Source organism: Mesorhizobium vachelliae, from assembly GCF_033977325.1.
In the GTDB taxonomy this organism is placed as follows: Bacteria; Pseudomonadota; Alphaproteobacteria; order Rhizobiales; family Rhizobiaceae; genus Mesorhizobium; species Mesorhizobium vachelliae.
In genome coordinates this window covers 56,432-171,774 of record NZ_JAVIIR010000012.1, presented here as the reverse complement: position 1 = coordinate 171,774, position 115,343 = coordinate 56,432, and the positions used below count along the sequence as shown (strand labels likewise).

Sequence of the window (115,343 nt, the reverse complement as noted above, 5' to 3'; positions counted from 1 at the left end):
ACTCCGGAAAAACTTGTTCTGGAGATTCTCAAGAACGAGCCCGGCCTCGCGATTCCTGTGCCGATCGAGGCTCTTGCCCGGCAGCTCGACATTGTCGATATCCTTCCGCTTGAAACAGACGGCTATGAGGGCGGGCTGATTACGCCCGTCGACAAGTTCAACGGGTCGATCCTGTTCAACCAGGCTAGCCCGCGGCGACGGCGCCGCTTCACGATCGCCCATGAGCTCGGCCATTTCCTCATGCCGTCCCACGTCCCGTCGGCTGAGGGACGGTTTTTGTGCCGGTTGCAGGATATGCTGGCGTTGAAGGCCAACGAGGCAGACCGCCGCATGAAGATGGAAGTCGAAGCGAACCGCTTCGCGGCAAATATTTTGATGCCGGCCCCACTTTTCCGAAAAGATGCGGCGGCGGGCAAGGATCCCGATCTTAGCCATCTGGTCAAGCTTGCCGACAAATACGATGTCAGCAAGGAAGCGGCCAGCCGCTCGTATGTGCGCTACCGGGAGGAGCCGGTGGCGGTGGTGATTGCCCGTCACGGCAAAGTCCTTCGGGTCTACGGTGACTATGCCAAGTTCCCGGGTCTTTCGGCTGAACGGGCCCGGCCGGTCTCTCCCTATTCGCTGCTGCGCAGACGAACCCATCAGGAGGGTGTACCGAGCGACATCGATGAGACCGATGCGGGGGTATGGATAGACGTCCAGCGGGGCCGCAAACCGCCCGCCCTCTACGAGCAGGTGCTGCTCCAGCGTGACGGTTTCGCGATGATCATGCTTTCGATGAACCCGCCTGATGAGGATGAGGAAGACCCGGAAGATGACTTGACCTCGGCTCAGCGCCTCAGGCGAAGGGTGGATCGCTGATAGACCGAGTATCGGCTCGCTGGCGCAGAATTGCTGCCCAAGCTGGCAATGGCAACACCGACCTTCGCGTATTACAAAGTTTATTCTTTATTTACCAATGGCGATTACGCTCTTGGTATGAGCAAAAAAATCATCTCGTTTCGTCTCGCCGAAGACGACTTGGCCATACTCGATGAGACCGCGCAACGATTCAATATGAGCCGGTCAGACGCCCTTAGCGCTGCCCTTCGCGCGTTCAACAATGATTACGTCAACGAGAACGGTACATTCGTGCGGCGCACTCCTTGGTGGCTTCAGACGCTCGGGGACGACACCAAGTGACAAAACTGGACGTCAACAGGCTGGTCTTGGTTACTGCGCTGATCTTGCTGGTGGTGATTGCCGCTGGATCTGGGTATCGGCTGGAGATCGGACCCTATGGCCTAACTTTCGAACGGGGCAACAACGCGAACACCGATCAGGCTAGTTTGCCCGACACTCGCACCCCACAGTCGGAGCCAAAATCACTTGGCATGGTGACCGGGTCAGCTAAAGCGAAGTGAACCTAAGGTCGCTTGTTTCAAATTATCTGCTTCAGCCATCTGGCGAAGGCGATCACGTTTCAACTCTGAGTAATTTTCAGAGCGCAGAATACTATGATCAGGCTTGATGCCGCCGAGCTGAATTCGGGTAGGGATGGGAGGGGAATGCTCATGGATTGGGAACACTTGCTCAGCAGCGAACGTTTGGGAGACACTGGTTACCAGGCGAAGCCAAATCGTTCCATCTTTGTGCAGGACTACGATCGGATCATATTCTCTGCACCGTTTAGGCGGCTTGCAAATAAGACGCAGGTGCAACCGCTATACGAGCACGATCACGTGCACCACAGGCTTATCCACTCCGTCGAGGTTGCGAGCGTTGGCCGCTCGCTGGCGATGGCGATTGGAAACTGGCTCGAGTAGGAGAACGAGATTGAGGCCGGAGAGGCGCATAGTCTCGCGAATATTGTGCAGGCGGCATGTGTCGCTCACGACATCGGGAACCCTCCATTCGGCCACTCTGGCGAGGAGGCCATGGGGGACTGGTTTGCCGATCAATTCTCTAGTTCAAATGACCTGATCAGTGAGGTCCCAAGCGATAGGCAGCTGGCCTTCAAGAACTTTGAAGGGAATGCACAGGGGTTCCGAATCTTGTGCCGGTTGGAGATGTATCGGAATGATGGTGGGATGCGGCTTTCCAAGGCCACATTGGGGGCGTTCACGAAATATCCTGTCACGGCATCCACGCGTGAGTCCGCGGCATCGGGAACGGCCGCGGGATACGTGGGCCTCAAGAAGTTCGGTATCTTCGACAGTGAACTTGAATCGTTCCGCGGCGCCGCCAGCACTCTGGGTCTGGTGGTGGAGAATCAGGGCGATAAAACGTGGTGGCGACGTCATCCGCTGGTGTTCGTTGTCGAGGCGGCTGACGACATCTGTTACAACATAGTAGACCTTGAGGATGCTTTTACGACTGGCGAAGTGGGGTACGACGTCGTGAGAGATATACTGTACGAAGCAGCTGGTAAGCCGAACCGAGATGTTTCCACATATACCGAGGCTGAAAACATCGCGATGCTGCGTGCTATCAGCATCGGAAAGGCGGTAGAGAGTTGCGTGGAAGCATTCAAGGAAAACTACGCCGCCATCATGAGCGGGAGTTTCTCATGGTCACTCGCGGACATCTGCAGCATGAAATCACTGTTCGAACGGATGAAGAAAGTTTCAAAAGATGAGGTCTTTACAGCTCGCCGGAAGACTGAGCTCGAAATCTCTGGACGCAAGATCATATGGAATGTGATGACGGGCATATTGCCAGTCTATGAAGATCTTAGGCGATCCGGCTGGAAGGAGGCAGGATTGACGGCCCATTTTCTATGAAATCCAGCGGGTCCACACTTTCCATCATTGCCCTCGCGAGCGACAGGCGCTCTTCCAGGCGCTGCCGCCGCTCGTCGTCTGTACTCTTCAGGCGCTCTTCCGCGTCCGCGAAAAAGCGCTCTACGGTCATCGCTCTTCCCCACCTGTCGATAATTTCCGCAAGTTGTTCACGGCTGTCTGCAAGAGCCTGAGCTGTTTTCCGGGCATCCTCTTGCCTTAGGTAGCGCTCCCACTCCTCCTCTCGCTCCTTTTTTCTCTTCGCCTCGGCCTCATCTGCAGCGGTCATAAGGCGTTGGAGGTTATCCTTGACCCCTTTCACGGTCTCGACGATTCTTGGGATAAGCTTGCCGAGTGTCTCCTGCTCCGTATCCTGCCAGCTAACGGACCAATCGACGCCCCCTTTCGGCGAATAGACAACGACCCGAAAGCGTCCCGACGGCATGTCCTGGTCTGTCGTCCAGGAATGCGTCAGCTGCCAGGGCTTGGCTGACCGGATGAGCCTGCTGTCTTCGCGATGATACTCACCATTGAGGTATCGCATCGACACTCGTTCGGTCATCTCGGTGAGAGCGAGCCCGATTGGCACCGTGTCGATATAGAAGACGGTCGGCCGGTCCGGAGCCCAGATGCTTCCGGAGTGATAGCGCCCGTATTTGCGATCCTTTCGCTCCACCTCCTGTTCCTTGATGTGGATGCGATGGAGGTCATCGGCGGCTTGTGCGATGTGAACCCGGTACCCTTGTTTATGCAGCGCGAGATAGAGGTCATTGGCGATCGAGAGTGCGCGCAACAGCGCAGCTTCAGAAGAAATCAGATCCGGCAGGATCCTTTTGTAGGGTCTGAGGAACTCGCCGTCTTTGACGTCCCGCGTTTTTCGAAAATGCTCTTCGACACCGAACAATAGCGGATGATGTGCTGGCCGATCAGGTTTCGCGGCGCGCCTGGCTTTGCGTGCTGCGATTTCTTCCGGCGTCCTCTTGCGCCGTGGCTTTGGGGCTGACGGCGTAATCTCGATGGTTTCATCCGATGCCTCCGCAAGCGTCGGCAGCTCTGCCGCAAGGCCGAGGGACTTGCGGGTCCAGTAGCCCGATCCAGGGTAAGGGACCCCATATTGCTTGCATGGCGGCCAGCACTGTGCCGGAAATTCCGAGCTCCGGGGCGACTTTGCTCAGCGGCCTGTCACAGACGCGCTTATAAAGCTCCAGACGTGTCAGTTGCATTAGCGATAGGTCTCAGTTCAATCGCGACCGATATCGTTCTGCCGGATAACGGCAGGCGCTGGATCTCGCCGCTTGTCCCCGACTTATCAGCGGTTTGGATAATTTTTGCGACGGCGGCGCTGGTCAGGCCACCCTTTTCGATGTTCGTCTTTTGTGCTTCGAAAGTCGCATAAAAGGCAGTCTGGAATTTGCAGAAATTTCCAGAAAACCGCCACCCTCTTCACGGTCTCAGATCGCGTCGAACCTGCCGGCATCGCCAAAATCCGCGGACGACTTTCCTTGGATCGGGGTTGCGCGGTGTCAGAGTCGCTTCGGCATCCAGGCTATGCATTGTTCCAGGCGTTCCAACCTAGCCTTTTGCGAACGAAGCTGGTGACCTACGTTAAGCAGATTGGATTTGCCTTTGGAACCAGCCGCATTGATCAATTCGGATTCGAGCAAAGCTATCCGATCGCGCATCTGCTGAGCCTCCGTCAATCGTATTTCTCTAATCCAGCCTAGGCCGCGCATATTCAACGATCACCATCCATGCAGCGTGGATTAGCATCCGAAAACTAACGCCAGCAGATCCGAAAAACTCGCATTTTAAGCGTTGCTAAAATTCGCCGCGCTGTCCTACGTTTGCACGCGTTCCCGACCGCAGATGACAGCACCTCTTTTCTCGCCCTTCTAGTTTCAGAATAATCTTAATTGACTTGGTAACGGCTCTTTCAGAGCCTCTAGCTAAAGAAACAGTGCCAATCTCCAAAGAAACAACATGACGCCTCGCGCCAAGCGTATTCTAGGCAAATCAATAGTCGTGACGATAATTGCAATCGTCGCGACCTTTGCTCTGTCGTTCACGGCAAGACTCGCCTTGCACATGCCGATCGATTGGCTGAGCTGGGTGGAATGCACCCTCATTCCCATCCTGATTGGAATGCCCGTCGGCGCCTACATCTTCGCCCAGTCGGAAACCATCCAAGACACCTGTGACAAGTTGGAGAAGTCGTATGCAGCCCTGAGAGAGACCCACGACAGGCTGGCGTTCGTGACTAGCCACGACCCGATGACGGGGCTTCTTAGCCGCGGCGGATTCATGGCAAGGATGGACAGGAAGCGCGATGAGGGTGAATACGACACGCTTCTCGTTATCGACCCCGATCACTTCGCCTTGTTCAATGACAAGCACGGACATTCCAAAGGTGACGAGGCCTTGGTTCGAATCGCAAAAGCGCTTGTCTATCTGACGCGCCCTGGCGATTCAATTGGGCGCCTTGGGGGCGAAGAGTTCGGGGTCCTGCTGCGAGGGGTCCGCAAAGAGCAGGCAATGACCATGGCGGAGAACATCCGCCGTCTTATCGAAGGGATGCCCTGGATCAAAGGACAACAGGACGATCTAAAGGTGACTGTCAGCATCGGGGGTGCGGAAATCCCTCCCAATGCAGATAGTCAGGATATCCTTCGCACAGCAGAACGATGCATTTTTGAAGCGAAACAGCGTGGCCGGAACCGCGTTTCGTTCGACTACGAAGCAACCAGATTCCGAGTCGTGACTTCATAGCCGACCTCGCTTCGGGCGGGTTCCTTCGGGTGCGGCGCTACTCAGTAAATCAACCATCGTGAGTTCAAAACGAGAGCCACACGCCGCAACAAATTGCCTTAAACGGAGCGCATCAAATTCCTGATGCCGTGCCAATCGGAAGCTATAGTCTTCGATTTGTACCAGGCTGCCTCAACGCGAAGGCGGTTGTCGGTTGCGATGATCCGCCGCTGTCCCCCAGCAAAGGCGGCACTCTACGAAATCCATGATTTCCCTCGGGCGCGACGCGGCTCCTTCCCATCAAGCCGTCATCGCCGTGACAACACATGCTGCGATAGTCGCAACCGACCTCGATCAGTGGCCTCTTACACAGACAAGCCGTTCAGCAGGTCGGAGGAAATGAAATGAACGCCGAAGTTTTCAGCAGCCCCATCTTCGTGAGGCGTGCCACGGTTATCGTGCAAGAGATTGCCGGCCTTGCGGACGCAATCGATTTTCTCGATGAATGGCCGGAAGATCGCAGAGACTTGATCCATCAAACCGCCCTTCGGGCGTGCTTTGACGCCCACGACGGGCACAAGCCTATAGGCGCGGCCCACAATGCCTTTCTCGGCTTTGCGAAACGGGCCGGGATTTTGGAAGACCCAAACTCCGCGATGCAATGGGTCGCTGCCTGCAAATCGGGAAGCGGAAAGGTGCAGGTGTAGACTGGCGCTTGGGTGAGATTGGTCGAAAGAAGGCAGCGCCGAGCCTTGGAAGCCGGCGCAACACAAATTCGCCAGTTCCATTGTGGCGCAGCCGGCGCGCCACTCGCCTTGCCGATGGCCGAGTTCATCGCCTTGAAGCAGAGCGGATGCGACTGGCGAGGCAGGTCAGGCGATCTTAATATCCGCTGCTCGGGAGCTCGCTGAATGGCGTCCTTCGTGACCTTTCGACGGCAGGGACGGCCAGACGGGGTAGGACCTTAGCCGAATCCCGACCTGACCCAAATCAATTCGCGCAGAATGGTTCGATCCAATCGCCACTTGCTCTGGACGCAGGCTGTCGACAGCACAGGTCGGCGATCCCGTTACGCGAGACGCGATGTCTCTTCGAAATACGCGCCGATGATGGAGGCGACACTCTTGCGGGCAACCGGCGGGCTGAACAGGAACCCTTGCAACTCGCCGCATTTTTCGGCGCGCAATGCCTCCAATTGCACGACCGTCTCCGCCCCTCGGCCGTGGTATCGATGCCGAGGTTGGTGCCGAGGCCGATGACGGCACGGACGATGGCGAGCGACTCTGGACACCGGCCGATCTCGCGGACAAACGACCGGTCGATCTTGAGGCGGTTGAATGGAACCTGCCTGAGGTAGCTCAGGCTGGAGTAGCCAGTGCCAAAATCGTCGAGCGCAATGCGCACGCCGAGCGATCGAAGTTGCTTGAGAATGGCGAGGTTGGTGCTGCTCTCGGCCAGCAGCACCGACTCCGTGATCTCAATCTCCAACTGGTGCGCCTCCAGCCCGCTGCCGGCCAGGGCCAGTCCTCCTCCGACGAGATTCCCTTTGCGGAACTGCACCGGCGAGACGTTGACGGACAGCACCAGATCGCGCGGCCAGGTTGCCGCCTCCCGGCATGCCATCGCAAATACCCAGCGGCCGAGTTCGTCGAGTTTGCCGGTTTCCTCTGCGATCGGGATGAAATCCGCGGGCGACACCATGCCGCGGCGCGGATTTTGCCAGCGCAGCAGGGCCTCGAACCCGCGGAGCTTTCCGGTTTGCGTCCGGATGATTGGCTGGCAATGCAACTCGAACTCGCGTTCGATCTCGGCGCCGCGCAGCTCTATCTCCAGCGCACGCCGCTCGCGCTGGCGCATGTCCATCCCGGCTTCGAACCAGCGGAAGGTACCCTTGTCCGATTGCTTCGCTCGACAGAGGGCGAGATCGGCGCATTTCAGTAGGCTGTCGATGTCGGCGGCGCCGTCCGGGACCAGCGCAGCGCCGATACTCGCGCCGATCACTATCTCGGCGCCGTCGACCTGAAGCGGCGGAGTGATCGGGATGTCAAAGCCAGTTTATCTTGCAGCTGGAGCCGTCCGCCGCCGACCGGGCTAGGCAACCCTGACCATCTCCATCCGGTCGGCGGCTTGCGTCTTCGTACTTTGCAAATATTGTAACTTGCGAACGAAGTAATAATCGCATTTATAAGTTGGCTACTTTGTCCAACTTTAAATAGCTTTGACAAAAATGTAGCCAATCACTTGTTCAGTTTCGGGAGACCCGAATGTCGTTTTGCCTACCTGACGGCCCCAATGTCGCCGTATAGGGCACGCCGTCAATGGTGAAATTCGTCTGCGGCCGAGACGAGCTCGGCAACACTTCCTTGTAGTGCATTCCGCGCATCAGGTCCATTGACGCCCGTTGATTGCCGTGTTGCCAGCCCGAGACGTAGATGTTTAGCTCTGGCACTGGAGGCGGCGCGTAAGGCATGTATGGTGCCCCAAAGATCGACGCTGCGGCGCCTTGCTCCCACGATGGGCCTGGCTGATTGACGCTGGGCGCCGGTGAAGGCGCACCCTGCCAAAAACTCGACGAGTTGGCCCCCCAATTCTGGGGCGGCGCCTGGTTCCATTGATCGACGCCCGCCCAAACCTCCGCCGAATTGTGACTGGGCGGTGGAGAGGCGCCGCGCCACCCTCCCTCCGCCGCATCATACGAGTCCCAAAGCTGGTCTTGATTGTAACTCGACACCCGCGGCGGGGACGACTCGTGCTCTGGCTGTCTAGCGCTACCCTCCGCAGCCCCCGACGTACCCTCCCCAAGAGTCTGACGGTAGTTCTCAATCATGCGCAGCCCTGCCGCGACCCGCTTGTCACCCCCACAAAGTTCCTGGGCATAATTCTTGAGCGCCTCGCCGCTGACTCCACAGAGAGACAAGCCGTAAACGCTGTGAAGCCTGTCAGATAGCTTCCGGAGCCCGGAACCATATTCGACCACGGTATGACCCGCTATAGTGTTACCAGCCCGAGCGAAATCACCCGCCCTCTGGATGAGGTCATCGTCTCCAGGAGCGAACTGATACCGCCTCCCAGTGCCCGCCTGCGACGAACCCTCCCCGGAAGTCCCACGGTACCGCTTAAGCATGTTCAGCCCCTTCACGACTTGGCTTTCACCTGCGCACAGTGTGCGAGCATAGCTCTTTAGCGACTCGCAGCTGAGGCCAGAGAGAGACAACCCATAAACGTCGTGAAGCCTTTCAGATAGTTTCCGAAGGCCTGAACGGAACTGATCTACGGCCGCACGCCCAGATCTCTGCAACTCCATATTACCCGCGCTCTGGATGAGGTCCTCGTCTCCAGGGGCGGCCCTATACCTCCTCCCATGATCCGGAACGTTCGGCTGGGCCGCCCCTTCGAGGTGCTGCTCAAAGTGGCCTTGCGCAGCCTCCTCAGGTTGTTCCGCCTGCCCCGCCTGCTGCTGCGCCGCCAAGGCGAAGTACGCGTTCGGATCGAATCCAAATAGATTGAAGTTGCTCGGGTCCATCATAGTCTCCTAAGGTGCATGCATCACGTATGCATGGGCCCCAGACGCTACTCTGGTTAACTGTCCAAGAACTGACGAACGCCTACGGTCCTTCAGAAAACTGGACCAGTCCTTTTTGTCTGGTTCTTACTGCGCGCAATTAGCTCTAAGAATTCATATCGGTAGCACTCTCCGGTATCGAGTGCTAAAAAATTCGTGCCGCCCTCTGGAAATGCGTGTTTCAGATGATATGGGGCGAGCGGCGAGGGTGTGGCATCCTTCGGCGCTCCAAGATCATCCAGCAGAAGGAGCGTCCCCATGTCGCAATCTTTTGACGCGAGCCGGTCCCTTACCGCTCTTGAACAAGATAACACGATCGTCGCCGTCATCGAAATGAGCAAGGCGAAGTGGCTGGTCGCCGCGCTGGTTCCGGGCTTCAAGCGCCAGCCGCTCAAGAAGCTCGATGCCGATGCGCCAGCTCTGTTGAAACTGCTGCAGCGCTGGCGCGACGAAGCCGGCCAGGCCGGGCACCCGATCAAGCGCATCGCCGTCGCCTATGAGGCGGCTGGCGACGGCTTCTGGTTGGCGCGCTGGCTGCGGGGACAAGCCATCGAGGCCTACACCATCCACCCCGCCAGCGTTGCAGTGTCGCGCGAGCACCGCCGCGCCAAGACCGATCGCCTCGACACTGAGCTATTGATGCGTGCCTTTCTTGGCTGGCTGCGCGGCGAAAAGCGCCATTGCACCATGGCGGCGATCCCGACCATGGAAGAGGAGGACTCGCGGCGACCGAGCCGCGAGCGCGAGCGCCTGGTCGGCGAGCAGACGCGGCTCGTCAACCGCATCAAGGCGATCCTCGCCCGCTTCGGCATCCGCCACTTGCGGTTGAGCCTGCGCCAGGCTGCGGACAGGCTCGAGGCCATCCGTACAGCTGAGGGGACGGCGCTGCCGCATAACACCCGCGCCGAGCTCCACCGTTTCCTCGAGCGGCTCAGCCTGGTGCGCCAGCAGATCCGCGCCATCGAACAGGAACGGGAGCGCAAGCTCGCCACCGGCCCGGCGGCGGAAAACGACCCGCACGCGATGGTTCGCCTTATCGCACGCATCATCGGCATCGGCGTCGAGACGGCGGACATGTTGGTCCACGAGATCCTGTCACGCGGCTTGCGCGACCGCCGCGCCGTAGCGCGCTATGCCGGGCTCACCGGGTCGCCGGACGAGAGCGGCCAGCGCCGCCGTGAGAGGGGGCTGGCACGTGCCGGCAACGCCCGCGTGCGGCGCGGCATGATCCAACTGGCGTGGCGGTTTCTGAGCTTCCAGAAGGACAGCAACCTCGCCCAATGGTTCCAGGCGCGCACGAGCGACGGCCGCAAAACCACACGTAAGACGATGATCGTGGCACTCGCCCGCAAGCTTTTGATCGCCCTGTGGCGTCTCGTCACCACCGGCGAGGTGCCGAACGGCGTCGTCTTGCGTTTGGCATCATGAGGGCACGTGGAAAAGGAGAACAACGCATACCCCAATTGGCGGGCCTTTAGCAGGGTTTGCTGATGACGATCCGAGGTGGCGGCAACCCGAGGAATTACATGGTCTTTGAGCCGCGTTTCAGAATGGGCCCGCCGCCCGGAGCTTCGCCACCGATGCGCATGCTGCATCATGGTCGGATCATCGGGATCCACCGCATACAAGTCTGCCGCGCGACCTCCGCGCCTGCTCATGGCGAGCTCGCCTCGGAATCCATCAATGGGTCCCGCAGGAAGGCCCCACCCCGTGGCTAGGCAGCCTGCCGCCGTGCTCGTGACCGTCAAAGACAAGTCGCTTCGCGATGGCCTGCAGCCATCCTTGACCGTCACTGCGCGCGGCGGTCAGTCAGAAGGCCCAAAGGCCCGGGAGGAGGAGATGGTCGCCAATCGGGCCGAGAAGGAGATGAGGAAAACGAACCAGGATCAAGCTTGACAAATCATAGCCCCATACAGGTAATTCCCGGACAGCCTTTTCGCTAAATCTAGCACAGCGGTGGCGGACGCGGCATTATGACTCGGGCGTGTCGGGTTGAGGTGGGTGGCGGTTTGGCGTGCGGCATGATTCCATCAGACCATGTCGGAGCCACCCGATTCTCGAACGCTGACCCCTGCGGGCCTGCTCGACGTGATCGTGGCAGTTGCGGGCGGAGGTCGCCGGGCTTCGCGCCGCTAATGCGGTTCTGAGGGATGAGATACGGCGTCTGAAAGGTCTACCGCCGCGCCGACGCTGAAGCCGAGCGGGATGGAGCAGTCGTCCAAGCGGAGCTCGCCTGCGGCAACGGGTCCGAAGCGGGTGGTCCGCTATGGTTTTGCCCCGGTTACTCCCAGCCGACGACAGATAATTCTGGGCTCGGGCCCTCACGGCAACAGATAATTCCGGACGTTACATCACAGAACAGTTTCCAGCCGCCAGGGCGGCTTGAGCTGCTCGGAACAGGCAAGGGAGATACGATGGGTCCCTTTAGCAATATCAATCGGTCCCACGTCTCAGATTTCGCCCGCACAGACGATGCAGGCTCGCAACAGCAGCAGACCAACCAGGCGCGTTTTCAGGAGCATCTGAACGCGTTGCAGCCGGGCCAGCATCGGCAAGCTGTTCCAAACAGCCGTCTTGCCAGGCGGCGGACCGGCTCAAATGCAGATGCGGTTGGACCGAGGATGCTGCAAGAGGAGGGCGCCGGGGAAGGCGGTTCGCACTTGCCCTTTGCTCCACCAGCTCACTCACCTGCGCAGAGTTTTGACCAGGACGAGCTCTTTGCCGCCGCCGACCGCGCCGGGCCGTTTGCGGCTGCAAGTTTCGCTTCGGCGCAGTTCTGGCAGGATGCGGAGCGGGTGGCCCAGTCACCCGCGCAAAGTGTCGATCAGCCGCGGAGCCGCGCGGCGATTGGGAACGGTTACGAAGCTTTGAGTTCCATCCCGCCGCCGCGGGTCAACCTGCCCGCTACGGGATTTGGAAGCGCACCCGATGGTGTGAGCCTCCCTCACGTCGTCGCGGACGCATATCGGCCTGCGGCCAATCAACAGGGCGATCTGACCGGCGCGCGCCATACAATGCCGGCCGAGCCACCGCACCGGGTTTCCGTCGTTCAGCAAACGCGCAGTCGCAAGCGCGGCCGCGAGCACCCGGACGAGGCGCTTTTTGCCGCCTACCGTGCCGAGGCCGCTAAAACAGCCAAGGTGGGTGAAAGCTCGATTGCTGGCGATATAACGGCGCTGCGCAAGTTCAGCATATGGCTTGACGAGAACCACCAGAGCCAAATCAACGGTCGGATTGAGGATGGGCAGCTGGTCGGTCTGGTGAAGGACTTTGCGGGCAACGATGCCGTACTACTGGGCGACACCAAAGTGGCGTTGGAGCACAAAGACATCGCAATTATAGCCGTTCTGCTGCTGGGTGATACGGGTGGGCTCCAGGTGGGCTCCTAGCCGTCGTGCGAGCTGTGCCGAGGGCTGGTCGTTGAGCCGCCCGGCGGAGTCTTGACGGCACGCGGGTGCTGGTCAGGCGACTGGGGCAAAGGCGGCAGCCAGGCAGGCTGCACCTCGACGACCTGAGGCACTCCAACACCGACTCGGTCATAGGGCTGTTACACAGGAGTCGCGCTGCCGATCAGCCAAGCCTCCGATCAGTCCCGAGCCGAGCTAATGGCTTCCTTCAGAAGCAGAGAGCGATCTGACGCGGGGCGTTGAGTCTCGGTCGCTACCGTCAAGTAGATCAGCGCTATACGTGGGAGTGTCTGGCGCTGATCGCCGACACCTCGCTGTCGGGCCTGCGCGTCGTGCGCGAGCTCGACACCATCATCCGCTGGCCGGTGATCCTATTTGGATCGTAGTCGGTGCAAGCCAGGCGTGATGCCGCGCGATCTGGCATCCTGGGCGAATGGTGTCGAAATTCCTGCTCGACGCCTATATTTGCTGAGTGAACGGCAGCGCGCTAGCCGGAGTTCCCCCCTTTGCGGCGTCCGCATAATACGCTTTTGCCTCTGCTTCGTCGGCAAAGGACCGCGTTGCGCGCGACTGGCTCGTGGCACGCGTGCGATTCATGACGCGCCAATGGTGGAATGGTGCGAAGTGCGGGAAGCACTGAACGAGTGGCATTCGCAGAGCCCCGTCTCCACGGTACGCCTGATGCTCGTGCAGAACCTGCTGACGGCTGCGATTACGCGCGCGCCGGCCTGAGCGGAGGTAGCGCTGGCGCTCATGCGCGGACCGGACGCCGTCGCGACGGCCATGAGCGCGGAGGCGACAAAGGTTGTTGATGCCGTGGCCGCGGACGCTGCCGGCGTCGACGTCGCCAACATCAAGGCACGGTCCTCGAATTCGTGGACGGTGAGACAGCTGCTAGTTCGGCGGACAAGATTGCGGCCAAGCTGCAGACCTCAGTCAACGAGACAAGGGCCTTGGCCCAGGCACTGGTGCCCGACGACGGTCCGGCTCATCGACCGTAAGCGACGCGAAAGATGAGGCGAGCACCGCCGAATCCGTCGGCATCGGCAAGCTCATCGAAATTTCCGACACCGACCTCGACGCGCTCGCGCGTGTCGCGCAAAGCGAGGTGGCAATCTTCGCCAGATTTGGCGATGACAGTTGCGCGGCGGACTCGCTGCCGTTGACGAGCCGCTCCGGCCGTTTCCTTCAATTGCGTTTTCTGGTTCATCCGTAAGTGAGCCGGGAATCCTGATCACCAGTTGCGCCGCGCACCATCGAAAAGTACTCGATTCAGTGCCGGCGACTTCCTTGTCGGGACGAAACGCGAAGTTGGTTCAGCAAAACCTTCAAATCATAGCATCGGCTATCGGCGTAATCTCAGTAGAACTGGCACATGCCGGCTGCGCTCGGCGTTGGTCGAGGAAGCGCGTCAATCCGCCGGGCTACTTCTCGGCCGCGACCGTCTCGTTGAGCACCGTGGCTAGATGGCAGGCCGCCGAGCGCCAGCTCCTGCACGACGACAGGCGAGAGATTGTCGAAATAGGCGTGGTCGAGGATCACCACATGCGGGTTGTCCGCCTCGGTCGACGTGCCCCTGGGCAACGCGCGATAGCGTCCTCCGCTGTTGGGCGGCCAGCCTAGAAACGGCGACCCGGGCGTGTCGCATCCAATGTCACGCGTTCCGTCTCTGCGCGCCACCTTGAACAGTCAGCCCTGTCGAGGTTCGCTTCAGGCAGTGGCGACGGGGTACCCAGCGGCCGAGATGAGGCACGACACAATGCCGTTTGAATTACCCGAGCTCGTGGATCGCAACGTTGGGAATGATCGCCTTGGCGATGTCGCATAGGTGCTGCTCATGGGTGAGATAGATCACCTGACCGACGTTGGCCATTTCGCCGAACAGCCGGAAAACTTCCTCCGATCTGAGATGAGCCACTGCTTCTTGCCATTGATGGCCACCACACGTTCGTCGAGATGCCATTTGTCGCCCAGGCAGCTGGCTGACCGTCGCTTGATCTCCGGGCGAAATGCCGTCCGAATTTCTCGGCCCAGCTTCGAATGGTGTGATGCGTGACGATGATACCGCGGGCCGACACGCTGCCGTGCGCAGGCTGAGCGGAAGGCGAAAGTAGAGCCATACTGCGTGCGCAATGAACTCGGGCGGGAAAGCGGTGGCGACGATAAGCGGATCATGAGCAACTTTCTGACATCGTCCATGTACGCACATTCTTCATCAGCCGTCAGTTAACTTTACGGGGCCTTCAGATCACCATGCTGAAGCAGAAGAAATTACCAAGGCTCTAATCGCCTGGATGACAGTTCAGCGGCAGGACAAACCTAACAATTGTCCCACACACGACAATTGTGACGCCCTGTGGGTTGAGGCTCGTGCGCGAGAGCCTTTTATCGATAAGCGACTGGACCCTATGGAACTTCCGAGTTTCTTCGAACACCTTTACATATGTGGCGCGAAAGTTGCTGTTCCCCCTTGCAGCGTGCTGACACCAGAAAGCCTGGCGTACGGCAACATGACTGGAGTGGCATCCGCCAAACCAGTTCAGGTACTCATACGGAAAAGGAATGCACCATGCAGAAGAAGATCGCAGAAACCACCACGGTCATCCGTACGACCGGCACGGTCTAAATGACCTGGCAGAGAGGCAATGCGCCACCCTCCTCAATCGAAAACGGTGAGCAATATGGTCGATTTTGTACAGTCGAATGCGTTTGCGTTGATTTCGGAGGCGGTTGGCGCCCACGCAATTACATCGGCGTGCTTTATGCGACGCTGGGCAAGCCTGGTGGCGATGCGCCGGACTATCCTGGATAGACCAGCGGATCAGGTCCTGATGGGTCGACATCCGTTTTTGGGCGTCGCGTCATTGGCGCGATACCGGATCGCCGCCACATGGCCAAAATCGCAGCTTCGGGCCGATTAGGCCGAATACGCAGCCGCGTTCATGGCCAAAGCGGGCACGTCTTCTCGGCCTGCCGAACGCGATCCAATTTGTCGCCTAGATGACATCGCCATCGAAAAGCGCTGGCAAGGCGAGTGGCTCAAGCTGGCACGGGTTTTGCCCAGCGGTTGTTGGAGCGGCGCGACGACCGCCAGCCTTGGGAGCTTCGTTGCCGATCGCGTCATGCGTCGTTTGTTTAGTGAGGTGAAATGCGATCTGGAGTTCTAATTTGGGGTGGGGCAATAGTTGCGTTCGGCGCATGCGGTGCAGCCAATTCGGCCAATCTCAACAGGATGGTCGAGCCGGGACCGGCGGTCTGGGACTGGACCGGAGGATATATTGGCGTCCACGGCGGCGGAGGCTATGGCGGCACGTCCTTTAGTGATCCTTATGGCCCATCGATTTATGGAGACGTCGTCAGCACTCCGGTGTTCCTGGCCGGAGGCCAGCTCGGCTACAATTGGCAAAGAGATAGGTTGGTATTCGGCGCCGAACTCGACGCGAGCTACGCTGTCTCCGACGGCACAAACAGCTGCTTTGCCTTCTCAGGCACTGCTGTAATAGACACCTGCCACGCAGGTCCGAACTCCTTTTTCACAGCGACCGCACGTGTCGGGTACACGTTTGGCCCGCAGGGCCAAATGCTGGCCTACGTCAAGGCAGGCGTAGCTTGGCAAAACAATCGTGGCGAGATCGCCAACAACAACGAATTTTTGAGGCAGGACTTCCCTGGGTTCGGACGGCACACAACACATTTCGATTATGGTCGCTTCGGTTGGAGCCTCGGAGCTGGCGTTGAGCAAGCGCTCTCGCCTGATTGGTCTGTCAAATTCGAGTACGACTATATGGGTTTTAGCGGGACGCGGTTAACGACTCCTTCGACTGTGCAGTACCCACCTCTTGGATTCGTCTCCACCAGCAGCAGCAATTTATCTAGTAGCTATCACGTGGGAAAAGTCGGCCTGAATTACCATTTTGGCGTCTCCCCGCGATCTATGGAACGGAATGATACACTACTCTCGGACGGGGCGACAGAAGCCCAGCCTATTGTATATACAGGCGATTGGTCCTTCGAGGGTGGCTCACGGGCCTGGCTCAGCCGGGGGATATTTCAGTGGGATTACATCCTTGCGCCACCAACACTTGGGGATGAGAGCATCCCCAGCTCAAGGCTGACGTACAGGGGGTTGGACGGCCTTTCGGGCGAATTTTTCGGACGCCTTGATAGCCCCTGGGGGATATTCTTGAAGGGCAACATTGGCGCCGGACGCTTCGACAAAGGACGGATGAACGACGAAGATTCGAGCATTGACAAACTCGCCTACAGCAACACCTTACACGGCCAAGCAAATGGAAAGTTCGCGTACTACACGGCTGATGCGGGCTTCAACTTTCTGCGCGGTAGTACCTATAAACTGGGTGCATTCGTCGGATGGACCTATTACGGCCAGAAGTCGGATTCGATCGGATGCGTGCAGATCGCTTCGCCGTTCTTTCCATGCCAGGTGCCAATGCAGCCTCTGATCACTGGCCGCCAAGAATCCGATTGGAATGCGCCGCGCATCGGCCTTTACGCCGAGACTATGCTGCTTGAGCGCTGGCGTGTGAGCGCCGATGTTGCTTACCTGCCGTGGACGGACTTCCGTGGTCGTGACGACCACCTTCTTCGGCCTAGACCAACTTTCTACGATCAGCGGGGGCAAGGTGGCGGGGGCGTTCAGGTGGAAGGAGCACTATCCTACTTCTTCAACAAGAATTTCGGCATCGGCATTGGTGCCCGGTACTGGGCAATGTGGACGAAGAACAACAGCAGTGTTACCTATAACTGCATCTGCGATGACGTCGGCAATATTGTTAAGCAGCCTGCTCTTGCTAAGTACAGCATGGAGCGGTGGGGCACGTTTATAGAGTTCTCCTACAGGTTTGACTGAAACGTATATTTATGGCTTGAAGTCTGTTTAAACCGCTGTTGCCGCAAAGAGCACCCGATTGCGCGGTATTGGCCTGTAGCAGCTGGGGAAGGCTTCTCCCCAAACTTGAAGAGGGGTCGCATGGGAGGCAAAACCTCAGGCCGAGTGCCAAAGACGACAGTTGGCGACCTATCGGTCGTTTCACATTGGTCAATCCTGCACGATGGTAGTTGCGACGCGCCATCGCCGCGCCTCCAGGTCACCGGCGCCGCGGATGTATCATGTTGGTCCGGGGGGACGCTCCTGCTTTCGAGTTAGCGTCGCACGAAGATGTTTTCTCGGCAATGGACGCATGCTGGCTCGCCTATGCAAGGTTCATGGGTAGGTTGCCGCCAGAGGAGGCTGTGGCGGAAGCCTAGAAGGGCACTCCGGAGATGAAGCTCGTTGCGCTTCGCACCACGCCACTCTCTGTCGCCGGCCGATTGGCCGCCCGCGCGGCCGGCGCCCCGCTCACGACAATCGACCAGACGATGGAGCAACTACACTTGGCCTCACTCGGTGACGTCTCGCCATTCATCCTGAGGGCGCCGACGCCGACACCATTTCACGCCGGTCGTCTGCTCGATCTCGATTTCGCCGTCCCGCAGGCGGTGCTGCTCGCCACGTGATCGGGCAGCCGCTGATCGGGTTGGAGCTGGACAGGGCTCTAGCCGCCGGTAACGCCCATCCATTGCATGTGTAATGCATAGCAAGTGACATCGTAGGGCGTTGTGCGACCTTCGTCAGCATCGGAATTAGTGGCCCGGCAACGCCGATCATAGAAGTCCGCTTGTGCCTCACTTGCAGGCAGTTCTCACATTCGATATCGCCATGATGTTCGGACCATGGAGGTCAGACGCGGCCCGGCTTGCCATTGAGGTCACCAGGACGAATGCTGTGCCGCACGCCTCGCCGGGGCGGTCTGCCCCGCGTCCCGCCTCAGACGGCGCTATGTTGACGCTCCTTAGGCGCCCTGTTGAACCGGTCTCGGCGTCCGAACCGGCTCGACGATGAAATGAAATGTCCTGCGGCGGACATTTCATCGTATGCGCTTTGTACGTCCTCCTTTGCTTTGACCGCATACGCGGCGCGGCTAACGCCGGAATTGATAAAGTTCTCGGCGGGAGAGGGACCGTTAGCAGGGAAGGTTCAGGCGGCTCGGGTCTGAAGCGAGGGTCAGATGCCGCCCATGCACAGATACTTCATCTCCAGATAATCCTCGAGCCCGTGGCGCGACCCCTCCCGCCCGATCCCGGACTGTTTCACGCCGCCGAAAGGGGCTGCCTCAGACGACATTCGCCCGGTATTGATGCCGATCATGCCGTATTCCAGCGCTTCGGCCACACGCCAGACGCGTTGCAGGTTGGAGGCGAAGAAATATGCGGCGAGGCCATAGATCGTGTCGTTGGCCGCGCGCACCACCTGGTCCGGATCTTCGAAGCGGATGATCGGCGCCAGAGGCCCGAAAGTCTCCTCCCGGGCCACCTCCATGTCGCTGGAGATACCGGTCAGAACCGTGGGCTCGAAGAACGTGCCGTGGGAACCGATCCGCTCCCCTCCGCATTGAATTACGCTGCCCTTCGCCACGGCGTCGGCGACATGCGCCTCAATTTTGGCAAGGGCATGCTTGTCGATCAGCGGCCCGATCGAAACGCCTTCCCCGAGGCCGTCGCCCACCGAAAGCTGGCGAACCCGTTCCACGAAGTTGTCGACGAACGCGTCATGCACGGCCGACTGGACATAGAGGCGGTTGGCGGAAACGCAGGTCTGGCCCGCATTGCGGAACTTCGCCTGGATCGCGCCATCGACCGCGGCATCGACATCGGCATCGTCGAAGACGATGAAGGGCGCGTTGCCGCCGAGTTCGAGGCTGACCTTTCTTGATTTGGTCCGAGCACTGGCGCATCAACAGCCGTCCCACCTCGGTTGAACCGGTGAAGCTGACCTTGCGGACTTTCGGGTTGCAGCACAGTTCGCGCCCCACCGCGTCCCCTTCGGAAGCATAGATGAGGTTCACGACTCCCTCGGGGAAGCCCGCCTGCGCGGCGAGCGCGAACATCGCTCCGGCGACGAGTGGCGTCTGCTCGGCCGGCTTCAGCACGATCGTGCAGCCCGCCGCCAGTGCCGGCGAAATCTTGCGCGCCACCATCGAAGCCGGAAAATTCCAAGGCGTTATCATTCCAACAACGCCGATCGGCTGCTTGATCACGAACATTCGGCGGTCCGTCGACGGCGCCGAGATCGTCTCGCCGTAAATCCGATTCGCCTCCTCTGCATACCATTGCAGGTAGGCGGCGGCATGCAGGACCTCGGACCTGGATTCAGAAAGCGGCTTGCCCATCTCGACGGTGAGGATAGCTGCGAGATCGTCGGTTTGGTTGACGATCAGCTCGTGCCAGCGCCACAGGGTGTCACTGCGCTCGCGCGCTGTAAGTGCTGCCCACTGGCCCTGGGCGGAATAAGCCTTTTCGATTGCGACCCGTGTTTCTTCAACGCCCATGTCAGGCAAATCAGCTAGCAACTCGCCGGTCGATGGGTTGAATACCTGGAACTCGTTAGTGCCCGCCGGCGCTCCGAGCGCTGGCACGCGGTCGATGGCGCCGAACAGATCCGGGCGTTTCAGGTGGCGAGTTAGCGAACGATACAGGGACAACAGCACCCTCCGAAGACTTGCAGAACGATCCAAGGCCCGCAGAGCGGAAGACCTTTAAGTCGAGCTGAGCAGCTTGCACATAGAGCCTGCGAAGCCAGTCCGCAGAAACCACAATGCGCGCGGGTTCCGCGTTGCTACCAAAACGACCTTCGACCACGTCTTTGCCCTAAAATCGCTCGGCATCTGGTCGACCGTTCACGGTGAGCGGCCCGCGATAACCTGACGCTGATCGGCCATTGTCAGCGCGCCTGCGGTCTTATGAAGGACGCGAGCGTTGTGCTCAAGGCCACGAGCGACGAAACTAGGCCGCTGATAGAGTTTGCGTGAACGCCGAGTACCCAGGCCTCGTCGGCCCGGTGATCCATGTCCACAGATCACTCCTCCGTCTTTGCAATCTATCGTCTTTCTGCTTCCCTCCGCCCTGTATGCGGTTTTCCCGCACTCCAAATGGAGCGGATCGGCCAGCGGGATCGCGCCGATCGCGCGCCCAGATCGCCCAGTTCATAGCCGAACGCCCGGTCCTCAATGCTTGGCGCAGGGTGAGACGATATCGAACGCGCATAGCGGACTTATAATGGATCTGAATTTGTGCCGTTAAACAGATTATTTGCTTTATGAGACGGCGGCCAACTAACATGCGGGCTCCACTCTCGGTGAGTGGCATAGGGGAACACGACAATGACAATAACCCGAGAATTCAAACACGCACTGTCAGTCGGCATTCTGGCGGCAGTCGTTGCCGTTGGCGTTGCTGGAACGGCGGCGGCCGAGACGATCAGGATTGCTCATGCTACGTGGGCGGGCTTCGGCCCGCTTTATCTGGCCAAGGAAAAGGGCTATTTCAAAAAGCATGGCCTCGACGTGGAACTCAACGTGATGGAAGAGGGACCGTTGCGCTTTGCAGCATTGCGCGGCGGTCAGGTCGACATCGTGTCAACTAGCCCTGACGCGGGTCTCCTGTTCATGAAGAAAGCCGGAGAATTCAAATATGTCGGGATGCTCGACCAGTCCTACGGTGCGGACGGCGTCGTCGCAAACAAGGACATCAAGACCGTCGCCGATCTCAAGGGACACTCCGTTGCGGTGATGAAGGGCTCAGTATCTGAATATTGGCTCAACCTTCTCCTGCTGCCGACCGGCGTGAAGGAGAGCGATCTCGATACTGTCGACATGACGCCTGGCGACGCCGGCGCAGCGTTCGTGGCAAAAAAAGTTGATGCTGCGGTAACCTGGGAACCTTGGCTCTCACGCGCCAAGAAGACCGACCACGGAAACGTCATCGTCGACAGCACGACGACCCCCGGCGCGCTGGGTGATACATTGGTGATGAAGACGGACTATGCCGACAGCCATGCCGAGCAACTGAAGGGACTCCTTGAAGCTTGGAGCGAGGCCGTCGAATTTGCTCGTCAGAATCCTGATGAAGCCAACAAAATCATGGCGGCCGGGGTAGGGGGCTGGCTTAAGGACCCCAAGGCCTTCGGGGAGGTCCTCGCGAGCATCCAGTTCTACGATCTAAAACAGATGAGCGCGTTCGTCGGGACCCCGGACAAGCCGGGCCCGTTCCAGGATGTCCTGGCAAACGCGGTCAAGATCTGGGCCGGCCTTGGAAAAATGAAAGTTGACACCAAGCCTAGCGACATCATCTTTTACAAGGCATTCCAGTAGATGGCGCGCTCCTTTTCGCGCTATTTTGAGCCGAAGAAGGAAATCCCGCGACGCGTTTATCTGACGATAAGCACGTCGGTCGGGATTCTCATCCTGATCTTCTGGTCATTCCTCTCATACGGGGGCTTTGTCGAGGGGGATTTTCTTCCAACGCCAAGCGCGGTCCTCTCGGCGCTCTTTACTCTTGTCGCCGACGGTTCGCTCGCCCGCAACGCCTGGGCGAGTTTCATCGAGATCATGACGGGTTTTATCCTGAGCTCCCTGATCGCCGTTCCGCTCGGCGTGCTGGTGGGGAGTTTCCGCATCGTCCAGGCGGCGCTTGAACCGATCGTAAATTTCTTCCGCTATCTGCCGATCAGCGCCTTGATCCCGCTTCTGATCCTGTGGGTCGGGATCGGATTGGAGGAGAAGATCGCGATCATCTTCCTCGGCACCTTCTTCAACCAATTGATCATGGTCGCGGATGCCTCCGCGGCGGTTCCCTCCGACCTGCTTGACGTGGCATACACCCTTGGCGCCAACCGCCGCATGGTCGTTTCCAGGGTGCTTGTACCCGCCACGATGCCCGGCATCATGGATGCCTTGCGCGTCAGCATGGGCGTGGCATGGACATATGTGGTCATAGCCGAGCTGGTCGCCTCCCGCGAAGGCCTGGGCTACCTGGTTCTCAACGCATCGCGCGGCCTTTACACCGACCAGATCTTTGTCGGTATCCTTGTGCTCGGAACGCTTGGCTTGATCTTCGATCGGCTGCTTCGTCTGGCCAAGGAGCGACTTCTGCCCTGGTCATCTGACGTCTAGGTGCTCCCGTCATGGAAAAATTGAGAATCGAGGGCGTCGGCCTTGAGTTCACGCCCAGGGATCACAAGACCGTCACTGCGTTGGATAACATCTCGCTCAATGTTGCCGAGAAGGAATTCGCGGTCATCGTGGGGCCATCGGGATGCGGCAAGTCGAGCTTACTCCGCCTGGCGGCGGGCTTGATGAGACCGACGTCTGGCGCGATTTGGCTGAATGACAAACTGGTCACCGAGCCGGGCAAAGAGCGCGGCATGGTCTTCCAGTCCTACACCTTGTTTCCCTGGCTGACGGTCCAGGAGAACGTTGAATTTGGCCCGCGATTGTCCCACGTGGCGAAGGCGGAGCGCTCGAAGCTCGCCCGCGATTACCTTGCCCAGGTCGGGCTTGAGGGCTTTGAAGATCGCTATCCGAAACATCTCTCGGGCGGGATGAAGCAACGCGTTGCGTTGGCCCGGGCTATGGTCAACAACCCGGATGTTCTGCTTATGGACGAGCCGTTCGGCGCGCTCGACAGTCAGACGCGATCGCTGATGCAGGAGCTGTTGCTGTCAGTTTGGGAAAAGTCCCACAAGACAGTCCTTTTCGTCACGCATGACATCGACGAGGCAATCCTGCTCGGCGACACCGTCTACGTCATGACAGCCAGGCCCGGCAGGATCAAGGAAACCATCCCCATCGGAATCGCGCGCCCGCGCACGGTCGACCTCTTGACGTCGCCGGAATTCGTCAGCCTGAAAAGGAGGATCATGAAACTGATCCACGACGAAGCGGTGCTGGCGGGTCGCTGAACAGACGCTCGAGGTTTTCGCCGGCTCACGTCGGACTGAAGCGCCGGCTGGCCGCTTGCTCTACTTCTCGTCCCGCGAAACCGAAATCTGCATCAGGATTTCGCCGAGCTGCTCGGCGACATTGCGCAGCAAGGGAAGGCGGTCCTTCAATTGCTTCTTGGGCAGCCTGTATGCCGGCGCGGTCAGCGCGACCGCCCCGACGATTTCCGACCTGTTCGGCACGACGATCGGCACCGCGATCGAATAAAGGCCCTCGTCCACTTCCTCGAGGTTGGTGGCGAAACCTTGCGCGCGCACATGCTCCAACTCGCGCTGCAAGCGGGCAACGTCTGTTATCGTGTGCTGGGTCAGTTGCGTGAGGCCGTGCTCGAGAGCAATCTTGAGGGCGTCCGCGGTCGGCATGTAGGCGAGCCAGACCTTGCCGGCGGCAAATGCGTGGGGGATGACGCGCTTGCCCAGGATCGACACCACTCGCACGCGGTTGTTGCCCTCGGCTCGGGCGACGTAGCGCATTTCGCGCCCCTCCACCAGCGCAAGCTGCACAAGCTCTCCCGCGTCCTCGGCTGCCCGTTTGAGCACGGGTCCGCACAACTCCTCGATGCCCAACTGATCGGCATAGCGCGCTCCCAACGCCAGGAACCGGAGCGACAGCCTGTAGCGGCCTGCCTGGTCCTTGGTGACGTATCCCTCCTGGTGCAATGTCGCCAGCATCCTCGACGAAGCGCTCGCCGTCAGATCGGTTTGTCGTGCCAGATCGGTGACCGAAGCACCGTGCTTGGTGAAACTGAGAGCCTCCAGCAGCTCCATCATCTTTTCGATGTTTGCCACCCGGGCGGAGGCCTTGAGCTCCGTCATTTGCGTTCCTTCCTGTGGTCGCACCTGACCATCCGTGACCGAGACCGGCATGAAACGCAAGCCTCTTGCAAATTTCCATTCTATGGGCTTGACTCATTTTTGCAAAGGTGTTGCAAATTGCAAGTCAATTACGAACAAGAGGACGCATGCGTTGGGATACATCGGCAGAAACATCGCGCGGCGTGAGGACCGACGTCTTCTGGTGGGCAGGGGACGCTTCATCGCCGACATGCAGTTTGCGGGCATGCTGCACGCGCGCATCCTGCGCAGCCCGGTGGCTCATGCGCGCATCAAAAGTGTCGATCTCAGCGCTGCGCTTGCGCTGCCTGGCGTGGCGGCGGCAATCAGTAGCGCGGATACGCGCAGCCTGCGGCGCTATGGCAGTCGCCACACGGGCTGGCCGGTGGGCGACAACGCGGTGTTCCTGGAGGACAAGGTTCGCTTTGTCGGCGACGAGATTGCCGCGGTCGCGGCGATCGATGAATTCACTGCCCGGGACGCTGTCGAGCTGATCGAAGTTGACTATGAGGAACTGCCCGCGGTCGTCGACCCGGAAAAGGCGATGGCCGACGGCGCGCCCATTGTTCACGACGAGCTTGTCAGGGCCGGCATCATCCCCAGCAACGTCATGGCCACCAAGACCTTGCGCGCGGGAAATATCGAGGCGGCCGCCGCGCGCGCTGACGTAACGGTCTCGGCTCGCTTCTATTGCAATCGGCCGGTCTGCAATCCGCTGGAAACCCACGGCGTCATTGCATTGTGGGACGAGGCGACCGGCGAGCTTACTGTGTGGTCAGCCTCGCAGGCGGTCAACCTTGTGCGCAATGGCCTGGCGGAGGTGCTCGACATTCCCGCTTCCAAGGTTCGCGTCATTGCGCCCGACATCGGTGGCGGCTTTGGCGTCAAGGTCGGCCTTTTCGCTCACGAGATAATCGCCGCCTTGCTCTCGATGAAGACTGGTCGCCCGGTCCGCATCCTGCTGGACCGAAGCGAGGAGCTTTCATCCTGCACCTCCCGATGCGCGCAGATCCGCTATTCCGAAATGATGCTCGACAGGGACGGGAAGATTCTCGGTTGGCGCGAGCGGGTCGTCCAGGATCAGGGCGCGTACGCCTATTCGGGCCTGAGCGTTCTCCAGATGGGGTCGATCATCGGCATCCTGCCCTACAAGATCGACAACGTTCTAATCGATACTTTCTGCGTCTACACAAACAAGAACTCCGGCGGCGCCTACCGGGCTTACGGCGTCCCTCAGACCTCGTTTGCCCGCGATTCCCTGGTTCACATGGCAGCAAAGAAACTCGGCTGTTCGGCCGAGGACATCATGCGCCGCAATATCGTGCGCAACGAGGAATGCCCCAAGACCATGTCGCTCGGCCAAATCATCGACTCCACCGGCGTGGATCAGTGCCTCGAAAAAGTCGTTTCCGAGGTCGACCGGCTCGGGTGGCGCAAAGACCCTCAGCCCTATCATGGCGTCGGTTTCTCCACCGTGCTCAAACACTCGAGCGCGCGCCATCCCAGGATGGATTACGACCATGACAGCGTGCGCGTCTGCTTGAGCAGCGACGGCTCTATATCGGTGGAAACTTCGGCCTGCCCCCAGGGTCAAGGGATGTTCACGACGTTGGCCCAGATGGTTGCCGACCGTCTCGGGGGCAGTCTGGACTCCGTGCACGTTACGGGCGGGGATTCGAGCGGGCCAAGGGGCCTGGGCACCTGGGGAGCGCGGACAATCACGATCACGGGCAACGCGCTGCATCGCGCCTGTGGCGAGGCTCGGTCAAAGATCGCCAAGGTTGCCGCGCATGTCCTTGAAGTTGACGAGAGCGAACTTGAAATCGCTGACAGCATCGTCAGCGTGAAGGGCGGCTCCAACCGGCAGCTGAGCTTCGCCGAGATCGTGGGGATTTGCGAAAGGCACGGCAAGCGGCTTCCCAAGGGCATGGAGCCAGGTCCGATCGACGTCCTTTCTTCCTATGACAGCCCGACAAGCAATCCGAACGAGGACGGCCACGCCAATCCGACGATGACTTATAGCGGGGCGGCACATGCCTGCTACCTCAAAGTGGATCCTGAAACCGGCAAGGTGACGCTGCTTGGCTACATCATGGCGGAAGATTGTGGCGTCGCGATCAACCCGGTCATCGTCGAGGGCCAGCATCAAGGGGCCGTCGCAATGGCTCTCGGGCAGGTGCTCTATGAGGGGTTGGAATATGACGAAGCTGGGCAACTGCTGAACAGCAGCCTTCGCGACTACTACGTGCCGTTGGCGACCGATATCCCCGATCTCTCCATGGTGCACGATTGCAGTGTCCCGTCGACGCGGACGCTGTTTGGACAAAGGAGCGCCGGCGAGACCGGCAATCCGCCGCCAATGGCAGCGGTCGCAAATGCTTTGGAAGAGGCGACCGGCATTCGTTTTACGGAGATGCCGATAACGCCCGACAAGATCCTCCTGGCCCTGCGCGCGCGCGAAAACGCGGGAGGCCGGTCGTGAAGGCATTCGAATATCACCGGCCGCACACCGTTAGCGAGGCTGTGGAGCTTCTGTCCAGGCATCAATATGAAGCCCGCATCCTGGCCGGCGGACAATCCCTGCTCAACATGATGAAATGGCGGTTGGCAGCGCCGAGCGTGCTGGTCGATGCCAACCGGGTCGCCGAGCTTTCATCGATAAGAAAGGAAGACTCGGCCGTCCGCATCGGCGCTATGGTCCGCTACCGTGACCTGCCGAGCGGCGTCCCTGAAGCCTGCGGCGCCATTCACGATGCCGTCTCGGTCATTGCGGATTTCCAAGTCCGGAACCTTGGAACGCTGGGTGGTTCGTGCTGCCAGGCCGATCCATTCGGAGACATGCCGAACGTCGTCGTGGCGCTGGGAGCAGAAATGACGGCCAGGTCCGTCCGCGGCGAGCGCCAGATCAGCGTCGATGACTTCTTCCTGGGGCCGCTCCAGACGGCTCTCGAGCCTGACGAGATGCTTTGCGCTATACGCCTTCCGCTTGGCTCCGCGCGTACCGGATCGGCGTACGAGAAGTTTTCTTGGCGTGAGGGCGACTTTGCCATCGTCTCGGTTGCCGCGGCGATCGGGCTCGACAGCGCCGGATCGGCGGTTTCCGGCCGGATCGTGGTCGGGGGCCTGGGAGTTGGACCGGTCCGTCTTGGCAGGACGGAGGAGGTGATCCTCGGTGCGGATAAAGGCGCCGATGTCATCAAGGCTGCGGCTGACCAGGCCTCAAGAGAGGTCGATCCCGAGGATGATCGCATCTACGGGTCTGCGCGCTACAAGCGCGAGCTGGTCAGGACCCTCACCGCAAAAGCATTGGCCCGCGCTTGGAACAGGGCCGAAAACCACAAGGGCTCAGCGACAAGATGAAACCGATCCAAGTCTCGATGACCATCAACGGCCAAGCCCAACGGGCGGACGTCGACACACGCACGCTGCTCCTCGACTTCATCCGTGATGCCGCAAAGCTCACCGGCACCAAGCGGGGTTGCAACGAAGGCAAGTGTGGCGCCTGTACGGTGATCTGCGATGGCCTTGCCGTCAAATCCTGCAACATGCTCGCCGCGACCGCCGATGGCTGCTCTGTCGAGACGGTGGAGGGGCTGGGAACCCTGAAGCAGCTCCATCCCATTCAGGAAGCCTTCCACAAGCACCATGGCCTGCAATGTGGCTTCTGCACCGCAGGGTTCCTGATGATCGCGAAGAACCTGATCGATCAAGGGCTCTCGCCGGATCACGACGACATCCGTCATGCCATCCATGGCAACATTTGCCGCTGCACCGGCTATCAGAAAATCGTCGAGGCCATCTCGGAAGCGGCTCAGACCTATCTCCCGGCCGCGGCCGAGTGAAAGGTGCGGGTATGTCATTTTGCTTTCCTCCCCCCGCCGTTCCCTTGATCCCGCTCGCGGGAAGCGATCTCAAATTCCCGGTTCGCCGGATCTTCTGCATCGGCAGAAATTATTCCGACCATGTTCGAGAAATGGGGTTCGATCCCAAGCGCGAGGAGCCGTTCTTCTTCACCAAGCCGGCAGACGCCCTCGTCAATGACGGAGCGACCATCGACTTCCCACTCGGCTCCGCCAATGTTCATCATGAGGTTGAACTCGTCGCGGCAATTGGGCGGCAAGGCAGCAACATTCCCGTCGAGAGAGCGCAAGACCATATCTTCGGCTACGCCGTAGGCAATGACCTGACCCGGCGTGACCTCCAGATCGCGGCGCGCGATCGTGGCAGACCCTGGGACATCAGCAAGGCCTTCGATCAGTCTGCTCACGTCGCTCCGCTGGTGCCGGTCAAGGGCGGGGCACACCTGAAGAAGGCAAGGATCAAGCTCGCCGTCAACGGCGAGACAAGGCAGGATTCCGATATTGCCGAAATGGTCTGGTCGGTCCCCGAGCTCGTTGCGCACCTGTCCCGTTTCCAGGTCCTGATGCCGGGCGACATCGTCTACACCGGCACGCCCGCTGGGGTGGGGCCGCTAAAGCCAAGCGACACGCTCGAAGCCAGCATTGAGGGCCTTCCCTCGCTCACGATCCATATCGCACACGGCGGTGGATAGCCATGACGGTGCCACGGCTATCCGCGCCGGCGGCATTGCTCGACAGGGATGGCCTCGGAAACCGCGGGCAGACAAAAAGGAGCACCGGCGAATGAAAGTATCGCTCGAGATCGAGGTCGCTGCACAGCCCGAGCTGGTCTGGAAGGCGTTGGCGGACGTGCCGCTTATCGCCTCCTGCGTGCCGGGGGCTGCATTGCTCGGGACAACAGAGGATGGGCGATATCGCGGAAAGGTCACCACCCGCGTGGGACCAGTCAGCGCCAACTTCACCGGTGAGGCAGCACTGGATCGCAATGACATGACCCGCAGCGGAAGGGTCGTGGGCAGCGGCCGGGACAGCATCACGTCCTCCTCGGCGAAGGCCGAAATGGAATTTCGGGTGCGCACCGGGGCGCAGCCTGATCGGACCCGCCTTGAGGTCGATTCTGAAATTACATTGGCTGGCGTGCTCGCTCAATTCGGCAAGGCCGCTGTCGTCAACGAGATCGCTAGGCGCATCGCCGAGCAGTTTGCGGACAATCTTTCGCGCCGGCTCAACGAGACCGCGCAGGCGTCGCCCGGCTCGCCAGTTTCGGTGCCGCAGATTGAGGCGGGCCGGCTGCTGCTCGACATCGCGTCAGCCCGCATCGCGCAGGCCGTAACTCCTTTCTGCACGAAGTTGAGATTGCGCAGGAAAAGCTGATCACCAACCGGCTCGATTTAACCAGCAGAGGATCCAGACATGAGTACCAAGACCTATTTCCGGTGTGGCAAGCTCTTCGATGGCGAGTCCGAAACCATCCTGAGCGACCAGACCATCGTCGTGGAGAACGGCAAGATCACCCAAGTCGCGGCCTCGAGCGAATTGCCAGCGGCCGATGACATAACCGAGGCCGATTTCGGCACCAATTTCGTGATGCCCGGCCTCATCGACGTGCATACGCACCTCGCCTACGGAAATGCCAAGACGGAAGAGGACATCGACCTCTATAGCTCGCTGGAGTTCCGGGCACTGCGTGGTGTCTTCTTCGCTCGCCAGGTGCTGGCCTCCGGCTTCACCACCATCGTCGCTCCGGGCGACTCCGGCATGGTTTCGCGAGCGGTCCGCGATGCGATTGACGCCGGCCTCTTCGAGGGCCCGAGCGTCACGGCAGCAGGGCCCTACATCACCAGCCGCCAGGGACTGACCGACTGGTATCCCACATGGATCGGCGTTCCCACCACATCGATCGGCGTGCTTGTGACGAGCCGCGACGAGCAGATCGAGCAGGTCCGCAAGCAGGTCAAGGAAGGGGTGGACGCCGTCAAGATCGCAATGGATGGCATCTTGCGCCGACCGAACGGCGAATTGGTGGCAGCGTTCACCATGGACGAGACCAAGGCGATGGTCGACGAGGTGCATAGGCTGGGAAAGATCGCCATCACGCATGCGCGCGGCCGCGAGGCCACTCTCTACGCCGCTAAGTCAGGCGTCGATCTCATCTTTCACGCCTCCGAGATTGACGACGAGGGGCTGGACGCAGTTCTGGCCAACAATTGCGCCATCTGTCCGACCTTGACGCTCTTGCGCAACACGCTCGATTTCGTCGAGCCGGAAGACCCGGCGTTCCGGGAGGGCCGCGCCAATGCATGGCGGCGGGAGTTTGATGCAGCCGTGGAAAATCTCCAGAAGGTGCGTAAGGCAGGGGTGCCGATGCCGATCGGGACCGATTCCGGTTTTGCCGTCACACCTTTTGGCGAATGGCACGCGCGCGAGATCGAGATCTTCGTCAAGGATCTCGGCTTCTCGCCCATCCAGGCGCTCAAGGCGGCCACTTCCGTCAGTGCTCGGGTTGTCAGGCCGAAGGACAAGGTCGGCCGGATCGCCCCCGGCTACCGGGCCGACCTGGTCGCGCTCAACAGTGATCCGACCAAGAATATTTCTGTTCTCCTTGAGCGGGACAAGTTTGCGGCCGTCGTTCGGGGCGGCAGGTTCGTTTCGACCGAGAAGACTTTATACGACCCCAAGCGCGTCAGCGACTTCGCCATGACAATCTCCAGCGACCTATACACACGCGAGCGGGTGGCTGAGCTCATGATGCAGCGTGCTTCGCATGAACAGGGCAGTCGTCTGAATTGAAGGCTGTCCCGCTGGGTGCCAGCAATGAAATTGCCGGTACCCAGCCGCTCGGTCATTGGAATCGCGGTGAGAAAGCGACCGAGGCCACAGCCAAAGTTTTTGGACAGTACTTACAGCCGAACGCGATCTGCGGGCGAGCGTTGCCGCATTAGTCTGGTAGCGCAGACGACGTCAGCCCGATACTTGCTTGCTCAGCGCTCAGCGCGCCATCACCACATCGGCCTCGATCTCAATCAGGGCTCCATCGCGGACGAACTGGTCGACCCTCACCATCGTGCTCGCTGGCAGCTCTCCATCGTTGAAAAACTCTCGGCGAACCTCGTGCACATCACGAATAGAAGCGTCGTCGATCACAGCGACATAGATGCGGACGCGCACGATGTCCGTCATGCTGCCGCCGGCCTTCGCGATTGTTGAACGGATATTCTCGAGAACCTGCCGGGTCTGTTCGCGCATCGACCGGCTGGCGATGACGCCCTTGCCGTCGACCCCGAGCTTTCCGGAGACAAAAAGAAGCGTGTGGTCGGAAAGGTCGACCCGAACAGCGTCGGAATAGGCTGCGCGCTGTCCCGCAAGTGCCTTGATTCCGCGGGACTTGTCACCTTCCAGATCGATATACGTTTTCAACATGTGCAAATTCCGCCGTTATTTTCGCTGAGGGCCAGCATCACCGAAATGGCAGCCCAGTTCCGTGCGCGTGCGTTGTTGCGGCGCGCTTCCACATGGAAGGATGGAAGTAGCTGCGTCGTTATTCCAATAATTATTTGGCGGGTTTCATAAACGCTCGTTATTGCGAGAGTTGCTCTGCCGCCCTGAGTCCGTACCATGGATCGGAAAACGCCGGCGCCACCCGGGCCGGGAAACAGGGGCTCAGATTCAGAGCTAAGGAACCGGCCTCAATTTCGGCAAAGCGTTTATGAAGTGCCGCGTTGTTGGTCTCGCATTGTCCTTATGAACGGCGGCGTAGATATTGGCGGCACCCAGATCCGGATCTTCGAGCCGGACCACCTGTACGGCGTCGTGGCCGTCCCTTTGATAGCCCAGCGGGATCAGAGCCACGCCTTCTCCAACGGCGACCCTTGCGATCACGTTCAGCGAAGGCGTCTCCGAGGCGGCAATCCGCGGCGCTTCACAAGTGCGGCGCAGCTTTGAGAGCAGCATGTCGTGACCGACGGGGTCATATTCGCGCGGCACGATAATGAAGGGCTCGCTGCTGATATCCTCCAACGTAATCTGCTGGCGGGCAGCCAGCGGATGCGACTTCATGATCGCCACGCCCATCGGCTGGTGCGACACCACCATCGTATCGTATTCGGGCGACGGCATTGGCAGCGTCGTGATGGCGACGTCCAACTCCCCACGATCCATGAGCCGTCTCAGGTAATCCCCGGGATGAACCTCGAAGCGGATGTTTATCTTCTCATTGGCCTTCTTGAAGGTCGCGATGCGCAGCGGCACGTCGCTGTAAAGCACAGAGGACTGCATCCCCAAGCCGAGGTGACCCAATAGCCCCTGGGCGATCTGCAGACCCTCCGCCTTCATTCTAGCCATCATCGCCATGAGATGCCGCGACTGGTCATAAAATGCCTCGCCGGCGGGCGTCAGGGCGACAGTTCGCTTGGTGCGGTCGAAAAGGCGAAAGCCAAGCTGTTTTTCCAGTTTCGCGATGTGCTGGGAAATACCAGGCTGCGTCGCATGCACCGCCTCGGCAGCCTTTCCGAAGTGCTTGTGGCGCGCAACTGCCATGAAACCTGGCAGCAAACGGATATCGAACATCGACAGCTCCCGCCTAAGGTGATGAAACATTATGTATCTTTATCAAAAGCGGCAATAAATTAATTTGCTCGATGAGGCTCTGCTTTCCATACTGATTCATAAGCAGGTGGCGCTGGCTTCCTGCGTGCTGTCCCGTTCGGAACTGCCCGCCATGCATGACGGTGCAATCCAAAGACGTCTCCACAGGAAGCAACCGAACAGAAAGGGATTACCCGATGATGGAGACAAACCTCGAAATCATCGCCTATCCGGCCTCCGCGGGCGGGATCCACACCCGGGTGCTGGAGGCAGGGAAGGGTCAGGAGACGGTGTTCTTCCTTCACGGGGTGGGCGCGCGCGCCGATCGCTGGCGTCGCAACCTCCCCGTCGTTGCAGCCGCAGGATACCGGTGCATGGCCATAGACCTGCCCGGCCACGGCTTCGCGCGCAAGGGCGTCAGCTTCAATTACAGCGTGCCGGGCTACGCAGACTTTGTGCAGACCTTCTTGAACGAAAATGGGATCGGCGACTGCCATCTCGTCGGAACGTCGATGGGGGCTCATATTCTTTCGACCCTTTGCTGCAGAAATCGCTCGCGGGTCCGGTCCCTTACCCTGATCGGGGCGACGGGGCTGTTTCCGATCGGAGCGCAGGCGCGTGAGCGGATCGCGGCGAGGATTTCTGATGTCTCAAGGGAAGGAATCGGGCGGAAGCTAGCAGCGGTCGTTTACGATTCCACGCTGGTGACCGAGGCGATGAGGGAGGAGGAATGGCGCATCAACAACTCACCCGGCGCGATCGATTCCTTCAGACTGCTGGCCGCGTATTTCCGCAACGGCCTTGATGGCGACGCTGTCGGTAAAGGGCTGATCGCGCAAGCTGCCGGGTTAAAGCATCTGATCGTTTGGGGGGAGGAGGACAGATCGGTGCCGATCGACATCGGACGATCTTTTGCTGCCGAGATGAATTCATCTCTCGTCTCCATCCCCAGGACAGCACACATTCCCTACTGGGAGGCCCCGGAAACTTTCAATGCGACGCTCCTCCGCTTCCTCGGTTCGCTGTGACGCCTTGGCTTTCGAATCTTTGCTTGCACGAATAGCCCGTGGGCGGCCGTGATGATCCATGATCATCCGCAAAGTGTTGTTCCCAACCCTTGTCTGCGGCCCCTCCGGCCACAGCTGCATGGTGACCGAGTTGGCTCGCCCTCTGACAAGAGGGCAAGGAAAGCTCGGCCCATTCGTCGGACTGAGGGGATTGGATTTTGATCAGGACGAGCTTTCTCCAGGATCTGCTTGCGACGATCTTCGAACGGTCTGTTGATAGACCGCCAAGCCATGACAGACGCTCGCTTGCAGAGATGTGCAAGGCATTGCTTTCCGAGAGAGGCGAAGCGTCCGGCACGCTGATCGCGGCAGCAATCCTTGGCCGCTACGAGGCCGCCTCCGCGCAAGAAAAACGGAGCTTTTTCCAGCTGCTAGAGTGGGCCTACGATCTTGACTGCGAGTCCCTCATCGGCGCGGCCGAGACCTACCGACGCAACCGGGACTCCAACACGCTCTCGGAACTGCTTCGAGCTGCCGAGCCGCCTCGGCAGGAGTTGCTTCGCCGTCTCAATCGAGTTGCCGGCGCAACCGGGCGTCTGGTCAAGATGCGGGAGGATCTGCTCGCCATGATAGGTGATGAGCCGAGCCTACGCTGCGTTGATCTCGACTTCCAGCACCTCTTCAGTTCCTGGTTCAATCGCGGCTTTCTCGTTTTGAGGCGGATCGACTGGGCAACGCCAGCCAACATTCTGGAGAAGATCATCGCTTACGAAGCAGTCCATCGCATCAGCGACTGGGATGATCTGAGGAGACGCCTCGAGCCGCCAGACAGGAGATGCTTTGCCTTCTTCCATCCCGCGATGCCGGATGAGCCCCTCATATTCGTGGAAGTCGCGCTCACGACCGAGATCGCGGCATCTGTTCAGCAACTGCTCTCGCGCGACCATGCGGCTATCCGCGAGGCGGAGGCAAATACCGCCGTCTTTTACTCCATTTCCAACTGTCAGAGGGGGCTGGCCGGGGTTTCCTTCGGCAACTTCCTCATCAAGCAGGTCGCGACGGATTTGTCGCAGTCATTGCCGAACCTGAAGAGCTTCACAACCCTGTCCCCGGTGCCTGGTTTCGCACGCTGGTTGAGCTCTCAAGTGACGGAGGCGAATGGCGATGTCGAGCGTGTAAAATCAGCGTCCCGAATCCTGGAGGCTTCTTCGCCAGACGATCTCGAACAGGTTCGTTCCGAGACCCTGAGACTAGCGGCTGAGTATCTTCTGCATGCCAAGCGATCCGATGGACTGCCCCTCGACCCGGTGGCGCGTTTCCACCTCGGCAACGGGGCCAGAGTAGAGCGCATTCAAGCGCTGGCCGACACCTCATCCAAGGGGCTGGCAGAGGGCCGCGGCGTGATGGTCAACTACAGTTATGACCTCAACAGCGTGGAAGCTAATCACGAGGCCTATATTCACCACGGCGAAATCATAGCAGCACGAAGCGTTCGCGCCTTGCTCGGGGCGGCGCTCGCGCAGCATCACGCGCGGGGCACGCAAAATGCATAATCCGCTGTTTGATGCACTCTTCGCCCCACATTCAGGGAGCTCCAGGCCACTGCTCATTACCGGCAGTGATGTCGTCACTTATGATGCCTTTCTGAAGCTGGCGGCAAGACTTGCCAACGCGCTTGTGCACAATGGCGCCGAGCCCGGTGACCGGGTCGCGGTCCAGGTGAGCAAAAGTCCCGAGGCGCTTGCTCTCTATGCCGCCTGCGTCCAGGCTGGCCTCGTCTTTGTGCCGCTCAACACCGCCTATACGCCGGGCGAAGTCGCTTATTTTGTCGAAGACGCTTCACCGCGGATCCTGATTTGCGATGACAGCGGCCGCGAAGCTCTCGAAGTCGTGGCCGATCGCGCCGGCGCCAGGCTCATGACGTTGAGCAAGGACCGAAGCGGAACGCTCATGACTGAGACTTTGGGGGCGACAGATGCGTTCGAGACGGTCCGCCGAAATCCGGACGACCTTGCGGCGCTGCTTTATACGTCTGGTACGACCGGGCGATCAAAGGGCGCCATGCTGACCCATGACAATCTGCTTTCGAACGCTCGTGAGTTGGTCACAGCCTGGCGGTTCACCGCCGAAGACACCCTGCTTCACGCCTTGCCGATATTCCACACACATGGGCTGTTCGTTGGCTGCGGCGTTATTCTCCTTGCCGGCGGCACCATGATCTTTCTTGGAGGCTTTCGTGTGGACGAAATCATTGACTGGCTCCCGCGTGCCAGCACGATGATGGGCGTTCCGACATTCTACACGCGTCTGCTTGAGGACGCGCACTTTAATCGCCGGCTGGTCACGCACATGCGCCTCTTTGTCTCGGGCAGCGCCCCGCTGCTGGCGACAACCCATGGCGCCTTCGAAAGGCGTACGGGGCACCGCATCCTTGAGCGATACGGTATGACCGAAACCGGCATGAATACCTCCAATCCCTATGAGGGGGAGAGGCGTGCGGGCACGGTCGGATTCCCCTTGCCTGGCGTGGAACTGCGCATCGTCTCGCAGTCCTCAAGCAAGCCTCTCCCCACCGCGGAAGTTGGCGAGATCGAGGTGCGCGGTCGCAACGTGTGCAAGGGGTATTGGCAGAGGCCGGAAAAGACCAGGGAGGATTTCTGCGCGGACGGATTCTTCAAAACCGGCGACCTCGGGCTGGTCGATCGCGACGGCTACGTCCATATCATCGGGCGAGCCAAGGATCTGATCATCTCCGGCGGCTACAACATCTACCCGAAGGAGGTCGAGCTCGTCCTCGACGAACTGGAGGGCGTCATCGAATCGGCTGTGGTCGGGGTGCCCCACCCGGATTTGGGAGAAGGTGTGATCGCCGCCGTGATCTTTTCGGCGGGTTCGCAATTCGATCAGGCAGGATTGCTGCAAGCCATGCAGAACAAGATTGCCCGTTTCAAGCAGCCTAAGCGGATATTCGTAGTCGCTGAGTTGCCGCGCAACAGCATGGGCAAGGTGCAAAAGAACATACTGCGCCAACGTTTCATCGACACCTTCGAAACGTGAATAGACGCGTCGACACCATCGCGTGGCACTGGAATTCGGCATTTAGCCTCAAGCCATAGCGCCGCTTTCCCATTGCTACCGGCCTCCAAGCGCCGCCATCAGGTCGTCGGCAGCCGTTGCGACGGGTTCTGCTGCTAGCTTAGCTAGCGGGGCCGGCAGTCTGGGGCGCGGACCGGCGTGGCTCTTCCTGCGAGCTGCGCTGGACCAAAGTGATCGATGTTGAGAAATCAGTCAGCCTTTACTACGGCTATAGGTTGCGGGATCTCGCATCCGCTTCCGTGGCAGCGCCTGAAATAATGCTGGCGAGCCGATGTGACTCCATCCAGGCTTGCTTCAGCGCGTCCCGGAAAGTCTGCGACGCCTGGGCACCTGCGATGCCGTATTTTTCGTCGATCATAAAAAATGGGACGCCCTTGAGGCCCAGCCATCGTGCAGCCTATGTATCCGCCCGAACTTGGTCAGCGAATGCCTCGCCGGCGACGACGCTACGCGCTTCTTCGGCGTTGATGCCGAGCTCCCTAGCAAGCTCGACCAGGGTATTGATATCACCCAGCGCCTTACCCTCGCTGAAGTAAGCCCTGAACAGGCGCTCCTCCATCCCCGTTTGTACGCCAAGCGCGCGTGCGAAGTGGATCAGCCGGGGTGCATCGAACGAGTTGCCTTAGGTCGTCCGATCGAAATTGTAGTCGAATCCTTGCTGCGCGCCGAGCCGACGCATTTGATCGTTCATCGCGACAGCCTCGTTAAGACTCAAGCTGTGCTTTTCCGACAAGCTGTCGTTGAGGCTCTTGTTCGTGATGGAGGGTGCGTCAGGATCGAGCTGGTAGCTGCGCCAGATGACCTCCACCTGGTCGCGATGTTCGAACCGGGACAGCGCGTTGTCGAAGCGATGTTTGGCGATGTAGCACCAGGGGCAGGCCATATGGACCAGATCTCCACTTTCATGGCTTTCTCCATTGATCTGATTACTGGCTCCTCGCGAGCGTCCCGTAAGTGGCAAGATGAATATCAATGTTCATGCGCACGTCCATGAGCTTCCATGTCGGGTTGCAAATGGCCGGCAATGCCAGAAGTGGCCCGCACAAACTCTCTGCTCGACACTTGATCGAACAGAAACTTTGCCAGATGTCCTTTGGACAGTTTCATGCCGAGCTTCGTCCTTCCATAGGAACCAACCGCTAACCCGCCGTCGGCGGGACCGTCCTTGAGGAACGCGCTGCGCACCAAAGTCCAGTCGAGGTCGGAGTCTGCAACCAATTCGCCGGTCGTCTTGATGTCGTCGTAGGAACTCCGTGCGATCACCTTGAACAGCGTCACCAAAGCCTTCGATTTCAAGCCGAAGCCATCTTCTGGATCGCGGTAGCTCGCGGTCGAAACCTGGATAAGTCGCCGGACATTCAGTTCGTTCATGATCGAAATCACGTTCCGAGGTTCATTCGTGACTACACAATGGAACGACCGACCGATTACGGTTGACGGCAATACATAGCGAGTCATCGCATCCAATCGTACGTGAGGCGCATTCGTAATTGTGCCTGGCCGCGCGATGCTACGTTGCGTTATCCAGCGAGACTAGCCAATGACGCCCACGAAGCTGTTAATCGGGCAGATCGCCGTTGTGTTCGCGATCGTCATTCTTGGGGTGTGGACGTCGACGCAATGGTGCGCTCACATGCTCGGCTATCAGTCGCCGCTTGGCGTCCCATGGTTCGTCGTAGCCGGCTGGCCGATCTACAAGCCGTGGAAACTGTTTGAATGGTGGTTCCATTTCGACGCCTACGCGCCCGAGATATTTGATCAGGCCGGCGCGCTGGCCGGCGCCAGCGGGTTCTTGGGTTGCGCAGCCGCGATCGCTGGTTCGCTCTGGCGCGCGCGGCAAAGAGGGTTGGTTTCCACCTACGGCTCCTCGCGATGGGCCACGACGCTAGAGATCGAGAAGGCAAGGCTGTTTCTGCCGGCCGGAGTTTTCCTGGGCAAATTGAAGGATCGGTATCTTCGCCATGATGGGCCGGAGCATGTGATGGCCTTTGCTCCGACACGTTCAGGCAAGGGAGTCGGATTGGTCGTTCCGACGCTCCTTTCCTGGACTGGCTCGGCCGTCATTCATGACATCAAAGGCGAGAACTGGCAGCTGACCTCAGGCTGGCGGTCGAAGTTCTCATACTGCCTTTTGTTCAATCCGACCGATCCACGATCGGCGCGCTATAATCCGCTGCTGGAAGTGCGCAAAGGTCCAAACGAGGTCCGCGACGTTCAGAACATTGCCGACGTCTTGGTCGATCCGGAAGGTGCGCTCGAGCGACGAAATCATTGGGAGAAGACCAGCTATTCACTGTTGGTCGGCGCGATCCTGCACGTGCTCTACGCCGAAGAGGAAAAGACGCTTGCACGCGTCGCCACTTTCCTGTCGGACCCTCAACGTTCGTTTGCCTCGACACTGCAGCGCATGATGACGACAAACCACCTCGGCGCGGCGAACAAGCCTCAGGTCCATCCCGTTGTAGCCTCGGCAGCACGCGAGGTGCTCAACAAGTCAGAGAACGAGCGTTCAGGCGTTCTCTCGACTGCAATGTCGTTCCTCGGTCTCTATCGCGATCCGACCGTGGCCGCGGCAACATCGGCCTGCGACTGGCGCATTGCAGACCTTATGGATGCCGAACGGCCGATGTCGCTCTATCTCATCGTTCCGCCGTCGGACATCTCGCGCACCAAGCCGCTGGTTCGACTGGTCCTCAATCAGGTCGGAAGACGGCTGACCGATCGCCTGGAGGGTGATCCGAAGAAGAGCCGGAAACATCAACTGCTCATGATGCTGGACGAGTTCCCGGCGCTCGGCCGCCTCGATTTCTTCGAGACGGCGCTCGCCTTCATGGCGGGTTACGGCATCCGCGCCTATCTGATCGCGCAATCCTTGAACCAGATTTCCAAGGCGTACGGCGAGAACAACGCCATTCTCGATAATTGCCATGTGCGAATTGCCTTTTCCTCAAATGATGACCGCACGGCCAAACGGATTTCGGACGCGCTCGGCACAGCGACGGAACTCAGATCAATGCGCAACTATGCCGGCCACCGGCTGGCACCTTGGTTGTCGCACGTCATGGTCAGCCGCCAGGAGACTGCTCGTCCGTTGTTGACGCCAGGCGAAGTGATGCAATTGCCGCCCTCGGACGAACTAGTGCTGGTTTCGGGATTGCCGCCGATCCGCGCTCAGAAGCTGCGCTATTACCAGGATCAGAATTTTACCGAGCGGGTACTTCCTTCACCGGTGCTGCGCGACGATCCCTACGCGGACTGCCCCACGTCGAGCCCGGATGACTGGAGTGGACAAGTGCGCAGCTTCGACCGCCGTCTTGCCACCGACGACGAGAACGCCGGCGCGACAATTGAAGGTGAGGGCGGCGTTCAGCAGCAGCGCCATCCCGGTTTGCCTGAAGAACAAACCGTCATCGCTAAAGAGCCTGATCAGAGCGATCTGTTCGACTCCACGGACGACGATGGCGAGGCGGTAACCGACAAGCGCGTCATGGACCGGATTTCTAATGCCGCCCGCGCCTACGGCATCAATGAGGGCAGGGGCGACGACAAGGACATCGTTCCCGGCTTCTGAAAGGCCGCTCCAGGCAGAGCGCACGTCAGCGTAGATAACGGCCATAAGCGATTTTGAGCATCTGGCCGATGCTTGTTCGCATCGCCGGCGCAATGCCGGCCCGTCAGAACGAGCCGCTATGAAGTCCCACCGCATTCGTCATCAGTTTCTTCTCGAGCCGGAGCTCAGCGAGAAACTGGACAACCTCAGCCGCAACCCCTCGACCACCAAATCCGCGGTCGTGGCAAAGGCGATCGAAGCCTTTATCGAGCGGCGGGGCGAGAATGAGCTCGACCGGCGCTATGGTGTAAGGCTCGATCGTCTTTCCCGCGACCTTGGTCATGTCACGCGCGATGCAGAGATGATCCTGGAGAGCCTGGCGCTCTTCATCCGCTTTTCGATCACGCTCCATGCTCATACGCCGGTCCCCGACAAGGCAACGCAGGCGATTGCCCAGGAGCGTTTCGACAAATTCGTCGAGCAGGTCGGACGGCAGATCGCTTCCGGGAAACGCTCGCTCGGCAAGGAGAATAGCGGGGGAGGCGAAGGATGAGCTCTCATCCCGAAGTCGACCATCGCCGGCGCGCGATGTTGCGCACCGCAATGGGCCCGGCGATCACCGACGCGCTGGCAGATACGTTGGTCATCGAGGTGATGGTCAATCCTGATGGTGCGCTGCGGCTCGACCGTCTCGGAGAAGGCCGGATCGACACTGGCGTGTCCATGCACCCGTCGGAAGCGGAGCGCATCATCCGTCTGGTCGCATCCCATGTGCGCGCCGAGGCGCATGCCGACAATCCGATCGTCAGCGCCGAACTGCCGTCGGGCGAGCGCTTTGAGGGCCTGCTGCCACCGGTGGTGCTGGCGCCATGCTTTGCCATCCGCAAGCCGGCCGCAAAGCTCTACACGTTAGACAACTATGTCGCAGACCGGATCATGCTGCCGCTGCAGGCCGATGCCCTTAAAAAGGCGATACGCGAGCGTCGCAACATCCTGGTCGCTGGCGGCACATCATCCGGCAAGACGACCCTTGCCAATGCGCTCTTGGCCGAAGTCGCCGAATGCGACGAGCGGGTAATCCTGATCGAGGATACGCGCGAATTGCAATGTGCGGCCAAGGACTGCGTTGCCTTGAGAACAAGGCGCGGCTCGGTCACCCTCGCCGATCTCGTTCGCTCGACGCTACGCCTTCGACCCGATCGCATCATCGTCGGCGAAGTCAGAGGCTCGGAAGCGCTCGACATGCTGAAGGCCTGGAACACCGGGCATCCCGGCGGCATAGCCACCGTCCACGCCAACTCGGCACGCTCTGCCCTTTATCGCATCGAGCAACTCGCTCAGGAAGCCGTCGTCACTGTCCCCCGTCGGCTCATCGCCGATGCGATAGATCTGATCGTCTTCATCGCCGGGCGTGGATCCTCGCGCCGCATCGACGCGATCGCCGAGGTCACCGGTCTCGACGGCAGCGGCGACTACGCCGTCACCCAACTCACGCTTCCCCAACTCCAACAGTTCTGAAAGGCCAGTTCATGCGCAAGAAGCTTCGCTTTCTTTCGTCCGCCGCGCTCGCGTTCTGTCTTACGGCTCCAGCACACGCTGCCGGCTCTGGCATGCCGTGGGAACAGCCGCTGCAGCAGATACTGGAATCGGTGCAGGGACCGGTGGCCAAGATTGTCGCGGTGATCATCATCATCACCACCGGTCTGACCCTTGCCTTCGGCGACACGGCAGGCGGTTTCCGCAGGCTGATCCAGATCGTGTTCGGACTGTCGATCGCCTTCGCGGCATCGAGTTTCTTCCTCTCCTTCTTCTCCTTCGGCGGCGGGGCACTCGTCGGATGAGCACTGGAGAGCAACACATTGAGGGCTTCGAGGTGCCGGTCCACCGGGCATTGACGGAGCCGATCCTGCTGGGCGGTGCGCCACGAGCGGTGGCAATCCTCAACGGCACGGTTGCCGCGGCGATAGGCCTTGGCTTGCAGCAGTGGATTGCTGGACTGGTGCTTTGGATCGCGGGCCACACGTTAGCGGTCTTCGCTGCCCGTCGCGATCCGGACTTCGCCAGTGTGCTTGTCCGCCACCTTCGTCTGAGGGGGTGGCTTGCATGCTGAACCTGTCGGAATATCGCGGCAAAGCCGACCGGCTCGCCGACCATCTGCCCTGGGCTGCATTGGTGGCGCCGAGCATCGTGCTGAATAAGGACGGCAGCTTTCAACGGACGTTGCGGTTCCGCGGTCCCGATCTCGAAAGCGCGACGGAAGCCGAACTCATGGGCATTTGCGCCCGGGCGAACAATGCCCTGAGAAGGCTCGGGTCAGGCTGGGCACTGTTCTTCGAGGCCGAGCGCGTCGAAGCGCTTGGCTATCCGCACTCGCATTTCCCCGACGCGGCCACATGGCTGGTCGACGAAGAACGCCGCGCCGCTTTTGAGGGCAAGGTCGCGCATTTCGAAAGCCAGTATCACCTGACCGTGGTGTTCATGCCACCGCCGGACAGCCACGCTCGGGCGGAAAGCGCGCTCGTCGATACCCATCGTTCGGAGGGCGAAAGGGACTGGCGCCAGGAGCTGGCGCGGTTTCGAGATGAGACCAACCGCTTTCTGGATCTCCTGTCGGGCTTCATGCCCGAAGTGCGCGTGCTCGACGATGCCGAGACGCTGACCTATCTGCACGGCACCGTCTCCACCCGCCGCCATCCTGTCGCCGTGCCGGAAACGCCAATCTATCTCGACGGCATTCTGGTCGATGCGCCGCTCACCGGCGGATTGGAGCCGACGCTGGGCGAGCGGCATCTGCGCACGCTCACCATCCTTGGTTTTCCCAACCTCACCCGGCCCGGACTCCTCGATGCCCTCAATCATCAGGATTTTGCCTATCGCTGGATGACGCGCTTCATCCCGCTCGACAAGACGCAAGCTACGAAGACGCTAACACGGCTCCGGCGGCAGTGGTTTGCTAAGCGCAAGTCGATCGTCGCCATCTTGCGCGAGGTTGTCACCAACGAGCCCGTCCCGCTTGTCGACAGCGATGCCGACAACAAGGCGCTCGATGCCGACGAAGCACTTCAGGCATTGGGCGGCGATCATGTCGGCTTCGGCTATCTGACCACGACCGTGACGGTATTGGATGAGGACCGTCAAGTCGCCGCGGAAAAACTTCGCGCCGTCGAGCGCATCGTCAATGGGCTCGGCTTCACCACGATCCGCGAAAGCGTCAATGCGGTCGAGGCGTGGCTCGGCTCATTGCCAGGCCAAGTCTATGCCAATGTGCGGCAGCCGCTCGTTCACACGTTGAACCTTGCCCATCTAATGCCGCTGTCGTCGGTGTGGGCCGGTCCGGTTGCGAATGAGCATCTCACCAAAGCCACCGGCACCGAAGCCCCGCCGCTTCTCGTGGCCGAGACCAGCGGGTCGACACCGTTCCGGCTTTGCACCCATGTCGACGATGTCGGCCACATGCTGATCGTCGGCCCGACCGGCGCCGGCAAGTCGGTTCTGCTTGCCATGATTGCTCTGCAGTTCCGACGCTATGCCGGCGCGCAGGTCTATATCTTCGACAAAGGCAATTCGGCCCGCGCCGCAACGCTTGCCATGGGCGGCGAACACCATGCGCTGGGGGCTGCAGGCGCGCTCGCCTTTCAACCGCTGCGCAGCATCGGCGATCAGGCCACCCACAGTTGGGCGGCCGAATGGATCGCCGGGCTCATTGCCCATGAAAACGTCACCGTCACGCCGGAGGTGAAAGAGGCGATCTGGTCCGCACTTGGCAGCCTTGCCACCGCGCCGGCGCAGGAACGCACACTGACCGGCCTGTCGGTCCTGCTTCAGTCCAATGCGCTGAAGTCAGCATTGCTGCCCTACACGCTCGAGGGTTCCTTCGGCCGGCTGCTTGATGCCGATCATGATCGGCTGGCCTTGTCCAATGTGCAGTGTTTCGAGACCGAGGAGCTGATGCACAGCCAAGGCGCTGTGCTGCCGGTGCTCACCTATCTTTTCCATCGTTTGGAAGAGCGCTTCGACGGACGGCCGACACTGCTCATGCTCGACGAAGCTTGGGTCTATCTCGACAATCCGTTCTTTGCCGCCCGCATCCGCGAATGGCTGAAGGTGCTGCGCAAGAAGAACGTGTCGGTCATCTTCGCCACGCAGTCGCTTGCCGATATCGCCAGCTCTGCGATCGCGCCGGCAATCATTGAGAGTTGCCCGCAGCGCATTTTTCTCCCCAACGATCGTGCCGTGGAACCGCAGGCTAAGGCAGCCTACGAACGCTTCGGTCTGAACGAGCGGCAGATCGAGCTGGTCGCTCGCGCCACACCGAAGCGGCAGTACTATCTGCAATCGCGCCGTGGAAACCGACTCTTTGAGCTCGGCCTCGGCCCGATCGCGCTTGCGCTTTGCGGTGCCTCCGATCCTGCCAGCCAGACCCTAATCGATAGCGTGCTGTCCGAGCACGGGCAGGACGGCTTTGCCTCCAACTTCCTCAATGCACGCGGCCTCGACTGGGCCGCCGAGCTTCTCCGGCAATTCCCTCAACCAGATAAGGAGCAATCGTTATGATGCGGCGCCGTTTTCTCTCCGGCCTGATCACTCTTTCCCTGATCGCCAAACCGTTGGCCGATTATGTCCAGCCGGCTTATGCCCTCGTCGTGTTCGATCCGTCGAATTATGCGCAGAACGTGCTGACGGCCGCGCGGTCATTGGAGCAGATCAACAACCAGATCCAGTCGCTTCAGAACCAGGCGACCATGCTGCAGAACATGGCGCGCAACCTCCAGAGCCTGGATTTCTCTTCCGTTGGCCAGCTTACCGGTTCGCTCCAACGGATCGACGGTTTGATGGACCAGGCGAGCGGCCTGAGCTTCGATCTCGACAAGCTTCAGGACCAGTGGCGACAGCAATATCCCGAAAGCTATGACGCCACGATCAAGGTCAGCGACGTGGCGAGCGCCGCGCGTGAGCGCTGGCAGAGCGCCATGCAGGGGTTCCGCCAGACCATGGGCGTCCAGTCGCAGATCGTCGAGAATGTCCGCAGCGACGGCGACCTGCTTACCGATCTCGTCAACCGCAGCCAAGGGGCAGCCGGCGCGCTTGAGGCAAGCCAAGCCACCAATCAGCTGATAGCGCTTTCGACCAAGCAGCAGATGCAGATCCAGACGCTGCTTGCGACCCAGTTTCGGGCTGAGGCTGAGGATGCGGCGCGCAAGGCGCAGTCCGAGGAAGCCGCCCGCCAGACAACGAAGCGCTTCCTGGGTAGCGGCACGGCCTATCCCGGCAACTGATCACTAGCTCTTCAACATGAGGGAGGTGGCGGCGTGAACGACCTGGGCGTCATCGACCGTTTTATGGAGACCTTCATCCGCTATATCGACAGCGGGTTCGGTCTGCTGACTGGCGACGTCGCCTTCCTCACCACGATTCTGATCGGCATCGACATCACGCTTGCCGGCCTGGCCTGGGCATTCGGCGGCGAACCCAACATTCTCGGCCGGCTCATCCGCAAGGTACTCTATGTCGGCGTCTTCGCCTTCATCCTGAACAATTTCAAGAACCTCGCCGACATCATCTACCGGTCCTTTGCCGGCCTCGGCATCAACGCGTCCTCCGGCAATCTGTCCGCTGACAATCTCCTGCATCCCGGCCGCATCGCCGCGACCGGCTTCGAGGGTGCCTGGCCGCTTCTCGATCAGGCGAGCCAGCTTCTTGGCTTCCCCGAAATTTTTGGCAACGCGCTGACCATCTTTGTGCTGCTCGTGGCCTGGTTCCTGGTCATCATCGCCTTCTTCATTCTTTCGATCCAACTCTTCATCACCATCCTGGAGTTCAAGCTCACCACGCTAGCCGGTTTCGTTCTGGTGCCCTTCGCGCTGTGGAACCGGTCGGCATTTCTGGCCGAGCGCGTGCTCGGCAATGTGATCTCGTCCGGCATCAAGGTGATGGTGCTCGCCGTGATCGTCGGTATCGGCTCCACGCTCTTCGGCGAGTTCGCTTCGGCGCTCCAGGGCAAGGAGCCCGACCTGGCGGCGGCCATGTCACAGGTGCTCGGCGCGCTGGCGCTGCTTGGCCTCGGCATTTTTGGTCCTGGGATCGCCTCGGGTCTTGTCTCCGGCGCGCCACAACTTGGCGCGGGCGCCGCACTCGGGACCACGGCGGCCGCTGCCGGATCAGCGCTCGTTGCCGGGGGAGCTGCCTTTGCCGGTGCGCGAATGGCAACCGGCGGCGGTCTCGCCGCCATTCGAGCTGGCACGACCATGGGTTCGGCAGCTTCCTCGGCATGGCAGCTGGGACGTGCAACCTCACCTGACACCGGCCTGCCCGGTGTGGCTGCTGGAATGCAGGGCGTGGCGGGTGCCGCAAGCGGCGCTGCGATGCGAGCAGCACGATCTGCCGCAGAAGGGTTCGCGCGCAGCGCCGATGCCGGGCGCGAAGCCGCGTGGACCGCGACCGGTGGTGCGCCGACCGCGTCCATGACCGAGACCCCAGCCGGTGCAGGCCCCGATGCCGCGCCCAATTGGGCAAGGCGTTTGCGTTCCGAACAGACCTCCCGTGCGCATCGCCACGCCGCCATACAGGCCGTCCGTGATGGAGACAGGCCAGGAGGCAGCGCCAATCCCTCTCTCAGCGACAAGGACGACTAGATGCTATTCAAACGACCCGTTCAACGTTACGGCAAGACGCCCGAGCCGGTCACGCCGTATCAGGAGGCCTCCCAGCTGTGGGATGAGCGCATCGGCTCTTCGCGAGTGCAGGCCCGCAATTGGCGGCTGATGGCTCTTGGCTGCCTGGCGTTGGCAACCGGGCTCTCCGGTGGTCTTGTTTGGCAGTCGATGCAGAGCCGCGTCGTGCCTTATGTCGTGGAGGTCGATCGCTTCGGTGAGGCGCGCGCCGTAGCCCCGGCAACCCAAGACTACGAACCCTCGGATGCCCAGATCGCCTGGCATCTCGGCCGTTTCGTTCAAAATGTCCGTTCTGTCTCAACCGATCCGGTGTTGGTGCGGCAGAACTGGCTGGCCGCCTACGACTTTGCCACCGACCGCGCGGCACTCTTCCTCAATGAGTACGCAAAGGCCAACGACCCTTTCGGCCAGATCGGTACGCGCAGTGTGTCGGTGCAGGTGACCAGCGTAGTGAGGGCTTCCGACAGCTCGTTCCAGATCAAATGGACCGAGCAGGTTTTTGAGCGCGGCAGCCTGGCCAGCACGACGCGATGGACCGCGATCCTGACCATCGTGATCCGCCCGCCAAGCAATACCGATCAGCTGCGCAACAATCCGCTCGGCGTCTTCGTCAACGCCATCGACTGGTCGCGAGAGCTCGACAGCGCAGCACCTGCATCCGTTTCCCCGAAGGAGCCCGATAATGACAAATAGAGCCCGATCGTTCCGTGCTGTGTTGATCCTGTCCGGGTCAGCAGCCGTCCTCTCCGCCTGTGCGTCGAAGCCGGTGCCGCCACCTGAGATTTCCTATGATGCTGCCGACTTCAAACCGGCGGCCATCGAGAAGCCGCCGGAGAAGCCGGTCAAGATCGTCGAGGTGCCCAAACCCTTGCCGCTGCCTGGCCAGTTGCAGCCCGACCCGGGCAAGGTCGTCGAGGACAAGCGCAACCCTGAAGAACGCGTCGCCGATGCCAACAAGGCGGCAACGCAGCAACCCACCAAGTACGGCTATGTCAATGCAGTGCAGGTCTATCCCTTCGCCGATGGCGCGCTTTATCAGCTTTATGCCGCGCCGGAACGCGTCACCGATATCGCCCTGCAGCCAGGCGAGAAACTGACAGCCGTGTCCGCCGGTGACACGGTGCGCTGGGTGATCGGAGACACCGTCAGCGGCGCCGGTGACAACCAGCGCACCCATGTGCTGGTCAAACCCTTCGCACCGGGGCTTGCCACCAATCTGGTGATCACCACGGAACGGCGGACCTACCACCTACAACTTCAAAGCACCGAGAAGACTGCGATGGCGGCCATCTCCTGGACGTATAGCGAGGACCAGATCATCGCGCTGCGCCAGCGCAACGCTCAAGCTGAAGCTGTCACGCCAATGGCGTCGAACGTCGCACTCGAGAATATTCGCTTCCGCTATTCGATCACCGGCGACACACCGCCCTGGAGGCCGACGCGTGCCTTCGACGACGGCAGCAAGGTCTACATCGAATTCCCACGTCGCATCGACCAGGGCGAGGCGCCGCCGCTCTTCATCGTAGGAGCTGACGGCAGCAACCAGCTCGTCAACTACCGTATGCGCGGCAACTACTACATCGTCGATCGCCTCTTTGCCGCAGCAGAACTGCGGCTCGGCTCCAAGCAGCAGCAGGTGGTGCGCATCACCCGGACCGACGGCCGGAAGCCGCCGCGGCGGATCTCGCTGTTTTCGCGCTTCAGCAGGTGAGGGGCGCGCTCATGACTGACACGTCCCAGTACACCGCTCCGCCGAAGCTCGATCCCGAGCAGCTGCAGCTGCGCGCCTCGCCGCGACGCGCCGTCCGATTCAGGCGCGGCGTGATCATCGCGATCGCCGCCGTCGGGTCCGGTGCCATATTCGGTGTCACGATGATGGCGCTTCAAGGACCGGAGTTGCGCATTCCAGATCTGGTGGAAGACCGGTACAATGCCGAGCGCAAGCCAACCGCCGAGGGGCTCGATAGCCTGCCCAAGGACTATTCCGCGATCAAGCCAAAGGCGCCCGTGCTTGGACCGCCGCTACCAGGCGACCTCGGCCGCCCCATTCTTGAGCGACAGCGCCAGCTCGGCATCGCGCCGGGGCAGGAGGTTTCCGCAGAGGAGCAGCGGCTCGCCCAGCAGGCGATTTCGGCGCGCGAGTCGCAGGTCATGTTCCGGATTGACAATCAACCGAAGCAGACAAATGCCGCGGGCAGCGGGCAAGGTGCGCAGCAGCCGTTTGAGGCGCCTCCGCAAGCCGGTGCCTTCCGCGCGTCGGCTTCCATTGCACCAGCCGAGGGCGACCAGAACAACCAACAGCGCAAGCTTGATTTTGTCAGCCAGAGGGGGACGAACGGGATCTACAATCCACATGCGCTACAGACTCCAGCTTCGCCCTATCAACTGATGGCCGGCAGCGTGATCGCGGCAAGCCTCATCACCGGCATCAACTCCGATTTGCCCGGTCTGGTCGTTGCGCAGGTCACCGAGAATGTGCACGACACCGTCACCGGCAACACCTTGCTCATCCCACAGGGCTCGCGGCTCATCGGCACCTATGACAGCGTCGTCGCTTTTGGACAGAAGCGCGCGCTGCTCGTCTGGCAGCGCATAATCCTGCCCGACGGTTCCTCGATCGAAATCGACAACCTGCCGGCCACAGACACTGCCGGCTATGCGGGGCTTGAAGACAAGGTGGATTTCCACACCTGGCAGTTGATCAAGGGAGTAGCGGTAGCCTCATTGCTGGGCGTCGGCACCGAGCTGAGCTTCGGGAACAACGAAAGTGACCTCGTCAAGGCGATCCGCGAATCCACGCAGCAGAACGTCAGTCAAGCTGGCCAGCGCATCACCGAAAAGAATCTAAACATCCAGCCCACTATCGCCGTCCGGCCCGGCTGGCCTTTGCGGGTGATCGTTCACAAAGATCTTGTGCTGCGGCCGTACCAGGGCTGAACAGGAGTGGTCATGGCGCACCTGAAACTGGGAAAGCTTCCTGACCGGACGCCTTCGAAAATCACCATCACAGTTGGCGCCGACTTGAACCAAGCGCTCATGGATTATGCGGCGCTTTACCGTCAGACCTATGGCGAATCTGAAACGGTGGCTGAGCTCATCCCGTTCATGCTATCGGAGTTCCTCGAAAGCGACCGAGCTTTTGCCAAGGCCCGAAAGGAAGGCCTGCCGGGCGTCGGCGCATCGGAAAAGCCGCGACGGCAATCAGTTGCAAGATTGAACGACACATAGCGCGGGGTACTCGGGCTCGTCCGTCTAAAGATACCGCTGACGATTGCAGCGCTAGGAACTCTGCTGAAGATGACCACGCCAATAGCGAGCCGCTCTAATGGCCTCTCGCGGAGTGATTCACCGGAGACGCGTGTTTGAGTTCCGAGAAAACCGCAAACCAAAAGCGATAGTCGCGGTCGCGCCCATCAAAATGGGCCGTCAATGCGCAGTGAGCTACGGCAGTCGTCGCGTCCGGCCCATAGACATCGAGAGCTGCTTTGGCCGCCTCATCCGGGTCCGCAAAATCCCAAAGCGACAGACTGCCACGATTTGCTCGATCGGCGCTGTCACGATCACGCTGATTCCCTCGCACGCCAAGACCTCCGGTTGTCCACCACTCAGGCTTTCGCCTTGCGTTTCGCAGCAGGTTTTTTGGCAGGAGCAGACTTTCTTCCCAAACCTAACGATTTCGCCAGCGCTGATCGGGTGGCCGAATAGTTCGGGGCGACCATGGGGTAGTCCTTCGCCAATCCCCACTTCGCGCGGTATTCGTCGGGCGTCATCCCGTGTCGGGTTGCCAGATGGCGCTTAAGCGACTTGTATTTCTGACCGTCTTCAAGACTGATGATGTAGTCCGGGAACACCGATCTTTTAGGATTGACTGCTGGCTTTTGCGCGGGTGCTTCTTCTGGAGCTGCTTCCCCAATATTAGACAATGCCGAATTAACGCTGGCGATCAAATCCGGCAGTCCAGATACGGGGACTGGATTCTTTTGGACGTAAGCGGAAACGATATCTGCGGTAAGTTCGATCAGATTATTGCCGGCTTCTTCGGACATGTCAGGCTCCAGAGTCACAATCTATACGCTCATAGCCCTCAATCCAGCAACGTGCAACGTACCGTCGAGCTAGATCTGTGCCTGATCACTTAGAGCTAGGCAGCAGCGGATAAAAGCCGCGTCGCAATAGCGTCGGCTCTCGTTGGTAGGAAACGATAGAGTCAAAGGCGTGCATGCCGCGACGGCGGCTACATTGTTGCAGGCTTTTCAACAGCGTAGCAATCTGACGGTATTATTGACGGTATTCTGGGTGTTGGTTGATTAAAGTTGATCAATAAAATCAAGGAGGTGCTGTTCAGATTGATGATCGAGTGGGAATGACGGATACAAGCGGCGGCAATAGCGTAGGTTTGGCGGCTATTTACTGCCGTACAGTTGCCTTTCCCGCCATGTCAATTCCGCTGTTTGCAGATCGCGCCACCGGTGCTATCAGGCACCGGTGGCGGCCACGCGTCCGTGCGCGGGATCATGCAGCCCTTTCGGCTTCCGCCAGCCATGCGACAGCGTCGGCGCCGGCGGCAAGGCGCAGCGGACTCGACGCGTCGGTCGCCGCTCGCCACACCGCTTCGGCCACGTCGCTCGCGTGCGTGCCCTCGGTTTCCTGCTGCCATCCCGCAAAGACGCTCTGCGTCAGTTCGGCATAGGCTTCGGGAATGCCGACCGCGGCGATGCGCGATCGCGCGCTGTCGCTGAAGCGAGTCTCCGGTGCCCGTCCCGGGATCACAAGATGAACGCGCACCCCGAACGAAGTCAGTTCAGACGACAGCGATTCAGTAAAGGCGTTCACCGCAGCCTTGCTCGCCCGGTACACCGACAACAGCGGCAGCGGCTTCAGAGTCGTGCTCGACGACACGTTGATGATCACGCCCGATCGGCGTTCGCGCAGCTGCGGCAGCACCGCCTGCGTCATCGCGATCGTGCCGAACGTGTTGGTTTCGAAAAGCCCGCGCACCATATCCATCGGCGTGCCTTCGAGCGCGTTGAGCCAGCCGATCCCGGCATTGTTGACCAGCACGTCGATCGGCCCGGCCTCTTCTGCCGCACGGCGAATGCTCTTCGGGTCGGAGACGTCGAGCATAACGATGCGCAGCCGTTCCGAAACGGGGAGTAGGTCATCGCGTGGCGTTCGCATCGTGGCGATCACGTTCCAGCCGCGATCGAGGAAAATACGAGCCGTCTCCAGCCCGAAGCCAGACGAGCAGCCGGTGATCATAACGGTCTTCATGGGTGCCTCCTATCGTGGTTGCAAGGCAAAGACTAGGCCCGGGGCATCGGACTTGCTATAATCGCGCGTCCACAATTCATTTGCAGGAGTCCGGAAAATGGCCGATCCTCTGGCAGAGGTCGTCAGCCTGCTCCAGCCCAGCGCCAGCTTCTCGAAGCTGGTGAGCGGCGCGGGGCGCTGGCGAGTCAGCCGCACGGAGTCCGGGCGAACCTTCTATTGCGTGATCCTCGAAGGTGCGAGCCGCCTGACGGTCGATGGCCATGGCGCGCTCGAGCTCGCCGCGGGCGATTTTGTCCTCACGCCCTCGGCGCAGAACTTCACGATGACGAGCCTCGACCCGCCGCCGACCAATATTGAGTCATTGCCGCTCGAGTTACGCCCCGGCGTCTATCGCATCGGCGATCGCGACGGCGCGCCCGACCTGCGGATGCTCGTCGGCTATGGCGTGTTCGGCTCTAGTGACGCGGCACTGCTGGTGTCGCTCCTGCCCCAACTCATCCATGTATGTGGCGCGGCACGGCTTACGATGCTGGTCCGGCTAGTCGACGAGGAATCGCGCGATTTCCGCCCCGCGCGCGACGTTATCCTCAGCCGGTTGCTCGAAGTGCTGCTGATCGAGGCGCTGCGCTCGACTGCCGGGCCCGCATCGCCGCCCGGTCTGCTCCGCGGGCTTGGTGACGATCGCCTCGCCATCGCGCTCCGCCATATACATGCGCAACCGACCCGGCAATGGACCGTGGTCCAGCTCGCGAAGGAGACCGCGCTCTCGCGATCGGCCTTCTTCGATCGGTTCCGCCGCGCGGTCGGCGTCGCCCCGATGGAATATCTGCTCTACTGGCGCATGGCGCTCGCGAAGGATCTGCTGCGTCGCAAGACCGTTGGCGTCGCCGAGGTCGCCGAGCGTGTCGGCTATGGCTCGGCGAGCACGTTCAGCACCGCCTTCTCGCGCCACGTCGGCCTGCCGCCGAGCGCCTATGCGCAGCAATGAGGATGAGACTCTGCTTGATCGATCGAGTGGGTGAGGGGTTGGGATTTTGGGTCATTCGCGGAGTATCGCTAACCCACTCTAAGCAATTCCAAGGATGGCTCTGGCCTGCTGGGCCGACGCCAGCGGCCGCCCTGCGTTGTCGGCGACGCGTGCGATCGCAGCGACACGCTCGGCGTTGTCGCGCGCCATAGCCCCATCGGCATTCCATAGCGAGTTCTCGAACCCCACACGAACATGGCCGCCCCGCGCGATGGCTGCCGCCAAGGCGGCGGTTTCGCCGCGACCGAAAGCGCAGACCGACCAGGTAGTGCCGACGACGAGTCCGTGGCGTTCAAGGCCGGCAAGGAAGGAATCGAGATCCTCAGGTCGACTTTCCTGATCGCGTGCATAGCGGCCGAGCACGAAAAGCAACCGCGGCTGCCGCATGTCCCCAAAGTCTCCCCGTCGAAACAACTGCACGAATTTGTCGAGATCGACATCGTCATAGAGGATGTGCTGCACGCCGATGCCTTGCTCGGCTGTCCAGGCGAAGAAGGCGGACGCCGCCGCCTCCCCCGCGCGCAGGATTTCGCGCAGTGCGACCGAAACCGCGACGGGGCGGAGCGCGCGGACCAGTTGCATCTGCTCCAGGGGCGAATAGCGGCCGACCGCTTCCGTCGTGACCTGGACAAGCATTCTGCCGTTCGTGCGCTCACGGATCGCGGCGAGCGCTTCAGTGTAGAGATCGGCGTCGAGCGCATGCGCTCCAGCTTCGTCGCGCACATGAACATGCATTGCGGCCGCACCCTCGGCCAAACATGCCGCTGCTGTCTCCGCCAGTTCCGGAGCCGTCATCGGCAGGGCGGGGTGGTCGTTTTTGGTGCGCCGGGCGCCATTCGGCGCAACCATGATGAGCAAGGGATCGACGGTCATGTTCACCTCTTTGTTTCCCGGGCGGGTTCAATCTATGGTCTTCTGGCAAGAGGGGTCTGGAATCATGATGACTGACACAGCCGGAAAACTGTCGCCATTTGCCACCGCGAGCGAGCTTGCCGGGTCGCTGCGCTCCGGCGCAACGACATCGACCGATATTGTCCGGCGCGCACTGGACCGGACGGCGATGCATGAGGGGCAGTTGCATGCCTTCGTGGAGATTTTCTCCGAGGAAGCGCTTGCTGCTGCAGCTACTTCTGATGAGCGCAGAAGCCGGGGAGCCGTGCTCGGCCCGCTCGACGGCGTCCCTTTCGCCGTCAAGGACCTGTTCCACATGACGGGTCACGCGACCTCGGCTGGGTCGAAGGCTCTTTCCGGGCAGCCCGCCACCATAACGGCCAATGCCGTAAGGCGGCTGACGCAGGTTGGCATGATCGCGTTCGGCAAGGCGCATACCGTGGAATTCGCATTCGGAGGCTGGGGCACCAACGCCATCCTGGGCACGCCTCTCAACCCGCGCGACCGCGATGTTGCAAGGGCTCCCGGGGGTTCGTCGAGCGGTTCGGGCGTCGCAGTGGCCGCGGGCCTTGTACCGGTCGCGCTCGGCACCGACACCGGCGGATCGGTACGCAACCCGGCGGCCATGTGCGGCGTCGTCGGCCTGAAGACATCCGTCGGCCTGGTCGGCCGAGGCGGTTTGCTGCCTCTGGCCACTTCGTTCGACAGCGTCGGCCCCCTGGTCCGGTCCGTCGAAGACGCGGCACTGCTGCTTTCCCTTCTGCAAGGGCCGGATCCGAACGATTCGGCGACTTTCGGCGTCTCCGCGCCGGATCCGCTGCAAACCCTTGAAATTGGGGTCAAGGGCCTGCGCCTGCGCGTCCCCTCCGAGCGCGACCTCGGCTCGGTTCAAGATGGCGTGTTGACGATTTTCCGGGCGACTGTCCAGCAATTGGCCGGGCTTGGCGCAGAGATCGAGGAGAAGGCAATGCCGCGGTCTCCCGAGGAATATATGGCCACGACCGGCGACCTCATGGCGGCCGAGGCCTGGCATCACTTGCGCGAATATGTGGAGCCCGAGACGAGTGTCGTCCATCCGGTCGTCAGGGCGCGGATTCTGCGCGGCAGGGACATCGACGGCGCGCGCTATGAGGCGCTTCTCGGGCTGAGGCGAGACCTGCAGGCCGAATTTCTCCGCTATCTGGAGGGCGCGCAAGCATTGCTGACGCCAACCGCGCCGATCCTGGCGCCGCCGCTGGCGGAAATCGATGAGGCCAGGACCCCGCTGGGCACTTTCACGCGTCTTGTGAACCTGATGGACATGGCGGCGCTGAGCGTGCCGGCGGGGCTTGTCGCAGGCCTGCCCGCCGCGCTGCAGATCGTGGTGCGCCACTTCGACGACGCCGTCGCGCTCAGGATCGGGCGTGCGCTCGAGGTCGCGCGAGGCGGACTGTTCGAACCGCCTCAAGGTTACGGGCGGCCCTAGAGCGGGCTGCACATATGAGCGAATGTCATTCACCGCTGGCGTAAAGCCAGCGCGCGACCAGCGCGTCCGTGTCGCTGCCGAAATCCTCGCGCGCGCCTTCCGAAAAGACCGCTCCGTTCTTGACCACGTAGACATAGTCGGTGATGGCGAGCGCGGCGCGGATGTCCTGGTCGACCAGCAGCACCGCCTTGCCGAGGTCGCGCGCTAGGTCGCGGACGATCTCGTAGATGAGTTCGCTGGTCTGCGGGTCGACGCCGGCGGTCGGCTCGTCGATGAGATAGATCGACGGGTCGGTCATCAGGCTGCGGGCAATCTCGACCTGCCTCTGCTGGCCGCCGGATAGCTGGCCGGCCGGCTGCGCGCGTTTCTCGCGGATGATGGGGAAGCGCGCATAGGCGCGCTCTAGCTTTTCGCCGAGCACGGCCTTCTTCGGCCGCGCGTGCCACAGACCGAGCTTGAGATTGGTCTCGACCGTCAGATGCGGGAACAGGCTCGGGCGCTGCGGCAGGTAGGCGAGCCCGGCGGCGAGCATGCGGAAGGGCGGCTGGCCCGTGATGTCCTTGTCACCAAGCAAGACACGGCCGCTGCTCGGCTTGAGAAAGCCGAACAGCGCCTTGAGCAGGGTCGATTTGCCCGTGCCGTTCGGGCCGACGACGCAGGATATGCGCCCAGCCCAGGCCTTGGCGGACAGGTCGCGTAGAATGTCGATGTCGCGCGTATAGCCGGCGACGAGGTTCTCGCATGAAAGCAGCGGTGCTGACCGGGACCAGTCGTGGGATCGAGACGTGGAAGCGACGTCGGCCATCTTAATGTACCCGCGTTCCGGTGTAGGCGCGCACCACCTCCGGATCCCGCAGCACGTCGGCGGCGGGCCCGTCGGCGATCTTGCGGCCACGCGCCATCACCACGACGCGCGTGACCACGGATTGGACCGCTTCCAGATTGTGATCGACCAGCACGATGGTGTAGCCGTCCCGGTTGAGGCTGCGGATGTGTTCGGCGATCTGGTCGAGAAGGCGCGGGTGCACGCCTGCAAAAGGCTCGTCAAGCAGCAGGAGCCGCGGCTTCAGCATCAGCGCCCGTCCAAGCTCCAAAAGCTTTTGCTGGCCGCCCGAGAGCGAACGTGCGTAGTCGTCGGCGAGATGGTCGAGGCGCAGGAAGGCCAACACCTCGCGGGCCCGCGCTTCCGAAGTGGCATGGCGCGCCGCCGCCTCGGAGAGCGCTGGCACCATAAGGTTTTCCAGCACCGTCATGCGCCGGAACAGGCGAGGCACCTGGAAGGTGCGAGCCACGCCGCGCCGGGCATAGAGGTGCGCTGCCGAGCGCGCCATGTCCGTGCCCTCCACGACGATGGCGCCGGCAGTCGGCTTCAGCGCTCCCGTCACCATGTTGATAGTCGTCGTTTTGCCTGAACCGTTCGGGCCGATCAGTCCGACGATCTCGCCGCGCGAAAGGGTGAAGGAAAGCTCCTCGACGGCGCGGATCCCGCCGAAATGCTTGGCAAGCCCCTCGACCGAGAAGAAAGGCGCGTTGTCAGCCGGCATGGCGCTCCTCCTTTATCGGGGCCGTCTTTGCGGTGCTGCGACCAGTTCGTCGCGGCCGGCTCCACTGTTCGAGGATGGAGAACAGGCCGTTCTGGGCGAAGCGCTGCACCAGGATCAAAGCCAGCCCCATCAGCACGAAACGCCACTCTCCGTAGGAACGAAGCGATTCCGACAGCAGGTAGACGACGACGGCACCGATGACCGCGCCGGGCAGGCTCTCGATGCCGCCGATGACCGCCATGGCGACGACCAGACCCATTTCCGGCAGGATGGCCATGTTCGGCGTCAGGATCCCGATGAAATGGCCGTAGTAGATGCCGGCAATGGCCGCGATGACGCTGGTGACGACGAAGACGAGGATCTTGTAGCGGGTTGTGTCGACGCCGCTGGCCCGCGCCGCGCCCTCGTCTTCGCGGATCGCGCGCAGGAAAAGGCCGACACGGGTGGCGAGCAGCCAGTTCATGCCGGCCACGGCAAGCACGACAAGGCCGAGGCCAAGATAGTAGTAGGGAAGGTCGGAGCGGCCCGGGAACAGGCCCGGTACCGGCAAGCCGAGCATGCCGCGCGTGAAATCCTCCTCGGCGATCAGCATCATGCGGAAAATCTCGGAGATGGCGAGCGTGAAAAGCGCCAGGTAAGGTCCGGACAATCTGAGCACCAGCGCGCCGATCAGCGCGCCGGTCGCCATGGCAAGCACGATACCGACGACGATGGCTATCGGCAGCGGCAGGCCGAAGCGCGTGATGCACAGCGCCGAGGCGTAGCCGCCCAGCGCCGCGAAGGCGACATGGGCGAATGAGAATTGGCCGGCAAAGCCGGCGAGCAGCGCCCAGCTTGCCGCGAGCAGCGCGTAGTACCATGCGATCGCGCCGACATGCGTCCAGTATGGGCCGATGCCGAGGACAGGCAGCAGAACCGCGACCATGAGCAGGATCGCCTGCGTTGCCCGGGAAAAGAGGGAAGAGCGCGTCATCGCCGGCACTCCTATTCCAGGCGCAGATGCGAGCGGCCGAAAAGGCCGGTCGGCCGCACCAGCAGCGTCACCACCAGAAGCAACGCGCCGAAGGCTTGCGTGTAGGCGAGCGCCCGGTTCGGGTCCGGCAGGTAGCCGACGCCGAGCCCTTGCACGAGGCCGAGCAGTATGCCGCCGACGATGCTGCCGCCGACCGAGCCCATGCCGCCGAGCACGATGATGATGAAGGCCTGCACCGCCGGCAGGTCGCCCATCGACGGCGATAGCGCGAAGATCGGTGCGATCAGCGCGCCGGCACCCCCGGCCAGCGCCGAGCCGAGTCCGAAGGCTACAGTGTACATGCGGAGCGGATCGATGCCGATGACGGCGGCCGATTCCCGGCTCTGGCTCACCGCGTCGAGGGCCTGGCCGAGCGATGTGCGCTTGAGGAAGAGTGCAAGTCCGACCAACAGCACCACCGCGGCTATGGCCGCGATCAGCCGGTCATAGGGCAGGATCAACGGGCCGAGGATCAGCGCGCCGGTCATGAAGGAGGGGGGCGACTTGGCGAAGGGGCCAAAGACGACGAGGCCGAGATTGGTCAGCAGGATGGTGAGGCCGAAGGTGACGATGATGGCATATTCGTCCTTGCGCTCGACCTTGTCGGTGTACATGGGCGCGATCACCAGCCGCTCGAAGGCGATGCCGAAGATGAAAAGCGCGACCATGGCGCCGGCAACGCCGACCAGCGGCGGAGCATGCAACGCGGTGATGATGTAGTAGGAGGCGTAACCGCCCAGCATATAGAGCGAGCCATGACCGAAATTGACCACCTTCAGCACGGAGAAGACCAGCGTCAGCCCGGCAGCGGTCAGGGCGTAGATGAGGCCGATGACGAGGCCGTTGACGGCCAGGAGGAGGAAATAGCTCATGGGTACATCGCCTGTTTCGCGGAGGACGCATCAAAGGGCCGGCGGCCGTCGGGCCGCCGGCTTGGCTCCGCTTAAGGCAGGATCTTGTCGGTGGTCGCCCATTTTTTCGGATAGACGACCGCCGCGTCCCCCGGCGCCTGGTTCATCGCGGTATACTGGATGATGGTGAAGGGCACGTCGACGAACTGATGATAGGCCCAGTCGGGCGTCTTGGTCGTCGGGAAGTTGTAAGTGGCGTTGGTGCCTTCGAACTTGATCGCTTCCAGCGCCTTGACGATCGCGCCGCGGTCGGCCGAGCCGGCCTTCTTGATCGCCTCCACGACGACGTTGAATGTATCGTAGGCTTCCATCGCCACGCCGGTTGGCGCGCGATTGAAGCGCTCGGTGAAAGCCTTGACGAACGTCTTGGTCTTGTCGTTCCACTGGGACGTCGGCTGCGCGACATTCACGATCAGAAGGTTCTTCGCGCATTCGCCTGCGACTTCCCAGACTTCCTTCTGAAGAAGGCCCGAGGAGCCGATCAGCTTGGTCGCCGCCGTCGGCGCAAATCCCAGCTGGCAGGCCTGCTTGACGAGCTGGTACTGCGCCTGCCCGGCGACAACCATCTGTATGGCGTCCGGCTTCGGGTCCTGGCTCATCAGCCTCAGAAGCGCGGGCGTGAAATCTTGCTGGGCGAGGTCGATCGTTACCAGCGTGTGGGGAACTTTCTTGATCTCCAGCTCGTCGGCGATGACCTTGGCGCCGCCCTGGCCGAAATCGGTGTTCTCGGCAATGATGGCTACGTTCTTGAAGCCCTGCTCGACGGTCCAGTCGGCCGCCTTGACGTAGACGAGAGAATTGGCGGGCGCCAGGCGGTACACTTCCGGATATTGCTTGGCGGTGATGCCGTCCGCCCACACGTCGGTGCCGACCCAGGCGACGCCGTATTTATGCGCCTCCTCGATCTCGGCCAATGCGACGGAGGAATGGAATTCGCCGAAGATGGCGGCGACATTGTCCTTGGTGATGAGCCTGATGGCAGCCGCGCTGCCGTCGGCCGGCTGGCCCTTTGTATCCTCGTAGGTGACGTTGATCTGCCGTCCGAGCACGCCTCCGGCCTTGTTGACCTCATCCACGCCGAGTTGCACGGCCCATTGCATCTCCTGACCGCCCGAATAGTTGCCGGGCGGCGACAGCGGCCCGACCCAGCCGAGCGCGATCGGGTCCTCGGCCTGCGCCGGTGCGGCCGCGAACGGCAGCGCCGCCAGAGTGAGCGCGGCGGCGCTCAGCCAGCATTCGAGTTTGCGTTTCATGCGAGTGTTCCTCCCTGCTTCTGATTGGCTTGAGTGAAACACTACACTCATTTTTTGGAAATTGAAATATTCATTGCAGCCCGAAGCCCGCGGGCGTAAATTGCTCTTCATGCTGGAACCCGCCTTCCGTTCGCGGCTGTTGGAAGCCTTCGACGCGATGCCGCGCCAACTGCGTGCGGCCGCGCAGTGGGTGCTCGACAATCCGCGCGATGTGGCGCTTCTTTCCATGCGCGAGCAGGCCAAGCTGGCCGGGGTCAATCCGGCGTCGATGACGCGGCTGGCACAGCGCATGGGCTTCAGCGGTTACGATGGGTTGCGCGATCTCCATGCGGAGACCCTGAGGCGTGGCGAGACGGAGTTCTCCGGGAAGGCAGAGGCCTTGGTCGCACGCCGACGCCAGAGTGGCGATGGCGCGCTGGCCTTCGATCTGGCCGAGACGCTGGAGCGTCATATGGCGGCGCTTTGCCGGCCGGAGGCGCTCGATGCGGTGAAAGGGGCTGCTGCGGCGCTTGCCGCGGCCGGTTCTATCTACGTGCTCGGCTATCGCTCGAGCTACCCGGTCGCCTGCCATTTCGCCTATGTCTATGGCTTGGCGGGAGGCAAGGTCCGGCTGCTCGACGGTCCTGGCGGCACCGGTCCTGACGCCTTGCGCGAAGCGAAAAAGGGGGACGCGTTGCTGGCCGTAAGCGTCAAGCCGTACACGCGCGCGGCGGTCGAGCTTGTGGACTACGCCCTGGCCATGGGGCTCGAGATCGTCGCGATCACCGACAGTGTCGTTTCGCCTCTTGTCGCAAGGGCGCGGGCAGCCGTCATCGTTCCCACGGAAAGCCCGTCCTTCTTTCACACCATGGCGCCGGCCTTCGCAGTGGCCGAGACGCTTGCCGCCATGCTGGCCGCATCCGCCGGAGAACCCGCGCTGGAGGCCGTGCGCGCCATGGAACGCCAGTTCCAGAGCCTTTCCACCCATATCCGAGGTCGTCAGATCCCATGACCCATCTCCTCCATCGATCCATCAAGGCCAGGTTGCCCGTCGCCGTCGGTGGCAAGGGCATCGAAATCTTCGACCAGGAAGGCCGAACCTATATCGATGCATCCGGCGGCGCCGCCGTCTCGTGCCTTGGCCACAGCCATCCCGATGTGCTGGCGGCGCTGCACGATCAACTCGACAGGATCGCTTACGCCCATACGAGCTTCTTCACTTCCGACGTGGCCGAGAGGCTCGCCGATCGGCTGGCTGCCGATGCCCCCGAGGGCCTGGGCCATGTCTATCTCGTCAGTGGCGGCTCTGAGGCGATCGAGGCGGCGCTCAAGATGGCGCGGCAATATTTCGTCGAGAAGGGCGAGCCGCAGCGGCGCCACATCATCGCCCGCCGGCAGAGCTATCACGGCAACACGCTCGGTGCGCTGGCCGCCGGCGGCAACGAGTGGCGGCGCGCGCAGTTCAAGCCGCTGCTGATCGAAACCCATCACATCGACCCTTGCTATGCCTACCGGTTGCAGGAACCCGGAGAAAGCGACGAGGCTTATGCGGCGCGCGCCGCGCAAGCGCTGGAGGACAAGATCGTCGAGCTCGGCGCCGACCAGGTCATCGCCTTTGTCGCGGAGACGGTTGTCGGCGCCACCGCCGGTGCCGTGCCGCCGGTCGCCGACTATCTGAAGCGTGTCCGCACCATATGCGACCGTTACGGGGTACTCCTGATCCTGGATGAGGTGATGTGCGGAATGGGCCGCACCGGCACGCTGCATGCCTGCGAGCAGGAGGGCGTGGCACCGGACCTCATGACCATCGCCAAGGGGCTCGGCGGCGGATACCAGCCGATCGGCGCGGTGTTGCTCTCGGACAGGATCTTCGACGCCTTCGCCAGCGGCTCCGGTTTCTTCCAGCATGGCCATACCTATATGGGCCATCCGATGGCCGCCGCGGCCGCGCTTGCCGTGCAGGAGGTCATTCGCCGCGACAATCTCCTCCAGAACGTTCGAGCCATGGGCATGCACCTTTCTCGCCGCCTGAACGAGCGGTTCGCCAACCATCACAATGTCGGCGACATACGCGGTCGCGGCCTGTTCCAGGCCATCGAGCTCGTTACCGACCGCAGTACGAAGGCACCATTCGACCCTGCGCTGAAACTGCATGCGCGGATAAAGCAGGAGGCGATGGCCAACGGCCTGATGGTTTATCCCATGGGTGGGACAATCGACGGCAGGCTCGGCGACCATGTGCTCGTCGCGCCGCCGTTCATCGCGGCACCCCGCGATATCGACGCGATCGTCGAACGATTGGGCGACGCCGTGGATGCAGCAATCGAAGACGCGCAATCAGGTCTATAGCCGTATCGGCCTCACGTGAGGCCATGCCGGACGAGATGGCGAACGACCGGCGAGAACATCTGCTGGCCGATATAGGATCCCATGTTCGTGTTCTCGAAGAGTGCTTCGGCAAGCGCCCTGTCCTCGACCACCGGAATACCGGCCTGGCGCGCTTGAGCCGCTATCTCGTTGGCAACGCGCCCCTGACCCTTGCCGACGACCGTCGGCACCGGCGTTTCGCCCCTGATGTAACGCAACGCCACGGCCCGGTCACCGGATGCGAAGACGATGACCGCATTTTTCACGCCCAGCTTCGCCGGCCGTATCACCGCCTCGCGCCGCTGCCGTTGTTGTTCGTGGCGGATCAAGGGATCGCCCTCGAGATCCTTGTGTTCGCGCTTGTACTCGGTTGTCGTCATGCGCATGTCGCGAAGAAACAGCCAGCGTTGAATAGGGACATCGATCACGCCGATGACGATGAAAGCCAGGCCGGCGGCGATTCCCAGAGGCGTCAGGACTGCTTTGATCACCGGCCCCAGGCATTGCGGACCGCAACCGGGCGCATCGAAAAGCGGCTGCAGCCATGTGATCAGGACGACGACGAAAAGGCATGCCAGCAGCACCAGCTTCATCAGGCCCTTGGCAAATTCGATGACGTTGCGGAGCGACAGGATCTTCTGCAGGCCCTTGGCTGGATTTATGTGGTCGAACTGCGGTTTCAGCGGCTCGAACGAGAAGACCGGCCCGAACGTCCCCAGCATGCCGAAGACCGCAGTGAGAACGACAACGATGCCGACCAGCGGCAGCGTGGCAAGCATCAGCAGCGAGAACGAATGCCGGATAGCGCGCAGGCTAACATCACCGAACGAACCGCCAGGCACGGTTACGGTCTGCACGAGTTCCGAAAGGTGCCTGAAGAGCATCGGCCAGGAAAAATAAAGATACGCGAGCGCTGCGAAGAAAGTGAAGCCCGAGATAAGGTCGCGGCTCTGGGGAACCTGGCCCTTGCGACGCGCGTCGCGCAGCTTCTTGTCGGATGCCGGTAGTTTCTTTTCCTCAGCTTCTTCGGCCATGTTGCAATCTTACCGCACTGTTGCGGTTCCAGTCTTCCCATGGGCTGTGTAAGGTGGCGCTGGGCTTGAATACGGAGAGGTGGATATGCGGTTGCATGTCGTATTCTTGCCTATGGCCATCGCGCTGGCGCTGTCCGCTTGCCAGACGGGCAAAACCGGCTCGATCAACGCGAAGGCCCAAGGCCCGTCCTCGCAGTCGGATAGACTGATCAAGCTTGCCGACGATATCGATGCGCGCGGGGAAAGTGATACCGCGATTGCGCTCTACCAGCGTGCGGCAACGATGCCGGACGCCAAGGCGGGTGCGTTCGTCAAGGCGGGCGATGCCTATATGCGGGCCGGGTATCCGGCCGATGCGGCCAAGGCCTATCAGGCCGCGCTCGCAAAAGCTCCCAATGACGGGGGGGCGATGCTCGGCCTTGGCTCGGCCATGATAGAGGCGGGCGATATCGACGCCGGCATGCGCGCGCTCGCGCAGGCAGCACCCCTGGTCAACACCAGCGCCGCCTATAACCGTTTGGGCGTGGCGCAGACATTTGCCGGCCAGACCGCCGAAGCGCAGGCGACCTTCGCTCAGGCATTGAAACTTGCGCCCGGCGATCTCGACGTCGAGACCAACATGGCGTTGGCGGCGGCCCTTGAAGACAATTCCGCGGCGGCGCTGCCGCTGGTGCAAAAGATTGCCGCCGCACCCGATGCGCAATTGCACCAGAAGCGCAATGTCGTGATGGTCTATGGACTTCTTGGTCAGCCAGATCAGGTCAAGGCCTCGCCGCCTATCGGTCTGACGACCAAGGAGGTGGCCACCTTGCTGGCGCGCGCCAGAACCATCCGGTTGAAGGGCAGCACGCAGGCCAAAGCCAAAGCGCTCGGCTCCATCCTGGGCTAAAGCAATTGCACGAAAAGCGCGAAGCGGTTTTCCGCCCGGAACTGCGTTGGAACAAAGAGATAGAGCAGTTCGCCGTTTCCTTGAAACTGCGGCCTGTTCCAGCGCGTCGCAACGCAAAACCTGGGCCGATCTCGCGCCAAGCGTGACGCGTGGAGCGGTGCTGCGGGCGCGAAGTTGGCCTTGGCTCACTCGACTGGCTGTGTCGTTTGCGGCGTCGCCGGCGCAGTGTTGGCTCCGCCAACCGGAGCCTCCTCGCCGTCGAGGTAACGACGCGCCGCGCGCGCCGTCGGCGCCGCTGGCGCCGCTCCCATGCGCCGGCCTTCGACCAGGTCGCGTTGGCTTTCGGCCATGCGCTGAAGATTATAGGCGTTGGCGCAGCCGGACGGCAGGTGGGAGCCGACGCCGGAGACGACCGTCAAATCGGTCCTGGCGGCTGGATTGTCGTCATCGGCCGGTTCGGCCAGGCATGCATTGGGAGCAAGGACCGAGCCGCTGACGCCTTTCTCGGAGCCGCCCGTGTCGGTCGAAACATAGCTGTAGCCGGGTGAATAATCCTGCCGATGTTGTGGGCCGTTCATGCAGCCGGCCAGAAACAGCGCGGGGACAATGGAGCAGAAAGCGATGCGCAACGTCATGGTCGTTTCCCGCTATTTGATGATCAGGCCGGTCGCCGACGCGTCGTTGGCGTGCTTGCGACTGAGACGCTTGGCAGCCGGACGGTCGAGGGGCGTGGCGAGGCTGTCACGCACCGGCGCCACCAGATAGGGCGTGATCAAGATCACCAGCTCGGTCTCCTCATGCTGGAACCGCTGCGATTGAAAAAGGGGCCCGAGCACGGGCACGTCGCCGAGAACCGGAAATTTTTCCAGGTTGCGTGAGGTCCGCTGCTGGAAAAGGCCGGCGATCGCAAAGGTCTGACCGCTTGCCACCTCCACCGTAGTGTCCGCTCTTCGCACCACGAAGCTCGGCATGGCAAAGCCGTTGGCGCTTACGGAGCCGGAATCCGACAAAGAGCTGACCTCCGGCTGGACGTGCAGCGCAATGCGATTGCGGCCGATGAGCGTTGGGGTGAAACCGAGGGACACGCCGAAAGGCTTGTATTGAATGGTTGTGACCTCGGATCCCTGCGCGATAGGCACGGGAATCTCTCCCCCAGCCAGAAAGTTCGCCGTCTGTCCGGTCACAGCGGTCAGGTTCGGCTCGGCCAGAATCTTGACGACGCCATTGCGTTGCAGGGCCTCGATGAGGACGTCGAAATTGAGGCCGTGCGCCTGGTTGAGGCTCAGACCAAAATTGCCATCACCGCCCGAAGGCACGCCATTGTCCTGGAACATGTTGAATTCGAAGCCGCCGCTCTTGTACCCGACGGACCAGTCGACGCCGTAGGACTGCAACTCCGTGCGCGAGACTTCGGCGAAGCGAACCCGGATGTTGACCTGCTGCGAGCCCTGCACGGTCATGTTGTTCAGCGGCGGTGTTTCCGGCGGCGAGAACGTTCTTGCGACATTGTCCAGATCCTTCGCCTCGTCGACGCCCCGCGCCTCGCCCGTCATGACGATGCGGGTTCCGAAAATGTGGAGATTTGTCGCCGAATTCGGCTGCATTGTATGCTTGGCTTCGGCGGCGGGCGTGATATCGGGCGTGACGCGGAACTGAGCCGTCGCCTCGATCTGCTCATCGGCCGTGACCGCAATGAGATTGGTCAGGCCCGGCTTGAGGCCGAAGACATAGACCATGCTTGGCGACACGACCTGCAGGTCCGCGATCGTGGTGTCCGCGACCAGGACGGATTCGACCGGCTCATTGAACCGTAGCAGGCGCCCTTGCCCGACCGGCAGATCGAGGCTCGGCTTGCTCGGCAGGGGCGACACGTTCTGCGCCGCCGCGCCGGCGATCGTGAACAACAACGCCAGCAAAACACCAACCGTCGCGATAGCGAACCAGCGCATATCCGTCCGCCTGGCAGCGGATCGAACGCCTGCCGCGGTATCGTGGATTGTCATCCCGTTCCTCTCCTGATTCCCCATATGCCCCCGTTCGTCCGGCCGCCGTCACGAGGCTGCCTCCTGCGCGGCTTTCGCCTGAGCCGACGGCAGCGCCTGCGCGCGCGCGCCAGCCCTTGCGCTGCGGCCGGTTATCGTGGCCAGCGGCTGGACGTTGAATTCCTGCGCCAGTTCCTGGAAGGACAGAACCGGAAGCTCGATGGCATTGTGCGCAAGCAGGCTGCGCAAGTGACGGCGCACGTCCATCGCGGCGAGCACGACCGGCGAGACATCGATGGAACTGTGCGACAGCGCTCGCTCGATTTCGCCGACCAAAGCCTGCGCGTCGTCGTCGGAAAGGTTCAGGAATGTGCCGGTCGACGTGCTTTGCACCGCGTTGCGCAGAATGTCCTCCGCGGACCGCTGCAACACGTAAGCCGCGATGATGTTGTTGCGGCCGGCGGAGCGGAAGCTGATCTGGCGCTTAAGGGATGTGCGGACATATTCCGTCAGCAGGACGACGTCCTGTTCGCGCTGACCCCACTCGATCAGTGCTTCGAGGATCAGGCGCAGATTGCGGATCGGCACATTCTCGCCGACAAGCCGACGAAGCACTTCCGCGATCTTCTGCAGCGGCACGATCTCCTGCGCCTGCCGGACAAGATCCGCATAGTCCGGCTCCATGTCCGACAACAGCCTGCGTGTCTCCTGAATTCCGACGAAATGGCCGGCATAGAGCCGAAGCGCATTCCTGGTCCACTTGGCCGCCGTTTCCGCGGGCGTGGAGAAAATGAAACCAGCGTCTGTCAGCGCCGGGATATGGTGGTCATCGACCCATGCGAATTTCCGCTGGCCGGCAATCGCGGCGGCTTTTTCGTAAGTCACCTCGAGCAGATCGAGATGCGTCAGGTCCGCTTCGACAAGAACACGGCCAGCGGGGATTTCGGCGTCCAGGATGGGCGCGCCTTCCAGATCGATGCGGATGCTTCGTGGCGAAAGCGTCTCGTCGACCTGCATGCCGATGGCCGGAATGTCGACGCCGAGATCACCGAAGAGTTCGCGGCGCACGCTGTCGGCGAGCGCGGAAAATTCGGGCTCCGCAATCGCGTCCGCAAGTTCGGAGCCGAGGCCTACGACGACGCGGTAGGAGGCTGGCAGCGCCGCGGCGGTGGTTGCCGCAAGCGAAGCGGAGCTTGCGTCCTGCGCCGCGATCTGGCCGATGTCTTTGGGCCCGGAAATCTCGACGTTGCGGTGATTGATGGCATAGGCCCCCGCGCCGAAGCAGGCCCCAAGCACTAGAAACACGATGGAAGGGAAGCCGGGCACCATGGCAAGGCCAACCATGATCACCGCCGCCAGGGCAAGCGCGCGTGAGTCCCGGAGAAGCTGGCTGGTTATCTGCCGGCCGAGATCGCCCGTTCCGTCCGCGCTGCCGACGCGCGTCACCATGGTGCCGGCGGCGACCGCGACAAGCAGTGCCGGTATCTGCGCCACCAGCCCGTCGCCCACGGTGAGCAGCGAGTAGGTCGCTGCCGCATCTCCAAGCGACATGTCGTGCTGCAGCGTGCCAACGGCGAAGCCGCCGACAAGGTTGACCAGGATGATGACAATCCCGGCGATGACGTCGCCCTTGACGAACTTCATGGCGCCGTCCATCGCGCCGAAGAGCTGGCTCTCGCGCTCCAACTGCTGGCGCAGGCGGCGGGCTTCCGCTTGGTCGATATCGCCGTTGCGCAACTCGGCGTCGATGCTCATCTGCTTGCCCGGCAGCGCGTCGAGCGTGAAGCGCGCGGCCACTTCGGCAACGCGTTCCGCGCCCCGCGCGACCACGATGAATTGCGCGACGGTGATGATCAGGAAGATGACGAGGCCGACCGCGATGCTGCCTCCCACGACGAAGGTGCCGAACGCGGTGATGATCTGGCCGGCGTCGGCCTGCAACAGGATCAGCCTTGTGGTCGTGATCGTGATCGCCAGCCGGAACAAGGTGGCGATGAGGATCACCGAAGGAAGCGACGAAAACTGCAACGGATGAGAAACGTAAAACGACGCCAGCAAGATGAGCACGCTGATGGCGATGTTCGCGGTGATGAGAAAGTCGACGAGAAACGTCGGCAATGGGATGAGCATCATCACCACCGCAGTTAGCATCAGGATGGCGATGACCAGGTCGCTGCGGCGTGACAGCCTGGCAAGGAATTGCAGAAATCGCTCCGACGCGGTCATCAGGCAGCCCGATGCGACAGGAAGCTGAGCAACGCGCTGTGCGCCTCGGTTTTGCGCCCAGCCACGAGCAGGGCGCGACTCTTCAGCAATGCAAGCACCGGGTGGTCCATTCCTTCCAAGGTTTCCAGCTTGGCAATCGTCGCAAGCGCCTTTTCGGCCTCGCCATCCAATATGAGCAGATGCGCCAGCGTCCTGAGGACGCCGGCATTTCCCGGCGACAGCTGCGCGGCAATAAGCAGGTACGCCGCGCCCCGCTTGGCCTGCCCGTGGCAGCCGTAGAGATAGCCCAGGACATGCAGCAGATGGACGGTGTCATGCGGGTCGGTCAGATTTCGATTCCTTCCTGCATGCGGCCCAGCAGGTCGCGATGACGTTCGATTTCATCCTCGATCAGCGTTCTGGCGAGCGTCTTGAGTTGCTCGCCGCCCTCAAGATCTGGGACCAGGTTCGCTATGAAATGCTCTAGAATAGGCACCGAGCGCCGCAGGATGGCCGGCTCCCAAATGGTGGGCATGACGAAGTTGCTGAGTATTTCATCCAGCGATTCGCCGGCCGCATATCGAGAAGCCTGGAATTCCGCCGTTTCAGGCTCCCCTGCGGCGGCAGCCGATTTCGTCCCCTGAGCACCCTTTGGGGTTTTGTCGACGCCATTCATCCGTCGCCGGCTGATCGTTTGACCGCGCAGGCCCTCGGCCTGATGCACGTCGCGGCCGGCAGTCTCCATCCTCGCCGAATCGAGTCGCGGCCCTTCAAGCCGGCGGTTCACGGATATTTCAGCGCGACCGTGGCGCCGCCCTTGGTCAGCAGAAGTTCCGTCTCGCCGATATGCTTGATGGTCCAGCCGTCATCGGTGAATGCGCCTTCGTGATAGCGTGCGCCGTCGGCCGCGATGACGTAGGGCCGGTCGCCATACCAGATCGCCTGCAGCATCAGGCGCGGCGCCTGCTGTGCGTTGCCGGTCATGACGTTGGATACGAGGGGAACATGAGCGCCGAAAGTCTGGTCGAACCAGGATTGCGTCTCCGTCCAGACGCCGCTCTTGTCATCCGGAATCACGCCCGAAACCACGAGGCGCCCGGGCGATCGCTGGACGGTCACGGTGCTTATGCCGGACTGATCGAGACGCTGTTTGAGCTGGCTCTCCGCATCGACGACGGTTTGAATTTGCGCCGGCGATGAGTCGTCCAGCACTTCCTGCCCGCGCTCGCCGGCGAAAGCCATTCTGACCGGTTGATCGTCTCGAGAGGACGCCTGTGGGCCAATATCGGACTTGGCGAGCGAGAACCCGTTGGCAGCGACGGAAACGGCGAAAACGGCAAAGAGAACGCTGCCCGTGACCAGCATGGAGCGGTTGCCGATCGTCCACCGGCTCGATGGGTGTTCAGGATTGGCAAGCCGGATGCGGGCGTCGCCGATACCGATGACGAACGGCAACCTGCAGCGGCTGCCCTGTCCTTGGCGGATGATTTCGCCTGTAGCGAGCGCGACATCTCCGCCGACGGCTTCGATTTCAAACTGGTTGCCCTTGCGCCGCAGCCTGGCGTGGATCGGAGCGATGCCAGCATCCCTGAGGACGATATCCGATTCTGTGCTGGAGCCGATCGTATAGAGGGTTTCAACCAGGCGGAGTTCGGCGCCGGCATGGAAACCCTGCGTGACGTTGAGCGTGATGGACTGTGCGGATGACGGCGGCGGGGCGATGATCGATCGCAGCCGGCGCGCCGGCGCAGCGTCCAAATATTTGCCGATAGGGCTAGCGGTCATGCCACTTCATCTCCCGCCGATGATGATTTCAAACGCAGCCGGACCATGGACTTCCACCATGCAACTGCGCCGCCGGTCACTGTCGGCGGCGCATAAGTTCGAGCATCCTTCGCGTCAGGCCTTCTCAGCCGACTCGCCGAGCGTCTTGGCGGTGCTCATCAGCATGTCATGCTGGGATTTCGCGATATCTTTCGTGATCTCCAGGTTAAACATGCGTTCCTGTTGCTTGATCATCTTGTCCAGGTTTTGTTCCGGTGACCCTGCAGAACCGGACGTAATGGGAGGGGTGGCAGCCATCATTGTCTCCTTGAGGGGCTGTTCAAGTTGCAAGCCCGGGCTCTGCATGCGGTCCAGGACCTTGCCACAGCAATCTAGGGCAGGACGATCGAGAATGAAAGTCCAGTTGGAATATTTGAACGAGTTTTGTTCCAACTGTTGTGTTTCAGGCGTTCACGGAGTAGCTTGAGCGCCGGGGTGAATGGGGTGAATGGGAATGGAAAAAGGTCCTTTGGCGGAGCTGTTGGCCGAACGGTTTGAGACTATGCCGCCGCAACTTCGGATCGCGGCGCGTTTTGTGCTGGATCATCCCAAGGATGTGGCGCTGATGTCGATGCGCGAGCAGGCGCAGCAGGCCGGCGTTTCGCACAGCACGATGATGCGGCTGGCGCGGTGGCTCGGCCTCGAAGGTTACGAGGACATGCGCAGTCTTTATGCGCGCGCGCTGCGTGAGACGACAGCCGGATTGCCGGCCCGACAGGGCATCGAACGGGACGGCGATGTGGGGTTCTCGACGGCAGGGGTCGTTGCCGACTCTCTCGCCGCGCAGATCTCAAGTCTTGGCGAATACGGCAACGCCATGCAATTCATCGCGGCCGCCGAGCTCGTTGCGGGATCGCGAAATGTTTTCGGCCTCGGCTTACGCTCGGCTTATCCAGTTGCGAGCCATTTCGTTGACATCATGTCGTTTGTGGCTGGAGGCGACCGCAAGGTGGTGCTTGTAGGCGAGACGGCCGGACAAGGTCTGGAGGCCCTCCGGCATGCGGGACGCGGCGATGTGCTCCTTGCTATCGGCATGTTGCCTTACGAGCGCACGACGATAGAGGTGGCACGCCAATCGGCCCGGCAGGGCGTCGGCGTGGTGGCAATCACCGACAGCAGCGTGTCGCCGCTGACCCGGATCGCACGGGAAGCGATCATCGTCACCTCGAATTCGCAATCGTTCTTCCGAAGCATGGTGCCGGCATTCGCCGCCGTCGAAATCCTGGCGGCGCTGACGGCAGCGCGCTCCGAAACGAATGCCGTGGAACGAGTGAAACAGTCGGAAGAACAGCTTGCTGCTTTCGGCATCTATTGGAAGCCCCCTCGATAACAGCGGAAGGCTGCGATCGGGGCGGGCGTGACGGCGGCCGGGCTGCCGGCAACAGTGATTTCCGGAGGTCGTCCAGATGGTTCGCCCGATAACGCTCACCAAGCCGCCCCTCCAGACGCAGAAGGTCAATGCCAACGCAGATGCCGCCCAGGTGGCACGGCTGGAGGCGCAGGCTGCGGCGCTGCGGGATCAGATCAGGCTTGCCAACAGAATGGGCGAGCGCGATTGGGCGGCACAGGCTCGCCAGGAATTGGCGCATGTAAACGCGCAATTGAGTTCTCTTCAGCCGAAGCCGGCACCGGCGACGCCGGGCGTCAATGTCGCGAACGCCGGCAATGGCACATCCGGCAATGGCACGACGGTAACTCCGGCACTCTACGTGAACACCAATCTCGCGGCGCCGGCGGTGACGCTGGTGGACCTCGATGGGAGTCCGGCCAAGGACAATCCCGCAGCAGCGAACACCGCCCGCGATATCGTCAACGACGTTACCGGAGGCAAAAGCATCGACCAGATCGCGTCTGACCGCCACATGACGCGCGAACAGGTTATCGCCGCGCTCAGGTCCGGCGGCATGACCGTGTCAGACAGCAGCACGTCGAACGGCGACACGCAGACGACGAAAATCACGGATGCCAGCGGCCGCACCGTTACGCAGTTTTATGACTACCAGCACGACAGCTACTATGCGACCGTCCAGGAACAGCCCGGCGGCGCGACAACCACCTCACCAACCCGGGATGGGCTCGGACGTAAGGAAACCACCAGCTACAATTCGGACACCGGCGCCATAACGACGCGCTATGAGGACGACCTCGGGACCGGAACCGTCACTGAGCGGACGTCATTGCCCAACGGCGCGTCGGTGGAAACGGTGACGCCGGGCGCCGGTCCTTCCCTTCCGGTAACCACGGTCACAGGTCCGGACGGCCGCAAAACCATATTGGCGCCCGCCCAGGATCCAGGCGGATCCGACACGCCGGACATCAGGCAAGGTCTTGCCGACGGAAAAAGCATCGACCAGATCGCAAAGGAAAACGGCCTCACCGACCAACAGGTGATCGCCGAACTGCAAGCCGCCGGTTATCAGGTCAAGACGACCGACAGCAGCGATGCGCAGTCGGTCGAGATCGTCGATCCGCGCACCGGCGACAAGACCGTCTACTCCCACGACTATCAGCACGACGTACGCACCGTCACCACCACGGCTGACGGCAAGCAAACCTCGCAATCAATCGATGGCAACGGAACCGAAACCACGACCGTCACCGACAAGGACGGCCGGGTGACGACGACCATCACCGAGAAGATCAATGGCGGCAAGCCTGTCGAGTACGAGGTCAAGCCGGGCGACAACCTGACCCTCATCGCGCAGCAGTATGGCGTGACGCTGGATGATCTCAGGCGCACGAATCCGGATCTTTTCAGCTCACGCCGCGATCCGGACATCATCAACCCCGGAGAAAAGGTCACCATCGAAAACGGCACGCGCACCACCGTGAAGGTCACCTTCAACGGCTATACTCTGACCACCAAGCCCGATGGCAGCTCGACGTTGCACAACAACACCACCGGCACCGACCTGCAGATCGAGGCCGGAAGCACGCAGGAGGCGCTGGCCAAAACACTGCTGGCGGTGAACCCCAACAGCAGCGATGCCAAGGAGGCAAAAGAAGGGCAGGTCGTAAAGACCTTCGTCGAAGGGTTGTTGGCGGGGGAGACCTTGCCCAGCCTGATCGACGCCGCGCAAAAAGCCGGACAGGACAAACAGGCCCTGCTCGATAAATACGGCCTGGGCACACCCATGAAGCCCAGGCTGGACGGGCAGAACAAGGTCGTCTACCCATTTGATGATCCGCCTCAGGGCAACGCGCCCTCCGGCGGGAAATGGACGCCGATGAAGGTCGACGGCGTCTGGACCTGGGTCGATCCACAGGTCGCTCAGGCCATCATCGACGAGAACGTCGCGCTGTCGCGCGTCACCGAGACGCGGGCTCTCGCGGGCCAGGGGCAGGAGCAGCTCAACGTCGATATGCTCGACCCCGCCTACAAGGATGCGGTCGATGGCGCGCAGACCATCTTGAACAAGGCACTGGCGCCTCACGGCCTGCAATGGACTCCGCAAAAGCCGAAGGGCACGCTAGCCGATGCACGCGAGCGGCTGACCAAGGCCAATACCTTGCTGCAGAACGCGCAGGATGCCGGCGGCGAATATGAGAATGCCGGGCGCGTGCTCAAGGACGCCATCGCCGGGCAGGGTCCGCTGACGCCTCTGGGCGATCCGAATGCGCCGTCAGTCAGCGCGCGGGGCACTCCCGACCTTCATCCGCGATACGACCAAGGCGTCGCCGACCACGCCGCAGTCGACAAGCTGTTTTCCGAGGTCGGCCTGCATCTGAGCAAGGGCGACAAGCTCACCGTCGACTTCCTGGTGGGACAGGCCGAACTCAACGGCGTTCCCGCGGACTCGAAGGATTACAAGGACCTCAAGGCGCTGCAGACGACGGCAGGCAGCCAGCTCGAGCTGGCTCAGGCCTACCAGGACTATTTCGACGCTCATGCCGATGCCACGCAGGTCGGCGCGCGGCAGACGGATCTCGAGCAAAAGCTGGCCAACGAATATCTTGGCGAGCAGAAGTTCAACTTTGACGAGAAGTACAATCGCATCAACGGCGATTACCTCGGACACTACAAGAACTCGACGCTCGAGATCCGCGACGGCCAGCTCTGGGTGGTCAACCATTTCGACGAAGGAACCACCGAGCAGCAGCTGACCTACAGCCTGACCGACAAGAATGTCAGGGATGAATATCGCGATCGCCAACTCAACAAGGACTGGCAGACGCTTCTGGCCGGCTACGATGCCAACGCGAAAGTCTGCACGGCAAATGGTCTGCAATCGGTGAAGGCCAGCGAGGAGCAGGCGGCCAAGAGCCTCAACGACGTCCTCGACAAGCAACTCGGCAACAGCATTGCCGACCTCAAGACCCAACTGCCGGCGCTGCAGACCAATTTCGACAATGCGCTGACGAACCACAAACCAGGAACAGTGGATGCTCCCGCGGGTACGCTGCCCGATGGCGCGCAGCCGGTCGAGATCGATGTCGGCGGGCAGAAAATCAAGGTGGCGCCGGACGTTGCCCAAAACTACGACAAGACAGGGATCGATGCGCTGACCAAGGGCGGGAAGGCGATCTGGATCGATCTTGACACGGAAGACGACGATACCAGCGGCCGCTGGGTCGATCCCGAAGTCGCGGTCGCCAAGCTCAAGCTGGGCGCCGTCAGGCTTCAGATATCGCAGGCCGAGGATCTGCGCAGGGTTGTGCAAAGCTTCAGCGACTATCACGAGCTTCGGCTCAGCGAGCCTTCGCTGCTGGCGGATGACAACACCACGATCGACAAGACCTATCTGGACAAGCATGAGCCGCAGGCGCTCGACGGCATGTATCAGCCGAAGTTCCAGCAGCTGCTGGCCAACGGCTACGACAACGAGTTCAGGCAGCAGCGTGGCGCGGCCCTCGATGCAACGGTCGCCAAGACGCTCGGCCTGGACAGTTCGACCGATGACGGCCGCGACGCGATAGAGAATGTGACGGACGAGATTCGCGACATCGGCGGCGACAACCCGTATGTGCGCAGCGTGCCGATCTTCTATGTCGACGACCAGGTCGGAACGCAGCAGGTTGCCCTCTTTGCGGTGCGCGACGGGGACGGCAACACCCGCTATGTCGATGCCACCGGCAAGAAGTTCGACGACCTCGGCGATTTCCAGGACAACAACAGCCAGTTCGGCGAGAACGGCAAGCTCGTCGTTCCCAAAAACCTGGAGATGAAGGCGGGACCCGACGGCAAGATCGCGCTTGAGGTGGTGAAGGCGCGGAACGTCTCGGTCTGGGACAAGGTCGTCGATCCGCTGGTTGGCATCGGCACCGGCATTGCCACCATCCTGTCGTTCACGCCGGCCGCGCCGGTCGCAGCACCGCTGGCCTATACAGGCGCGGCCTATCTCGGAGCCAGGGCCGTCATAAACGAGGCCAATCACCTGGATCATGGCGGCGAGTGGTACGACACCGAGTCGCTGACCAATATCGCCAGCGCCGCGACAACGGTTCTGCCCGTTGCCTCCAGCGGCCTGCGCACCATCGGCATGGCGGCGAAGAGCGAGTCATTCCTGGCAGGCCTTGCCGCCAGCCCGCGTGCCTTCGCCGGCAGCATCGGCGCGACACGGTCGAACTGGGCGTTGGCGTCCGAAACCCGCACCTACATGCAATCGACCGCCCGACTGAACAAGGCGGCGTGGGGGCTGGATGTCGGCTCGGTCATTGTCGGCGCACCTTTGCTGGCCACATCCGCCTACGACCTCGCCGCCAACGGAGACCAGATGAACGGTCTCCAGCTTGCCAACGCGCTGACGGGTCTTGGCACAGGCATCACCGGCACGGGGCTCGGCATCCACGGTTTGCGCACGCTGCGGCCAGGAACGGGCACACAGGCGCCCCCCAGCGCTCCCGGGGCCAATCCGCCGCCGGGCAATGGCGGTCCGTTTCAGCAGCCGCCCGGTGGCAAGGGACCGCGGCAGTCGCCGCCAGCACTTGGCCCCGGTCCCTCCGGGCGCCCGATGGATATCTATGAAATTGGCGCCGACGGCGTTTACAGGCCGACGGGAGAGCAGGTCTTCCATGACCCCAGCCACCCGGTGATCCCGGGAGAAGTGATCAAGACCGATGACGCCGGCGGCAATGATCCGACGGTGCCGGCGGGCCGTGATCCTGATGGCTCGACCGCCCAAGGCACGCCGCGTCCCGCCGATGGCGACCCCATCGTCGTGCCGGGTGAACCGACAGGAAAGGACACGCCGGTACGCCTGGTGTGGGATCCGCAGACACGCAGCTTTACCGGCATGCCGGATCGCGACACGAGCGGCTACGTCTACACCAGCGGCAAGGATCCGAAGACGCCGTCGGCTTATCTCGACGGCCTGAGCGCCGAGCAGCTCGTGACCCGCTATGAACAGGAGAAAGGCTACTATTCCAGCCGCGAGATGGCCGAGCGTTATGGTCCGGACGGCGTTCAGATACCGCGCACGCCGCTTCGGGAGACCTTGCCCGACTTCCGTGTCGGCGTCACCTTCCGGATGCGGCTGAACACCGGCCAGGCCTTCGGGATCGGGTCGCCGACCATCGCCGCGGTCGGCTTCGGCGTCGGCACCAAAACCGATTTCGGCATGATCGGATGGTCGATCCTCGACAGCGTCGGCCAACGCAGCCTGACGCCGGTCAAGGACGCGCTCGGTACCCAGGGCGTGGTCTCCTTCCGGGCACGGGAGTACAGAAACATAACCGGCCTTCAGGCAGGTGTCTGGCCGGTATCCAATCAGACGGCCTTCCCGGTTCGCAGCAGCGACCTGTCGGCGGCGGCGAGCAAGGCGATATTCCACGATGCCAGCGGCTACGAGGCCAAGCCCGTCGATGCCGCCATCGTCGGGATGACACCCGACGGCGAAGGCACCGTGATCGAGATGACCTACACGCCTTTGCTGAGCGGCAAGGAGGTTAGCCTCGCGCCCGGCCAGCATGATTTCTTTGGCGTGCCGGCGGAAAGCAGCTCCGGCCATGTCGCCCTGCAGGGCACGCTTCCGTTCGATCGCGTCATGACCGAGACCAAGGCCGGCATACGCCTGCCGATCGTGGCCAATCATGTCGCGGCCGTCGATCAGATGCCGCGCATCGGTTTCGAGAAGCGTCCTGAGCTGCCTGTCACCGACACGCTGCAGCCGGGCGACGTCGTGTCCACCCAGGCGTTTGACCAGATCCAGTCGGCTCTTGGCTCGACAAACCTGAAGATTCAGTTCGCCGTCAAGGACCCGGCCAAGGCATCCGAACTCATCACGGCCATCGGGCAGGGCGATGGAATCCGGTCGATCCGCGATCTCGTCAAGTCCGGCCAGATCGATCCGTCGAACACGGTCTCCCTGGTCGATGATCCGACCCTGAGCGGGCTGCGGCTTTCGGCCGTACCGGGCAAGTCGCCGACCGCGGACATTGTCTTGCTGACCGGCGAGAGGGCTCGCGTCGTCAACCCCGAGGCGATGCTGGTCGACGTCATCTTCAACGACAGCAACAGGCTGCCGGGCGCGCTGGGTTTCAATCCGGACCGGATGGTCACGTCCGCGACCTACAAAGTGAAGTCGACGCTACAGTCCTGGCTTCCGGCGCGGTTCCAACCCGAAGGGGCGCCACAGTCCCGCTACATGCCGAGCGCCGGCAACATCTACAGAAACCTCTACGGTTCCGACGGCACTCCGGCGACACGCTACACGGTTTCGTTCTCCACGCCTCCGCTGCCGGCGGGCGCGGCGTCTTACAGTGCTGAAGTAAGGTTCCAGTATAAGTCGAAGGCGGCGAAAACCGCTCCTTCGATCGCCAAGAGCGAGAACGCGACACTGACCTTCGATCGGGCCGACGGACAAAGTGAAACGCTGACGGTCCCGGCCTGGCTTGCTCACGCGGCGCAGCCTTCGCATGACGGTGCCGCAAAAGGCGTTCCGAAGGATGGCAAGGCTTCCCTGGAAAAGTTCCTCGGCGAACTGGAAAAGACGGCCAGACCCGACCAGCGCGCCGCGATGGAGCAGTTCCGGACGGAATTCGGCCCGTCGATCGTCGACGGCGGATTCATGCGCCAGGAAGTTGCCGACGGCGTGCTGACGTTCCTGTCCTCACAGGTCGGCAGCCGCCGAAGCGGCCCGATCCAGATAAGGGACGAGAACGGGCAATCCGTCACGGCCACCCGTTACGGACCGCTGCCAAAGAGCGCGGAGAACGTCTATGTGCCGCCAGCCGACGGGCCGCGCGCGCGTGGCGACGAGCCGGAGTTGATGCACAAGTCGCATATTTTGTTCCGGGATCCGGAGACGGGAGAGGCATATGTCCTGCCGTGGACGCGGGGCGCCTCCGAGGACCATGTGCCGGGCAGTCAAGGGACGCCGAAGGAAGAGGCGGCGCCGCCGCGGGCAATGCCAGCCAGGAAAGCAATCGAGGCGGCGCCGCCGACAACCTATTCGCTGCAGCAGGTCCGCAACATGCGGCAGCCCGAAAAGTGGAAGGCGGGCGAGGTTTATACGCGTGAGCTCAACGGGTCGTCTGGAGAAGCGCATTTCCCGGTCTCGGCCAACCCGGACGGCCCTCACCCCGTTAATGGCGAAGGCGGGCGATATGTGGATGCGCCGGTCTTCAAGAGCCAGGACGTGATCGAGGCGATCGAGGTCAAGACCTACCATCGCTGGACAACGATCAACGGTGTCGCGCAGATGCGCGAGGTGCCGCTGACGCCGAAACTGCAGGAGCAGATCAACAAGGATGTGGCGCTGCGGAACGAGAACCCGGGCTATCAACCGCGTTGGGTTTTCCTTGACGCGCCGCCTTCGCCCGAGTTGCAAGGCGCGCTCGACGGGGCCGGGATCATCGGCAACATCTTCGGACACAACAAACCTGCCGCCGCAGCCGCAGCACCACCATCCCAGTCTGCGACGACCAAAAGCAGTTCGGGCCGAACTATCCAGCTCGAAGACGAGAGCGGCAAAGTGATCACGGCGGCAATGCTGGGCCCTGAGCCAAGGGGACCGGAAAGGGTCTATATTCCGCCTTCCGACGGTCCGCGGGCGTGGGGCGATGCCCCGGAGGTGGCGGACAAGTCGCACATACTGGTGTACGACCCCGATACGGGCGAAGCCGTGGTGCTGCCCTGGATACGCAGCGCTTCCGACGAACATGTGCCAGGAAGCCTCGGGCGCCCGGAAGAGAACAATCAGCAAGCCAATGCCGGCGACGGCGCGGCCAACGCCGCGCGGCCCTCGCACGGTGAGGGGCAACCGGCCGCTTCGAACAATGGACCTCTCACGCGCGATGGCGTCAGGGCGACCCCGATCGATCAGGTGCCGGATCTCGTCATGGCCGATTTCCAGCCGAACCAGGTTCCATGGCTCAAGCGCGAGCAGGCGGCCGAGCTGACGGAACAGCAGTTCGGCGACATGGATCAGGCCGGTCTGCTGCCCTATCTGACCAAGAGCCAGCTGCGCGGTATCCCCAAGGCAAAGATAGGCTTTGTCAACATAGCCGGCCTCGGCGAGAAGCAGATTCCCTGGCTCACCGAGGGCCATATCCGCAATCTGACTGACCAGCAGTTCCATGACCTCGGCAAAGCCGGTTTGACGCGCCACTTGACGAGACCACAGTTGCAGGCTGTGAAAGGAGACAAGGTCGGGCTTGTCGACGCGTCGGCACTGGAAGGGCGCCAGCTTTCGTGGTTCAAGCCCGGCCAGATCTCGAAGCTCACGTCGCAGCAATACAAGGATCTGGGCGAGGCCGGATTGCTGGATAACCTGACCGAGCGCCAGGTCCCAGCCATCCCCGAAACCATGATCGGCTCCGTGGACATGGCGAAGTTCGATCCCAGGCAAGTGCCGTGGCTGACCGAGAAGCAGATCCCCCAGCTCACCCGCGAGCAATGGGGCGCCTTCACCATCCACCACACCGAGGCCCTGACCCAGCCACAGATCGAAGCGGTGACACCAAAACAGTTCGAGGAAACGAGCCCCGGCCAATTCCGCAAGTTCACGCCCGAGCAGTTCGAGTGGATGAGCGCGGACCAGACGAATGGCCTCTCCGTGCTGCAGCTGACGACCTTCCGGGCGACCCATAAAAAGGCGATGACGCCGGACCAGGCCGCCAGCGTCGATCTGGCGCTGAGCCATGCCAGGATGCGCGAGAACGCTCAGGCTCTCGCCACCTTTGGCGGCATGTCGACCACCTCTTACGTGCTGTGGAGTTCGTTGCCTCCGACCTGGACCGCCACCGCAGGAGCGGTTGCCTTTGGCGTGCGGGGCTTCGTGTTCGGCGCGCAGGCGATCTTTCCCAACGCGACGGCAAATCACAAGCCGTTCGGGCGGTTTCTCAATGCGCTCGGCGGAGCCACGTTCATTGCCGCGGCGCCAGGGGCCGCGACCGGGATGGTCCAGGGGAAGGATCTTGTCGTCAACAGCACGTTCTCGCTCGGCAACGTCGTCTATGGCACGAAGTCGATGCTGCAGTCATTCACCGGCAGGCCGGTGATCCGAAACCTGGCCGAGTATCTGGCGGGGCCTGGCTACGTGCTCGGCTGCGCCGTCTATACGCTGCACTCCTGGCCGGCCCCGATCGCCACGGTCGCCGGCACCATGTTCACGTTCGGCTGCGCGGAGTTCTGGGCGTCGGCCATAAGGACGGACCGGATGAATCGTCGTTCTGTGCCGCGGACCGACGCCGATATCGCGGCGGCGGCAAAGTCCGACAAACGATGGGCCATGGCGGATCGTTGGACCCTGGGCATCACGTTCGGCATCGGTATGTTTCTCTTCTCGCTGGACTCGCTGCTCGCCCAACCCTGGGACTCCAAACCGGCCGCCCCGCCCGATCCGAACAAGCCGGATGGCGATGCGTCGTCCCAGCAGCCTGGTGATCACCCGGATGTTCCGGACGGACCGAAGACCCCGCCCGAACATTTCCCGCAACTCGTGGTGTCGGCGGACGATGGCCTGAATTTGCGGAGCCAGCCCGAGGGCGACTCCGCCGTGGTGACGGTTCTGCGCCCCGGCACATTCGTCGAACAGACCGCAAAGCCTTCGACCGACCCGTCGGGAGAGGTCTGGATACCGGTCGAGGGTTTCGGGCCGGACGGCAAGATGCACAGCGGCTGGGCTTCCGGCGCCTATGTCGAGGTTCATCCGGAAGGCAGCAGCAATCGCGAGGGCCGCACGAACCCGACACTGGAGAAGGACGGCTATCAGTGGGTCGAGGTCAGGAACGGCGACAGCATCCGCCTGATCGCCAAGGCGCATTCAGCCGATGTGGCGGATACGGTGGTGCTCAACATGGATCATATTCTGAGCCCGGATGTGATTTTCTCCGGCGACCGCATCTACCTGCCGATCGCGTCGGCCGGCTGAGACGCTACGGGCTCAGCTCCGAGCTCGCCGGCGGCTGCGCCTTCCCGATTCTCGCGGCATATGCATGTGCGATGCAGCCGGCCAGCTTTGCCGCCCGCTCCGCTATCGGATTCGATGGTTCGGAGGAGTACGAAGCGGTGAACCGCAGGTCGGAGGGATGCCATTCGCAGTCGACGATGCGCAGGGTGCCGCCGGCCGTTTGATCTTGAACGACCTCCCTGGGGAGCGAGGCGATCCCGATCCCGTTCAACGTCATTTTGATGGCAGCGGCCAGCGAATTGGCCGGAAAGATGCGCGGCGCCGCTTCAAGCTCGCCGGTCAGCTTGCGGTAAAGTTCGCTGTAGGGCCGCGTTGTGCGCGCATAGCTGATGATTGGGAATTGCATCAGGTCATTCAGCGTCAGCTTGCCTCGGTTGGGCAGTTTCAAGGCGGGCGAGCAGACCCATACGAGCGGAAAGGATGGCAGCTCGATATTCTCGATGCTGTATTCCTGAAGCGGGCCCATCAGCACCGCAAGATCGAGCCGGTGGGACATGAGCTCGTTGCGAAGCGTCGTCGTCGTGTCGACGACGATATCGGTATCGACAAGCGGATAGTTCGCTTGCAATTCCTTGAGGAAATCAGGAAGCCAGGTGTGCACGATGGTCTCGGCGATCCCGAGCCTGAGCACTCCCGCGGTCTCCGAAAGGGAGTTTGCCGTCAACAGCAGCCGTTCGGCGACGCGCAGCACCCGTTGCGCCGGCGGCAACAGCCGTTGTCCCTCGGCGGTCAGCCTTACGGTGCTGCTCTGCCTCTCGAACAGCTTGGCGCCCAGCGCTTCCTCCAGACCGGCGATTCGAGTCGAGACAGCCGGCTGCGTCGTGTTCAGGCGTTCCGCTGCCTTTCGGAAGCTTCCGAAAGTCGCCACCAGGAGAAAGGTTTCGAGCTGCTTGATATTGAAAGGGATCACGGTTCAATGCCTAACAATAATCTGAGCGCCGATCTTCACTCGGTCATACAAGTCGATAACGTCTTCATTGGTCATTCGGATACAACCGGAGGAGTTGGCCTGCCCGACGGTCCATGGCTCATTGGTGCCATGAACGCGATAGAGCGTGTTGCCGATGTAGAGCGCCCGCGCGCCCAATGGGTTGTTCGGCCCTCCGGAGACGCGCGCGGGCAGGAAGTGGCCCTTTAATGCTTCCCTGGACCGCATTTCGGCCGGCGGCCGCCATTCCGGCCAGTCCTTCTTGCTCGAAATCGTGTCGCGACCGGACCATGCCAGCCCCTCCTTGCCGACACCGACCGCATATCGCAGTGCCTTGCCGTCTCCCAATATGTAATAGAGGCGCCGCTCCGTGGTGTTGATCACGATCGATCCCTTCGGTTGAGCCTCACCGAAATCAACGATCTCCCTCGGGATTGCCGACCATGCGGTCGGCATTCCTCCACCCGGGGCCTGGTCGGGATCGGATGGCGAGACCAGCACATTTCGAGCTTGATCGTAGCTCCAGCTTCGCGGGTCATAGCCACTGTTCGATTGACCATGCGCCGGCGCCATGGCGCCAGTCAACGTGGCAGCAATCAGAACCGATTTACCCAAGCGCCTGGTGAGACGCGGGCCGGTCAGGGCGCAGCCCGCAGGAGCACTCAAGCTCGAGAGCAGGTTTTTGTGTGCCGCCACCAAGCCGATCCCTCTCAATTCGAGCAGGAAACTGGCGACCAAGGGCCGCCGCTGCCCGATTCCAGCGCGCACCATATCGCTTTGCCCACCGTTCGCAACACTTGGAACCTAATGCGCGTAGGCAATCCAATTGGACTTCCAATTTGGAAGCGCGCGCGATAGGATGAACTCGGCGGGTAAACCATGAGACGGGCGACGCGGGCTCTCGCTCCGCGCCCTGCGATAGGACCAACGTTGACGGGACGCGGTACCTGCCATTTGGACCGGTTTTCGAGAGCCAACGCTGCCTTCTTGGCCGGCGGCCTGACGGTGATCCTGATGTTCGGCCTTGCCGCTTCGCAGGCGAATGCCGCCGAGCCACGGTGGCCCGCGGGGCCCTATAAATACATCGCCGTCGACCAGTCGGTGACGGATGCGCTCATCGAGCTTGGCCGCAACATGCGGGTGCCGATACGCGTCAGCAAGCTCGTTAAGGGACGTTTGAGCGCCGGTATGCCGGTTGGAACGGCGCGCGAATTTCTCGAAGAGATCTGCAATCGATACGGTCTGGTCTGGCATTTCGACGGTATCGTCATGAATGTCGCCACCGAAGCAGAGGTCCAGACCGAGCTGATCCCGCTCGATGCCAACACGGCCGCCGGCGCGGAAGATCGGCTTTCACGGCTGGGCGTCATCGATCCGAAGTTTCCGGTCAAGGTTTCCAGGCAGGACGACGTCGTCTCGGTATCGGGGCCGCCGTCCTATATCGAGCTCGTCAGGAAAACACTCGGAGTTCCTGCCGCGCAGGGCGGCAAACAGGAGCCCGGCAAGGTCGTTTCGGTCCGCGTATTTCGCGGAAGGCAGGCGGAGGCGCAAAGTGTCCCCTCCGGAAAACCGGCGAAGGAATAGGAGGCAGGTTCATGCAGATCGCGCCGATCGGAGCCTTGGAGGCCTCGCTGGCAAGCTTGACCAGCAGCATGGGCTCGCAACAGCAGATCACCGCCGGCGCGGCCGCGCAGCCGGGCAGTCAGATGGTGGGCGCCAAGCAGGAAAAACACGATGCGGCGAAGCTCAACGCATCTGAGCGCGGCGATGTCGCCACAGGCGCAGGCCGGCAGGTGGCGCAGGCATCGCCCGGAGCCAATCCGGCAATGGCGGGTCAATCTTCGGGATCGGAGCGGGCAGAGCCGATCGTCGAGCGCCAACTCTTTGACTATCTGGCCGAGGTGGAGAAGACCGGAGGAGGGGCAGCTGCGGATCCCTCGGCCCTGTTCGGTTCTGCTGTCCAGTCTCTGGAAGGAACCATGCAGCAGGTCCAAAAGGCTCTCGGCAAGGCGAACACGCCAGCGCAGGCCGAAACGGCCGCCACACAGGATGCCGCCCCGTCAGGCAAGGAAGCCGAAAATGCGCCGGCGAAGAATGCCCAGCAACTGCTCGAGCGATCCATTTCTGTAATGTGGGCAGCAGCCAATCTGGAGGTTGTGACTAGCAGCGTGAAGGCCGTGACGTCGTCCACCAGCACGTTGATCAAGCAACAGTAGGCGCTACGGAGTGCTCGTGCCCGAATTGTTCCTGTCGCGGCGGTCGAAGCTGTTCAATCGATGTGCCGCAGGGTGCCGCGCCACGCTCGTCGTCGCGGGCATGCTTATGCTCCAGGCCTGTTCGGTGGAACTCTATTCCAACCTCAACCAACAGCAGGCCAACGAAATCGTGGCCACGCTGATGCGTCACGGGATTGCGGCCCAGCGCGAGGCTGGCAAGGACGGCAAGATGACGGTTTCGGTGCAGAAGGGCAGCTTTGCCGAGGCCATGGCCATTCTCGACGAAAGCGGTTTGCCCAAGCAGGAGTTCCAGACGCTCGGCGACGTCTTCAAGAGGGGCGGGCTCGTGTCCTCGCCGGTGGAAGAGCGCGCAACGATGATCTATGGCCTGAGCCAGGAGCTCTCGCAGACAATCTCCGACATCGACGGCGTGCTTTCCGCGCGGGTTCACCTTGTCCTGCCGGAGAATGATCCGCTGAGACAGCAATTGGTGCCGTCGTCCGCGTCGGTATTCATCAGGCATCGCGCATCCGTGCCGATGAATGAGCTGATCCCGCAGGTCAAGATGCTGGTGGCCAAGGGCATCGCCGGACTGACCTACGACAACGTCTCCGTCACGCTCATTCCAGTCGCCGCGACAGCCCCGGAGCAGGGATCCGAGCCGGGGTTTGCAACCTTCCTTGGTCTCTGGCTGCATCCGGACAGCGTGGCGGCCGCGATGTGGCTGTTCTACGGCATGGCGGCCGCGATAGTCGCGCTGGCTGCCCGGCTGGCGTACCTGCAATGGTACCGACGGCCAGATGTCTACGCCCTCGACGCTTCCGCAATGCCCGTGAGGAAGACATGACCTCGATCGGTTCGGGGCAAGCCGCCAGCCCGGAATGGCAGGCATTCATCTCCGGCCTCGCATCCTATGCGGACGCGGCGCGGCTCGCGGAATGCTTTGGCGGTGCGATCAGCGAAGCAGCGTGCCAGCGCATGCTGCAGTCGCAACGCCTGCATGAGCGGTTGTCGAAGCTTCTGCTGGAGCACTACCGGCTCTCTCGCGCGGCTGATGAACCGTCGGATGACGTGGATCGGGCGATTGCCTTGTCGTCGGGCGGGGAACTGGAGGACCTTGCCCTTCGCTCGGGCGCGATCTACTGGGCCGGCAATCTTGCCACCGTCATTGACGGCCGCGAAGCCGATGCGTTGCAAGCGGCGCTTGGCGCGGACCTCTGCACTTTTGCGGTCGCCAACCGCGATCTAGCCGGTCCAACACGGCCGTTGCAACCGATTGAGGATATCCGCAGTCGTGTCTATGCCGATGGTTTGAGCTGCCTTGGCGGATGGTGCCAGGCAATGCCTGGCGAGACAGGTGCGCGCGTCCGCATCAAGCTCATGCCGCACGAATTCGTCGACCGGACCGCCGAGCCGTTCATCGAGGCCGGTCCTGCAATTGTGCGGCGAGCGATGGGCTAGCGCAGTGGCCGAAGCGGATACCGCGACCGTTGAAATGCCAAGGCGCCCCAATGCCCGCATCCTGCGCGCCGCTGAGGCTCGGGCCTGGCAGGATGGATATGCATTTCTCGATGCGGCAAGGCGTGATGCTCAGCAAATGCGCGAAGCCGCCCGACGCGCCTACGCAGCCGAATACGCGCAGGGTTATGAGGACGGCAAGGCGCAAGGCGACGCGGATGCCAGCCGGCTGATAAGCGAAGCGGCGGTCAAGGTGGATCGATATCTTGGTGGGCTCGAAGCCGAAGTCACTGGGCTCGCCCTCGAGGTCGTCAGGCGAATTCTGGGGGAATTCGACGTCGGCGCGCTTGTGGCCAAGGCAGCCAGACAGGCCGTGACCGAAATTCGCCGCGCCAGATATCTGAAAATCCGCGTCCATCCCGCTTCCGTGGACAGGGTTCGCGAGGAGCTCGACGCGGTCTTGCGCAAGAGCGATCTGGGCATGATGGTTGAAATCGATGCGGATGATGCGCTGGCACCGGCTGCTTGCATCCTTTCGACCGATATCGCCGTCATTGACGCCAGCATTGACGCGCAGCTCGATGCCATCGCCGCCGCAATCCGGTCAAAGGCCGAGGCGCCGGCATGACAGATCCCGCCATCGATATCGAAAGCCGTCTGGCGTCCATCATCCCAAATCTCCGTTCCGGCCTTCGTGACGATTCAAGCCGCCCCCGCAAAGGACGTGTGCGGCGGGTGACCGGAACGGTCATTCATGCGACCGTCGAGGAAGTCAGGATCGGCGAGATATGCGAGCTGGTCGACCCCAGAACCGGCAGGACGACCAAGGCGGAAGTCGTGGGCCTCATGGATGAGATGGCCGTCCTTGTTCCACTGGGCGATCTGACCGGTCTTTCGAGCCTGACCGAGGTCGTTGCGACCGGCAGGGACCAGCTGGTGCCCGTCGGGCCCGGTCTTCTGGGCCGGGTGATCAGCGCGTTCGGTGAGCCCTTGGATGGCAAGCCGCTTTCGCCGGACGGCATTGCCGGCAGCTATCCGGTCGATGCCTATCCGCCATCCCCGCTGGAACGCAGTCTGATTTCCGAGCCGATTCAGCTCGGAATCCGCGCTCTCGATGGGCTGCTCACCTGCGCGCGCGGGCAGCGCGTCGGTATCTTCGGCGAGCCAGGCGTCGGCAAGTCCATCCTGCTTTCCGATATCGTCAGCGGCACCGACGCCGATGTTGCCGTGGTCGCTCTGGTCGGCGAGCGTGGGCGCGAGGTGCGCGAATTCCTCGAGCACCAGCTTGGATCGGAGGGGCGCGAGCGGGCGATCGTCGTCGTCGCGACTTCGGACCGGCCCGCTATCGAGCGCGTCAAGGCCGCCTATGTAGCGACAAGCATAGCCGAATTTTTTCGGGACCAGGGCAAGCATGTGCTGCTTGCGATGGACAACATAACGCGGTTTGCACGTGCGCAGCGCGAGATCGGCTTGGCTTCGGGCGAGCCGCCGACGCGTCGTGGTTTCCCGTCTTCGCTGTTTGCCGTCCTGCCGCGTCTGCTCGAGCGCTCTGGACCCGGTCGTATCGGGTCCATCACCAGCCTTTACAGCGTTCTCCTGGAAGGCGACGGCACGCTGGATCCGGTCGCCGAGGAAATCCAGGCGCTGCTCGACGGCCACGTCTTCCTGTCGAGTGAGCTGGCGCAACGCAACCATTTCCCTGCCATCGACGTCCTGCGCAGTCGAAGCCGTCTGATGGATGCCGTTGTGCCGTCCACGCATCGTGCCGACGCCGGCCGTTTGCGCGAACTGCTCGCCCGCTATGCCGACATCGAACTGCTCCTGCGCGTCGGCGAGTACGAAAAGGGCAACGATGCCGCGGCGGACGAGGCGGTGGCGAAGATCGATGCCATCAACGCATTCCTGCGTCAGCCGTCCGCAGCACGCGAGACGATGGACAGGACACGCCAACGCATGCGGGAGATCGTCAATGAAGGAGCGTGACATGATCGCTCGACTGCGCGACCTCAGACGCCGCCGCGAGGAGCGCGCGCAGGAAGAGGTGATCAGAAGGCGCGCCGCCGCCAACCAGGCCGCAAGGGAAGTTCAGGAGGCGGCCGACGCCGTCGCGGAACACCTCCAGCGCACGATTAATGCCGAAGATGCGGCCTTCGCTGCGCTGGTTGGGCAGCCGGCGAATGCTGCCAGCCTCCATCGGCTTCAGCGGCGGTTCGAGGTTGCCGCCAGGAAGACAGGGCAGTTGCGGGAAGGCGAGAAGATGGCTGGCATCGCCGAGCAGCGCCGGAAAGTCGAGTTGTCTGCAGCCCGCAATGACCACCGCGCGAGCATGAAGGCCGTGACCAGGCTGGACAGGCTGTCGGAGCAATTGGCCAGACGCAAAGCGGGTCGTCGCCTGGCCTTCGCCGAGCTTTCCGAGGAAGAGGAGCGCGGTCAGCCGCGCCTATCCACAGAACGATAGCCCAATCCGTGATCGATATGGATGTGATGCCCCAGGACTTCGCGCCGGCAAGAACGAAAGCGCGGGCAAAGCCAGCGAAACGCGCGGCAGCACGCTCGAGCAGCGGAGAGCGGCTGACGTTGGAAACAGTAGCGTTCGCGGATGTCGGTGCTTTGAACGCCTTCTACCGCCGCCGCGCTGCCGCGCAGATCACGATTGCCGGGAAGACCATGGCGATCGCGGCCGCTTGGCCGGGGCTGAATGCCGCGAACCAGCCGCTATGCGCCGTTGGTTTCACCGTCGGGGACATGGCCGGGCAATTGCGCCTGCCGCTTTCTGTTGTCGAGCGAGGTCTCGCCAGGGTCGAAGGAGCGGTCGACATGAAACGGCTCGCGCCCGCTCACGCTGCGCTTCTGTTGGAAGCCACGTTCGAAGACGATCTCGAATGGATCGAGGACAGGCTGGACGAGAGGATCGCGATCACCTCGCTGGCACCAGGAGATGCCGTTTCGGGTGAAACTCCATTTGCTTTCGTCCTGACCAGCAAGGATGAGAGCATAGGCTGCGTCTTGACGACGAATGATGCCGGTCTGCCGGCGCGGATTGGCCGCCTTCTCGACGAGCTCGACAAAACAAGGCCGCCGGTCCCGGCCGAATTTCCGCTGCCGGTCTGCCTTTGGCGCGGCCCGGTTGCGATCACCCTTGGCGAGCTTCAAAGCCTGCAGGCCGACGATGTGGTGCTTTTCGACGATACGGCGGAAGAGCGCGCGGCGGCGCTCATCATTGCCGAGCGCCTTTTTGCGCCGGTGGCCCTGACCGCCGCTGGCCCGCAATTGCTTGCCGCGCCGACTGCAATCGCTGGCTCGAATTGGGAGTGGACCATGAACCAGAACACGTCGCCGCCGGGCACCTTGGAAGAGTCGACTTTGGACGATTTGTCGGTCGCCCTGGCCTTCGAGATCGGCCGCACGGCAATGCCTCTCGGAGAAGTAAGGCAGCTTGCGCCCGGCGCCATTGTTTCGCTCGCCGATGTAGCCGAGGCGACTGTCGACATCCTGGCCAACGGCAGGCGTGTCGGTCGCGGCGAGATCGTGCGGATCGGACAAAGCCTGGGCGTGCGGATCGTGCGCATGTTCGACAATGCTTGATAACTCGCCCAACCTGCTTGGAATTCTGATCGCCGTCGGTGTGGTTGGACTGCTGCCGCTGGCGGTCGTCACGATGACGGGCTTCCTGAAGATCTCGGTCGTGCTGTTTCTCATCCGCAACGCGCTTGGCGTTCAGCAGATGCCGCCCAATCTGGTGCTCTATGGCATAGCGCTCGTGCTGACGGTCTATGTCACCACGCCATTGCTGAGCGAAATGTCGAGCCGGCTTCAGGAAGGGCAGGTGCAGTTCCAGACGACGGATGACCTTGCCAGGGCAGCACAACTGGTCAGGGAGCCGTTGCAGCGCCACCTCATGAAGTTCACCCAGCGGCAGGAGCGACAATTCTTTCTTGATGGAACGAATCGCCTTTGGCCGGAGCAGGCGCGGCAGAACCTCAAGGATGACGATCTGTCGATCCTTGTCCCTGCCTTTGTCGCATCCGAGCTTACCCGTGCCTTCGAGATCGGCTTCCTGCTTTATCTGCCTTTCCTGATCATCGATATCGTTGTTGCGAACGTGCTGATGACGCTCGGCATGATCATGGTTTCGCCAGTCCTTATTTCGATCCCGCTGAAACTGTTCCTTTTCGTCGCCATAGACGGCTGGTCGCGGCTGATGCACGGCCTCATCCTGAGCTACTCGTGACGCTACCGGGGTTCTCGCATGAGTAATGATTTCATCCTGGCGAAGGTCCAAGGCGCGCTTCTAACGGTCTTGCTGGCCTCCAGCCCGGCCATCATCGCGGCGCTGGCCGTTGGCGTGCTCGTCGGTCTTGCCCAGGCGCTGACCCAGATTCAGGATCAGTCGTTGCCGCAGACCATCAAGCTCGTCGTGATCATGCTGGTCATCATCGTCTTTGGGCCGCTGCTTGGCCAGCAGATCGCGCAGCAGGCGTCGACAGCGCTGGACGAGTTTCCCGTCGTCACCCGTTGAGATACGAGAATGCCGGCCGAACCGCTCTTCACCTCGGTCAAAGAGCTTCAATTCTATCTGCTCGCAGGCGCTTTCTCACTCGCGCGCATGACCGGGTTCATGCTGCTCATGCCGCTTTTTTCGCGTGTGCCGCTGTCAGGGTTTCTGCGTAGTGGTGTGGCGTTGGCGTTGGCGGTTCCGGTCTTCCCGATGATCGTGAACAAGCTGACGACTACCGATCTGCCGACGACGATGATCGTGCTGTACATGCTGAAGGAGGTCGTGGTCGGGGTAACACTCGGGCTGGCGATGGGCATACCGTTCTGGGCGGCGGAAGCGGCGGGCGATATCCTGGATCTGCAGCGCGGCTCCTCGATGGGTTCGCTGATCGACCCGATGATGACCCATGAGACGGGTGCCACCGGCACCTTGCTCGCCATCATCATGGTCACGATCTACCTTGCAGCCGGCGGCCTGCAGCTTTCGTTGACCAGTCTCTACGACAGCTATGGCCTTTGGCCGATCGACCGACTTCTGCCTTTGTTCAGCAAGGACGCGGCTGGAATCTTTCTCGATCTGCTGAACCGCATCCTGGTGATGGCGCTGACCCTCGTTTTCCCGCTCATCATCAGCATGCTCTTGTCCGACATTGTGCTGGCCTTCCTGGCGCGTGCCTCGCCGCACCTGAATGTTTTTGCGCTTTCGCTGGTCGTCAAGACATTGGTCTTCAGCCTCGTCTTCGTCCTCTACGCGGCTTTCCTGCTTTCTTACATGAACCGCGATCTCGGCTTTCTGCACGAGGCAGGCCGGCAGATTGAAGCGATCGGATGCCGCGACTGTCAGTGAGAGTCAGTATGTCTATGCAAAAGTGCTAATAGTTTATATTTTGCCGCATAATCAATAAATACAATTTATCGAAGAGAAAAGATTCTGGTGATTTGACAATCGGCTAGCTCACCGATGATCTTAAAGTCTTTCGCGGACTTGCATATTTCTGGAAGCCATGCCTCGCCAAATCACTTCATTGTTCTATGACAATTTGCGGCTAGTCGATGCAGATAAACTGCGGAGGCTGGTTAGGGCAGGGGCCTATGAAGGGCGCACAGGGGGGCTGGCGCTGGGCAAGCTCCAAGCCAACGTCGTGATTGTGCCTCGTCGCTTTGCCGGGGATTTCCACCAGTTTTGCGTCCGCAACCCTAAAGCCTGCCCATTGGTGGGGGTAAGCCGCGCCGGCAGCCCATTGCTTCCAGGGCTGGGCGATATCGATATCCGAACCGATGCTCCGCAATACAATATCTACCACTTTGGGCAGGTGATCCGTCAGAGGACAGATATCATCGACCTTTGGCGGGACGATTTTGCCGCCTTCGCGCTCGGCAGTGCGCTTACCGTCGAAGCGGCCCTCGTGGAAAAAGGCGTCAAACTTCGCAGTGTCGGCTGCGGCAAGGCTCTCCCAAAATTTCGGACCAAAATCATGACGCGCGCCGCAGGACCTTTTGGCGGCGAAATGATCGTCTCCATGCGTCCCATAAGACGGTGTGACGTCGACAAGGTTCGCGCCCTCACCGCACGCTTCCCGCTTGCCCATGGATCTCCCATCCATGTCGGAGAGCCTTCGATTATCGGAGTAAGGGATCTGATGGCTCCCGACTGGGGCGACGCGATCGAAGTCGTGGAGGGGGACGTCCCGGTGTTCTGGGCCAGCAGCCTGACCGCGCAAGATGCGCTTGCCCGAGCCGAACTCGCGATCTCGATCACGGTATCGCCAGGCCATATGTTGATCACCGACGTCGACGCGAATGCGGACGCGGGCACCTTCAGGGTTTGATACGGTTCCGGCTTCCGGCGATACCATTATCGTCATCTTCGGCAGTTGATGACCAGGTACTGATGGCCGGGACATGCTGGTAGCATCCGTCCGCTTTTCGCCAGGGGCGCCAACGTCACTCGCAGGAGCCTGCCTATGACCTGGTCGCGGCCTAGGACGCGCGTCGCGGACGACACTTCCATCTGTTCGGCGAATTCGAGAACCTCTTCTCCTGCATCGATCAGCCGGTAGCCGGTGGGGTGGGGGTTCGAACATCTGCGCCCCGAGACGCTCCTCTAGCTGGGCGATGCGTCGCAGCACTGTAGAGTGGTTCATATCGAGACGTTCGGCACCGGCCTGGACTAAGCCGCCGCGTGAGCGGTTTTCCGTCCGGAATTGCATAAAAACAAAGAGATAGTGTGTTTCGCCGTTCTCATGAAACGGTGAAACGCACTAGGCGAGCGACGTCTGGCGCACGAAATGCGTGGATGAAACCGCGTTCATCGGCAAACGGACCGGGACGAAGTCAACACCGCGCACCGCGCTGGGGATCTCGTCCGACATCGGTTCCCGTCCAACTGGCCGTTGCGCCGGATCGGCGACGGGAACCGTCGAGAGCAGCTTGCGCGTATAAGGGTGCTGCGGGTTGCCGAAGACAGATCGGCGGTCACCGATCTCCACGATTTCGCCCAAATACATGACGGCAACGCGATGCGCGATGCGCTCGACCACGGCCATGTCATGGCTGATGAACAGAATGGCGATGCCCATATCGCGCTGGAGATCCATCAGCAGGTTGATGACCTGGGCCTGGATCGTCACGTCGAGCGAGGCGACCGCCTCATCCGCGATGAGCAGGCGCGGGTCGAGCGCCAATGCCCTGGCGATGCAGATGCGCTGCCGTTGACCGCCCGAGAAGGCATGGGGGTAGCGTTCGAGATGTTCTGGCGGCAGATGCACTTTGGCCAGCAGATCCGCTGCCCGCTTACGCAACTCACCGCCCCGCGCGATGCGGTGGACGCGCATCGGATCCGCCAGGGCCTGCCCGATCGTCATACGCGGATTAAGCGAGGAGAACGGGTCCTGGAAGACCATCTGCACCTCGCGCCGAAAGCCCGCGAGCATCGCCCGTCCCGCGCCGATGATCTCGTGGCCGTCGTAGCGGATGGAGCCGGACAGGGGCCTGTCCAATTGCATGATACTGCGCGCCACGGTCGACTTGCCGCATCCCGATTCTCCCACCAAGGCCAGCGTTTCACCGGCGAAAATATCGAAGGAAACGCCCTCTACCGCGTGGACCCGGCCGGTGATGCCGCCAAGGACGCCGCCCTTCAGATCGAAACGCGTGACCAGATCGCGAACCTCGACCAGAGGCTTCCTGTCTGTGGAGAGCGGTCCGCTCATGCTGAAATCTCCGGCTGCGAGGCTTCGGCATTGTAGATGACGAGTGGGAATTTCTCTGGCGCATCCTTGTCGGCCATGCTCCCCAGCCGCGGCACCGCCGAGATCAGAGCGCGCGTATAGCGGTGTCGGGGATCAGCGAAAATCTGGTTCACGGTGCCCGATTCGACGATCTCGCCCTTCAGCATGACGCAGACGCGGTCGGCGATTTCCGCGACGACGCCCATGTCATGGGTGATGAAAAGAACAGACATGCCGATCTCACGCTGCAGGGCGCGGACAAGGTCCAGGATTTGCGCCTGGATGGTGACGTCGAGCGCTGTGGTCGGTTCGTCGAGGATCATCAGCGAGGGGCGGCACGCCAACGCTATCGCGATCATGACGCGCTGGCGCATGCCGCCTGAAAGCTGGTGCGGGTACTGGTCTAGCCGCCGGGCGGCATCCGGCACGCGCACCAGCTGCAGCACATTCAGCGCGATGTCGCGCGCCTCGCGCGGCGATTTGCCTTGGTGTCGCGTCACCACTTCGGCAATCTGGTCGCCGACGGTGAACACCGGATTGAGGCTCGACATCGGATCCTGGAACACGATCGAGAACTCGAAACCGCGAAGCCCCTCCATGCGCTTTTCCGAAAGCTTCGCCAGATCAACCACGCCGCCATCCTTGAGCCTCATCAGGATACGCCCGCCCGTGATCCTGGCGCCGTCGTATTCGGTCAGGCGCATCACTGTCATGGCGGTCACGGATTTGCCCGAGCCGGATTCGCCGACCAAGGCCAGCGTCTCACCGCGCTTGATCTGGAACGACACGCCTTGAACTGCTCGCACCGCCTTCGCCGCTCTTGAGCCGAAGCAGACTTCAAGGTTCTCGACCGATAGTATCACGTCGTCGGGGAGGCTCGCGGTGGCGGCGGATTTGACGGTCAAGAAACACTCCGGGCGCGTTCGAGCACGATCAACGGCATCGAACGCAGCGAGCTTACAGGCTGTCAATAGGGTGTGATGCCTGGATGGGCCAGAAATGGATTGCCCGGATGTCGACGGAGGGACCCGCGCGCGTCATCTCCCGAGAGAATACTCGGAGTTCCGGCGAGGATTTTCCTGGTTATGCAAAATCTGCATCGATCTATCGGATTTCGCATGACCCAGCGCATGGCTCGTTGACTGCTACCGCATCGCCAGCGTCGGATCGGTGAGATTGCGTCCGCTTGCCTGCTCGGCGGTCCGTGACAGATACTTCCACAGCGCCTCGCCGTCTCGGCTTCGCGCTCCCACACGCCGAAAGATCCTGATCTCGATTTCCAGGGACATCTGCTGTCCGCCGATCTGAACCAGCTCGCCTTGCGCGATCGCTTTCTGAACGCAGATCTGCGGCAGCCAGACCACGCCTTGCCCGGCTATCGCCATCTGCTTCAACCCTTCGGCCAGCGATGACTGGTAGACGATGCTCAGGTTGAGCGGGCGCCGCCAGCGCGACTGGATGAGCGAGATCAGCTTGCCAAGATAGCCGTCGCTCCAGGAATAGGCGAGGTAGGGAATCCGCGTGCCCTCCGGTACGTCAACGTTGAAAAGCGGTGCTCCCTTCTGGTCGACACCAGACACCAGAACCAGGCGATCCCTGCCAATTTGAAGCGATTCGAATGGGCCGCCCTCGAGGACCGGCGGGCCGTCGGGGTGGTCGTATGTGATGGCGAAGTCGCACTTGCCGGATGATAGGTGGTCGACGCATTCCAGGAAGTCGCCCGTGTGCATGCTGCTTCGGACCGGCGCGTTAGGCAGTTCGGGTTGGCTGATCCATTTGGGAAAAAAATAGATAGCCAGCGTATGAAGCGCGGCGAAGGTCAAGAGCCGTGAACTGGCGCCGGCGGCGTTGCGGCAGTCGGTTCGCAAGCGGTACATGTCGCGAAGCATTTCCTGGCAGCGCGGAACGAAAATGTTGCCGGCGCTGGTGAGGTGAACCGGGTATGTGCTGCGGTCGATAAGTTCTGCGCCGACCCACTCTTCCAGCGCCTTGATGCGGCGGCTGAAGGCTGGCTGCGAGATATTTCGAGACGCGGCCGCGGTCGAAAAATTCCGCGTCGCGGCAATCTCGAGGAAGTCCTCAAACCACGCCAGCTCCATGATCGACCTCATGCATTATTCGCATAACCGATCCTATCTACGCATTGGACAGTGGCGCAAGCCTGCTCCTAGCTTCCTCGCAAAAATAAGAAGAGCTCGAGTCAATTGTGGGAACATCTCATGAAAATGAAACATGCCTTGGCATTAGCTTTCTGCATCGGCACAAGCGCCGCTGCGTTGCCAGCAATGGCAGAGACCAAGAATCCCGGGACCTTCGTGTTCCTTTGGACTGACGATGTTCAGTCCTTCGATCCCGCTTATATCGCGAACACACCGAGCTCCTACGGTGTTTTGAACGTCTACAGCCGCCTGTTGAACTATAACGGCTCCCAGATCTCCGAATTCGTGCCGTCCCTGTCGGCGCAGGTACCCAGCCTGGAAAACGGCCTGATTAAGCAGAACGCCGACGGTTCGGTCAGCTATACATTCCCGATCCGAAAGGGCGTCCACGCCCATAAGGTCGGCATCAAGGGCGATGACGGCAAGATCACCTGGCAGTACTACGATGGGCTGACCAGCGAGCAGAAGGCCAAGATTGAGCCGGGCTACGGCGAGATCACACCCGAAGACGTGCGTTACTCGCTGCTGCGCGCGATCCTCATGGGCCAATCCTGGATGTCCAACGCCATCACCGAGGTGGTGACGGCGAGCAAGTACACCGACGTCGCGAAATGGGTCGAGGCTGAAGGTAAGGTCTCGGATATCAAGGATGCCAGCCCGGAGGCGCTTCGAAAGGTTTATGACGAACTTGCTTCGCAGATCACCGTCGAGGGCGACAACGTCACGCTGAAGCTGCCGAAATCCTTCCCCGCCACGCTCGGCGTCCTTGCGCTGCCATTCGGTGCGTCTATCGTCGACAAGGAATGGGTCGCCTCTGTCGGAGGTTGGGATGGCAATGGCGACACATGGAAGAAGTACTATCGCCCCGAGCTCGGCGACGATCCGCTTTTTGCCGAGGAAAACGGCACCGGTCCTTTCATGCTCGACGAATGGGATCGAACTGATCGCCGCATCACGCTGAAGCGCTTCGACAATTATTTCATGGGCCCGCCCTCGCTCGAGCGTGTCGTGATGCGCACCGTTCCAGAATGGACGACGCGTCGTTTGCAGTTGCTTTCCGGCGATGCCGACTTCGTGACGGCGCCCGTCGAATTCCTGGACGAACTCTCCAAGACGGACGGCGTCAAGGTCATCGACGGTCTGCCCAAGGTCTTCAGCCGCGGCCTCTACTTTGCCTGGCCGCTGGATGATGCCGACAATCCCGCGATCGGCAGCGGCAAGCTCGACGGCAACGGCATCCCGCCGGACTTCTTCTCCGACATCGATGTCCGCAAGGGTTTCAACTATGCCCAGAACTACCAAGCGCTGATAAAGCAGGCGCTGCTCGGCAAGACGGTGCAGGCGCGTGGCCCGACCGTGCGCGGCATAATGGGATACCGCGCGGATTCGCCGATCTACAGCTATGACCCGGCAAAGGCTGCGGAGCATTTCAAGAAGGCCTTCGGCGGCAAGCTGTGGGACACCGGGTTCACCTTCACGGCCTATGTTCAGGAAGGTACGCCGCAAGGTACGGCGGCGCTTTCAGCCCTCCAGCAGGGGCTGCAGCGCATCAACCCGAAGTTCAGGATGAAGATCCAGTCGCTGCCATGGGCATCGATTTCCGACAAGCTCAACAACCGTGAAAAGCCTGCCTCGCCGCTCACCTATATGGGCTGGGGCCCCGACTATTCGGATCCGGGCGGCCCGCTGGGCGCCGCGACCTACTATCTGTCTCCCACCGGCCTCGTCGGCGGCATGCTCGGGCAGGGGTATCGCGATCTCATGGCCGAGAAATTCAAGCCGCTTCTCGACCAGGCCTGGGCCTCGAGCGATCCGGCGGTGCGCGAGCCGATCTACGCCAAGCTGCAGGACATGTCTTACGACTACGCCACAACGCAATTCCTCTGGGAAGACTTCGGCTACATCGTCACCCGCAGCAACATCGACGGCTACGTGCACAACATGATCCTTTACGGCGCGTGGGATTTCTATCCCGTCACCAAGAAGGCCGATTGACCGGCTTCACGTTCAGCCAGGCGGAGCCGCCGCCCGGCTGAACCTCTCCCTCATCGCGCGGATGCTGATGTGCTGAACTACGCTTTGCGGCGGCTTCTGATGTTGCCCGTCGTCCTCTTCGCCCTGTCGCTGATGCTTTTTGCGCTGCAGATGTCGCTGTCGCCAACGCAGCGCCTGGCCGCCTACGCGCCGTCGCCCGACTTCCTCAAGGGTGGCCAGGACAGCATCCGCAGGATGATCGAGCAGTATGGGCTGAACGATCCCTTCTACATCCAATACGGGCGCTGGATCGGCAACATCGTGACCGGCAATCTGGGCTGGTCGGAGACCGCGCGCCAGCCCGTCGCCCATGCGCTGGCGTCTCTTTTGCCGGCGACGCTGGAACTGGTGCTGCTGGCATTCATTCCCGGGTTCCTGCTGGCCATCTACCTGGGCTCGCGGGCCGGCATCCATCTCAACCGCTGGCCGGACCATCTGATCCGGATCTTCACCATCCTCGGCTGGTCCTTCCCGGTCTACGTCTTCGGACTGCTGATGCTGCTGATTTTCTACTCGGCACTCGACTGGTTTCCGCCCGGTCGCCTCAGCCAGTGGGCGCAGGCGGCGGTCACGTCTCCAGGCTTTACCCGCTATACCGGCGCGAACACGCTCGACGCTTTGCTCAATGGCAATCTCGCCATCTTCTGGGATTCGCTGAGGCATCTCGCTGCTCCGGTCATCACGCTGACCTATGTCAACCTCGCAAACATGACGCGCGTCATGCGCACCTCGATGCTGGAAACGCTGCGCCAGGACTATGTCCGCACTGCCCGCGCGAAGGGCATGCCCCGGCGCGTGGTCGAGTTGCATCATGCCCGGCGCAACGCGCTTCTTCCCGTCACGACGATCGCCGGAATGGAACTTGCCGCCATGATGGGCGGCGTCGTCATTACCGAAACAATCTTTGACTATGCCGGGCTCGGCCAGTTCGCGGCCAAGACCGCCGCCAATCTCGACTTCCCGGCCGTGCTTGGCTTCGGCCTCTATTTCGCGGTCGTTCTCGTCTTGCTGAACCTGGCCGTCGACATGATCTATCCGCTGCTCGATCCGAGGGTGAAGACGCGATGAGGGCGCTTGGCTATCTGAAGCGCAATCCCATTTCGCTGGTCGGCGTGCTCCTGCTGCTGGCCTTTGTGCTGATCGCGATCTTCGCGCCGGTGCTCGCGCCGCCGCAGGAATTCCAGATGTCGGCTTACGACACACCGCGGGCGGGCTTCCTGGCGACGCCGCAGCCGCCATCGCCCGATGCGATTTTCGGAACCACCGAAGGCCAGTATGACATCTACTACGCCGTCGTCTGGGGCACCCGCACGGCATTCAAGATCGGCCTCGGCGTCGTTGCCATCTCCGTTTTGATTGGAACCATCATCGGTTCGATCGCGGCCTATTACGGCGGAGCCGTTGACGAGGTTCTGATGCGTATCGTCGATGTGTTCATGGCAGTTCCTTTTCTGATCGCCGCCATGGTTCTGACCGCGCTCCTCGGCAAGGGGCTGGGGCCGATAACCGTCGCCCTGACGACCTTCGGATGGATGGGCTACGCGCGCGTCGTGCGCAGCGAAATCCTGCGTATCCGCGAGATGGATTTCGTGAACGCGGCGAGGAGCTACGGCGCCGGCGACTTCCGGCTGATCGTGTTCCACATCCTGCCCAATGCATTCTTTCCCGTGCTCGTGCTGGCGACCATGGCCACGGGCTCAATGGTGCTTACCGCGTCGGCCCTGAGCTTTCTGGGCGTTGGCACCGAAGAGGGCTACGCCGATTGGGGACAGTTCATCGCCTACGCGCGCAACTGGATTGTCGGCCAACCCGGTAATCCATTCCAGTACTGGTACACGCTTGCCTTCCCTGGAGCCGCGATTTTCCTGTTCGTGCTGGCGTGGAATCTGGTCGGCGACGCGCTGCGCGACATTCTCGATCCCCGCCATACCGATTGAAGGGAGTACCCTCGTGTCTTCGCTTTCCCGCAGCGCTGTCGAGCTTTTCGAAGATCTTATCCGTCACGAGGTCGAGGACAAGGCGATCCCATCGATCTCCTATGCCCTGGTCGACAGGGACGGCCTTATGGCGCATGGCCATATCCAGCGTCACGATCGTCACTTCGACATGAAGGACGATACCTGTTTTCGCATCGGCTCGATCACCAAGACCTTCACGTCGGTTGCCATCATGCAACTTGTGGAACAAGGGCTTGTCGACCTTGATGTCGACGTCTCGGAGTACCTGCCGGGCTTCCGTCCGGTCAATCCGTTCGCCGGGCGCGAAAGCGGACCCCACGGTTCCCTGATCACCCTGGGCAAGCTGATGAGCCACACCGCCGGCATCGTGCGCGAGCCTAAGAGCGGACACTATCTGGATTCGCACAAGCCGCCGCTGGCCGACACGGTCGCCGAGCTCGCCACGTCCACCCTGAAGCAAGATCCCAGTGCCGGCATCATGCACTATTCGAATGCCGGCATCGCCGTGGTCGGCATGGTGATCGAGCGGGTGACGCGGAAAAGCTATTCCGATTATATCACCGAGAACATCCTGAAGCCGCTGGGCATGAAGGACACGTCGCCGGGAATGGCGCCCGGCATCCGTGAAAGGCTTGCGCCGGCCGACATGTGGACGATCGATGGGGACAGCCCGGCACCGGTGTTCAATCTCGGCGGGTCGCCCGCCGGCAATATCTTCTCCACCACATCGGACATGGCCAGCTACACGCAATGCCTCTTGCGTGGCGGTTTTGCGCCCGATGGCCACTCCATCGTCAGTCCGGCGTCGCTTCGCAAGATGTGGACTCCCATCGGCAAGCGCCCCGAAGGTCACAACAAGGACCTGAACGGCTATGGCCTGTGCTTCGGCGTCGGCGATATGGACGGATGGACCTCCGTCGGGCATGGCGGCGCGGTCTATGGTTATGCCTCTCAGATGATGATCCTGCCCAGGGCCGGCTTCGGTGTCCTGATTTTCGCGACGCTTGATTTCGCCAATCAGATTGCCTCCCGGCTCGCTGGCGATGGCCTGCGTATCGCCCTCGCCAATTGCGGCATGGGACGCATGCCGGAGCGCAGCCAGACTCCGCCGCCTATCACCGAGGATCAGTTCGCGCGCCTGCCCGGCCTCTATCGCCATGAGACGAGCGGCGAGGTCGTCGAGGTGAAGAGCAAGGACGGCAAGCTCTACCTGATGGGGGAGGGCGTGCCGCTTCAGATCCGCCCCGTTTCGGGCAGCGACTTTGTCATCGACGGACGCATCTATGGCCGCGGGGCCGAATACGCGCATATGAACCTCTCCTTCTCTCAGGCCAATGAATTGACCTGGAAAGGGGCGAGTTGGTCGCGCGTCGACACCCTGCCTGTCGAAAAGGTGCCGCCCGAGATTGCGCCGCACCTCGGCGAGTACGGGCCGGACTTCAACATCACCTATCTGACCTACAGCCACGGTGAGTTGAAATGCCTGATCGAGTATTTCTGCACCCACACGTGCGAGCCGGTGGATGCCGGACGGTTCCGTATGCACGGGCTGCTCTACGAAGAAGAAATTCTCGAGCTGGACGCCGTCGACGACAACGGGCGTCGCGGCATTCGGGTCGGTCCCATGTTCCTTGTGCGCCGGCAGGCCGAAATGGCGGCCTGAAGGACAAGTGACAGGCCAGGTTCTCACGTCGGCGACGGCACGAGCCGCGGCCCGACGACTTCTCAGACATCGAAAGGCAAGGGTATGAAAGTCTTCATCAGCGCCGATATCGAAGGCACGGCGGGTATCACCAACTGGGACGAGGCGCGCAAGGGCAATCCCGATTATGCGGAATTCCGCGAATATATGACGGACGAACTCGTTGCGGCCTGCGAGGGCGCAAAGGCGGCAGGCGCGACCGAAGTCGTCGTCAAGGACGCCCACTCGACCGCGCGCAATCTGATCCTGTCCAAGCTTCCAGCCTATGTGCGCATCGTGCGCGGCTGGAGCGGCCACCCGGACGCAATGATGTTCGGCATCGACAAGACCTTCGACGCCGCTCTTTACACGGGCTATCACAACAAGGCCGGCACCGACACGAACCCGCTGGCGCACACGCTGACCGGCACCGTTTCCAGGATGCTGATCAACGGCGAAGTGGCATCCGAATATACGCTCAACGCGTGTTGCGCCGCCCGTTACGGCGTGCCCTCCGTGTTCCTGTCGGGTGACGCCGGCATGTGCGGAGAGGCGAAGGCCCTGGTGCCTGAAATCGCCACCGTCGCCACGAGCGAAGGGTTCGGGCCGGCCACGTCCTCGCTCTCGCCGCAGGGCGCCGTGAAGGCGATTCGCGAGACGGTGGAAGCCGCGCTGTCGCGCGACCTGTCGAAGTGCCTGCCGAAACTGGCGAAGACGTTCGAGCTCATCGTTGAATACACGACCCCGATCGAAGCCTACCGGGGAAGCTGGTATCCTGGTATCGAGCATCCCGCCCCGCGCACGCTTCGCTTCAAGGCGGACAACTTCTTCGACATTCAGCGTGCCATCCGGTTTGTTGTCTTGGGTTGATTGGTACCCGGTACGGCCGACCGATCTGCAGCGGGCTGTGCCGGCATGTCCTGCCGGTCACAGCCCCACTGCAACCCTTCCGCGTCGGGGCGATCGTTAGAAAAAGGTCTTCAGCGCGCCGACAATGTCATAGGCGTCATTGACCAGGAACAAAATTTGCCATTTGTCAAAGGTTGTGCAGGGGTGCGACACGCCAAGTCCGATACGATCCCCGACCTTGACCGAAGCCGTCTCCGGGACGCGCATGTAGGCGTGCTGGTCGTTGCTGGCGAAAATCTCGCAGCCGGTCAGCATTTGAGGCAAGTCACCGTCGCGCGAGACGAGCAGCGGCACCGGCAGCCCGGAATCGGTCCCAAAGTCTCGCTTGCCGGCAGTCAGGATCGCCAGCCCGGGTTCCGGGCTGGACTGCACATGGGTCCACACCTCCAACGCGTTGATCAGCCCCTCATTCTCGCCCGTCGCGGCAAGGATGCGCTTCTGCTCTGCCTGGTAGACGCCGCTGTCATGGCTGACATAGCAGCCGCTGCGTGTCATCACCTGGGCGCCGCTGCCGGAGAGCCGGTCGAGAACGATGTCGTAGAACGACGAGCCGCCTGCAGTCACGATCGGTGGCGCGCGTTCGAACAGGCTTTGACTGGCGCATGCATTGTAGAGGGCGCCGATCTCGTCGACGAAAGCGGCAACCGCCTGCGCCGGACCTCCATCCTTCGGCTTGATCAGCCCTTCGAACGCCTCGACGCCGCACAGTCGCAATTGCGGTGTCGCGTGCGCGGCACGGGCCACCTCGAGCGCTGTTTCGTTGTCCCGGCAGCCGGTTCGGCCGCCGGGGTAGCCGCGCTCGACCAGCACCTGGATGGGCCGCGATTTCTTTCCGGCACGCCGGACTGCTTCGCTCGCCAGGCGCACGGCGTCCAGGCTGTCGACCAGCATGTAGAAATCGAGGTCTGGCGACGCGTTCAGCTCGGCGACCAGCGCATCCAGCTCCAACTGTCCGACGAGCTGGTTGGCGAGCACGATGCGATCGATGCCGAACCGGCGGCAAACTTTTATCTGGTGCAGCGTGGCGACGGTTACGCCCCATGCGCCGTCGCGCAACTGCCGCTGCATGATCTGCGGACACATCGTCGTCTTGACATGCGGCGCGATCATCGCGTTGCGCTTCGCGATGAAGCGTTGCATCCAGCGCGAATTGTGGTCGAGCGCGGACTCCTTGATGACAGCCGCCGGCAACGGCACATGGCCGCGCAGCAAGTTCCAGCCCTTCGATGCGACATCGTGAAGCCGGACCACAACTCCGGGCGGAATGCCCTTGGTGGTTTCGTCCAGCACCAGATCGTCAAGCGCTTGAAGGTTCATGTGATTTCCCGGCTCCCTGCCATCCCAAGCCGTGCGCGCGCGGCCAGGCGCCATCGCTGAGTGGTCCGGGCGCCTTGCGGAAATCATATAATAGTTTGATGATGAGAAAACATTTTTCTTAAACGAAAGACAGGCTGGAATCACCAAATGCGCATTTTCATCGCGGGCATGGATACCGAGACCAATACATTCGCGCCCATCCCAACCGGCTACCATAGCTTCGAGGAGATGGGCATTGCGCGTGGCGACGCCACGTCGAAGGCCCTCAATGAGCCTTCCTGCCAGCTCTTCGTGTGGCGTCAGCGCGGCGAAGCGGACGGCCATGAGATCGTGGAGAGCCTCTGCGTCTGCGCCGAGCCCGGAGGCATAACCATCCGCAACGTCTATGAGCAGTTCCGCGATGAGATTCTGGCCGAGCTCAAGGCGGCGATGCCGGTCGACTGCGTGCTGCTGGCGCTGCATGGCGCCTTTGTCGCCGAAGGCTATGACGATACCGAAGGCGATCTGCTTGCGCATGTCAGAGCAGTCGTCGGCCCCGACATTCCCGTCGGCGCCGAACTGGACCTGCATTGCCACACAACCCGCAAGATGGTCGACAACGCAACCGCCATCGTCGCCTACAAGGAATATCCGCACACCGACATCATGGATCGCGCCGGCGAGCTCTACCGCATCATCGTCGATACGGTGGAGGGTAGGATCCGGCCTGTGATGGCGCTATACGACTGCCGCATGATCAGCACCTTCCGGGTGCAGGAACAGCCGATGCGCGGCTTCGTCGATGCCATGACCGCCGCTGAGTCCGAGCCTGGCATCCTTTCGGTTTCGCTGGGCCATGGCTTTCCCCATGGCGACGTCGAGGATGTCGGTGCGCGCATGCTGGTCATCACCGACGGTGACAGGCCGCTTGCCGAGCGGACCGCGGAAAAATTCGGCAAGCACCTCTTTGCGTTGCGCAACGACCTGATCCCGAAATTCCTCGGCATCGACGAGGCGCTCGATATCGCGCTCGCGGAGCCACAGGGCCCGGTCGTCATCGCGGATGTCTCCGACAATGCCGGTGGTGGCGCGCCGGGCGATTCCACTTACATACTACGCCGGCTGATAGAGCGCGGCATCGGCAACGTGGCCAGCGCCATGTATTGGGATCCGATCGCCTATCGCTTTTGCGTGGAAGCTGGGATCGGCGGCACCATCGACCTGCGGGTCGGCGGCAAGTGCGGTGTGTTCTCCGGCATGCCGGTCGATCTGCGGGTCACCGTCAAGGGCCTGGGACGCGATTTGACGCAGCGCTTCGGCACCATGCCCTGGCCGCTCGGCGATGCGGCATGGGTTACCACCGATGGCGGCATCGATCTGATCATCAACACGGTGCGGACGCAGGTTTTCCATCCGGACTGCATGACCGCGGTTGGCCTCGACCCGAGCGAGCGGCGCATCGTCATCGTCAAATCCAACTATCATTTCCAGGCAGGGTTCGCGCCGATCGCCAAGCGCATCCTGTTTTGCGCCCCGCCCGGCGCGACGCAGCCCAACTTCGCTTCGATCCCTTATACCAAGCTGAAGCGGCCCTATTGGCCGAAGGTGGAAAACCCGTTCGAGGTTGCTTGATCGCCTTTGGCGATCGCAGGCTTAGCACCGACGCCGCGTTTCAACCGGCGTCTGCAAGCGCGCCCGTCACCACGTGACAACGCACCGTGCGCGCGCCATCGATTGCTTTGAGCACCTGCGGCTGTTCGCAGCCCGCGGTCGCCGAAGGACAGCGTTCCCGAAAATAGCAGCCTGAGGGCAGCTTGCGGTTGCTTGGCAGTTCGCCGGCGCGGGGTGCGATCGTCGCCAGCGGTCGCTCGAAACTCGGCACGGCGTCGAGGAGCGTCTTGGTGTAGGGGTGCCGCGGACCGTCCAGTACCTGCTGTGCAGTCCCCGCCTCGACGATCTGGCCGAGATACATGACGGCAACGCGATCGGCGACGTGGCGAACCAGCGAGACGTCGTGCGAGATCAATGCGTAGGACAGCTTGCGCTCAGCCTGCAGCGTCAGCAGCAGGTTGACGATCTGCGCCTGCACCGAAACATCCAGCGCCGATGTAGGCTCGTCCAACACCAGGAGTTCCGGCTCGACGGCAAGCGCCCGGGCGATCGCGATGCGCTGGCGTTGACCGCCCGAGAACTCATGCGGATAGCGGTCGATCTGCTCAGGACGCAGGCCAACTGAAACGGCAAGCTCGGTCGCGCGCTCGATCAGTTGCTTGCGACTATAGCCGCCGCGGATGTGCAGTGGCTCGGTGATCAGTCGCCATGCCGGTAGACGCGGGTCCAGCGAGGATTGGGGATCCTGGAAGATGATCTGGATGTGGGTGTTCGATTGCGCACGGTCGACCCCCTTCAGCCTGATCGAGCCGGCCGTGAGGGGCGTCAATCCGACGATTGCCTGACCGAGCGTGGATTTGCCGCAGCCCGACTCTCCGACGATCCCCAGCGTTTCGCCTTCGGCGACGCGGAGCGAAACGCCATTGACCGCATAGACGTCAGTGCCGCCAAACCAGCCCGAGGTCACCCGATAGCGCACCTCGACATCTTCCAGGGCAAGGAGCGGCTGCTGTGAATTCATGTGGCTTCCGCCTCCTCGATACGGCGCCAGCACGCGGCACGACGCGAAGGGTCGATGGAGGCCAATGGCGGTACGTCCACGCAACGCTCGTTCTCCTCGCGGCAACGCGCGCGAAACAGGCAACCGGCGGGCGGATTCAGCATATCGGGCAACGTTCCGGGGATCTGCTCCAGGGGTTGCTTCGGCACGGCCAGTCCCGGCAGGCAGCGGATGAGCGCGCGGGTATAGGGATGCGCAGGGGCGGCGAGCACGGCGGCCGTGGTCCCGGACTCGGCGACGCGCCCGGCGTAGAGCACATAGAGCCGGTCGCACAACTGCGAAACCACTGCCATGTCGTGCGAAATGAAGACTACCGCGGTGCCGGTGCTGACCGCCTTCTGTTTGATGAGCGAAAGGATAAGCGCCTGCACCGTGACATCGAGCGCCGTCGTTGGCTCGTCGGCAATGATAAGCTTCGGTTCGCAGGAGAACGCCATCGCGATCAGCACACGCTGACGCATGCCACCCGACAGTTCGAACGGATAGGCCCGCATGATCCGTTCCGGCTCGCTGATCAGCATGTCGCGCAGCAGCCCGACCGCCTTTTGCCGGGCCGCATCAGTGCCAAGACGCTGGTGACGTCGGATGACCTCGATCACCTGGTCGCCGATGCGACGCGTCGGGTTCAGCGCGTTCATCGGCTCCTGGAAGATCGTCGAGACCTGACGACCGCGCACGTGCTGCAACTCACGCTCGCTGAGCTTCATCGGATCGTTGCCGAAAAGACGCACGGCGCCGCCGGTGATGCGTGCGCTGCCCTTCGGCAGAAGCCGCGTCGCGGCCATCATGGTGACCGATTTGCCGCAACCGGATTCGCCGACCACGCCAACGATCTCGCCGGCGCGAACGTTCAGGCTGATGCCGTTCAGCGCCTTGACTGGACCGCGAAAGGTGCGGAACTCGAGCGCCAGATCATCGATGTCGAGGAGGATATCGCCCTGCGCTGCGCTCATCGCCCGCCAAGCCTCGGGTCAAGCATGTCGCGCAGGCCGTCGCCCAGCAGGTTGAAACCCATGGCGCTGATCAGGATCGCAAGGCCAGGAAAGGTAATGTACCACCATTGATCGAGGAAGTAGTTTCGGCCGCTCGACACCATCGAACCCCACTCCGATGTCGGCGGCTGCGCGCCGAGGCCAATGAAGCTCAGCGCCGCGGCGGTCAGGATCGTGCCGCCAAGATCGAGTGTAGCCTGAACGATGATGGGCGAAAGCGCATTGGGCAGGATGTGCCAACGCAGCAGATAGGCTGGGGATGCTCCGAAGCTGCGCGAGGCCTTCACATAGGTCCGGTTGCGGAGCGACAGCGTCTGGCCGCGCGCCAGCCTGACATAGGCAGGCACGCGCACGACCGCCACGGCCAGCATGGCGTTGAACAGGCTGGGGCCGAGGGCAGCGGCAAGAGCCATCGCCAGGATCAGCGCCGGCAGCGCTAGAAAGACGTCCATCAACCGCATGATTGCCGTGTCGACGATGCCGCCGACCACACCGGACAGGCAGCCGATGATGGAGCCAACCACTGTCGAGATGATGACAATGGCAAACGCGATGCCGCAGGAGGCGCGCGCGCCGTAGAGAACGCGCGAGAACAGGTCGCGGCCAACCTCGTCGGTGCCGAACAGATGCTGAAGGCTCGGCGCCGCGAGCCGAGCCGACAGCGATATGCGGTCGGGCGGATAGGGCGCGAGGACTGGCGCCGCGACGATCACGATCAGCACCACCAGCGCAATGGCGGCGCCGACCAGAGTGAGCGGGCTGCCCTTCACCCGATACCAGATACGGTGGAGACCCTCGCGAGCGACCGATGGCCGCCTTGCGATGCTTGTCGCTTCGATGGCCATCAGCCAAGCTCCCGGATCTGCGGGTCAAGCACCATGTAGGTCAGGTCGACCGCCAGGTTGATCAGCACATAGCCGAGCGACGCGACAATGGTGAAGCCCATGATCGCCGGGAAATCCAGCGTCTGGATCGAGGAGACAACATAGCTGCCCATTCCTGGCCAGGCGAAGATCGTCTCGGTCAGCACTGCCCCGTAGAGGAGGTCGCCGAAGGCGAGGCCGAGCAGCGTCACCGACGGGATCAGCGCATTGGGCAGCGCATGGCGCAAGGTGATCGCCGAACGCGACAGGCCGTTGGCACGGGCGGTGCGCACATAGTCTTCCTGCAGCACGTCGAGCATCGAGGCCCGGATCTGACGCGTGATGATGCCGAGGTTGGCGAATGCCAGCACGAAGGCCGGCAGCACGAGGTGGTAGAGCGTCGATCGGAACGCCGCCAGATCGCCGGCGACCAGCGAGTCGATGAGGAAGAAGCCTGTCACCCGCGGCGGCGGCGCAATGCCGATATCGATGCGCGCGCTGCCGGGCAGGATCGGGATCTTCACATAAAAGACGATTATCAGCGCCAGGCCAAACCAGAAGACCGGCATCGAAATGCCGGCCACCGAGACGGCGCGTGCCGCCTGGTCGACCGGGCCGTCCTTGTAAATGGCCGACAGCACGCCGAGCGGCACGCCGATCAGGATCGCCATGATCAGCGCCGTGATGCCGAGCTCGAGCGTTGCGGGCAAAAAAAGCGCGATGTCGGTGGCGACCGGTCGCCGTGTCCTCAGCGAATTGCCGAGATCGCCCGACAGCAACTGCTTGACGTATATGACGAACTGCTGCGTCACTGGCTTGTCCAGTCCAAGCTCCTGGCGCACATGCGCCAGCGTCTCGGCGGAGGCCTTATCTCCGGCGATCAGCTGTGCCGGATCGCCGGGGATCAGATGCGAGATGGTGAAGGTGACGATGGCAACGCCGGCAACCACGAAAGCCAGCAGAACGAAACGCCGAAGGATGGTGGACAGCAACGACATGCCTTCGGCGTCCGCCCCTATTCGGACTTCGACATGTCGGCGATGTTGTACACCTGGATCAGCATCGGGTTGTAGACATAGCCTTTCACCGACGAGCGCATGGCGAAGATGTCGTTCTTCTGGAACAGAAGGACGTAAGGCGCATCCTCGTTGGTGATCTTCTGCGCCTCGATATAGAGCTTCTCCCGCTCCTTCTGGTCGACCGTCTGGAGGGCCTTGTTGATCAGGTCGGTGACCTTCGGGTTTTCGTAGAATGCACGGTTGCCAGGCGCGCCCATCTTGGTGGGATCGAACCAGATGTTCATGAACATGAAGGGATCGGCGAAGTCGGGGGTCCAAGCGCCGGTCGCGATGTCGTAGTCGCCCTTGGCGACCAGCTCGCGCTTGGTCGTGTCGGCAACGTTCTTCATGTCCAGCTTGACGCCGATTTCGGCAAGCGATGCCTGCAGTGCGAGACCGACCGGCTCCCAGGCCGAGTCGGCCTGCGAATAGGTGAAACTGATGTGCAGTTCGGAGACGCCGGCGTCGGCAAGCAGCTGCTTGGCCTTTTCCGGATCGTAGCTGTACTGCATGCCTTGCGGGTCATGGCCCCACATGCCATCCGGCACCGCGCCACGCATCTGCTCGGCCTGGCCCTGCATGATGCCATCGACAAGGCCCTTGTAATCGACCGCATAGGAAATCGCCTGGCGGACCTTCGGATTGTCGAACGGCGCCTTCTTGTTGTTGAGATAGAGATAGATGACGTAAAGGCTGGGATTGCTCTGGATCGCCACCCCGGCGCTCGACTTCATGGCTTCGGCCTGGTCCACGGGAACCTGGTCGATGAGATCGGCATCGCCGTTTTCCAGCTGCAGACGACGCGATGACATCTCGCGCACGATCTTGAAGATCACCTGCTTGAACGCCGGAGCCTTGCCCGAATAGTGCGGATTGGGCTCGAGTGTGATCTGCTGGTTGCGTTCCCAACTCGCGATCTTGAAGGCGCCGCTGCCAGCGCTGTGCTCGGCGAGCCAGGCGCGCGCATCGTCACCATTGACCGCATGATCCTGCGCCTTCGGGTTGACGATCGAGCCTGCCGAGGTAGCGAGAGCCGAAAGGAAAGGCGCGAACGGCGCCGACAGCTCGAACTTCACGGTTTGCGGATCGACGACGACGACATCCTTGACAGTCGGGAACATGTCTCCAGGACCAGCCGCCAGTTTCTTCACGCGATCGAAAGAGTATTTGATCGCGGCTGCGTCAACCGGCGAGCCGTCGTCGAACATGTGGCCTGACGCCAGCTTGAAGGTCCAACTGAGATTGTCTGGAGCGACAGTCCAGCTCTCGGCAAGCTCGGGGATCACCTCGGTCTTGGTGCCATCATATTTCACCAGCCGCTCATAGGCCGGGAAGATCAGCGTATAGCCGTTGTTGCTGACCTCGACGCCGGGATCGGCGGTGGGCGGATCCTCAGCCTTGTCTATGACCAGGACATCCTTGCCCGCGGCCCAACCATGGCCCGTGACGGCGAAGGCAGCGAAAGCGGCAAATGCCGCGACGGTCGGCAGGCGACGAAACATTGTCATATGCGCTCCCCTAGAGCTTTTCGTTGAGCATCGCGCACGTTTTCGCAGGATGCCGTCCCCCACGCTAACATCAGCATCAGGGATGGCAAGGCGATTTTTCGGATAGGAAAGTGATTTTTCGAATTAGCCAACAACCATTTCAGCTTCGGTCGTCGCGCCTTCATCCGTCTGGCTGACGGCACTGATCAAGCTCTGCTCGGACTGGCCGGAGACCGCGGTGCAAATGCACAGGATGCGTGCCGGCTTGTCGCCGACACTGATATAGGCGTGGCCCATGGTGCTTTCGAAATAGACGGATTCGCCTGCCTTCAACCGAAGCGCCTCATAGACATCGGTATGGAGCTCGACCTCACCTTCGAGCACGTAGGTGAATTCCTGCCCGGGATGGCGGATCAACTCACCGAAAGCATCGATGCTTTCGCTCGTCACCGTGCCCAGCATAGGTATCATGTCCTTGCGCGAGAGCTCGGTGCACAGAAATTTGTAGATGTAGTTAGGCGTTTCGACGATACGGCCGTCGTCGATCTTGCTGACAGCCCTGGCCCCGCGCGCGACAGGTAGAGGGCCTGCCTTCTTCACGCCGAACAACTCGGTGATGTCCACCTTCAGTCCCTGCGCCAACTGCAGCAGCTTGTCATAGGTCAACGACATCTGGTTGTTCTCGACCTTGGACAGGGTCGAGATGGCCAGTCCGGACGCCTGACTGACCTGCGTCAGTGTCCACCCATTTTCCCGGCGCAACGCTTTCAGGCATTCGCCGAGACTTGGCTTCGAATCGCTCATGAGCCACCTGAAATCGTCATTTGACGCACCTTAAGGCGGCGTCATTCGAAAGTCGACCGGTGTGCAATTGCCTTTATGATTGGAAATAGTTTTGATTGATCCACTAAAAACCTCTGGTTCGTTGTGGCACCTGTTGCTATGACGTGGGCATGCAAGACGTTTTGATCATCGGCGGCGGAATGGCCGGGGCATCGGCAGCCTACTGGCTGGCCGCAGATAGACACGTAACCATCCTCGAAGCCGAGCCGCATTGCGGCATGCATACGACGGGACGTTCCGCGGCGCTTTTCATCGAAGGTTATGGAAACGCCGCCATCCGCGCTTTCACACGCGCCAGCCGTCCCTTCTTCGTGGCGCCACCCAATGGGTTTTGCGAGGCGCCGCTTTTGTCGCCGCGCGGCTGCCTCGTCATCGGATCGCCGGACAGCCAGGAAACGCTGAAGGCGCAGTTCGCCGAGGTCGGCTCTGAATCGGCCGTCCCGATGGAGTGGCTCGATCCTGCACAGGTGCGAGCCGCCATTCCCGTTCTGCGCGACGACTATCAAACAAGCGGGTTCATCGATCACGCCGCCATGGACATGGACGTCGACGCCATGCACCAGGGGTTTTTGCGTGGCGCCCGCCGCGCTGGCGCCGCTGTTGTGACCAATGCCCGCGTTGTCGAGATCGACCGCAAGGATGGCGTTTGGACGGTCACCACGACGGCTGGTGCGTTTTCGGCCACGGTGCTCGTTAACGCCGCGGGTGCCTGGGCGGACCGGATCGCAACGCTCGCCGGCGCGGCGCCGCTCGGGCTTGTGCCCAAGCGACGGACCGCGCTGCTTGTCGAGCCGCCACCTGGCGTCGATATCGCCGCCTGGCCGGCCGTCACGGATGTCGATGAACAATTCTACTTCAAGCCATCGTCGGGAATGCTCTTGCTGTCACCCGCTGACGAGACGCCAAGCGAACCCTGTGACGCGCAGCCCGACGAGATGGACATCGCCATTGCCGTTGATCGCGTGCAGGGGGCAGCCGATATTCCGGTTCGGCACATTTCGCGCAGTTGGGCCGGCTTGCGCTCTTTTTTCCCCGACAAGACGCCCGCCGTCGGCTGGGACGCAAAAACCGAGGGCTTCTTCTGGCTGGCCGGCCAAGGCGGCTACGGCATACAGACCGCGCCTGCGCTCGGCCAAACGGCCGCGGCGCTGTTGACCGGCGGCCACTTGCCCGCGCGATTCCATGATACCGGGGCTGACGCCGCCTTGCTTTCGCCGGAGCGTTTTATCGACCCGTAGGTATCGGCTCGCGCCCCGACCATTCACCAGCCTGGACTTGTGCTTTGGATTTTTCTGCAGCTATCGCATCAGAAAGCGCTGCGTAGCTGCGGGCGCAATTGGGGCTACCGGACAACCCCGGGACTGCAACGCGTCACGAAGCTCACCATTGCGCGGTGGCTTTCACAGTGACATGCCCATCCGAAGTCCGCACCTCCATCTGCATGTCGTTTTTTCCGAGGGCCGTTCCGCTGAGAAGCAGGGCCTGCGGGCCGATCGCCGGTCGCACGCCGCGAAAGGAGAAACGGCGCGGCGCTTGCCCGGCAATGACGGCGGCGAAGTTCATGAGCAGCGTCGCCTGAAGCGGGCCGTGAATGACAAGCCCGGGATAATGCTCGACATTCGCTGCGTAGGGCGCGTCGTAGTGGATGCGATGCCCGTTGAAGGTCAGCGCGGAGTAGCGAAAAAGCAGCACCGGATCCACGTCGACTATCCGCTCATGCGATGCAGCCAACCTGGGAGCGGCCGGCTGCGCCGGGGCCGGGACGCCGGCCTCTGCCGCGCGGTAAACGATGATCTGGTCCTCCTCGACTACGGGGCCGGCGGCATTGGCGATCTCGTGGCGGACCGTGACGAAGGTAAGCGGCCCGCTGCGGCCCTGCTTTTCTTCAACAGCGCTAATCGTCGAGCGTCGGCGAACCGTGTCGCCGCTGCGGATCGGCGCCAGAAAACGCATATCGCTGCCTGCCCACATTCGGCGCGGAAGTGGCACCGGCGGCAGGAAACCGCCCTTTGCGGCATGTCCGTCCGGCCCCAGCTCGCTTGCGTCGGCGATGTCGGGCGTCAGGCACCAGTGCAGCCCGGGCGGAGCCTCGTCGAGGCGCACCGCGTGCGGGCCAAGCGTTGCCTCGAAGCTGGCGAGCAGGCGAGGGGTCGCGATGTCCTCGACCTCGCGGGTGCGACCAACCCATTTCTGCAGCGTCACGCTCGAATCAAGGCTCATCCTGCTTCCTCCTCAGACCGCGAATTCGGACCGGATCCGATCCGTGTCGGCGCCAAGGGCAGGAACTTTGGGGGCCGTTTGGAAGCCTTCCGGCCGCCCCGCCGGCGTCGGCATGGCGATCCGCTTGCCGTCCGGCAACTCAACCTCCGTCCGTCGCAGGGCCTTGTGGTGCGGAAGGTCGGGCATTTCGCTCACCCGGCCCCAGGCGATCTGTGCCTCGCCAAGGCGGCGAATGGCTTCCTCGCAGTCGATCGCCGCGAAAACCGGCTCGATCTCGGCGTCGAGCGCGGTGCGATTGGCTACCCGCCAAGCATTGGTGGCGAAGCGTTCATCGGCAAACAGATCCTGCCTTTGCAGCACGATGTTGCAGAGGCGCTTCCACTCGCTGTTTTGCTGGATGGAGACCACGACCGCTCCGTCGCGGCAGGCATAGGGCCGGTAGGGATAGATCGAGGCGTGCGCCAGTCCGTAGCGGCCCGTCTCCCGCCCCGCATGTTCGTAATGCAGCAGCGGCACCGCCATCCAGTCGGCCATGCCGTCGAACATGGCGATCTCGACGATGCGGCCGCGGCCGGTCCTGCCGCGCACCAGAAGCGCCTCGAGGATCGCCGCATGGGCGTTCATTCCGGTCGCGATGTCGGCAGCCGAGACGCCGATCTTGCAAGGCGTTTCGGGAGTGCCTGTAACCGCGCAGATGCCGCTTTCCGCCTGCACCAGCATGTCGTAGGCGCGCATCGCCGCGTAAGGCGTGTCCTGGCCGTAACCGACGATGTTGACGGCGATCAGCCGGGGGAATTTCTGCGCAACCACGTCGGCGGAGAGGCCGAGCCGGTCGATCGCGCCCGGAGCGAGGTTCTGCACGAGGACATCCGCCTGTGCGACCATCCGGTGCAACAAGGCGAGGTCTTCTTCGGCCTTGAGGTCGA

General features: G+C 61.8%; 102 protein-coding genes and 4 pseudogenes (2 of these 106 running past the window's edge). 62 read left to right on the top strand and 44 right to left on the bottom strand.

Annotated elements, in window-relative coordinates; translation table 11 throughout:
• The 4 genes from RFM41_RS23955 to dgt all read left to right on the top strand — a co-directional run.
• On the top strand, positions 1-861 hold the 3' portion of the coding sequence (locus RFM41_RS23955) for an ImmA/IrrE family metallo-endopeptidase (RefSeq protein ID WP_320252963.1). Its footprint begins 36 nt before the window's first position; 861 of the gene's 897 nt are visible here — the last part of the coding sequence; the start codon falls outside the window, past its left edge; it ends in the stop codon at positions 859-861.
• Positions 862-891: 30 nt separating this feature from the next.
• Positions 892-1,182, top strand: a complete 291-nt coding sequence (locus tag RFM41_RS23950) for a ribbon-helix-helix domain-containing protein (RefSeq protein WP_320252962.1) — start codon at positions 892-894, stop codon at positions 1,180-1,182.
• Complete coding sequence (locus tag RFM41_RS23945; RefSeq protein WP_320252961.1) at positions 1,179-1,403, top strand: hypothetical protein; 225 nt, start codon at positions 1,179-1,181, stop codon at positions 1,401-1,403. The genes RFM41_RS23950 and RFM41_RS23945 overlap by 4 nt, the downstream gene beginning before the upstream one ends.
• Before the next feature lie 411 nt (positions 1,404-1,814).
• Positions 1,815-2,762, top strand: a complete 948-nt coding sequence (gene dgt, locus RFM41_RS23940) for a dGTP triphosphohydrolase (protein ID WP_320253017.1) — start codon at positions 1,815-1,817, stop codon at positions 2,760-2,762.
• Here the strand turns inward: dgt and RFM41_RS23935 are convergent.
• Positions 2,713-3,663: a hypothetical protein gene (locus tag RFM41_RS23935; RefSeq protein ID WP_320252960.1), complete on the bottom strand. Its 951-nt coding sequence runs from the start codon at positions 3,661-3,663 to the stop codon at positions 2,713-2,715. The genes dgt and RFM41_RS23935 overlap by 50 nt on opposite strands.
• Positions 3,664-4,739: 1,076 nt before the next feature.
• On the opposite strand from RFM41_RS23935, the gene RFM41_RS23930 reads away from it, so the two are divergent.
• Together RFM41_RS23930 and RFM41_RS23925 are read left to right on the top strand one after the other, a co-directional pair.
• Positions 4,740-5,525: a GGDEF domain-containing protein gene (locus RFM41_RS23930; RefSeq protein ID WP_320212922.1), complete on the top strand. Its 786-nt coding sequence runs from the start codon at positions 4,740-4,742 to the stop codon at positions 5,523-5,525.
• A gap of 383 nt (positions 5,526-5,908) precedes the next feature.
• Positions 5,909-6,211, top strand: coding sequence for a DUF982 domain-containing protein (locus RFM41_RS23925; RefSeq protein WP_320212921.1), 303 nt, complete (start codon positions 5,909-5,911; stop codon positions 6,209-6,211).
• A 283-nt stretch (positions 6,212-6,494) separates the two neighbouring features.
• On the opposite strand, the gene RFM41_RS23920 is transcribed toward RFM41_RS23925, so the two are convergent.
• Positions 6,495-7,505 carry a putative bifunctional diguanylate cyclase/phosphodiesterase gene (locus RFM41_RS23920; RefSeq protein ID WP_320252959.1) on the bottom strand — a complete coding sequence of 337 codons (1,011 nt, stop codon included), beginning with the start codon at positions 7,503-7,505 and terminating at the stop codon, positions 6,495-6,497.
• A gap of 1,819 nt (positions 7,506-9,324) precedes the next feature.
• Here RFM41_RS23920 and RFM41_RS23915 point away from each other — a divergent pair.
• The 3 genes from RFM41_RS23915 to RFM41_RS23905 all read left to right on the top strand — a co-directional run bounded on the left by RFM41_RS23915 (position 9,325) and on the right by RFM41_RS23905 (position 12,859).
• Positions 9,325-10,494, top strand: a complete 1,170-nt coding sequence (locus tag RFM41_RS23915) for an IS110 family RNA-guided transposase (protein ID WP_320251625.1) — start codon at positions 9,325-9,327, stop codon at positions 10,492-10,494.
• 986 nt (positions 10,495-11,480) lie between these two features.
• Positions 11,481-12,455: a hypothetical protein gene (locus tag RFM41_RS23910; protein WP_320251624.1), complete on the top strand. Its 975-nt coding sequence runs from the start codon at positions 11,481-11,483 to the stop codon at positions 12,453-12,455.
• A 257-nt stretch (positions 12,456-12,712) separates the two neighbouring features.
• The gene (locus RFM41_RS23905) at positions 12,713-12,859 is read left to right on the top strand and encodes a hypothetical protein (protein WP_320251633.1); all 147 of its coding nucleotides are present in this window, start codon (positions 12,713-12,715) and stop codon (positions 12,857-12,859) included.
• A gap of 602 nt (positions 12,860-13,461) precedes the next feature.
• Here RFM41_RS23905 and RFM41_RS23900 read toward each other — a convergent pair.
• The 4 genes and pseudogenes from RFM41_RS23900 to RFM41_RS23885 all read right to left on the bottom strand — a co-directional run.
• Positions 13,462-13,683, bottom strand: a complete 222-nt coding sequence (locus RFM41_RS23900; protein ID WP_320251623.1) for a hypothetical protein — start codon at positions 13,681-13,683, stop codon at positions 13,462-13,464.
• A gap of 149 nt (positions 13,684-13,832) precedes the next feature.
• Positions 13,833-14,057 (bottom strand): hypothetical protein, encoded by a 225-nt coding sequence (locus tag RFM41_RS23895; RefSeq protein WP_320251622.1) that lies wholly within the window; start codon positions 14,055-14,057, stop codon positions 13,833-13,835.
• Between the two features lie 187 nt (positions 14,058-14,244).
• Positions 14,245-14,391 (bottom strand): hypothetical protein, encoded by a 147-nt coding sequence (locus RFM41_RS23890; RefSeq protein WP_320251631.1) that lies wholly within the window; start codon positions 14,389-14,391, stop codon positions 14,245-14,247.
• Positions 14,385-14,638 (bottom strand): annotated as a pseudogene (locus RFM41_RS23885) (transposase family protein); the annotation flags it as partial. The pseudogene RFM41_RS23885 and the gene RFM41_RS23890, both read right to left, overlap by 7 nt.
• A 777-nt stretch (positions 14,639-15,415) precedes the next feature.
• Between RFM41_RS23885 and RFM41_RS23880 the strand changes: the two are divergent.
• The 3 genes from RFM41_RS23880 to RFM41_RS23870 all read left to right on the top strand — a co-directional run bounded on the left by RFM41_RS23880 (position 15,416) and on the right by RFM41_RS23870 (position 17,990).
• Positions 15,416-15,640, top strand: a complete 225-nt coding sequence (locus RFM41_RS23880; RefSeq protein ID WP_320212920.1) for a hypothetical protein — start codon at positions 15,416-15,418, stop codon at positions 15,638-15,640.
• Positions 15,622-17,343: an outer membrane protein gene (locus RFM41_RS23875; RefSeq protein ID WP_320251621.1), complete on the top strand. Its 1,722-nt coding sequence runs from the start codon at positions 15,622-15,624 to the stop codon at positions 17,341-17,343. Before RFM41_RS23880 ends, RFM41_RS23875 begins: the two co-directional genes overlap by 19 nt.
• 413 nt (positions 17,344-17,756) lie before the next feature.
• Positions 17,757-17,990, top strand: a complete 234-nt coding sequence (locus RFM41_RS23870; protein ID WP_320251620.1) for a hypothetical protein — start codon at positions 17,757-17,759, stop codon at positions 17,988-17,990.
• 547 nt (positions 17,991-18,537) lie between these two features.
• Here the strand turns inward: RFM41_RS23870 and RFM41_RS23865 are convergent.
• Positions 18,538-19,969, bottom strand: a pseudogene (locus RFM41_RS23865) (NAD-dependent succinate-semialdehyde dehydrogenase).
• 723 nt (positions 19,970-20,692) lie between these two features.
• Here RFM41_RS23865 and RFM41_RS23860 point away from each other — a divergent pair.
• From RFM41_RS23860 to RFM41_RS23850, 3 genes are read left to right on the top strand one after another with little or no spacing between them, the layout of a single operon-like run.
• Entirely contained in the window at positions 20,693-21,682 is a 990-nt protein-coding gene (locus RFM41_RS23860; RefSeq protein WP_320251619.1) for an ABC transporter substrate-binding protein, read from the top strand.
• Positions 21,683-22,483: an ABC transporter permease gene (locus RFM41_RS23855; RefSeq protein WP_320251618.1), complete on the top strand. Its 801-nt coding sequence runs from the start codon at positions 21,683-21,685 to the stop codon at positions 22,481-22,483. It begins immediately after the preceding gene.
• A gap of 11 nt (positions 22,484-22,494) precedes the next feature.
• Positions 22,495-23,271, top strand: a complete 777-nt coding sequence (locus tag RFM41_RS23850; protein WP_320212912.1) for an ABC transporter ATP-binding protein — start codon at positions 22,495-22,497, stop codon at positions 23,269-23,271.
• 60 nt (positions 23,272-23,331) lie between these two features.
• On the opposite strand, the gene RFM41_RS23845 is transcribed toward RFM41_RS23850, so the two are convergent.
• The gene (locus RFM41_RS23845) at positions 23,332-24,126 is read right to left on the bottom strand and encodes an IclR family transcriptional regulator (RefSeq protein WP_320212911.1); all 795 of its coding nucleotides are present in this window, start codon (positions 24,124-24,126) and stop codon (positions 23,332-23,334) included.
• A gap of 151 nt (positions 24,127-24,277) precedes the next feature.
• Between RFM41_RS23845 and RFM41_RS23840 the strand changes: the two genes are divergently transcribed.
• From RFM41_RS23840 to RFM41_RS23815, 6 genes are all read left to right on the top strand, one after another.
• A complete protein-coding gene (locus RFM41_RS23840) occupies positions 24,278-26,626 on the top strand; it encodes a xanthine dehydrogenase family protein molybdopterin-binding subunit (protein WP_320251617.1) in 2,349 nt (782 codons plus the stop codon).
• Positions 26,623-27,504 (top strand): FAD binding domain-containing protein, encoded by an 882-nt coding sequence (locus tag RFM41_RS23835; RefSeq protein ID WP_320251616.1) that lies wholly within the window; start codon positions 26,623-26,625, stop codon positions 27,502-27,504. The genes RFM41_RS23840 and RFM41_RS23835 overlap by 4 nt, the downstream gene beginning before the upstream one ends.
• Positions 27,501-27,986, top strand: a complete 486-nt coding sequence (locus RFM41_RS23830; protein WP_320251615.1) for a (2Fe-2S)-binding protein — start codon at positions 27,501-27,503, stop codon at positions 27,984-27,986. Before RFM41_RS23835 ends, RFM41_RS23830 begins: the two co-directional genes overlap by 4 nt.
• A gap of 44 nt (positions 27,987-28,030) precedes the next feature.
• Complete coding sequence (locus RFM41_RS23825) at positions 28,031-28,696, top strand: fumarylacetoacetate hydrolase family protein (protein WP_320251614.1); 666 nt, start codon at positions 28,031-28,033, stop codon at positions 28,694-28,696.
• A 91-nt stretch (positions 28,697-28,787) separates the two neighbouring features.
• Positions 28,788-29,378 (top strand): SRPBCC family protein, encoded by a 591-nt coding sequence (locus tag RFM41_RS23820; protein WP_320251613.1) that lies wholly within the window; start codon positions 28,788-28,790, stop codon positions 29,376-29,378.
• A 39-nt stretch (positions 29,379-29,417) separates the two neighbouring features.
• On the top strand, positions 29,418-30,794 hold the full coding sequence (locus RFM41_RS23815) for a metal-dependent hydrolase family protein (RefSeq protein WP_320251612.1): 1,377 nt from the start codon (positions 29,418-29,420) through the stop codon (positions 30,792-30,794).
• A 198-nt stretch (positions 30,795-30,992) separates the two neighbouring features.
• Here RFM41_RS23815 and RFM41_RS23810 read toward each other — a convergent pair whose 3' ends face one another.
• Both RFM41_RS23810 and RFM41_RS23805 read right to left on the bottom strand, forming a co-directional pair.
• Complete coding sequence (locus RFM41_RS23810) at positions 30,993-31,424, bottom strand: RidA family protein (RefSeq protein WP_320251611.1); 432 nt, start codon at positions 31,422-31,424, stop codon at positions 30,993-30,995.
• Between the two features lie 252 nt (positions 31,425-31,676).
• Positions 31,677-32,570 (bottom strand): LysR family transcriptional regulator, encoded by an 894-nt coding sequence (locus tag RFM41_RS23805; protein WP_320251610.1) that lies wholly within the window; start codon positions 32,568-32,570, stop codon positions 31,677-31,679.
• A gap of 155 nt (positions 32,571-32,725) precedes the next feature.
• Here RFM41_RS23805 and RFM41_RS23800 point away from each other — a divergent pair, with 155 nt between their 5' ends.
• The 3 genes from RFM41_RS23800 to RFM41_RS23790 all read left to right on the top strand — a co-directional run bounded on the left by RFM41_RS23800 (position 32,726) and on the right by RFM41_RS23790 (position 36,652).
• Entirely contained in the window at positions 32,726-33,616 is an 891-nt protein-coding gene (locus RFM41_RS23800) for an alpha/beta fold hydrolase (protein ID WP_320277444.1), read from the top strand.
• Between the two features lie 197 nt (positions 33,617-33,813).
• Positions 33,814-35,148 (top strand): malonyl-CoA decarboxylase, encoded by a 1,335-nt coding sequence (locus tag RFM41_RS23795; protein WP_320251608.1) that lies wholly within the window; start codon positions 33,814-33,816, stop codon positions 35,146-35,148.
• Positions 35,141-36,652: a malonate--CoA ligase gene (locus tag RFM41_RS23790; protein ID WP_320251607.1), complete on the top strand. Its 1,512-nt coding sequence runs from the start codon at positions 35,141-35,143 to the stop codon at positions 36,650-36,652. The genes RFM41_RS23795 and RFM41_RS23790 overlap by 8 nt, the downstream gene beginning before the upstream one ends.
• A 436-nt stretch (positions 36,653-37,088) precedes the next feature.
• Here RFM41_RS23790 and RFM41_RS23785 read toward each other — a convergent pair.
• Together RFM41_RS23785 and RFM41_RS23780 are read right to left on the bottom strand one after the other, a co-directional pair.
• A pseudogene (locus RFM41_RS23785) lies at positions 37,089-37,574 on the bottom strand (DsbA family oxidoreductase).
• A gap of 86 nt (positions 37,575-37,660) precedes the next feature.
• Positions 37,661-38,149: an NAD(P)H-binding protein gene (locus RFM41_RS23780; protein WP_320251606.1), complete on the bottom strand. Its 489-nt coding sequence runs from the start codon at positions 38,147-38,149 to the stop codon at positions 37,661-37,663.
• Between the two features lie 82 nt (positions 38,150-38,231).
• Here RFM41_RS23780 and RFM41_RS23775 point away from each other — a divergent pair, with 82 nt between their 5' ends.
• The 12 genes from RFM41_RS23775 to RFM41_RS23720 all read left to right on the top strand — a co-directional run bounded on the left by RFM41_RS23775 (position 38,232) and on the right by RFM41_RS23720 (position 50,140).
• Complete coding sequence (locus RFM41_RS23775; RefSeq protein WP_320251605.1) at positions 38,232-40,262, top strand: conjugal transfer protein TraG; 2,031 nt, start codon at positions 38,232-38,234, stop codon at positions 40,260-40,262.
• A gap of 118 nt (positions 40,263-40,380) precedes the next feature.
• Positions 40,381-40,794, top strand: a complete 414-nt coding sequence (locus tag RFM41_RS23770; protein ID WP_320212895.1) for a YlcI/YnfO family protein — start codon at positions 40,381-40,383, stop codon at positions 40,792-40,794.
• Entirely contained in the window at positions 40,791-41,759 is a 969-nt protein-coding gene (trbB, locus tag RFM41_RS23765) for a P-type conjugative transfer ATPase TrbB (RefSeq protein WP_320212894.1), read from the top strand. The genes RFM41_RS23770 and trbB overlap by 4 nt, the downstream gene beginning before the upstream one ends.
• Positions 41,760-41,770: 11 nt before the next feature.
• Entirely contained in the window at positions 41,771-42,082 is a 312-nt protein-coding gene (locus tag RFM41_RS23760; protein WP_320212893.1) for a TrbC/VirB2 family type IV secretion system protein, read from the top strand.
• Positions 42,079-42,351, top strand: a complete 273-nt coding sequence (locus RFM41_RS23755) for a VirB3 family type IV secretion system protein (RefSeq protein WP_320212892.1) — start codon at positions 42,079-42,081, stop codon at positions 42,349-42,351. Before RFM41_RS23760 ends, RFM41_RS23755 begins: the two co-directional genes overlap by 4 nt.
• Complete coding sequence (gene trbE / locus RFM41_RS23750; RefSeq protein ID WP_320251603.1) at positions 42,345-44,795, top strand: conjugal transfer protein TrbE; 2,451 nt, start codon at positions 42,345-42,347, stop codon at positions 44,793-44,795. The genes RFM41_RS23755 and trbE overlap by 7 nt, the downstream gene beginning before the upstream one ends.
• Complete coding sequence (gene trbJ, locus RFM41_RS23745) at positions 44,792-45,517, top strand: P-type conjugative transfer protein TrbJ (protein ID WP_320212890.1); 726 nt, start codon at positions 44,792-44,794, stop codon at positions 45,515-45,517. The genes trbE and trbJ overlap by 4 nt, the downstream gene beginning before the upstream one ends.
• A 33-nt stretch (positions 45,518-45,550) precedes the next feature.
• Positions 45,551-46,873 (top strand): P-type conjugative transfer protein TrbL, encoded by a 1,323-nt coding sequence (trbL, locus tag RFM41_RS23740; protein ID WP_320212889.1) that lies wholly within the window; start codon positions 45,551-45,553, stop codon positions 46,871-46,873.
• Positions 46,874-47,605 carry a conjugal transfer protein TrbF gene (gene trbF, locus RFM41_RS23735; RefSeq protein WP_320251601.1) on the top strand — a complete coding sequence of 244 codons (732 nt, stop codon included), beginning with the start codon at positions 46,874-46,876 and terminating at the stop codon, positions 47,603-47,605.
• The gene (trbG, locus tag RFM41_RS23730; RefSeq protein WP_320251600.1) at positions 47,595-48,623 is read left to right on the top strand and encodes a P-type conjugative transfer protein TrbG; all 1,029 of its coding nucleotides are present in this window, start codon (positions 47,595-47,597) and stop codon (positions 48,621-48,623) included. Before trbF ends, trbG begins: the two co-directional genes overlap by 11 nt.
• An 11-nt stretch (positions 48,624-48,634) precedes the next feature.
• Positions 48,635-49,849, top strand: a complete 1,215-nt coding sequence (locus RFM41_RS23725; RefSeq protein ID WP_320251599.1) for a TraB/TrbI/VirB10 family type IV secretion system protein — start codon at positions 48,635-48,637, stop codon at positions 49,847-49,849.
• 12 nt (positions 49,850-49,861) lie between these two features.
• Positions 49,862-50,140, top strand: coding sequence for a DUF2274 domain-containing protein (locus RFM41_RS23720; RefSeq protein ID WP_320212885.1), 279 nt, complete (start codon positions 49,862-49,864; stop codon positions 50,138-50,140).
• A 94-nt stretch (positions 50,141-50,234) separates the two neighbouring features.
• On the opposite strand, the gene RFM41_RS34405 is transcribed toward RFM41_RS23720, so the two are convergent.
• The 3 genes from RFM41_RS34405 to RFM41_RS23710 form a co-directional block, all read right to left on the bottom strand.
• Entirely contained in the window at positions 50,235-50,492 is a 258-nt protein-coding gene (locus RFM41_RS34405) for a Y4oE-related protein (RefSeq protein WP_488251374.1), read from the bottom strand.
• 25 nt (positions 50,493-50,517) lie between these two features.
• Positions 50,518-50,958 carry a Ros/MucR family transcriptional regulator gene (locus tag RFM41_RS23715; RefSeq protein WP_320212884.1) on the bottom strand — a complete coding sequence of 147 codons (441 nt, stop codon included), beginning with the start codon at positions 50,956-50,958 and terminating at the stop codon, positions 50,518-50,520.
• A 466-nt stretch (positions 50,959-51,424) separates the two neighbouring features.
• Entirely contained in the window at positions 51,425-52,183 is a 759-nt protein-coding gene (locus RFM41_RS23710) for an SDR family oxidoreductase (RefSeq protein ID WP_320251598.1), read from the bottom strand.
• 97 nt (positions 52,184-52,280) lie between these two features.
• Between RFM41_RS23710 and RFM41_RS23705 the strand changes: the two genes are divergently transcribed.
• On the top strand, positions 52,281-53,171 hold the full coding sequence (locus tag RFM41_RS23705; RefSeq protein WP_320251597.1) for an AraC family transcriptional regulator: 891 nt from the start codon (positions 52,281-52,283) through the stop codon (positions 53,169-53,171).
• Positions 53,172-53,249: 78 nt separating this feature from the next.
• On the opposite strand, the gene RFM41_RS23700 is transcribed toward RFM41_RS23705, so the two are convergent.
• Positions 53,250-54,083, bottom strand: coding sequence for a beta-keto acid cleavage family enzyme (locus RFM41_RS23700; protein ID WP_320251595.1), 834 nt, complete (start codon positions 54,081-54,083; stop codon positions 53,250-53,252).
• Positions 54,084-54,147: 64 nt separating this feature from the next.
• Between RFM41_RS23700 and RFM41_RS23695 the strand changes: the two genes are divergently transcribed.
• On the top strand, positions 54,148-55,566 hold the full coding sequence (locus RFM41_RS23695; RefSeq protein WP_320251594.1) for an amidase: 1,419 nt from the start codon (positions 54,148-54,150) through the stop codon (positions 55,564-55,566).
• 25 nt (positions 55,567-55,591) lie between these two features.
• Here the strand turns inward: RFM41_RS23695 and RFM41_RS23690 are convergent, their stop codons facing one another.
• From RFM41_RS23690 to RFM41_RS23670, 5 genes are all read right to left on the bottom strand, one after another.
• Positions 55,592-56,371, bottom strand: coding sequence for a branched-chain amino acid ABC transporter ATP-binding protein (locus RFM41_RS23690; RefSeq protein ID WP_320251592.1), 780 nt, complete (start codon positions 56,369-56,371; stop codon positions 55,592-55,594).
• A 1-nt stretch (position 56,372) separates the two neighbouring features.
• Positions 56,373-57,110, bottom strand: coding sequence for an ABC transporter ATP-binding protein (locus RFM41_RS23685; protein WP_320251590.1), 738 nt, complete (start codon positions 57,108-57,110; stop codon positions 56,373-56,375).
• Positions 57,100-58,083: a branched-chain amino acid ABC transporter permease gene (locus RFM41_RS23680; protein ID WP_320251588.1), complete on the bottom strand. Its 984-nt coding sequence runs from the start codon at positions 58,081-58,083 to the stop codon at positions 57,100-57,102. Before RFM41_RS23680 ends, RFM41_RS23685 begins: the two co-directional genes overlap by 11 nt.
• 11 nt (positions 58,084-58,094) lie before the next feature.
• Entirely contained in the window at positions 58,095-58,994 is a 900-nt protein-coding gene (locus tag RFM41_RS23675) for a branched-chain amino acid ABC transporter permease (RefSeq protein WP_320251586.1), read from the bottom strand.
• 71 nt (positions 58,995-59,065) lie between these two features.
• Positions 59,066-60,286: an ABC transporter substrate-binding protein gene (locus tag RFM41_RS23670; RefSeq protein WP_320251585.1), complete on the bottom strand. Its 1,221-nt coding sequence runs from the start codon at positions 60,284-60,286 to the stop codon at positions 59,066-59,068.
• 73 nt (positions 60,287-60,359) lie between these two features.
• On the opposite strand from RFM41_RS23670, the gene RFM41_RS23665 reads away from it, so the two are divergent.
• On the top strand, positions 60,360-61,277 hold the full coding sequence (locus tag RFM41_RS23665) for a MurR/RpiR family transcriptional regulator (protein ID WP_320319303.1): 918 nt from the start codon (positions 60,360-60,362) through the stop codon (positions 61,275-61,277).
• Positions 61,274-62,614 carry an aspartate aminotransferase family protein gene (locus RFM41_RS23660; RefSeq protein ID WP_320251581.1) on the top strand — a complete coding sequence of 447 codons (1,341 nt, stop codon included), beginning with the start codon at positions 61,274-61,276 and terminating at the stop codon, positions 62,612-62,614. The genes RFM41_RS23665 and RFM41_RS23660 overlap by 4 nt, the downstream gene beginning before the upstream one ends.
• 11 nt (positions 62,615-62,625) lie before the next feature.
• Here the strand turns inward: RFM41_RS23660 and RFM41_RS23655 are convergent, their stop codons facing one another.
• Positions 62,626-63,666, bottom strand: a complete 1,041-nt coding sequence (locus tag RFM41_RS23655) for an EscU/YscU/HrcU family type III secretion system export apparatus switch protein (RefSeq protein WP_320251580.1) — start codon at positions 63,664-63,666, stop codon at positions 62,626-62,628.
• Between the two features lie 112 nt (positions 63,667-63,778).
• Here RFM41_RS23655 and RFM41_RS23650 point away from each other — a divergent pair, with 112 nt between their 5' ends.
• Positions 63,779-64,555: a tetratricopeptide repeat protein gene (locus RFM41_RS23650; protein ID WP_320251578.1), complete on the top strand. Its 777-nt coding sequence runs from the start codon at positions 63,779-63,781 to the stop codon at positions 64,553-64,555.
• A 185-nt stretch (positions 64,556-64,740) separates the two neighbouring features.
• On the opposite strand, the gene RFM41_RS23645 is transcribed toward RFM41_RS23650, so the two are convergent.
• The 7 genes from RFM41_RS23645 to RFM41_RS23615 form a co-directional block, all read right to left on the bottom strand.
• Positions 64,741-65,190, bottom strand: a complete 450-nt coding sequence (locus tag RFM41_RS23645) for a hypothetical protein (RefSeq protein WP_320251576.1) — start codon at positions 65,188-65,190, stop codon at positions 64,741-64,743.
• A 12-nt stretch (positions 65,191-65,202) separates the two neighbouring features.
• Complete coding sequence (locus tag RFM41_RS23640; RefSeq protein ID WP_320251574.1) at positions 65,203-66,504, bottom strand: type II and III secretion system protein family protein; 1,302 nt, start codon at positions 66,502-66,504, stop codon at positions 65,203-65,205.
• Positions 66,505-66,606: 102 nt separating this feature from the next.
• Complete coding sequence (sctV, locus tag RFM41_RS23635; protein WP_320251573.1) at positions 66,607-68,763, bottom strand: type III secretion system export apparatus subunit SctV; 2,157 nt, start codon at positions 68,761-68,763, stop codon at positions 66,607-66,609.
• Positions 68,763-68,933 (bottom strand): hypothetical protein, encoded by a 171-nt coding sequence (locus tag RFM41_RS23630; protein WP_320251571.1) that lies wholly within the window; start codon positions 68,931-68,933, stop codon positions 68,763-68,765. The genes sctV and RFM41_RS23630 overlap by 1 nt, the downstream gene beginning before the upstream one ends.
• Before the next feature lie 155 nt (positions 68,934-69,088).
• On the bottom strand, positions 69,089-69,529 hold the full coding sequence (locus RFM41_RS23625) for a hypothetical protein (protein WP_320319302.1): 441 nt from the start codon (positions 69,527-69,529) through the stop codon (positions 69,089-69,091).
• Positions 69,526-70,500, bottom strand: a complete 975-nt coding sequence (locus RFM41_RS23620) for a SctD/MshK family protein (RefSeq protein ID WP_320251567.1) — start codon at positions 70,498-70,500, stop codon at positions 69,526-69,528. Before RFM41_RS23620 ends, RFM41_RS23625 begins: the two co-directional genes overlap by 4 nt.
• Before the next feature lie 141 nt (positions 70,501-70,641).
• Positions 70,642-70,824, bottom strand: a complete 183-nt coding sequence (locus RFM41_RS23615; protein WP_142875995.1) for a hypothetical protein — start codon at positions 70,822-70,824, stop codon at positions 70,642-70,644.
• A 196-nt stretch (positions 70,825-71,020) separates the two neighbouring features.
• On the opposite strand from RFM41_RS23615, the gene RFM41_RS23610 reads away from it, so the two are divergent.
• Positions 71,021-71,896: a MurR/RpiR family transcriptional regulator gene (locus tag RFM41_RS23610; RefSeq protein WP_320251562.1), complete on the top strand. Its 876-nt coding sequence runs from the start codon at positions 71,021-71,023 to the stop codon at positions 71,894-71,896.
• A 76-nt stretch (positions 71,897-71,972) separates the two neighbouring features.
• Positions 71,973-81,878 carry a LysM peptidoglycan-binding domain-containing protein gene (locus RFM41_RS23605; protein ID WP_320251560.1) on the top strand — a complete coding sequence of 3,302 codons (9,906 nt, stop codon included), beginning with the start codon at positions 71,973-71,975 and terminating at the stop codon, positions 81,876-81,878.
• A gap of 4 nt (positions 81,879-81,882) precedes the next feature.
• Here RFM41_RS23605 and RFM41_RS23600 read toward each other — a convergent pair whose 3' ends face one another.
• Both RFM41_RS23600 and RFM41_RS23595 read right to left on the bottom strand, forming a co-directional pair.
• Positions 81,883-82,827 carry a LysR family transcriptional regulator gene (locus RFM41_RS23600; RefSeq protein WP_320251558.1) on the bottom strand — a complete coding sequence of 315 codons (945 nt, stop codon included), beginning with the start codon at positions 82,825-82,827 and terminating at the stop codon, positions 81,883-81,885.
• Positions 82,828-82,830: 3 nt separating this feature from the next.
• Positions 82,831-83,583, bottom strand: a complete 753-nt coding sequence (locus RFM41_RS23595; protein WP_320251556.1) for a L,D-transpeptidase — start codon at positions 83,581-83,583, stop codon at positions 82,831-82,833.
• A gap of 249 nt (positions 83,584-83,832) precedes the next feature.
• Between RFM41_RS23595 and RFM41_RS23590 the strand changes: the two genes are divergently transcribed.
• The 12 genes from RFM41_RS23590 to RFM41_RS23535 all read left to right on the top strand — a co-directional run bounded on the left by RFM41_RS23590 (position 83,833) and on the right by RFM41_RS23535 (position 92,845).
• Positions 83,833-84,429: a type III secretion protein gene (locus tag RFM41_RS23590; protein ID WP_320251554.1), complete on the top strand. Its 597-nt coding sequence runs from the start codon at positions 83,833-83,835 to the stop codon at positions 84,427-84,429.
• 11 nt (positions 84,430-84,440) lie between these two features.
• On the top strand, positions 84,441-85,061 hold the full coding sequence (locus RFM41_RS23585; protein ID WP_320251552.1) for a hypothetical protein: 621 nt from the start codon (positions 84,441-84,443) through the stop codon (positions 85,059-85,061).
• Between the two features lie 16 nt (positions 85,062-85,077).
• Entirely contained in the window at positions 85,078-85,908 is an 831-nt protein-coding gene (sctJ, locus tag RFM41_RS23580) for a type III secretion system inner membrane ring lipoprotein SctJ (RefSeq protein WP_320251550.1), read from the top strand.
• On the top strand, positions 85,905-86,522 hold the full coding sequence (locus RFM41_RS23575; protein ID WP_320251549.1) for a SctK family type III secretion system sorting platform protein: 618 nt from the start codon (positions 85,905-85,907) through the stop codon (positions 86,520-86,522). The genes sctJ and RFM41_RS23575 overlap by 4 nt, the downstream gene beginning before the upstream one ends.
• 4 nt (positions 86,523-86,526) lie before the next feature.
• Positions 86,527-87,147, top strand: a complete 621-nt coding sequence (sctL, locus tag RFM41_RS23570; RefSeq protein WP_320251547.1) for a type III secretion system stator protein SctL — start codon at positions 86,527-86,529, stop codon at positions 87,145-87,147.
• Positions 87,144-88,502 carry a FliI/YscN family ATPase gene (locus RFM41_RS23565; RefSeq protein WP_320251545.1) on the top strand — a complete coding sequence of 453 codons (1,359 nt, stop codon included), beginning with the start codon at positions 87,144-87,146 and terminating at the stop codon, positions 88,500-88,502. Before sctL ends, RFM41_RS23565 begins: the two co-directional genes overlap by 4 nt.
• Positions 88,489-88,977, top strand: a complete 489-nt coding sequence (locus tag RFM41_RS23560) for a hypothetical protein (RefSeq protein WP_320251544.1) — start codon at positions 88,489-88,491, stop codon at positions 88,975-88,977. Before RFM41_RS23565 ends, RFM41_RS23560 begins: the two co-directional genes overlap by 14 nt.
• 119 nt (positions 88,978-89,096) lie before the next feature.
• Positions 89,097-90,104: a type III secretion system cytoplasmic ring protein SctQ gene (gene sctQ, locus RFM41_RS23555; protein ID WP_320251543.1), complete on the top strand. Its 1,008-nt coding sequence runs from the start codon at positions 89,097-89,099 to the stop codon at positions 90,102-90,104.
• The gene (gene sctR / locus RFM41_RS23550; RefSeq protein WP_320251542.1) at positions 90,097-90,750 is read left to right on the top strand and encodes a type III secretion system export apparatus subunit SctR; all 654 of its coding nucleotides are present in this window, start codon (positions 90,097-90,099) and stop codon (positions 90,748-90,750) included. Before sctQ ends, sctR begins: the two co-directional genes overlap by 8 nt.
• Positions 90,751-90,768: 18 nt before the next feature.
• Positions 90,769-91,038 carry an EscS/YscS/HrcS family type III secretion system export apparatus protein gene (locus RFM41_RS23545; RefSeq protein WP_112097534.1) on the top strand — a complete coding sequence of 90 codons (270 nt, stop codon included), beginning with the start codon at positions 90,769-90,771 and terminating at the stop codon, positions 91,036-91,038.
• 9 nt (positions 91,039-91,047) lie between these two features.
• Positions 91,048-91,863, top strand: a complete 816-nt coding sequence (gene sctT, locus RFM41_RS23540; protein ID WP_320251538.1) for a type III secretion system export apparatus subunit SctT — start codon at positions 91,048-91,050, stop codon at positions 91,861-91,863.
• A 157-nt stretch (positions 91,864-92,020) separates the two neighbouring features.
• Positions 92,021-92,845, top strand: a complete 825-nt coding sequence (locus RFM41_RS23535; protein WP_320251536.1) for a D-glutamate cyclase family protein — start codon at positions 92,021-92,023, stop codon at positions 92,843-92,845.
• A gap of 100 nt (positions 92,846-92,945) precedes the next feature.
• Here RFM41_RS23535 and RFM41_RS23530 read toward each other — a convergent pair.
• The 4 genes and pseudogenes from RFM41_RS23530 to RFM41_RS23515 form a co-directional block, all read right to left on the bottom strand.
• Positions 92,946-93,226, bottom strand: a pseudogene (locus RFM41_RS23530) (LysR family transcriptional regulator); the annotation flags it as partial.
• A 51-nt stretch (positions 93,227-93,277) separates the two neighbouring features.
• On the bottom strand, positions 93,278-94,228 hold the full coding sequence (locus RFM41_RS23525) for an ABC transporter ATP-binding protein (RefSeq protein WP_320251534.1): 951 nt from the start codon (positions 94,226-94,228) through the stop codon (positions 93,278-93,280).
• The gene (locus RFM41_RS23520) at positions 94,225-95,151 is read right to left on the bottom strand and encodes an ABC transporter ATP-binding protein (RefSeq protein ID WP_320251532.1); all 927 of its coding nucleotides are present in this window, start codon (positions 95,149-95,151) and stop codon (positions 94,225-94,227) included. The genes RFM41_RS23525 and RFM41_RS23520 overlap by 4 nt, the downstream gene beginning before the upstream one ends.
• Before the next feature lie 240 nt (positions 95,152-95,391).
• Positions 95,392-96,357 carry a LysR substrate-binding domain-containing protein gene (locus RFM41_RS23515; RefSeq protein WP_320251531.1) on the bottom strand — a complete coding sequence of 322 codons (966 nt, stop codon included), beginning with the start codon at positions 96,355-96,357 and terminating at the stop codon, positions 95,392-95,394.
• Positions 96,358-96,531: 174 nt separating this feature from the next.
• Here RFM41_RS23515 and RFM41_RS23510 point away from each other — a divergent pair, with 174 nt between their 5' ends.
• From RFM41_RS23510 to RFM41_RS23490, 5 genes are all read left to right on the top strand, one after another.
• Positions 96,532-98,400, top strand: coding sequence for an ABC transporter substrate-binding protein (locus tag RFM41_RS23510; RefSeq protein WP_320251530.1), 1,869 nt, complete (start codon positions 96,532-96,534; stop codon positions 98,398-98,400).
• 99 nt (positions 98,401-98,499) lie between these two features.
• The gene (locus RFM41_RS23505) at positions 98,500-99,507 is read left to right on the top strand and encodes an ABC transporter permease (RefSeq protein WP_320251529.1); all 1,008 of its coding nucleotides are present in this window, start codon (positions 98,500-98,502) and stop codon (positions 99,505-99,507) included.
• On the top strand, positions 99,504-100,376 hold the full coding sequence (locus RFM41_RS23500; RefSeq protein WP_320251528.1) for an ABC transporter permease: 873 nt from the start codon (positions 99,504-99,506) through the stop codon (positions 100,374-100,376). Before RFM41_RS23505 ends, RFM41_RS23500 begins: the two co-directional genes overlap by 4 nt.
• A gap of 13 nt (positions 100,377-100,389) precedes the next feature.
• The gene (locus RFM41_RS23495; protein WP_320251629.1) at positions 100,390-102,060 is read left to right on the top strand and encodes a serine hydrolase domain-containing protein; all 1,671 of its coding nucleotides are present in this window, start codon (positions 100,390-100,392) and stop codon (positions 102,058-102,060) included.
• An 84-nt stretch (positions 102,061-102,144) separates the two neighbouring features.
• On the top strand, positions 102,145-102,948 hold the full coding sequence (locus RFM41_RS23490; RefSeq protein WP_320251526.1) for a M55 family metallopeptidase: 804 nt from the start codon (positions 102,145-102,147) through the stop codon (positions 102,946-102,948).
• Between the two features lie 96 nt (positions 102,949-103,044).
• On the opposite strand, the gene RFM41_RS23485 is transcribed toward RFM41_RS23490, so the two are convergent.
• Entirely contained in the window at positions 103,045-104,358 is a 1,314-nt protein-coding gene (locus RFM41_RS23485) for an amino acid deaminase (protein WP_320251525.1), read from the bottom strand.
• 93 nt (positions 104,359-104,451) lie between these two features.
• Between RFM41_RS23485 and RFM41_RS23480 the strand changes: the two genes are divergently transcribed.
• Positions 104,452-105,915 (top strand): M81 family metallopeptidase, encoded by a 1,464-nt coding sequence (locus RFM41_RS23480; RefSeq protein WP_320251524.1) that lies wholly within the window; start codon positions 104,452-104,454, stop codon positions 105,913-105,915.
• 40 nt (positions 105,916-105,955) lie between these two features.
• Here RFM41_RS23480 and RFM41_RS23475 read toward each other — a convergent pair whose 3' ends face one another.
• The 6 genes from RFM41_RS23475 to RFM41_RS23450 form a co-directional block, all read right to left on the bottom strand.
• Positions 105,956-106,999: an oligopeptide/dipeptide ABC transporter ATP-binding protein gene (locus RFM41_RS23475; protein ID WP_320251523.1), complete on the bottom strand. Its 1,044-nt coding sequence runs from the start codon at positions 106,997-106,999 to the stop codon at positions 105,956-105,958.
• Positions 106,912-107,907, bottom strand: coding sequence for an ABC transporter ATP-binding protein (locus RFM41_RS23470; RefSeq protein WP_320251521.1), 996 nt, complete (start codon positions 107,905-107,907; stop codon positions 106,912-106,914). Before RFM41_RS23470 ends, RFM41_RS23475 begins: the two co-directional genes overlap by 88 nt.
• Positions 107,904-108,791 carry a D,D-dipeptide ABC transporter permease gene (ddpC, locus tag RFM41_RS23465; protein ID WP_320251520.1) on the bottom strand — a complete coding sequence of 296 codons (888 nt, stop codon included), beginning with the start codon at positions 108,789-108,791 and terminating at the stop codon, positions 107,904-107,906. The genes RFM41_RS23470 and ddpC overlap by 4 nt, the downstream gene beginning before the upstream one ends.
• Positions 108,791-109,807 (bottom strand): ABC transporter permease, encoded by a 1,017-nt coding sequence (locus tag RFM41_RS23460; RefSeq protein ID WP_320251519.1) that lies wholly within the window; start codon positions 109,805-109,807, stop codon positions 108,791-108,793. Before RFM41_RS23460 ends, ddpC begins: the two co-directional genes overlap by 1 nt.
• 17 nt (positions 109,808-109,824) lie before the next feature.
• Positions 109,825-111,375, bottom strand: a complete 1,551-nt coding sequence (locus tag RFM41_RS23455) for an ABC transporter substrate-binding protein (protein ID WP_320251517.1) — start codon at positions 111,373-111,375, stop codon at positions 109,825-109,827.
• 123 nt (positions 111,376-111,498) lie between these two features.
• Positions 111,499-112,158, bottom strand: a complete 660-nt coding sequence (locus RFM41_RS23450; protein ID WP_320251516.1) for a helix-turn-helix domain-containing protein — start codon at positions 112,156-112,158, stop codon at positions 111,499-111,501.
• A gap of 161 nt (positions 112,159-112,319) precedes the next feature.
• Between RFM41_RS23450 and RFM41_RS23445 the strand changes: the two genes are divergently transcribed.
• Entirely contained in the window at positions 112,320-113,435 is a 1,116-nt protein-coding gene (locus tag RFM41_RS23445) for an NAD(P)/FAD-dependent oxidoreductase (protein ID WP_320251515.1), read from the top strand.
• Between the two features lie 142 nt (positions 113,436-113,577).
• Here the strand turns inward: RFM41_RS23445 and RFM41_RS23440 are convergent, their stop codons facing one another.
• Entirely contained in the window at positions 113,578-114,417 is an 840-nt protein-coding gene (locus tag RFM41_RS23440) for an HTD2 family dehydratase (protein WP_430691554.1), read from the bottom strand.
• Between the two features lie 12 nt (positions 114,418-114,429).
• Positions 114,430-115,343: the 3' portion of a CaiB/BaiF CoA transferase family protein gene (locus RFM41_RS23435; protein WP_320251511.1), read on the bottom strand. Its footprint extends 217 nt past the window's final position; 914 of the gene's 1,131 nt are visible here — the last part of the coding sequence; the start codon falls outside the window, past its right edge; it ends in the stop codon at positions 114,430-114,432.

Bases quoted from the DNA above. Each gene is read 5' to 3' on its own strand.
- RFM41_RS23930 (WP_320212922.1), top strand. From the start codon at position 4,740: ATGACGCCTCGCGCCAAGCGTATTCTAGGCAAATCAATAGTCGTGACG.
- RFM41_RS23925 (WP_320212921.1), top strand. From the start codon at position 5,909: ATGAACGCCGAAGTTTTCAGCAGCCCCATCTTCGTGAGGCGTGCCACG.
- RFM41_RS23915 (WP_320251625.1), top strand. From the start codon at position 9,325: ATGTCGCAATCTTTTGACGCGAGCCGGTCCCTTACCGCTCTTGAACAA.
- RFM41_RS23910 (WP_320251624.1), top strand. From the start codon at position 11,481: ATGGGTCCCTTTAGCAATATCAATCGGTCCCACGTCTCAGATTTCGCC.
- RFM41_RS23900 (WP_320251623.1), bottom strand. From the start codon at position 13,683: ATGAACCAGAAAACGCAATTGAAGGAAACGGCCGGAGCGGCTCGTCAA.
- RFM41_RS23880 (WP_320212920.1), top strand. From the start codon at position 15,416: ATGGCCAAAGCGGGCACGTCTTCTCGGCCTGCCGAACGCGATCCAATT.
- RFM41_RS23875 (WP_320251621.1), top strand. From the start codon at position 15,622: ATGCGATCTGGAGTTCTAATTTGGGGTGGGGCAATAGTTGCGTTCGGC.
- RFM41_RS23870 (WP_320251620.1), top strand. From the start codon at position 17,757: ATGAAGCTCGTTGCGCTTCGCACCACGCCACTCTCTGTCGCCGGCCGA.
- RFM41_RS23860 (WP_320251619.1), top strand. From the start codon at position 20,693: ATGACAATAACCCGAGAATTCAAACACGCACTGTCAGTCGGCATTCTG.
- RFM41_RS23855 (WP_320251618.1), top strand. From the start codon at position 21,683: ATGGCGCGCTCCTTTTCGCGCTATTTTGAGCCGAAGAAGGAAATCCCG.
- RFM41_RS23850 (WP_320212912.1), top strand. From the start codon at position 22,495: ATGGAAAAATTGAGAATCGAGGGCGTCGGCCTTGAGTTCACGCCCAGG.
- RFM41_RS23845 (WP_320212911.1), bottom strand. From the start codon at position 24,126: ATGACGGAGCTCAAGGCCTCCGCCCGGGTGGCAAACATCGAAAAGATG.
- RFM41_RS23830 (WP_320251615.1), top strand. From the start codon at position 27,501: ATGAAACCGATCCAAGTCTCGATGACCATCAACGGCCAAGCCCAACGG.
- RFM41_RS23820 (WP_320251613.1), top strand. From the start codon at position 28,788: ATGAAAGTATCGCTCGAGATCGAGGTCGCTGCACAGCCCGAGCTGGTC.
- RFM41_RS23815 (WP_320251612.1), top strand. From the start codon at position 29,418: ATGAGTACCAAGACCTATTTCCGGTGTGGCAAGCTCTTCGATGGCGAG.
- RFM41_RS23810 (WP_320251611.1), bottom strand. From the start codon at position 31,424: ATGTTGAAAACGTATATCGATCTGGAAGGTGACAAGTCCCGCGGAATC.
- RFM41_RS23805 (WP_320251610.1), bottom strand. From the start codon at position 32,570: ATGTTCGATATCCGTTTGCTGCCAGGTTTCATGGCAGTTGCGCGCCAC.
- RFM41_RS23800 (WP_320277444.1), top strand. From the start codon at position 32,726: ATGACGGTGCAATCCAAAGACGTCTCCACAGGAAGCAACCGAACAGAA.
- RFM41_RS23790 (WP_320251607.1), top strand. From the start codon at position 35,141: ATGCATAATCCGCTGTTTGATGCACTCTTCGCCCCACATTCAGGGAGC.
- RFM41_RS23780 (WP_320251606.1), bottom strand. From the start codon at position 38,149: ATGACTCGCTATGTATTGCCGTCAACCGTAATCGGTCGGTCGTTCCAT.
- RFM41_RS23775 (WP_320251605.1), top strand. From the start codon at position 38,232: ATGACGCCCACGAAGCTGTTAATCGGGCAGATCGCCGTTGTGTTCGCG.
- RFM41_RS23770 (WP_320212895.1), top strand. From the start codon at position 40,381: ATGAAGTCCCACCGCATTCGTCATCAGTTTCTTCTCGAGCCGGAGCTC.
- trbB (WP_320212894.1), top strand. From the start codon at position 40,791: ATGAGCTCTCATCCCGAAGTCGACCATCGCCGGCGCGCGATGTTGCGC.
- RFM41_RS23760 (WP_320212893.1), top strand. From the start codon at position 41,771: ATGCGCAAGAAGCTTCGCTTTCTTTCGTCCGCCGCGCTCGCGTTCTGT.
- RFM41_RS23755 (WP_320212892.1), top strand. From the start codon at position 42,079: ATGAGCACTGGAGAGCAACACATTGAGGGCTTCGAGGTGCCGGTCCAC.
- trbE (WP_320251603.1), top strand. From the start codon at position 42,345: ATGCTGAACCTGTCGGAATATCGCGGCAAAGCCGACCGGCTCGCCGAC.
- trbJ (WP_320212890.1), top strand. From the start codon at position 44,792: ATGATGCGGCGCCGTTTTCTCTCCGGCCTGATCACTCTTTCCCTGATC.
- trbF (WP_320251601.1), top strand. From the start codon at position 46,874: ATGCTATTCAAACGACCCGTTCAACGTTACGGCAAGACGCCCGAGCCG.
- trbG (WP_320251600.1), top strand. From the start codon at position 47,595: ATGACAAATAGAGCCCGATCGTTCCGTGCTGTGTTGATCCTGTCCGGG.
- RFM41_RS23725 (WP_320251599.1), top strand. From the start codon at position 48,635: ATGACTGACACGTCCCAGTACACCGCTCCGCCGAAGCTCGATCCCGAG.
- RFM41_RS23720 (WP_320212885.1), top strand. From the start codon at position 49,862: ATGGCGCACCTGAAACTGGGAAAGCTTCCTGACCGGACGCCTTCGAAA.
- RFM41_RS23715 (WP_320212884.1), bottom strand. From the start codon at position 50,958: ATGTCCGAAGAAGCCGGCAATAATCTGATCGAACTTACCGCAGATATC.
- RFM41_RS23710 (WP_320251598.1), bottom strand. From the start codon at position 52,183: ATGAAGACCGTTATGATCACCGGCTGCTCGTCTGGCTTCGGGCTGGAG.
- RFM41_RS23705 (WP_320251597.1), top strand. From the start codon at position 52,281: ATGGCCGATCCTCTGGCAGAGGTCGTCAGCCTGCTCCAGCCCAGCGCC.
- RFM41_RS23700 (WP_320251595.1), bottom strand. From the start codon at position 54,083: ATGACCGTCGATCCCTTGCTCATCATGGTTGCGCCGAATGGCGCCCGG.
- RFM41_RS23695 (WP_320251594.1), top strand. From the start codon at position 54,148: ATGATGACTGACACAGCCGGAAAACTGTCGCCATTTGCCACCGCGAGC.
- RFM41_RS23690 (WP_320251592.1), bottom strand. From the start codon at position 56,371: ATGGCCGACGTCGCTTCCACGTCTCGATCCCACGACTGGTCCCGGTCA.
- RFM41_RS23685 (WP_320251590.1), bottom strand. From the start codon at position 57,110: ATGCCGGCTGACAACGCGCCTTTCTTCTCGGTCGAGGGGCTTGCCAAG.
- RFM41_RS23680 (WP_320251588.1), bottom strand. From the start codon at position 58,083: ATGACGCGCTCTTCCCTCTTTTCCCGGGCAACGCAGGCGATCCTGCTC.
- RFM41_RS23675 (WP_320251586.1), bottom strand. From the start codon at position 58,994: ATGAGCTATTTCCTCCTCCTGGCCGTCAACGGCCTCGTCATCGGCCTC.
- RFM41_RS23670 (WP_320251585.1), bottom strand. From the start codon at position 60,286: ATGAAACGCAAACTCGAATGCTGGCTGAGCGCCGCCGCGCTCACTCTG.
- RFM41_RS23660 (WP_320251581.1), top strand. From the start codon at position 61,274: ATGACCCATCTCCTCCATCGATCCATCAAGGCCAGGTTGCCCGTCGCC.
- RFM41_RS23655 (WP_320251580.1), bottom strand. From the start codon at position 63,666: ATGGCCGAAGAAGCTGAGGAAAAGAAACTACCGGCATCCGACAAGAAG.
- RFM41_RS23650 (WP_320251578.1), top strand. From the start codon at position 63,779: ATGGCCATCGCGCTGGCGCTGTCCGCTTGCCAGACGGGCAAAACCGGC.
- RFM41_RS23645 (WP_320251576.1), bottom strand. From the start codon at position 65,190: ATGACGTTGCGCATCGCTTTCTGCTCCATTGTCCCCGCGCTGTTTCTG.
- RFM41_RS23640 (WP_320251574.1), bottom strand. From the start codon at position 66,504: ATGCGCTGGTTCGCTATCGCGACGGTTGGTGTTTTGCTGGCGTTGTTG.
- sctV (WP_320251573.1), bottom strand. From the start codon at position 68,763: ATGACCGCGTCGGAGCGATTTCTGCAATTCCTTGCCAGGCTGTCACGC.
- RFM41_RS23615 (WP_142875995.1), bottom strand. From the start codon at position 70,824: ATGGCTGCCACCCCTCCCATTACGTCCGGTTCTGCAGGGTCACCGGAA.
- RFM41_RS23610 (WP_320251562.1), top strand. From the start codon at position 71,021: ATGGAAAAAGGTCCTTTGGCGGAGCTGTTGGCCGAACGGTTTGAGACT.
- RFM41_RS23605 (WP_320251560.1), top strand. From the start codon at position 71,973: ATGGTTCGCCCGATAACGCTCACCAAGCCGCCCCTCCAGACGCAGAAG.
- RFM41_RS23585 (WP_320251552.1), top strand. From the start codon at position 84,441: ATGCAGATCGCGCCGATCGGAGCCTTGGAGGCCTCGCTGGCAAGCTTG.
- RFM41_RS23575 (WP_320251549.1), top strand. From the start codon at position 85,905: ATGACCTCGATCGGTTCGGGGCAAGCCGCCAGCCCGGAATGGCAGGCA.
- RFM41_RS23565 (WP_320251545.1), top strand. From the start codon at position 87,144: ATGACAGATCCCGCCATCGATATCGAAAGCCGTCTGGCGTCCATCATC.
- RFM41_RS23560 (WP_320251544.1), top strand. From the start codon at position 88,489: ATGAAGGAGCGTGACATGATCGCTCGACTGCGCGACCTCAGACGCCGC.
- sctR (WP_320251542.1), top strand. From the start codon at position 90,097: ATGCTTGATAACTCGCCCAACCTGCTTGGAATTCTGATCGCCGTCGGT.
- RFM41_RS23545 (WP_112097534.1), top strand. From the start codon at position 90,769: ATGAGTAATGATTTCATCCTGGCGAAGGTCCAAGGCGCGCTTCTAACG.
- sctT (WP_320251538.1), top strand. From the start codon at position 91,048: ATGCCGGCCGAACCGCTCTTCACCTCGGTCAAAGAGCTTCAATTCTAT.
- RFM41_RS23535 (WP_320251536.1), top strand. From the start codon at position 92,021: ATGCCTCGCCAAATCACTTCATTGTTCTATGACAATTTGCGGCTAGTC.
- RFM41_RS23525 (WP_320251534.1), bottom strand. From the start codon at position 94,228: ATGAGCGGACCGCTCTCCACAGACAGGAAGCCTCTGGTCGAGGTTCGC.
- RFM41_RS23515 (WP_320251531.1), bottom strand. From the start codon at position 96,357: ATGAGGTCGATCATGGAGCTGGCGTGGTTTGAGGACTTCCTCGAGATT.
- RFM41_RS23510 (WP_320251530.1), top strand. From the start codon at position 96,532: ATGGCAGAGACCAAGAATCCCGGGACCTTCGTGTTCCTTTGGACTGAC.
- RFM41_RS23505 (WP_320251529.1), top strand. From the start codon at position 98,500: ATGTTGCCCGTCGTCCTCTTCGCCCTGTCGCTGATGCTTTTTGCGCTG.
- RFM41_RS23500 (WP_320251528.1), top strand. From the start codon at position 99,504: ATGAGGGCGCTTGGCTATCTGAAGCGCAATCCCATTTCGCTGGTCGGC.
- RFM41_RS23490 (WP_320251526.1), top strand. From the start codon at position 102,145: ATGAAAGTCTTCATCAGCGCCGATATCGAAGGCACGGCGGGTATCACC.
- RFM41_RS23485 (WP_320251525.1), bottom strand. From the start codon at position 104,358: ATGGCGCCTGGCCGCGCGCGCACGGCTTGGGATGGCAGGGAGCCGGGA.
- RFM41_RS23480 (WP_320251524.1), top strand. From the start codon at position 104,452: ATGCGCATTTTCATCGCGGGCATGGATACCGAGACCAATACATTCGCG.
- RFM41_RS23470 (WP_320251521.1), bottom strand. From the start codon at position 107,907: ATGAGCGCAGCGCAGGGCGATATCCTCCTCGACATCGATGATCTGGCG.
- ddpC (WP_320251520.1), bottom strand. From the start codon at position 108,791: ATGGCCATCGAAGCGACAAGCATCGCAAGGCGGCCATCGGTCGCTCGC.
- RFM41_RS23460 (WP_320251519.1), bottom strand. From the start codon at position 109,807: ATGTCGTTGCTGTCCACCATCCTTCGGCGTTTCGTTCTGCTGGCTTTC.
- RFM41_RS23455 (WP_320251517.1), bottom strand. From the start codon at position 111,375: ATGACAATGTTTCGTCGCCTGCCGACCGTCGCGGCATTTGCCGCTTTC.
- RFM41_RS23450 (WP_320251516.1), bottom strand. From the start codon at position 112,158: ATGAGCGATTCGAAGCCAAGTCTCGGCGAATGCCTGAAAGCGTTGCGC.
- RFM41_RS23440 (WP_430691554.1), bottom strand. From the start codon at position 114,417: ATGAGCCTTGATTCGAGCGTGACGCTGCAGAAATGGGTTGGTCGCACC.